This is a genomic window from Enterococcus sp. 9D6_DIV0238, from assembly GCF_002174455.2.
Classification (GTDB): domain Bacteria; phylum Bacillota; class Bacilli; order Lactobacillales; family Enterococcaceae; genus Enterococcus_L; species Enterococcus_L dunnyi.
This window is the reverse complement of record NZ_CP147246.1, coordinates 3,025,686-3,141,028: the sequence shown is the minus strand read 5'-3', so window position 1 is coordinate 3,141,028 and position 115,343 is coordinate 3,025,686. Positions and strand designations below refer to the sequence as shown.

General features: G+C 36.1%; 109 protein-coding genes. 25 read left to right on the top strand and 84 right to left on the bottom strand.

The features are described 5' to 3' along the window. Window positions 1-160: 160 nt before the first annotated feature. From A5889_RS14790 to A5889_RS14780, 3 genes are all read right to left on the bottom strand, one after another. Window positions 161-592 carry a hypothetical protein gene (locus tag A5889_RS14790; protein ID WP_087639558.1) on the bottom strand — a complete coding sequence of 144 codons (432 nt, stop codon included), beginning with the start codon at window positions 590-592 and terminating at the stop codon, window positions 161-163. A gap of 62 nt (window positions 593-654) precedes the next feature. Further along, entirely contained in the window at window positions 655-1,542 is an 888-nt protein-coding gene (locus A5889_RS14785) for a helix-turn-helix transcriptional regulator (RefSeq protein WP_087639557.1), read from the bottom strand. Continuing rightward, a complete protein-coding gene (locus tag A5889_RS14780; protein ID WP_087639556.1) occupies window positions 1,535-1,936 on the bottom strand; it encodes a DUF3224 domain-containing protein in 402 nt (133 codons plus the stop codon). Before A5889_RS14780 ends, A5889_RS14785 begins: the two co-directional genes overlap by 8 nt. A gap of 246 nt (window positions 1,937-2,182) precedes the next feature. Here A5889_RS14780 and A5889_RS14775 point away from each other — a divergent pair, with 246 nt between their 5' ends. Together A5889_RS14775 and A5889_RS14770 are read left to right on the top strand one after the other, a co-directional pair. Further along, window positions 2,183-2,344, top strand: a complete 162-nt coding sequence (locus tag A5889_RS14775) for a hypothetical protein (RefSeq protein WP_207114618.1) — start codon at window positions 2,183-2,185, stop codon at window positions 2,342-2,344. Between the two features lie 11 nt (window positions 2,345-2,355). Next, the gene (locus tag A5889_RS14770; protein WP_254909551.1) at window positions 2,356-2,634 is read left to right on the top strand and encodes an ankyrin repeat domain-containing protein; all 279 of its coding nucleotides are present in this window, start codon (window positions 2,356-2,358) and stop codon (window positions 2,632-2,634) included. A 202-nt stretch (window positions 2,635-2,836) separates the two neighbouring features. Here A5889_RS14770 and A5889_RS14765 read toward each other — a convergent pair whose 3' ends face one another. Continuing rightward, window positions 2,837-3,367, bottom strand: coding sequence for a hypothetical protein (locus tag A5889_RS14765; RefSeq protein ID WP_087639555.1), 531 nt, complete (start codon window positions 3,365-3,367; stop codon window positions 2,837-2,839). 384 nt (window positions 3,368-3,751) lie between these two features. Here A5889_RS14765 and A5889_RS14760 point away from each other — a divergent pair, with 384 nt between their 5' ends. Then, window positions 3,752-5,296: a glycosyltransferase family 39 protein gene (locus A5889_RS14760; protein ID WP_176372748.1), complete on the top strand. Its 1,545-nt coding sequence runs from the start codon at window positions 3,752-3,754 to the stop codon at window positions 5,294-5,296. 187 nt (window positions 5,297-5,483) lie between these two features. Here A5889_RS14760 and lepB read toward each other — a convergent pair whose 3' ends face one another. From lepB to A5889_RS14695, 13 genes are all read right to left on the bottom strand, one after another. Next, on the bottom strand, window positions 5,484-6,179 hold the full coding sequence (gene lepB, locus A5889_RS14755) for a signal peptidase I (RefSeq protein ID WP_087640395.1): 696 nt from the start codon (window positions 6,177-6,179) through the stop codon (window positions 5,484-5,486). Between the two features lie 16 nt (window positions 6,180-6,195). Next, window positions 6,196-6,708, bottom strand: coding sequence for a hypothetical protein (locus A5889_RS14750; protein ID WP_242585504.1), 513 nt, complete (start codon window positions 6,706-6,708; stop codon window positions 6,196-6,198). Between the two features lie 178 nt (window positions 6,709-6,886). Further along, window positions 6,887-8,029, bottom strand: a complete 1,143-nt coding sequence (locus tag A5889_RS14745) for a DUF916 and DUF3324 domain-containing protein (protein ID WP_087639552.1) — start codon at window positions 8,027-8,029, stop codon at window positions 6,887-6,889. 97 nt (window positions 8,030-8,126) lie between these two features. Continuing rightward, window positions 8,127-8,912, bottom strand: coding sequence for a WxL domain-containing protein (locus A5889_RS14740; protein ID WP_087639551.1), 786 nt, complete (start codon window positions 8,910-8,912; stop codon window positions 8,127-8,129). A 33-nt stretch (window positions 8,913-8,945) separates the two neighbouring features. Continuing rightward, window positions 8,946-9,752, bottom strand: coding sequence for a WxL domain-containing protein (locus A5889_RS14735; protein WP_087639550.1), 807 nt, complete (start codon window positions 9,750-9,752; stop codon window positions 8,946-8,948). Beyond that, window positions 9,749-10,075 carry an LPXTG cell wall anchor domain-containing protein gene (locus A5889_RS14730; RefSeq protein WP_087639549.1) on the bottom strand — a complete coding sequence of 109 codons (327 nt, stop codon included), beginning with the start codon at window positions 10,073-10,075 and terminating at the stop codon, window positions 9,749-9,751. The genes A5889_RS14735 and A5889_RS14730 overlap by 4 nt, the downstream gene beginning before the upstream one ends. A gap of 14 nt (window positions 10,076-10,089) precedes the next feature. Then, entirely contained in the window at window positions 10,090-13,779 is a 3,690-nt protein-coding gene (locus A5889_RS14725; protein WP_087639548.1) for a pectate lyase-like adhesive domain-containing protein, read from the bottom strand. A gap of 22 nt (window positions 13,780-13,801) precedes the next feature. Beyond that, window positions 13,802-14,488, bottom strand: coding sequence for a response regulator transcription factor (locus A5889_RS14720; protein WP_087639547.1), 687 nt, complete (start codon window positions 14,486-14,488; stop codon window positions 13,802-13,804). A gap of 291 nt (window positions 14,489-14,779) precedes the next feature. Next, window positions 14,780-15,907, bottom strand: coding sequence for a tyrosine-type recombinase/integrase (locus tag A5889_RS14715; protein WP_087639546.1), 1,128 nt, complete (start codon window positions 15,905-15,907; stop codon window positions 14,780-14,782). Between the two features lie 763 nt (window positions 15,908-16,670). Next, window positions 16,671-16,925 (bottom strand): metal-sensitive transcriptional regulator, encoded by a 255-nt coding sequence (locus A5889_RS14710; RefSeq protein WP_087639545.1) that lies wholly within the window; start codon window positions 16,923-16,925, stop codon window positions 16,671-16,673. Beyond that, on the bottom strand, window positions 16,915-17,220 hold the full coding sequence (locus A5889_RS14705; RefSeq protein ID WP_087639544.1) for a rhodanese-like domain-containing protein: 306 nt from the start codon (window positions 17,218-17,220) through the stop codon (window positions 16,915-16,917). The genes A5889_RS14710 and A5889_RS14705 overlap by 11 nt, the downstream gene beginning before the upstream one ends. Next, window positions 17,220-18,872, bottom strand: a complete 1,653-nt coding sequence (locus A5889_RS14700) for an FAD-dependent oxidoreductase (RefSeq protein WP_087639543.1) — start codon at window positions 18,870-18,872, stop codon at window positions 17,220-17,222. The genes A5889_RS14705 and A5889_RS14700 overlap by 1 nt, the downstream gene beginning before the upstream one ends. Further along, entirely contained in the window at window positions 18,872-19,186 is a 315-nt protein-coding gene (locus tag A5889_RS14695) for a rhodanese-like domain-containing protein (RefSeq protein WP_087639542.1), read from the bottom strand. Before A5889_RS14695 ends, A5889_RS14700 begins: the two co-directional genes overlap by 1 nt. A 242-nt stretch (window positions 19,187-19,428) precedes the next feature. Between A5889_RS14695 and A5889_RS14690 the strand changes: the two genes are divergently transcribed. From A5889_RS14690 to A5889_RS14670, 5 genes are all read left to right on the top strand, one after another. Then, a complete protein-coding gene (locus A5889_RS14690; protein ID WP_087639541.1) occupies window positions 19,429-19,998 on the top strand; it encodes a glycoside hydrolase family 73 protein in 570 nt (189 codons plus the stop codon). Between the two features lie 53 nt (window positions 19,999-20,051). After that, window positions 20,052-20,678 carry a hypothetical protein gene (locus tag A5889_RS14685; RefSeq protein WP_087639540.1) on the top strand — a complete coding sequence of 209 codons (627 nt, stop codon included), beginning with the start codon at window positions 20,052-20,054 and terminating at the stop codon, window positions 20,676-20,678. 15 nt (window positions 20,679-20,693) lie between these two features. Further along, window positions 20,694-21,338: a response regulator transcription factor gene (locus A5889_RS14680; protein ID WP_087639539.1), complete on the top strand. Its 645-nt coding sequence runs from the start codon at window positions 20,694-20,696 to the stop codon at window positions 21,336-21,338. Beyond that, window positions 21,322-22,737 carry a sensor histidine kinase gene (locus A5889_RS14675; protein WP_087639538.1) on the top strand — a complete coding sequence of 472 codons (1,416 nt, stop codon included), beginning with the start codon at window positions 21,322-21,324 and terminating at the stop codon, window positions 22,735-22,737. The genes A5889_RS14680 and A5889_RS14675 overlap by 17 nt, the downstream gene beginning before the upstream one ends. A 163-nt stretch (window positions 22,738-22,900) precedes the next feature. Continuing rightward, window positions 22,901-25,237: a glycoside hydrolase gene (locus A5889_RS14670; protein WP_087639537.1), complete on the top strand. Its 2,337-nt coding sequence runs from the start codon at window positions 22,901-22,903 to the stop codon at window positions 25,235-25,237. Window positions 25,238-25,298: 61 nt separating this feature from the next. Here A5889_RS14670 and A5889_RS14665 read toward each other — a convergent pair whose 3' ends face one another. Both A5889_RS14665 and A5889_RS14660 read right to left on the bottom strand, forming a co-directional pair. Beyond that, window positions 25,299-26,372, bottom strand: coding sequence for an endonuclease/exonuclease/phosphatase family protein (locus tag A5889_RS14665; protein ID WP_087639536.1), 1,074 nt, complete (start codon window positions 26,370-26,372; stop codon window positions 25,299-25,301). A 140-nt stretch (window positions 26,373-26,512) separates the two neighbouring features. Beyond that, a complete protein-coding gene (locus A5889_RS14660; protein WP_087639535.1) occupies window positions 26,513-27,061 on the bottom strand; it encodes a DUF1697 domain-containing protein in 549 nt (182 codons plus the stop codon). 106 nt (window positions 27,062-27,167) lie between these two features. Here A5889_RS14660 and A5889_RS14655 point away from each other — a divergent pair, with 106 nt between their 5' ends. Further along, window positions 27,168-27,539, top strand: a complete 372-nt coding sequence (locus A5889_RS14655) for an iron chaperone (RefSeq protein WP_087639534.1) — start codon at window positions 27,168-27,170, stop codon at window positions 27,537-27,539. A gap of 223 nt (window positions 27,540-27,762) precedes the next feature. Here A5889_RS14655 and A5889_RS14650 read toward each other — a convergent pair whose 3' ends face one another. From A5889_RS14650 to A5889_RS14635, 4 genes are all read right to left on the bottom strand, one after another. Continuing rightward, window positions 27,763-30,009, bottom strand: coding sequence for an ATP-binding cassette domain-containing protein (locus tag A5889_RS14650; RefSeq protein ID WP_087639533.1), 2,247 nt, complete (start codon window positions 30,007-30,009; stop codon window positions 27,763-27,765). Next, complete coding sequence (locus tag A5889_RS14645; protein WP_087639532.1) at window positions 30,002-30,433, bottom strand: MarR family winged helix-turn-helix transcriptional regulator; 432 nt, start codon at window positions 30,431-30,433, stop codon at window positions 30,002-30,004. The genes A5889_RS14650 and A5889_RS14645 overlap by 8 nt, the downstream gene beginning before the upstream one ends. Window positions 30,434-30,540: 107 nt before the next feature. Next, window positions 30,541-30,948, bottom strand: a complete 408-nt coding sequence (locus tag A5889_RS14640; RefSeq protein WP_087639531.1) for an LPXTG cell wall anchor domain-containing protein — start codon at window positions 30,946-30,948, stop codon at window positions 30,541-30,543. Next, on the bottom strand, window positions 30,945-31,190 hold the full coding sequence (locus tag A5889_RS14635) for a hypothetical protein (protein WP_087639530.1): 246 nt from the start codon (window positions 31,188-31,190) through the stop codon (window positions 30,945-30,947). The genes A5889_RS14640 and A5889_RS14635 overlap by 4 nt, the downstream gene beginning before the upstream one ends. A gap of 142 nt (window positions 31,191-31,332) precedes the next feature. On the opposite strand from A5889_RS14635, the gene A5889_RS14630 reads away from it, so the two are divergent. Continuing rightward, window positions 31,333-32,202, top strand: a complete 870-nt coding sequence (locus tag A5889_RS14630) for a helix-turn-helix domain-containing protein (RefSeq protein ID WP_087639529.1) — start codon at window positions 31,333-31,335, stop codon at window positions 32,200-32,202. Window positions 32,203-32,308: 106 nt separating this feature from the next. Here the strand turns inward: A5889_RS14630 and A5889_RS14625 are convergent, their stop codons facing one another. The 4 genes from A5889_RS14625 to A5889_RS14610 form a co-directional block, all read right to left on the bottom strand. Further along, window positions 32,309-32,620, bottom strand: coding sequence for a heavy metal-binding domain-containing protein (locus A5889_RS14625; RefSeq protein WP_087639527.1), 312 nt, complete (start codon window positions 32,618-32,620; stop codon window positions 32,309-32,311). 498 nt (window positions 32,621-33,118) lie between these two features. Continuing rightward, window positions 33,119-33,262 carry a nuclear transport factor 2 family protein gene (locus A5889_RS14620; RefSeq protein WP_242585506.1) on the bottom strand — a complete coding sequence of 48 codons (144 nt, stop codon included), beginning with the start codon at window positions 33,260-33,262 and terminating at the stop codon, window positions 33,119-33,121. 178 nt (window positions 33,263-33,440) lie between these two features. Next, window positions 33,441-33,728 carry a hypothetical protein gene (locus A5889_RS14615; RefSeq protein WP_087639526.1) on the bottom strand — a complete coding sequence of 96 codons (288 nt, stop codon included), beginning with the start codon at window positions 33,726-33,728 and terminating at the stop codon, window positions 33,441-33,443. A 1,475-nt stretch (window positions 33,729-35,203) separates the two neighbouring features. Beyond that, on the bottom strand, window positions 35,204-35,542 hold the full coding sequence (locus A5889_RS14610) for a winged helix-turn-helix transcriptional regulator (RefSeq protein WP_087639525.1): 339 nt from the start codon (window positions 35,540-35,542) through the stop codon (window positions 35,204-35,206). Between the two features lie 111 nt (window positions 35,543-35,653). On the opposite strand from A5889_RS14610, the gene A5889_RS14605 reads away from it, so the two are divergent. Next, window positions 35,654-35,980: a putative quinol monooxygenase gene (locus tag A5889_RS14605; RefSeq protein WP_087639524.1), complete on the top strand. Its 327-nt coding sequence runs from the start codon at window positions 35,654-35,656 to the stop codon at window positions 35,978-35,980. 188 nt (window positions 35,981-36,168) lie between these two features. On the opposite strand, the gene A5889_RS14600 is transcribed toward A5889_RS14605, so the two are convergent. The 8 genes from A5889_RS14600 to A5889_RS14565 form a co-directional block, all read right to left on the bottom strand. Then, window positions 36,169-36,477, bottom strand: a complete 309-nt coding sequence (locus tag A5889_RS14600; protein WP_087639523.1) for a hypothetical protein — start codon at window positions 36,475-36,477, stop codon at window positions 36,169-36,171. 499 nt (window positions 36,478-36,976) lie between these two features. Next, window positions 36,977-37,570 (bottom strand): bis(5'-nucleosyl)-tetraphosphatase (symmetrical) YqeK, encoded by a 594-nt coding sequence (gene yqeK / locus A5889_RS14595; RefSeq protein WP_087639522.1) that lies wholly within the window; start codon window positions 37,568-37,570, stop codon window positions 36,977-36,979. A gap of 109 nt (window positions 37,571-37,679) precedes the next feature. Further along, complete coding sequence (locus tag A5889_RS14590; RefSeq protein ID WP_087639521.1) at window positions 37,680-40,316, bottom strand: HAD-IC family P-type ATPase; 2,637 nt, start codon at window positions 40,314-40,316, stop codon at window positions 37,680-37,682. A gap of 253 nt (window positions 40,317-40,569) precedes the next feature. Then, window positions 40,570-41,292 carry a hypothetical protein gene (locus A5889_RS14585; protein ID WP_087639520.1) on the bottom strand — a complete coding sequence of 241 codons (723 nt, stop codon included), beginning with the start codon at window positions 41,290-41,292 and terminating at the stop codon, window positions 40,570-40,572. A 1-nt stretch (window position 41,293) separates the two neighbouring features. After that, window positions 41,294-42,127 carry an ABC transporter ATP-binding protein gene (locus tag A5889_RS14580; RefSeq protein ID WP_087639519.1) on the bottom strand — a complete coding sequence of 278 codons (834 nt, stop codon included), beginning with the start codon at window positions 42,125-42,127 and terminating at the stop codon, window positions 41,294-41,296. Then, entirely contained in the window at window positions 42,124-43,203 is a 1,080-nt protein-coding gene (locus A5889_RS14575; RefSeq protein ID WP_176372747.1) for a HesA/MoeB/ThiF family protein, read from the bottom strand. Before A5889_RS14575 ends, A5889_RS14580 begins: the two co-directional genes overlap by 4 nt. Before the next feature lie 187 nt (window positions 43,204-43,390). Then, entirely contained in the window at window positions 43,391-44,350 is a 960-nt protein-coding gene (locus tag A5889_RS14570) for a hypothetical protein (protein WP_087639517.1), read from the bottom strand. A 392-nt stretch (window positions 44,351-44,742) separates the two neighbouring features. Continuing rightward, a complete protein-coding gene (locus A5889_RS14565) occupies window positions 44,743-45,327 on the bottom strand; it encodes an MFS transporter (protein ID WP_087639516.1) in 585 nt (194 codons plus the stop codon). A gap of 150 nt (window positions 45,328-45,477) precedes the next feature. Between A5889_RS14565 and A5889_RS14560 the strand changes: the two genes are divergently transcribed. The 4 genes from A5889_RS14560 to A5889_RS14550 all read left to right on the top strand — a co-directional run bounded on the left by A5889_RS14560 (window position 45,478) and on the right by A5889_RS14550 (window position 48,008). Further along, window positions 45,478-45,849, top strand: coding sequence for a MerR family transcriptional regulator (locus tag A5889_RS14560; protein ID WP_087639515.1), 372 nt, complete (start codon window positions 45,478-45,480; stop codon window positions 45,847-45,849). A 97-nt stretch (window positions 45,850-45,946) separates the two neighbouring features. Beyond that, window positions 45,947-46,609, top strand: coding sequence for an alpha/beta fold hydrolase (locus tag A5889_RS14555; RefSeq protein WP_242585508.1), 663 nt, complete (start codon window positions 45,947-45,949; stop codon window positions 46,607-46,609). 136 nt (window positions 46,610-46,745) lie between these two features. After that, entirely contained in the window at window positions 46,746-46,856 is a 111-nt protein-coding gene (locus tag A5889_RS16510) for a putative holin-like toxin (protein ID WP_254909538.1), read from the top strand. Between the two features lie 213 nt (window positions 46,857-47,069). After that, complete coding sequence (locus tag A5889_RS14550; protein WP_087639514.1) at window positions 47,070-48,008, top strand: ROK family protein; 939 nt, start codon at window positions 47,070-47,072, stop codon at window positions 48,006-48,008. 53 nt (window positions 48,009-48,061) lie between these two features. Here A5889_RS14550 and A5889_RS14545 read toward each other — a convergent pair whose 3' ends face one another. The 12 genes from A5889_RS14545 to A5889_RS14490 form a co-directional block, all read right to left on the bottom strand. Beyond that, entirely contained in the window at window positions 48,062-48,190 is a 129-nt protein-coding gene (locus A5889_RS14545) for a hypothetical protein (protein ID WP_254909537.1), read from the bottom strand. A 2-nt stretch (window positions 48,191-48,192) separates the two neighbouring features. Next, on the bottom strand, window positions 48,193-49,563 hold the full coding sequence (rlmD, locus tag A5889_RS14540; protein WP_087639513.1) for a 23S rRNA (uracil(1939)-C(5))-methyltransferase RlmD: 1,371 nt from the start codon (window positions 49,561-49,563) through the stop codon (window positions 48,193-48,195). A 165-nt stretch (window positions 49,564-49,728) separates the two neighbouring features. Beyond that, window positions 49,729-50,370 carry a deoxynucleoside kinase gene (locus A5889_RS14535; protein ID WP_087639512.1) on the bottom strand — a complete coding sequence of 214 codons (642 nt, stop codon included), beginning with the start codon at window positions 50,368-50,370 and terminating at the stop codon, window positions 49,729-49,731. Window positions 50,371-50,387: 17 nt separating this feature from the next. Continuing rightward, window positions 50,388-51,074 (bottom strand): nicotinamide riboside transporter PnuC, encoded by a 687-nt coding sequence (pnuC, locus tag A5889_RS14530; protein WP_176372746.1) that lies wholly within the window; start codon window positions 51,072-51,074, stop codon window positions 50,388-50,390. Between the two features lie 276 nt (window positions 51,075-51,350). After that, window positions 51,351-52,415: a diacylglycerol kinase gene (locus A5889_RS14525; protein ID WP_087640392.1), complete on the bottom strand. Its 1,065-nt coding sequence runs from the start codon at window positions 52,413-52,415 to the stop codon at window positions 51,351-51,353. A gap of 16 nt (window positions 52,416-52,431) precedes the next feature. Beyond that, window positions 52,432-53,862 carry an Asp-tRNA(Asn)/Glu-tRNA(Gln) amidotransferase subunit GatB gene (gene gatB, locus A5889_RS14520; protein ID WP_087639511.1) on the bottom strand — a complete coding sequence of 477 codons (1,431 nt, stop codon included), beginning with the start codon at window positions 53,860-53,862 and terminating at the stop codon, window positions 52,432-52,434. Beyond that, window positions 53,862-55,331 carry an Asp-tRNA(Asn)/Glu-tRNA(Gln) amidotransferase subunit GatA gene (gene gatA, locus A5889_RS14515; RefSeq protein ID WP_087639510.1) on the bottom strand — a complete coding sequence of 490 codons (1,470 nt, stop codon included), beginning with the start codon at window positions 55,329-55,331 and terminating at the stop codon, window positions 53,862-53,864. Before gatA ends, gatB begins: the two co-directional genes overlap by 1 nt. Further along, window positions 55,331-55,636, bottom strand: a complete 306-nt coding sequence (gatC, locus tag A5889_RS14510; protein ID WP_087639509.1) for an Asp-tRNA(Asn)/Glu-tRNA(Gln) amidotransferase subunit GatC — start codon at window positions 55,634-55,636, stop codon at window positions 55,331-55,333. Before gatC ends, gatA begins: the two co-directional genes overlap by 1 nt. Before the next feature lie 243 nt (window positions 55,637-55,879). Continuing rightward, window positions 55,880-57,919 carry an NAD-dependent DNA ligase LigA gene (gene ligA, locus A5889_RS14505; RefSeq protein WP_087639508.1) on the bottom strand — a complete coding sequence of 680 codons (2,040 nt, stop codon included), beginning with the start codon at window positions 57,917-57,919 and terminating at the stop codon, window positions 55,880-55,882. A gap of 555 nt (window positions 57,920-58,474) precedes the next feature. Then, the gene (gene pcrA / locus A5889_RS14500; RefSeq protein ID WP_087640391.1) at window positions 58,475-60,718 is read right to left on the bottom strand and encodes a DNA helicase PcrA; all 2,244 of its coding nucleotides are present in this window, start codon (window positions 60,716-60,718) and stop codon (window positions 58,475-58,477) included. Between the two features lie 131 nt (window positions 60,719-60,849). Then, window positions 60,850-61,377, bottom strand: coding sequence for a hypothetical protein (locus A5889_RS14495; protein ID WP_087639507.1), 528 nt, complete (start codon window positions 61,375-61,377; stop codon window positions 60,850-60,852). Window positions 61,378-61,531: 154 nt separating this feature from the next. Then, window positions 61,532-63,004: an alpha-amylase gene (locus tag A5889_RS14490; protein WP_087639506.1), complete on the bottom strand. Its 1,473-nt coding sequence runs from the start codon at window positions 63,002-63,004 to the stop codon at window positions 61,532-61,534. 176 nt (window positions 63,005-63,180) lie between these two features. Between A5889_RS14490 and A5889_RS14485 the strand changes: the two genes are divergently transcribed. From A5889_RS14485 to A5889_RS14470, 4 genes are all read left to right on the top strand, one after another. Beyond that, window positions 63,181-63,930, top strand: a complete 750-nt coding sequence (locus tag A5889_RS14485; RefSeq protein ID WP_087639505.1) for a DeoR/GlpR family DNA-binding transcription regulator — start codon at window positions 63,181-63,183, stop codon at window positions 63,928-63,930. Then, a complete protein-coding gene (pfkB, locus tag A5889_RS14480) occupies window positions 63,930-64,844 on the top strand; it encodes a 1-phosphofructokinase (protein ID WP_087639504.1) in 915 nt (304 codons plus the stop codon). Before A5889_RS14485 ends, pfkB begins: the two co-directional genes overlap by 1 nt. 551 nt (window positions 64,845-65,395) lie before the next feature. Next, complete coding sequence (locus tag A5889_RS14475; protein ID WP_087639503.1) at window positions 65,396-67,321, top strand: PTS fructose transporter subunit IIABC; 1,926 nt, start codon at window positions 65,396-65,398, stop codon at window positions 67,319-67,321. 201 nt (window positions 67,322-67,522) lie between these two features. Continuing rightward, window positions 67,523-68,269 (top strand): SDR family NAD(P)-dependent oxidoreductase, encoded by a 747-nt coding sequence (locus A5889_RS14470; protein ID WP_087639502.1) that lies wholly within the window; start codon window positions 67,523-67,525, stop codon window positions 68,267-68,269. 152 nt (window positions 68,270-68,421) lie between these two features. Here the strand turns inward: A5889_RS14470 and A5889_RS14465 are convergent, their stop codons facing one another. The 6 genes from A5889_RS14465 to A5889_RS14440 all read right to left on the bottom strand — a co-directional run bounded on the left by A5889_RS14465 (window position 68,422) and on the right by A5889_RS14440 (window position 77,019). Then, window positions 68,422-69,753, bottom strand: coding sequence for a hypothetical protein (locus A5889_RS14465; RefSeq protein WP_087639501.1), 1,332 nt, complete (start codon window positions 69,751-69,753; stop codon window positions 68,422-68,424). Window positions 69,754-69,859: 106 nt separating this feature from the next. Next, the gene (locus tag A5889_RS14460; protein WP_087639500.1) at window positions 69,860-71,092 is read right to left on the bottom strand and encodes an MFS transporter; all 1,233 of its coding nucleotides are present in this window, start codon (window positions 71,090-71,092) and stop codon (window positions 69,860-69,862) included. A gap of 155 nt (window positions 71,093-71,247) precedes the next feature. Next, window positions 71,248-72,615 carry an allantoinase AllB gene (allB, locus tag A5889_RS14455; RefSeq protein WP_087639499.1) on the bottom strand — a complete coding sequence of 456 codons (1,368 nt, stop codon included), beginning with the start codon at window positions 72,613-72,615 and terminating at the stop codon, window positions 71,248-71,250. 101 nt (window positions 72,616-72,716) lie between these two features. Then, window positions 72,717-74,174, bottom strand: coding sequence for an allantoin permease (allW, locus tag A5889_RS14450; RefSeq protein WP_087639498.1), 1,458 nt, complete (start codon window positions 74,172-74,174; stop codon window positions 72,717-72,719). A 152-nt stretch (window positions 74,175-74,326) separates the two neighbouring features. Further along, window positions 74,327-75,604 (bottom strand): MFS transporter, encoded by a 1,278-nt coding sequence (locus tag A5889_RS14445; protein ID WP_087639497.1) that lies wholly within the window; start codon window positions 75,602-75,604, stop codon window positions 74,327-74,329. A gap of 206 nt (window positions 75,605-75,810) precedes the next feature. Further along, window positions 75,811-77,019 (bottom strand): pyridoxal-phosphate-dependent aminotransferase family protein, encoded by a 1,209-nt coding sequence (locus tag A5889_RS14440; protein WP_087639496.1) that lies wholly within the window; start codon window positions 77,017-77,019, stop codon window positions 75,811-75,813. Window positions 77,020-77,197: 178 nt separating this feature from the next. On the opposite strand from A5889_RS14440, the gene A5889_RS14435 reads away from it, so the two are divergent. Further along, on the top strand, window positions 77,198-78,835 hold the full coding sequence (locus A5889_RS14435) for a PucR family transcriptional regulator (RefSeq protein WP_087639495.1): 1,638 nt from the start codon (window positions 77,198-77,200) through the stop codon (window positions 78,833-78,835). 44 nt (window positions 78,836-78,879) lie between these two features. On the opposite strand, the gene arcC is transcribed toward A5889_RS14435, so the two are convergent. From arcC to allC, 7 genes are all read right to left on the bottom strand, one after another. Beyond that, on the bottom strand, window positions 78,880-79,818 hold the full coding sequence (gene arcC / locus A5889_RS14430; protein ID WP_087639494.1) for a carbamate kinase: 939 nt from the start codon (window positions 79,816-79,818) through the stop codon (window positions 78,880-78,882). A 266-nt stretch (window positions 79,819-80,084) separates the two neighbouring features. Beyond that, window positions 80,085-81,353, bottom strand: a complete 1,269-nt coding sequence (locus A5889_RS14425; protein WP_087639493.1) for a DUF1116 domain-containing protein — start codon at window positions 81,351-81,353, stop codon at window positions 80,085-80,087. A gap of 68 nt (window positions 81,354-81,421) precedes the next feature. Further along, window positions 81,422-83,179, bottom strand: a complete 1,758-nt coding sequence (gene fdrA, locus A5889_RS14420; RefSeq protein ID WP_087639492.1) for an acyl-CoA synthetase FdrA — start codon at window positions 83,177-83,179, stop codon at window positions 81,422-81,424. A gap of 258 nt (window positions 83,180-83,437) precedes the next feature. Continuing rightward, on the bottom strand, window positions 83,438-84,487 hold the full coding sequence (gene allD, locus A5889_RS14415; RefSeq protein ID WP_087639491.1) for an ureidoglycolate dehydrogenase: 1,050 nt from the start codon (window positions 84,485-84,487) through the stop codon (window positions 83,438-83,440). Window positions 84,488-85,289: 802 nt separating this feature from the next. Beyond that, the gene (gene allD / locus A5889_RS14410) at window positions 85,290-86,357 is read right to left on the bottom strand and encodes an ureidoglycolate dehydrogenase (protein ID WP_087639489.1); all 1,068 of its coding nucleotides are present in this window, start codon (window positions 86,355-86,357) and stop codon (window positions 85,290-85,292) included. A 23-nt stretch (window positions 86,358-86,380) separates the two neighbouring features. After that, window positions 86,381-87,166, bottom strand: a complete 786-nt coding sequence (gene allE / locus A5889_RS14405; protein ID WP_087639488.1) for a (S)-ureidoglycine aminohydrolase — start codon at window positions 87,164-87,166, stop codon at window positions 86,381-86,383. An 18-nt stretch (window positions 87,167-87,184) separates the two neighbouring features. Beyond that, on the bottom strand, window positions 87,185-88,411 hold the full coding sequence (gene allC, locus A5889_RS14400) for an allantoate deiminase (protein WP_087639487.1): 1,227 nt from the start codon (window positions 88,409-88,411) through the stop codon (window positions 87,185-87,187). 179 nt (window positions 88,412-88,590) lie between these two features. Between allC and A5889_RS14395 the strand changes: the two genes are divergently transcribed. Next, window positions 88,591-89,451 (top strand): alpha/beta hydrolase, encoded by an 861-nt coding sequence (locus A5889_RS14395; RefSeq protein WP_087639486.1) that lies wholly within the window; start codon window positions 88,591-88,593, stop codon window positions 89,449-89,451. Window positions 89,452-89,511: 60 nt separating this feature from the next. On the opposite strand, the gene tig is transcribed toward A5889_RS14395, so the two are convergent. The 12 genes from tig to A5889_RS14335 all read right to left on the bottom strand — a co-directional run bounded on the left by tig (window position 89,512) and on the right by A5889_RS14335 (window position 102,706). Beyond that, window positions 89,512-90,795 (bottom strand): trigger factor, encoded by a 1,284-nt coding sequence (tig, locus tag A5889_RS14390; RefSeq protein WP_087639485.1) that lies wholly within the window; start codon window positions 90,793-90,795, stop codon window positions 89,512-89,514. 139 nt (window positions 90,796-90,934) lie between these two features. Further along, window positions 90,935-92,059, bottom strand: a complete 1,125-nt coding sequence (locus A5889_RS14385; RefSeq protein WP_087639484.1) for a zinc ribbon domain-containing protein — start codon at window positions 92,057-92,059, stop codon at window positions 90,935-90,937. Between the two features lie 365 nt (window positions 92,060-92,424). Next, window positions 92,425-92,898 carry a GNAT family N-acetyltransferase gene (locus A5889_RS14380; RefSeq protein ID WP_087639483.1) on the bottom strand — a complete coding sequence of 158 codons (474 nt, stop codon included), beginning with the start codon at window positions 92,896-92,898 and terminating at the stop codon, window positions 92,425-92,427. Between the two features lie 300 nt (window positions 92,899-93,198). Continuing rightward, window positions 93,199-93,795: a DUF805 domain-containing protein gene (locus tag A5889_RS14375; protein WP_207114634.1), complete on the bottom strand. Its 597-nt coding sequence runs from the start codon at window positions 93,793-93,795 to the stop codon at window positions 93,199-93,201. A 303-nt stretch (window positions 93,796-94,098) separates the two neighbouring features. Then, complete coding sequence (locus A5889_RS14370) at window positions 94,099-94,707, bottom strand: hypothetical protein (protein WP_087639482.1); 609 nt, start codon at window positions 94,705-94,707, stop codon at window positions 94,099-94,101. A gap of 89 nt (window positions 94,708-94,796) precedes the next feature. Beyond that, window positions 94,797-95,120 (bottom strand): winged helix-turn-helix transcriptional regulator, encoded by a 324-nt coding sequence (locus A5889_RS14365; RefSeq protein ID WP_087639481.1) that lies wholly within the window; start codon window positions 95,118-95,120, stop codon window positions 94,797-94,799. Window positions 95,121-95,234: 114 nt separating this feature from the next. Next, a complete protein-coding gene (locus A5889_RS14360) occupies window positions 95,235-96,233 on the bottom strand; it encodes an IS30 family transposase (RefSeq protein ID WP_087639480.1) in 999 nt (332 codons plus the stop codon). A gap of 996 nt (window positions 96,234-97,229) precedes the next feature. After that, window positions 97,230-98,582 carry a deoxyguanosinetriphosphate triphosphohydrolase gene (locus A5889_RS14355; RefSeq protein WP_087639479.1) on the bottom strand — a complete coding sequence of 451 codons (1,353 nt, stop codon included), beginning with the start codon at window positions 98,580-98,582 and terminating at the stop codon, window positions 97,230-97,232. Between the two features lie 28 nt (window positions 98,583-98,610). Beyond that, entirely contained in the window at window positions 98,611-99,426 is an 816-nt protein-coding gene (locus A5889_RS14350; RefSeq protein WP_242585574.1) for a toll/interleukin-1 receptor domain-containing protein, read from the bottom strand. A gap of 301 nt (window positions 99,427-99,727) precedes the next feature. Next, on the bottom strand, window positions 99,728-100,390 hold the full coding sequence (locus tag A5889_RS14345; RefSeq protein WP_087639477.1) for an amino acid ABC transporter permease: 663 nt from the start codon (window positions 100,388-100,390) through the stop codon (window positions 99,728-99,730). Further along, the gene (locus A5889_RS14340; RefSeq protein WP_087639476.1) at window positions 100,391-101,236 is read right to left on the bottom strand and encodes a transporter substrate-binding domain-containing protein; all 846 of its coding nucleotides are present in this window, start codon (window positions 101,234-101,236) and stop codon (window positions 100,391-100,393) included. Window positions 101,237-101,245: 9 nt separating this feature from the next. Further along, window positions 101,246-102,706, bottom strand: coding sequence for an amidase (locus tag A5889_RS14335; RefSeq protein ID WP_087639475.1), 1,461 nt, complete (start codon window positions 102,704-102,706; stop codon window positions 101,246-101,248). Window positions 102,707-103,141: 435 nt separating this feature from the next. Between A5889_RS14335 and A5889_RS14330 the strand changes: the two genes are divergently transcribed. From A5889_RS14330 to A5889_RS14315, 4 genes are all read left to right on the top strand, one after another. Next, window positions 103,142-103,549: a hypothetical protein gene (locus A5889_RS14330; protein ID WP_207114633.1), complete on the top strand. Its 408-nt coding sequence runs from the start codon at window positions 103,142-103,144 to the stop codon at window positions 103,547-103,549. Continuing rightward, window positions 103,546-104,760, top strand: a complete 1,215-nt coding sequence (locus tag A5889_RS14325; protein WP_207114632.1) for a hypothetical protein — start codon at window positions 103,546-103,548, stop codon at window positions 104,758-104,760. The genes A5889_RS14330 and A5889_RS14325 overlap by 4 nt, the downstream gene beginning before the upstream one ends. 173 nt (window positions 104,761-104,933) lie before the next feature. Next, entirely contained in the window at window positions 104,934-105,155 is a 222-nt protein-coding gene (gene mazE / locus A5889_RS14320; RefSeq protein WP_087639474.1) for a type II toxin-antitoxin system PemI/MazE family antitoxin, read from the top strand. After that, on the top strand, window positions 105,155-105,529 hold the full coding sequence (locus tag A5889_RS14315; RefSeq protein WP_176372744.1) for a type II toxin-antitoxin system PemK/MazF family toxin: 375 nt from the start codon (window positions 105,155-105,157) through the stop codon (window positions 105,527-105,529). Before mazE ends, A5889_RS14315 begins: the two co-directional genes overlap by 1 nt. 241 nt (window positions 105,530-105,770) lie before the next feature. Here A5889_RS14315 and A5889_RS14310 read toward each other — a convergent pair whose 3' ends face one another. The 12 genes from A5889_RS14310 to A5889_RS14255 form a co-directional block, all read right to left on the bottom strand. Beyond that, on the bottom strand, window positions 105,771-106,262 hold the full coding sequence (locus tag A5889_RS14310; protein WP_087639473.1) for a hypothetical protein: 492 nt from the start codon (window positions 106,260-106,262) through the stop codon (window positions 105,771-105,773). Between the two features lie 87 nt (window positions 106,263-106,349). Continuing rightward, window positions 106,350-106,850 (bottom strand): hypothetical protein, encoded by a 501-nt coding sequence (locus A5889_RS14305; RefSeq protein ID WP_087639472.1) that lies wholly within the window; start codon window positions 106,848-106,850, stop codon window positions 106,350-106,352. Then, a complete protein-coding gene (locus tag A5889_RS14300; RefSeq protein WP_087639471.1) occupies window positions 106,828-107,829 on the bottom strand; it encodes a hypothetical protein in 1,002 nt (333 codons plus the stop codon). The genes A5889_RS14305 and A5889_RS14300 overlap by 23 nt, the downstream gene beginning before the upstream one ends. 19 nt (window positions 107,830-107,848) lie before the next feature. Beyond that, window positions 107,849-108,712, bottom strand: coding sequence for a S8/S53 family peptidase (locus A5889_RS14295; RefSeq protein WP_176372743.1), 864 nt, complete (start codon window positions 108,710-108,712; stop codon window positions 107,849-107,851). Between the two features lie 1,219 nt (window positions 108,713-109,931). Further along, window positions 109,932-110,897 carry a restriction endonuclease gene (locus A5889_RS14290; protein WP_087639469.1) on the bottom strand — a complete coding sequence of 322 codons (966 nt, stop codon included), beginning with the start codon at window positions 110,895-110,897 and terminating at the stop codon, window positions 109,932-109,934. A 115-nt stretch (window positions 110,898-111,012) separates the two neighbouring features. Beyond that, complete coding sequence (locus A5889_RS14285; RefSeq protein WP_087639468.1) at window positions 111,013-111,279, bottom strand: type I restriction-modification system subunit M N-terminal domain-containing protein; 267 nt, start codon at window positions 111,277-111,279, stop codon at window positions 111,013-111,015. 82 nt (window positions 111,280-111,361) lie between these two features. After that, window positions 111,362-111,523, bottom strand: a complete 162-nt coding sequence (locus A5889_RS14280) for a hypothetical protein (RefSeq protein WP_176372742.1) — start codon at window positions 111,521-111,523, stop codon at window positions 111,362-111,364. Window positions 111,524-111,526: 3 nt separating this feature from the next. Next, a complete protein-coding gene (locus A5889_RS14275) occupies window positions 111,527-111,667 on the bottom strand; it encodes a hypothetical protein (protein WP_176372741.1) in 141 nt (46 codons plus the stop codon). A gap of 17 nt (window positions 111,668-111,684) precedes the next feature. Then, window positions 111,685-113,535 (bottom strand): N-6 DNA methylase, encoded by a 1,851-nt coding sequence (locus A5889_RS14270; protein WP_207114631.1) that lies wholly within the window; start codon window positions 113,533-113,535, stop codon window positions 111,685-111,687. 263 nt (window positions 113,536-113,798) lie between these two features. Continuing rightward, window positions 113,799-114,050 (bottom strand): hypothetical protein, encoded by a 252-nt coding sequence (locus tag A5889_RS14265; protein WP_087639466.1) that lies wholly within the window; start codon window positions 114,048-114,050, stop codon window positions 113,799-113,801. Next, on the bottom strand, window positions 114,043-114,483 hold the full coding sequence (locus A5889_RS14260) for a DUF1310 family protein (protein WP_087639465.1): 441 nt from the start codon (window positions 114,481-114,483) through the stop codon (window positions 114,043-114,045). Before A5889_RS14260 ends, A5889_RS14265 begins: the two co-directional genes overlap by 8 nt. 434 nt (window positions 114,484-114,917) lie before the next feature. Next, window positions 114,918-115,136, bottom strand: coding sequence for a helix-turn-helix transcriptional regulator (locus A5889_RS14255; RefSeq protein WP_207114630.1), 219 nt, complete (start codon window positions 115,134-115,136; stop codon window positions 114,918-114,920). Window positions 115,137-115,343 lie beyond the last annotated feature (207 nt).

Below are 115,343 nucleotides of genomic sequence, written 5' to 3'. Positions count from 1 at the left end.
CTCAATCATTTTTTCCATTATAACATAGCACGTTCACTTGTTAACAAAAAAGCGGAACAAATCCTACTAAAATGAACTGATTGTTCGCTTTTCAACAAAAAAATTGAAAATCAACTCTTCCTAGTCAATTTTCAATCTACTACTTCTACTTTATTCATTTTTAAACCACTCTAAAAAACTGTTCTTTACATTTCGAACAAGTCACTTTGATCTTGCCTCTTTTTTTCGGCGCACGTAACTGCTGTTTACAAGCTGGACATTTAAAGTAACGATAGGTATGCCGATTGACGAATCTTATCTTGATCATCGAAAAAAACGTTAGCACCCGTTGTCGGCTCGCTACAAAACGAGTATTTTCATTTGCTCTTGGGTATATCCGTTTTGAAAAAAAGCGATAATTCGACCATAACCATAACCCAAATGCTGCAAAAAATACAACTGACGTTGATAAAAATAAATTTACTATCAGCAAAATAAAGCTAAGCGACAACAACGTACGATTAAGTGAATCGATTCGTGCATATCTTCCAGTTAATAATTTCTGCATTTTTCTATTCCAACGAAGCAATCGCTCAAACCACAGTTGTTTCATGTTATCCCTCTTTCTCTACTCTATGCTATTATCTCAATCAATAATCACCAATTCAAGAGTATTTACGAATAAATTTGCTGGAGTTTTTGAATTTCCTCTTTGATTTGAGCTTTGACTTCGTCCGGTTCTATCACTTCGATCGCACTACCAAAAGAAAGTAAATAAGACGTTAGCCAACTGCCTTTCGGTTGCTGTGTTCTTACCGTCGTATACTTTTCATGAGGCTCTATTTCAACTTCAGACAGCTCTTCTTTGATTCTATAAAAGAGCTCATTTTGTACTTGGAATACCACATCAGTCGTTTCAAATCGGGGTTGATAGTTTTTGTCTAAAAGCAATACATCGATTTCATTATCTGTCATGACCAAATCAGCGATCCGTTTCAATTTAAATAAGCGCGTCGTTTTTCGAACACAACAATATCCTGCAAGATACCAAGCATTTTGCTTAAAGATCAGTTTGTTTGGCATGACTTCCCGAGAAATTCCTTCACCTTTGCCATTCTTATAATAAAAAGAAACACATTTCCCTTTTATTTTGGCTTCTGTGATCAATTCGATCGCATGAGCTTCGTCTTCTTGCCCCCAAGTTGAAAAATCGATATCGATCCAAGGTTCTATTTCTTTATTGAATAAGGAGGAAAGTTTATTGACTAATGGTTCGACACTACTCAGATTCGCCGCCGATAAGTTCTGTAACCCTACTATGATCTGGTCCTGTTCTTCATCATCAACAAAGGTTGCCGGCAAATGATGTGTATCCAACAAATGGATCCCTCCATCACGGCCACTTTTAGCGTATATCGGAAAGCCTTGAGCAGACAATACATCAACATCTCGATAGATCGTCCGCGTCGAAACTTCCAACTGTTCCGCCAGATAAGTCGCTTTCACTTTATTATGGAGAGTCAGGTAGTGCATGATGTAGAATAATCTTGATAAACTATTCATGTATCTTAAAATCCAAGATCAGTTTGCTTGTTTCACCAATAAAATCGTACTGATAAGAACCAGACAATCCCTGTAATTCTCCTGTACCTTTGATGATCATTCCAGGTGAATCAAGTGCTCCTTTATCGAATAAGCCTTTTTCCGCAGCTGTAAAGGTTCCTGTTTTTCCTTTATACTGTCCCTCAAAATGAAGAAATCCAGTAATTCTAGCTGTGGCAAGATGGCCATCTTCTTGATTGCTTTCAATATAGTATAATAGATATTCAACCCATGCGATTCCTTGCAAATCTCCCTCAAGCTGATACTGAGCGTGTACTTGATTGAGCGGAAAATCTGTCTTTTCAGCATCAATCGTCTGTTCATCCCACTTGGTCACGTTAAATGTTGTACTCATACTTACCCCTCCCTATAATTTAAAGGATACCAAACATATGTTCTTTTTTCAAGATGGAATTGTCTAATTAAGTACAATATATACTTAAATTTCTTTTGTTAAAAATAGAATCATATAAATAAACTTTTCTGTATAATAGATAACCCGCTACGTACTAATTATAAAATTCATTTTTTATTGTTTTTTTTGATAGCTTTGATAAACTATAAAAAAGGATTTACTATAAAAGATTAATAGGAGAACCCAATGACAATTAATAAATTTGATGATACTAAATTGTATGAACTACTAGGACGCGCCGATATTCAAGAAATTGATAATTTTCTAGAAAAATATGGAATAAATAGTGTAGATAGAGATGGGCGAACTTTTTTATTATCAACAATAGTTAAAGGGGAAAAAAATTAGCCAAACATCTAATTAATAATGGACTTAACTTGAATGCAAAAGATAATGCAGGATTTACAGCATTACATTTTGCTGTAATGAGTAATCAATACGAAATAGCTGATTATCTCATTACTAAGGGAGCTAAGATAGATTCCCAAGATAATTTCGGAAATACACCATTATGGCGTGCTGCAATGGAATACGAAGACGAAAATAATAAGCTGATTCAATTATTGCTGATGAATGGTGCTGATCCTAGAATTGAGAATAACTATGGGATTTCAGCAGAATCCTTGTTATCTGAATAATCTTTGATATTAAAAAGTGGAACTGATTGTAAACTCGTTATAAGATACCTCGTATGGTGTTTTCCATTTAGACATTTTCTAGGTCGATTATTGGATTTGTGAATGACAAATTCAATATTTTCCTCCGAAACAGGCGTCATATCTGTGCACTATGGAGTATTTATGACAGTTATCGTATTTAATATAGCTTCTTCCCAAATCACTAACTAAGTTCTTCACTTAGTATTTCGAACATTTGCAAATCTTTAGTTGTTATCTTTATTCCTATATAATCGAAACCATCAGATTTAACCTGATCCCAAGAAACTTTTCTTCCATCAATTAGGGTAACAAAACCATGATCATCAATCTCATAGTCTTCCTTCTCCTCATCATAGTTGATCCCAATACCAATTGATAGATTGATTTTGTAGATGTCATTGACTGGGTAGCGCTTTAACTCATTATTATCTAAAACAAACTCTTGAATAGTATCGCAAAACATAGTGTTATAACCATACAAGGCACTATCAAACAGTAATAATTCTCTGCCGTTTTTTTCATTTTTAGCTATTATTTTTAGTTGCTTATCATTACTTTCAGAAGTAATAAGTTGATTATTACCGGAGAGAAAAAGTTCTCCTGAATGAAGTATTTCATAACTTTCTTCAAGATTATCTAAAACTATCTCCAGTTCTAAAAAATCTGCTATTGAGACAACATTTGCTATTCCAACTAAATATGATGGTAACATGTGATCCTTCCTCTCTTAATTGCATTTATATTTTCATAATAAGACACTGTTGCAGCTTAATAAAGTAATCCTTATTCTATCATACCAAAAAAGTATATAAGAAAAGATTACTTTGAAAATAACAATTTGCAACTAATTTTTTTAGGTCAGTATGAATCATCTATTAGAATACTAGTATAAAAAATTTTCCCTTATTTCTATGTGCACACATAATTACATAAATGAATCGTCATTTACTGGTAAACTTATTATTGATATAATAAACAAAGTGTTCATAAAAGATGCTCTGCACCATGATAAACAGTGAAAAATCTTGGAAAAGATAATTAGACTTTTTGACTTATCTTTATAAAAGAATACATGAAAATAAAGGGGGAGATTTGTGTGTCAATTCTAAAAAAAATCAATCAATTTGAAAATTTTTTATTTGCAGTTCTTTTATGTTATACATTTTTTGGAGCTATTAGATCATCTTTACTAAACTTCCAAAATATTTCAAACTTACTTTATAGCTTTGTAATTATTTTGTTTTTTCTTACTACATATGTGTTTCTTTCAGATAAAAGGACGAAAATAAAAAAGATAATAGTTACAAAATTACGAATAATTTTAACTCACGAACGCCTTATCGTTAGCTTGATGTTTTGTCTATTTATCTTGATCCAGATGGCTTTATTAATCAATATTACTGCTCCTATCGGCTGGGATGTACTTGATAATTTTAATGAGGTTACCTCACCAGAAAAAGGACATTTTAGTTTTGCTTTATCTGTTAATCCCAACAATCAATTTTTCTTTTTTATGATGTATGGAATAAACACGATCATTAACAACATTGATTTTTCAGGTTTGTTAAGTAATTCCTGGTTATCTTGGCAGATAGTCAACTGCATATTCATAGATCTAAGCATCATTATCCTTTATTTATCTGCTAAAAAGTTATTCAATCGATCGATTGCTTTTATCACCTTTTGTCTTTTCTCTTTTTCATTGGCACTTTCACCATGGATCTTAACACCTTACACAGATACCATGGTGTTACCTTTTATCAGCTTTACAATTTTCTTCTTTAGTATTTTAAGAAATAATGATTCTTTAGCCTTATGGAAAAAAATGATGCTGATATGGGGTATCGGGATGCTGATAATGTGCTGTTTTTTAATGAAACCATCTTCTGTAGTATTCTTTATTGCATATGTACTGGTCGTTTTACCGAAGACGCTATTATCCAAAGAATCACGTAAAAAAAAGACTTCACTGATTCTCACAACTGTGATACTTGTGACCAGTTTGATACTCACACAACAATCTTTTAGATTCTTTACTCAACACCAATCGATCATCTCTTTTGATACATCACTTGCAAAACCGTGGACCTTTTTTGTGATGATGGGACTAACTGGCTCTGGAGGCTATAGTGATGCAGATACTCAGATGATCTACAGTATACCAACAGCTAAAGAAAAAAAAGAATACACTAAGGAAATGATCAAAGAACGAATTAAAAATAAAGGTGCGATGGGCTATATAAAATTTCTATCTCAAAAAAATATCAATAATACTGCTAATGGCGATTTTGATTGGGGAGTAGATGGAGCAGATTTAAAACCGGCATCGTCACCTAAAAATAAATTACAAGTTTTTTTACAAAATCTATACTATCCTCAGTCACTTCAGTCTGCTAATATTCGATTTTTAATGCATGTCGTCTATCTACTCACTTTAATAGGAATGATATTGACGATAAGAATGAAAAGAGAAAATGTTTTGATTGAGATACTTAAATTGACTTTTATTGGAATGATTTTCTATCTGCTCTTATTTGAAGGCGGTCGCTCTAGATATTTGATTCAATTTTTGCCTTTTCTATTTTTATTATCTGCTAATGGTTTTTATTATCACTTTAAACACTCGTTATCAGAAATTTAAACAACTACGGAGGCATAAATCTTCAATACAACTAAATTGTAATTGATTTTCATTTATATCATTCCCATCTAACAAACCGCAAAAAAAGAACAGGAGATACTAAAATCCTAGTTCCTTTTTTGTGGTTTATTCTATTTCATAACAACTCATTGATCAACTCAAGCTTTGAATGATCATAGACTATTTCTCAAAATACTTTAAATTCATTGACCGGAAAAAGCTGAACTATTACTTTTCCGATGATATTCTTCTTAGCTACAAATCCATAATGGCGGCTGTCTGTCGCATGTGGTCGGTTATCCCCCATTACAAAATAATATTGTTCAGGGATTACAACTGTTTTTCGTGTAAAGTCTGCTGTGTAATTACGACCATTTCTTTGGCTTTCATTGACTTCATCGATCAAAAATTTTTCATCGACTGGTTGTTCATTGATATATAAAGTGTCTGACGTATAGTCGATCGTCTCTCCCGGCATGCCGATTATACGTCGAACTTGTATCTTTTCATTTCCTAAAGTAAAGACAGCTAAATCAAATCTTTCTAGATCACTCGTTTTTTTCGTTATTACCTTATCTCCTTCACGTAATGTTGGAACCATCCCAAACCCGCTCACAGTAACGATCCTCACAAAACAAAAGCTGACTAACAGTATAAGAATACTCCCAATAAAAAAAGCTAAAAATATCTCTTTAATAACTCTTTTACGCTTACGATGAGCTTGTTTCTTTTTGTTTGATGTAGGTAGGAGGCGTTTTTTCTGTATCTGACGTTTATTTCTGTGCTTTTTAGACGAATGAATGCGACGCTGTCTCTTTCGTTTAGCAGAGTTTCCGCTTATTTTCTTGATAGTTGAGGGGCTAGACAATGATTTTTTCTTCATGACGTTTTCACTCCGCCTATTTTTCTTCTGAAAAGGCTGTTTCATCGACTTTATAATAGGTGAATGCTGCTTTCTCGTATGTTTTTACTTTCTCTATATCTTCTAAGAAGCTATCAACTATTTGGGCGTTCCCGTAAAAATTTTTGGTTTGCGTACTTGCATTCATCCCAACTTGCTTGATCGCATTATAATAGCGATTCAATATCAACTGGCCTTCTTGGGAATTGATCGTACTAGCCGTTTTTGTTCCGTAGCTAGCCATAGCTGTTGCTAAATAGCGGATATTTTTTTGTAATTTTTCTTCGTTGTCACCTTTTTCTTTAGCAAGTGCTAATTGTTGTTCAAAATCACGTAAAAGATAGTACCCTTTCACTACTGAATCTGAATCATTCGTTGTCAGGTTCATGGCTTGGTAATAAGAAAGATAGCTTGATGCACCGGCAAATAAACCTGTTAAAAATAATAGCATCAGAAAAAATTTAAGACTGCTTTTTTTCTTTTTTATGAGCATTTGACGTTTTTTTTTCACTGCTCGTTGCCTCTTTTTATTTTTTAATCGCCTGACTGGCAGCCGTTTGATTTGCTGTTTTATTCGTATGATTCTTACCAAAAAATAGCCTGATCCTAGGAGCACAACGATTGTCATTGCTATACCTATAACGAAAACCCAATCTATAGTAGACACTCTCTTCAGCTCCTATACTGCATTAATAGTTTGTTTTTTTCTGTTTATTACTTATCTTTCCTGAGGGGTGTTTCTTTTGTTTTCGTGTCTTTTTATTAGTAGCATTCTTTTTATTTTTGCTTTTTCTAAAGAAGTGAACAACTAAGAAAAGAAGGAAAATTCCTACAAGAAACGCTGCAACAAGCAATAAAATCAATTTCCAATCCAAACTCTTTTCCTGAACTAAACCGACATCTCGCTCATTGAATTTATTTGCATCTTCATCAGTGATTTTGAATGCTTGCTTCCAAGCCCATTTTTTATCACCAGAAGCAATCAGAATATCAGCTTCATAGTCTCCAGGGATCATTCGCTCGCCATTCATGCTAACAGGAAAATCAATAAATGAATTTGGCGCCATCCGCATAGCCGTTTGTTTTCGCTCATATAAGACCGTTTCTTTTCCTTTTTCAGTAATTTGTACTTCTGCGGTCATATCATTTAAATAGGCAGCTTTGATATTGGAATAGTTGATAAAAATTGCATTTCGGTAATTATTTTGACCTGCTTTCACACTATTCAAAGATAAATCGGGATGTATTACAGTATCATTTTCTTGTAAAAGTACACCAATGACATATGCGTATTGATTGATGATTTTAGATCCTCCACTATTAGTCGTTGCATCTTGTCCAGCACGCATCAATTGAATGCCGCCTGCAACGACTCCATCATACTCTGTCTCCGGCATTTTAATCGTCAAATCTAAACTTTTAGTTTCTCCTGGCGCTAATTCAACAGATTTTGGACCTTCTACAAGGTCAATAAAATTGAATTTCAAGGATGGATCATTTTTGATTGCTGATTCACCATATTCGATCACACCGTTTTGATTTGTTTTTGCTCCATTCACTTGGACATCGATCGTAACCTTTTCAGCACTGGGATTGCTTAACATAATACTTAATTGCTGTTGCTGCCCAGGTGTCATTTTCAGCTTGTAGTAACCTAACTCCTTATCTATTTGATTATCTGGAAAAATAATACTATAGGTAAATCCCGTTGCACCTGCTGAATTCTCCTCATCAGCAGATACCGATACTGCTTGACCTAAAAATATAAATCCCACAATTATACTAAAAACTAGACTAATATACTGCAGCGTAAAAGACTTATGTGTTTTCATAACCAACCTCACTTATTCTGAAATGATTTTCTATGTATACAGGCCAACAAGGTTCACTTGTTGGTCTGTAAAAACTGTTAGAATCAGTTTATTATGCTTATTGTGCTGCAACGATTTTCCATGTTACTGTTGCTGTATAATCAGTTGCCGCCATATTTGAAGCTGTCGCTGCTGGTACAGTTAATTTAACAGAGCTAGTATCCGTATCTGGAGTCCCTACTGTAGAATCTTTACTTTGTCCAAATTCCATGATATAACGACCTTTACCTTCTTTTAAATCTTTGCTGGCAGTTACGATCGTTTTAGCATCATCAGCTGCTTCTGTTAATTGGAATGCTGTTTGTGCATTTGAAGGTACAGTATTTGTATTGCTTCCCTGTGCAGAAACCATTCCATTACTAAAATCGATTGTAGAACCTGTTAATACATTTGTTCCTGTAGTATCTTTGAATTGACTTGATAATTGTGCTGTCACAGTGTATCCATACGTACCGCCTGAACGAACATCCGCCCATTGAACATATGCGCCACGAGTTTTTGCTCCTGCTTCAAAGCTCATTGGTTTAGCAAAACTTGTGACTGCATCTGCAGAAGTTTTGATCGTACCAAAATCTAGATCTGTTGTTTTTTCAACAACTAATGGACCTTTATCAGAGTTCGTATTTTCTCCAGGTGATTCTGGATCAGGATCTGGTAATATTTCGTTAGGGTTTTCTGGATCGACTGTTCCTTGGTCTCCACCACCAGCAGTCCCTTCTTCGACCTTAACTGTACCAGTTGAATTTAATTCTGTTGGAGCTGCAAATGCAGGTGCAGCATTTCCTAATAAAGATACTCCTAAAATTGCTGCTAATGTTGTTGCACAAAGACTTCTTGCTTTCATATTGTTGTTCCTCCTAAAAGTGTGTGTAGTTTATTAAGGCAACTTGGCTAATATCCAAGTTATCTCCGTTTGGTATTCGACCGGATGGATCACTGTCGTTTCCGGTACGGTCAGGGTAATTGCTGAATTGCTATACACTGGCTTGTTATAGGTTTGATCTATAATTGGCTTATGCGAAGCATCAACGACTGGTGTTAGTGTCTGAGGTTGATTATTCGTATTGGTCTCTGAAGCGCCGAATGCGATCGTCCAAATTCCTTTACCACTATTTTTTCCCGCAGTCGCTACTTCATATGCCGAACCAATCGAATTCAAGGCAATCGTTTCGCGTGTTACTGTGGGTGCTTCACTAGTACTACTAGAATTTGCCCAGCCTTTATCCAAGGACAAGACAGCCCCTTTCAACTCTTGTTCCTCAGCATTTTGAATGATCGGATTCGTAAATTGTTTTTCTTGTTTGACCTGTAATGTCCAGCCTGAGGAATCCGCCTGCTGATCTGTGATCTGTATATAACTTCCTCTTGGTCCTGTATCACCAAAAAATTGTTGTGCCCGTGCATTGTAACGGCGAGCACCTTTCGTGATCTTACTTTCACCAAAGTCAAGCGCTGATACATAATCGATCCGAAGTGGACCTGTTGTAGATGGACTTTTCCCAGGATCAACTATTGTACCTGGATTTTCAGGATCGACAGGGTTTGTTGTTGAGCTTCCTTTTACTGACACTGATCCAGATTGCTCCATAGAATCGGGAGCTGCCTGCACAGATAGACTGTTGATGCTAAACAAAAGGACAAGACCCGTCATACTAACTAGAAAAGAAGTGTGTGTGAATCTCATTTCTGCTCCCCCTTTCTCCTTTTAGTAAAAAAGAGAAAGATTAGAACTAAAAGAAGCAAGCCGCCTCCGATTAGACTATAGTGCTTGATCTGTTCTCCCGTATTAGGAAGCGGTTTTCCAATAGGTTTGCTTGGCGTCGCTGAACTGGGTTCTGTGCTGGTAGAACTGCTGGTCTCAGTCGTTCCTTCATAGAATGAAATTTTTCCATCTGTAATGACTTGACCGCCATTTCCTTCATTCGCCTGAACAACGGTTTCTGTAGAAATGACCCCTATCCATAGAATCAGAGAGCAACAGAACAAGATAAATCGCATTTGTTTCATTTTTCTCTCTCCTTTTATGGTTGTCCTGCCATCACTTTCCATGTAATGACGCCAACGTAATCTCCTGTATATACCGTATCAGAGGAATTGATTTGAAGCTTGATTCCATCCGTATTAGCGGCAGTTCCCCAGCCGTTGCTGACAGTATAGCTTCCCATAGTTCCTTGCGTATTGGTATAAATGACTTGTGCATCTTGATTTAAAATCGTTTCTTTTCCCTGATTCACATAGCGTAAAGCATTCGTCAGTTCTTGCCCTTTGGCATTTTGCATCGGTGAGGACAAAGAAGCAGTCATACGCCAACCATTCGCTGCTTCTGCACGAGTATCAGTCACGACTAATTGCTCATCAAAAGCAGGATCTTCTACTCTTTTGGTTGTGGCATCATACGTCAATGTTCCAAACTCCAACGCATGCGGCACTGAAGTTAAACTTAATACCCCTTGCAGTTTGTATCTTACAGTCACCGTTGTATTATCAATTTTTACTGCAGCCTCATTTTCTGGACGTTGAGCGATGTCATAACCCGCTGCTAATACGTTTTCTAATTGAGCTTGAACTTCAGCATTTTTGGTGAGATCAATCGTATCTCCGACTTGTGTATCAAGTGTCACTGTATAACCTGAAAGTACTTGGTCTACTTCATTCACAAACTCGACATTCAACACAGCATCTACATCAACAACTGTGACATTGATCGTCGTAGAGATATCTGTTGGCAATCCAGAATCACTAGCTTTGACTGTTAGTGTCACGGGATATGCTTTAGGTTGAATCGCTGCAATATCATTCAACCCACCAAAATCTGTCACTTTTATAAATGAACTAAGATCAGTTTTTTCACCCTCTACTAACTTATATGCAACTGGCTGGCTGTGTGTGAGAATGTAATCTTTCAATTGATCTTCGGATAAATTACGAATATCAACATACGAGGCTTCAAGATCAGAGCCGTAAATTTCTTGCGTCGCTTTGTTCACAGTGAGAGTAGATACAACAGTCGTCATATTCCCAGCTTCATCCGATAAGTCAACTTTTACAGTATGCTCACCAAGTTGACCCATAAAACTGTCAACCAATGACTGCGGTGTTTCTGCATTAAAAGCATACGTGAAATTTTGTGGAGTTGGATTAGAATCGGTTGGATTACCTACAAATTTATCTGCAGTCGGTGTAACTTCGTTTAAAGCAACATGATAATTTACGGACTCTCCTTTTGGCGGCGTTTTATCTAAAACTGTTTGATTCGTGTAGCTGTCCTTCCCATTCAACCATGCATAAGCCTTTATCTTTTGCCCTGCTTTCAACGTAACATTCTCAGGTAGTTCGAAAGTAAATTTTCCTTTATCATCCGCGATCGTATTGAATTTTCGTGCATCTCCTTCAACTGGAGAAGCTACATCAGGAGTCGTTAACAATACATCTTTACTTGGATCGTTTTCATCTGTTACCAGATAAAACAGCATTGCTGCACCATTATTGACTGTCCCAGAAATTTTTTGACCGCTTTCTAGTGCTTTATTATCACTGATTTCATCTACTCCGACGATAACATCTGGAATATAGTCATAAACAATTCTTGAAAAGTTTTCTGTTCGGTAGTTATTTATGAAATTTGTTTGGATCGCATTTGTAATACTATTTCCTGAAACACTTGTTGTAGTAATACCGTTATACTTGATGGTCATTCCATACATCGGTGTCCAATGGAATGTTGGTGTTACTTGTGCTGCATCCTGCTTACTCCAAGAAGAAACTTCCTGAATATCAGCTGTAAACGTCCCTGGATTCGTCATATTGATCAAATTCGCATTTGTATTCCCACGTGAATCCAAGTCTATTTTTTGAGCATTCGAGAATTGGAAGATGGTATTGCTGCCAAAATCCAGCATATTCCGAACACCAGTCCCATCTTTAATAACAGATTCAAAGGTTCCTTTATCACCAATAATAAAAGAAGAACCACTACCTCCATAGATCATTGAGCTTGTCGATGTCCCTTCATTTGTAGACGTAAACTTTGTTTCACCTTGATCGCTTACTTTAAATTTAGAGCCGTTAGAAAGATCAAGAAGACGTCCAACTCCCCCGTTTTTATTCAAAGTCAGCTGCCCTTTTTCTGCGACATCAAATTTGGCATTTTGTCCCATGGAAATAACTGGAGCACCTGCTGTCATCTGATTTGCGTTGATGGTCATTTCTGCATTGTCACCGACATTGATAGCGGAATTTTGTTGAAGCATAAATCCTGCACGTGAACTAGTTGTTGCAATCGGACCGTTGATGTTCACATTAAAATGACTGCTTTCCTCCAGATCGATACTCGTCGTCCACTGAGAAGTTGCTGATTGGTAACCTAAACGTACGGGTACCCGTGTTGTTCCATCTGCTGTCTCAACATTTAATGTGGCGTTTTTACCGACATCTATTTTTCCATTTCTTTGGACACTTATCACAGAGGGAATATTACCGCCGTCAGTTTGCCAAGAATTTGTTTCTCCTGCGTTCCCTAATGTACGAATCGTTGCAGTAGCATTTTCTTCTAAAGTCAATGAAGGTTGGATCGTTGCGACCGTATCATAGTTAGAGTACCAGCTACCTAAAATCACACCATCACCATTTTCGACTTCGATCGTTGTATCTGTATTAGATGCAAATAAGAGTGTATGTGACTCTAAACCAGATTGATTGGTATTGGCCATATTGCGAACCGCTCCATCATAAGAGGTGTAACTTGTTGCTTTAGACTTAATGACGTTTTTCCCTTCAAAACGTAAAAGCGCTTGGAAAGAGGCCGTCACTTGTGAACCTGTATAATTTACATTTCGATACGTGATACTTGAGCCATAGGCATTTCTATCCCACATCGTCACAGGTCCATAATAGTGTCCGCCATACATATCTACATTATCGACGACTGCTTTGTGTACGATCGATGTATTCGTTCCCCACCTATAAGAGTAGCCAATAAAATCAAGAGAGTAGCCATTTCCTAATAACACATAGTTTGGTCGGCTATCCGAGACAGTTCGATCCGTCCTATTCGTTACAGTATTGGTCATAGAATTTTGTACATCGACAATCGTTACTGTATTACTCATCAATGCAGCATCCAGTTGATCCCATGTACTTACTTTTGCTACATTTCCGACATAAACGATGACTTCACTTGTTAAATCGCTGCCTGTTCCTGACACATTTGAAGGAACGGTCAATGTCAAATGAAACTCCTGTAAATCATTTGTTGCAACTGCATCAAGTCCTTTTAGATCCAATAGCTGGATCTTATCGGTTACGTCAATGATAGATCCGCCAGACAGTCCATATGCTTTTGCTCCAGTATCTCTGAGAATCATCTGTTTGATTGCTTCAGTATCACCGTTATAGCTTTGAATATCCGTCATTGTTTTTGCCATATTTTTAGCTACGATCCCCGTCCCGTTTTCCGATAATTCAAACGTTTCAAGATTTGTCATTTGCGGTTGTATAGTTTTTGCATCCCTACTAGCTACATCTAGCGTTGGGGTATTTTTTTTGATAACTTCAACTTCAGATGACTCGTTCGTTGAAAGGGGCGGTGTCGATTCTACAGTACTTTGACTGGTAGATTCTTCTGCTTTCAGCAATGGCGTACTATGATAAAAATAGAAGCCTATCATTGTAATGAAACTCAGAAACAAATAGATACTATTTTTCCTTTTCATTTTTTCACCTCCTTTCAACTGCTTATAAAACTAATCGGTAGCCTTTTGATCGTACAGTCTTGATATAAATAGATGTGCTCTCCAATTTATCTCTGATGTGAAAAACCACGTTTGCTACTCGATAAGGTCGATCACTATAGGGGGATTTCCAAAGAGCTTCATAGATTTCTTTATAGGAGAAGGCTTTCCCAGGGCTGCTATATAATAATTCCATAATTTGATATTCTAATTTCGTCAACGCAATTTCTTCGATCTGATTTTCTTCTGTAACGACAGAAATACTTAAATTTCGAGGGTTTAATTTCATCGATTCTATTTCGGAATCATTCATTTTTGTGCTTTCTTCTATTGGAGTTTGTTTATTTTTCCTAGTAAACGTATTTCGTATGACTAATAGAGGCTCTGCTGGAAAATAATTACTATTAAATACATTGTCGACACCTAGTTGTAAATAGACTTGCCGATCGACAGTCGTTGACTTTTTGGAGAGAACCCAAATAAACACATCACTTTCTTTGCGAATCGACAACACCAATTCACAAATGAGGCTGATCGAATGCTCTTGTGTTTCTTCGATAAAAATACCATCCAAACCTTCACTGCAGATTTGTTCTTTACTTAAATAAGTCAGCATGAAACCATTTTTTTCAAACTCAGACATTATTTTTTCAGGGTAAGTTTTTTGCGATACAATTCCTATTTTATACATGGCGTGCCTCCTGATTCTGGTTATTTAAAATAAAAGCATTTCATTCCCTATTGTTTTCAGAAATGTAGTATAATATCTAAACTCTTTCTTATAACTTCTACTTATAGGAAAGAACATTATGAAACTCAGATTTATCTATAGTTCAAGCCGTCAAATGACCATTGATTTGACGGCTTTTAAAACAAAAAAAATAAGAGATTGAGACATAACTCTACGAGTTATAATCCAGTCCCTTTAAAAACGAATAAACGATGGGAACAGAAGTAAATCCTTCTGTCCCAACCTCTCATATCATTTAAATAAAGAAGGTTTTTTCAACAATGCATCAACGGCTTTCATTACTTCCTGTCGATGCTCTAACAATGAATCAGCGTAGGTGTCAAGCGTAAGCTTTGTCGATCGGTGACCTAAAATTCGACTCAAGCTAACGATATCCACACCTTGCTCCAAACATCTAGTAGCAAATGTGTGCCTCAACACATGAAAATGGATCGATGCGAATTCTGTTTCACGGATCATTCGCTTAAAACGGTAATTGATGACCCTTGGCTCTGCTAATTTTCCTCGACAATGGATCACATAGTTGGACGGGGAAGTTTCTTTTTTTTCTAGTAAATAATCTTTCAAATTGGTCGCCAAGGGAATCACTCTGCTAGAATACGCTGTTTTTGGGCTTCCAGAGATCAGTTCTGTTTTATTGATCGTGCTATGTTCATCGATAATTCTTGAAATCGTTCGATGAACTCGGATCAATCCTTTATCAAAATCAATATCTTCCCATTTGAGCCCACTGATTTCTCCTATCCTCATCCCAGAATAAAGAGCTAAAATAATCGGAGAACATTCAGTTTCATTGAATGCCAATTCTTCTAATTTTCTCTGCTCCTTACTACTTAATGAGTGAATGATCGGCGCAGCCAGTTTAGGTAAATGAACTGAATTACATGGATTTTTATCTATATACTCGTTTTTCACTGCTTCTTTTAAGGATTTATTGACAATCGTAAAAATCAAACGAATCGTGCTGCTTGCTAGATTCTTTGCGACTAATCCATCAACAAATTCTTGTAAGAGTGCAGAAGACATCTTCACTAAATGACATTTACCCAAGATAGGCAAAATATGTTTGTTCAGCAAGCGAAAATAATTTGAATATGTTGTGGCTTTCACTGTTCGCCTTACCGTATGATCAAGCCAGTAAATGATCCATTCTTCATACGTTTTACGAGAAGAAATCACAGTTTCTTGAGTGATCAACTGTTTTGCTTTTAGAAAAATCAGTTTTTCTTTCACCTCACTGTATTTCTTTCCGTAAACGTATCCATAAATAATCTTTCTTGTTGGTGTTCGTTGTTTAATGTAACGACCTTCCCAGCGACCGTCTTTTCTTTTATAAATATTTTCTCCCTTTTTAGACATCTATCATCATTCCCTTTCAACAATTCTTGACGATTATTTTGACGGCTCATTCTTATTTTTTGATATAACACTATAAAAACAATGTTTTTTAGCGATCAAAAGCAGAAATTTATTTTATAAGCGACTAAACTCTTTCATTATTCTCTTATTTTTCAAAAAAATATAAAAAAATTGATAAGATAAAAATGAAATAATTCATTGACTTCAATGGTTTTTTAGATTAAAGTTATCTTTGTTAAATGAATTTAAACTGTGAATTAACGCTATTTTCTTGTAAGTAGAAGTTATAAGAAAATAAAGATAAAAACATATATATTAAATTAAATAACTAAAATGGTTTTATATTATTATTTTTGAACCACTAGTTAAACTATACTATATTTAACTAGTTTTTTTCAAAATAATTCAAATTTTATTGATATTACGAATAGTTTTTTCAGGAAAAACTAAAATTATGAGGTCTATGGTTTGGTTGATGATGTTATCTTTTAATCCTTAAACTAGATCTTTTGATAAGTAAACTGAGATATAACTCTTTAAGAGATACTCTAAAACATGATCAACGGTGAAATCAGAAGCAGCTAACAGGTATAGCTTCACTGTGCTTCAAAAAATAAAATGAAGCTAACAACATTCTAAGTGCTGAATCATTAAGAACTGACTAACTTGCTTCTTAAGGTCGAATCCCTCTACCCCAACCTCATCTCTTCAAAAAAAACGTTAAACTTTCTGGGCTAGGCCTGAAGTTTAACGTCTTTTTAGTTTATCTTGTTTTTACGATCATCTCTAAAGCTTTGGCTAAGTCTTCACTGGAAAGATCGATCTGCTCATCTTCCATACATTGTTTCAAATTCTCAGTCACAACAAGTCCAATCACTTTATCGATACTAGAACGGACAGCCATCAGTTGAGTCACAACTTCACGGCAGTCCTTCCCTTCGTCCATCATTCTTAAAACGCCGCGAATTTGCCCCTCTGAACGTTTCAAACGATTTGCTAATTTAGGATCACATCCCACTAGTAACTTCTCCTCTCCAAGCAGACATACCGCCCATCACATTAGTTACATCATACCCTAATGATGCTAAAAATTCACTAGCCATTTGAGAACGTCCGCCAGAGTGGCAAATAATATAATATTCTTGTCCTTTATCTAGGCTATCTGCTGTTTCTTGCAGAGTGCTTAGAGGCATGCTTTTTGCTTCTTTGATATGAGCAGACAGATACTCGTCCTCTTCTCTCACATCAATAATTTTTAATTGATTTCTTTTTTGTAATTGCTCGAACTCATCGATCATGATTGATTTATACATTATTTAATAACCTCCTGGGGGTAAATCATGCTATAAAGCTGAAATGCTCCATCTAAATTTTTTACAGTAAAACCATTATTTTTCAAGATTCGTTCTGCTAAGTAGCTTCTTTGGCCGCTTTGACAGCTCACAATTATTTCTTGTTGATTAGGTATTTCGTCTAAACGAGCTCTCAACTCATCCAACGGAATGTTTTTAGCTTGTGGTAAAGCACCATTGTTTTTCAGCTCATCAGGATTTCTCACGTCAAGCAACAGCGCACCGTTTTCAATTGCTGCGTTTAGCTCATAATATTGAATACTTTCTGAAAAACCTTCTAAAATATTTGCTGCAGCATATCCGATCATATTAACTGGATCTTTTGCTGAACCAAAAGGCGGTGCATACGTAAATTCTAGTTCAGGTAAATCAGTCACTGTCAAACCAGCTTTAATTGCTGTCGCAATAATGTCGATTCGTTTATCTACACCATCTGCTCCAACTGCCTGAGCACCAAATATTTTCCCAGAAACAGGATGAAACAATAATTTCATTACGATCGGATGACTGCCTGGAAAATACCCCGCATGGCTTTTGGATGTCGTATGAACGACTTTATAGTCTAACTTATCATTACGCAATTGCCGCTCGCTTAAACCAGTACTAGCAGCTGTAAGTTCAAACACACGAACGATTGCAGTGCCGATACTTCCTTGATTTTTTCGTGCTCCTCCCATGATCACATCTGCCACTTGTCTCCCTTGACGATTAGCTGGGGAAGCTAATGAGATCAATGCATCTTCGCCTGTAATTTGCTGCTTCACAACGATTGCATCCCCTACAGCGTAAATATCAGGATCGTTTGTCCGGTAGCTCTCATCAACAAGAATACCACCCCGTAAACCGATCTCTAAGCCAGCGTTTTGCGCTAACTCGCTAGAAGGTTTGACCCCAATTGACAGAATGGTAAAATCACTTTTGATGATTTCTCCTGTACTTAGTTCAATTGTTTTTCCAGCATCTTTGAATGCGGTTGCTGCAGCCCCTGTATAGACAGTGATTTCATTTCGTTTCAGTTCTTTCTCAACAAATGCAGCCATTTCTTCATCTAGCGGTGGTAAAATTTGCGGAGCTGCTTCGACTATAGTAACATCGATTCCTAATTTTTTTAGATTTTCAGCCATTTCTAAGCCAATGAAACCCGCACCGATCACAACAGCCTGCTTTGGTTGTTCCTGTTTAACTGCTTCAACGATTTTGTCAACATCGGGTACGTTTCTCAAGGTGTGTACATTAGTTGCCTGAGCTAGACCTTCGATTTCTGGGACAACTGGTTGCGCACCAGGTGATAAAATCAGCCGGTCATAGTTGATCACAGCTTCTTTGCCTTTCGCGTTTATCCGAACATTTTTAGCCTGACGGTCGATTTCAAGTGCTTCTGTTTCCGTATGAACGTCAATGTTAAATCTCTTTTTAAGCTGCTCTGGACTTTGTAAAATCAACGCTGAACGCTCACTGATTTCCCCAGACACATAATAAGGAAGTCCGCAATTTGCAAAAGAAACATAAGGTCCTTTTTCCAACACAGTAATTTCGATTTCCTCTGATAGTCTTCTTAATCGAGTCGCAGCTGACATTCCGCCAGCTACACCGCCAATAATTACTACATGCATTATAATTTTCCTCCTCTGACCGTTCCAGACCAACGGCTCATTCCACCTTTGACATTGAATGCTTGTATACCTTTTTTCCTCAAAAGTTTCGTTGCTTGTCTGCTTCTCAATCCAGATTGGCAAATGATATAAATTGGTCGATCACCCTTCAAGCTGTATGCGCTGATTTTACTCAATGGAATATTTTTGGCGCCAGGAATATGTCCTGCTTGAAATTCTGACTTCTCACGTACATCAATGATTTCTGGATTCAACGTCAACTTCTGTTGAAGTTCTGATCCATTGATCGATGTCTTGTTAAAAAATGAAAACATATGCTCCTCCTTTTTATACCCCTATGGGTATTTATAAAAACTAGCATAAATGATTTTTGGTAAGTTGTAAAGGGAATTGTTTCATTTTTTTCATTCACTTCTACTTTTCATTCTCAAAAATTTTCTTAATCAAACTGAATTATTTCTTAAGAAAGCCAAACAATTATTAACTTATTTGGCATCTTTTTGTAACATTGAACCTCTATACTACATTTATTCACTAAAAGAAAAGAGGGGATGACATGAATCAAAGAATCCTTATCAAACGAAATGTCTTACCGTTATTATTGATTCTACTTCTTTCGATTGCGAGTATTTTCTTGATTTTTAATAAAGAAGAACAACCTATTCAAGACGAAGCTACTGCGTACCAGCAACTTTTTATCGATGAAATAGCAGCTGAAGCAAAAGTTTTACAAAAACAGACACATTTATTCGCCAGCATCACGATTGCTCAGGCAATTTTGGAATCTGATTGGGGACGTAGTGATCTAGCACTCGAAGCAAATAATCTTTTTGGGATCAAAGGCACATTCAATGAGCAGTCTAGTATTATGCCGACTGAAGAATTTATCGATGGTGAACAAATAACGATCGACGATTCATTTAAAAAATATTCGACGATCCAAGAATCGATGGTCGATCATATGGAATTTTTAAACGGAGGAACTTACGAGGCAATCAAAACCAGTAAAAATTATCGTGAAGCTGCTGTCGCTTTACAAAACGGCGGCTATGCGACAGATCCTGAATATGCAGAAAAATTGATCGCCTTGATCGAGGAATTTCAACTAGATAAATACGATAAATAGTCTTCGACTTTCTAAAATCCATCAAATTCTATCAAGATGAGAAAGGTGTTTTTATGGATAAGTACTATACCATTTTAGCTGACAGCGGAAAATTATTGTTCAGAAATAAACTGCACACTATTGTAAATACTCTTTTGATAGCGGGGTATTTCTTCAGTCTGACACTTGTTATTCGCTGCTGGCTTACACTAAATTATTTTGAAGCATTGGAAAAAGAAAACTTATTGAACCAAAATGACTTGATAGATTCTTTTACGCAGTCAGCAGCCGCAAGAAATTTGATTTTGTTACTGACGAGTTTAAAGAGCGGTCTATTTTTGATTAGTCTGGGATTATTTTTAGCGGGTCTTTTTTATCTATTTATTCACTTCCAGCATATTCTACTAATAGATAAAGAGGAATTGATCACAAAAAAATTACTGGGAAGCTCTGATTTGAGATTGACTAGTGAACTTTTTTCTGATTTTTTACTCTTTGCCATTCCTAGTGCCTGTATTGGTTTGCTTAGTGCGCAACTGCTTTATATGAAGTTCTTTCTGACAGCTACTTCATGGATCAAAGAACTTCTGTATACCCCTAGCCGTTTTTTTCTCTTGGTCGATTTGCCATTGATCGGGGTGTTTCTACTTGTTCTGATTTTTCAATTTTTCCGTCTAAATTCGCAATTAGCAAGATTATAAAAGGAGTTGCTGCTTATGAATATTTTGATTGCCGATGATAGTCCAGAAATGGTTCAGATTTTGAGTGCTTATATAAAAAAGGCTGGCTTCACCGTATTTACTGCCTTTGATGGTGAAAAAGCACTGGAACTTTTTTATACAGAAAAAATAGATTTAGCGATCATCGACTGGATGATGCCAAAAGTTGATGGTATCGAAGTGATCAAAACCATTAAATCAGAAAGTCCAGTCAAAATTTTGATGCTGACCGCTAAAACAACTGGCGATGATGAATTTCTTTCGTTATCCAGCGGTGCTGATGACTTTCTAACGAAACCCTTTCATCCTAAAGTATTAGTACTGAGAGTAAAAAAATTACTTGGTGTAACAGAAACGATCACGATAAAAAAATTAGTTATCGATCCTGCGAAACTCAATTTTTGGAAAAACGATCAACGAATCGATCTAACAAAAAAGGAAAGTGATCTATTGATGTTCTTAGTCAATAATCGTGGAACGATCTTAACACGAGAACAGCTTTTAATTGGCGTTTGGGGAATGGATTATGATGGGGTCGCTCGTACTGTAGATACACATATTAGACGCTTACGGGAAAAAATCGGTGATGAGATCATCACTACCAAAAGAGGAGTGGGTTATCTCGTTGAAAAAGAAAACTAGAAAAATCAGCACGACACTCACACTCACTTTTTCGTTGATCATCATCGGCAGCTTTTTTGTGATGTTCATTTTCAATACATTGGTCGTTCCTTATTACTATAGTGCGAAAATGGAACATAAAGTAGCCTCAGTGATGGCTTCGATCCAACAGTCTCCTAATGACAGCAAACAACTTGAACTTTTGGAAAATGAGCAGCAAGTAACCATCGTAACCTATCCATTAGATGGCGCTTCACTTGATGATTTCAATGAAGGTTTATCTCTCAACTTGAATAGAAAACAGATCGCTTTAAATCGTTTTTGGGTCACACAAGAGACCTTGGAGCAATTACAAAGTACATCCCAACCGATCCAGCGAAGCTTTGATCAAGGAAAACAAAAATCTAGCTTTCTTGTTGAAATGATGGTGATCGATGATACTTTTTTCTTAGTTGGTGTTTCTACCGTTAATTTCTCTGAAACAGCAGAATTGATCAATAGTTTCAATTTTATTTCCTTGAGTCTTACTCTAGTTTTGATCATTTTTATGATCTATATTTCTGTTCGAAAAATCACAGATCCCCTTGTTGATTTAAAAAAAGTAGCAGAAGAAATCACTGCTTTAACGTTTGTGACAACTGAGAATATCCCTGCAAATGAAATTGGAGAATTAGCAGTCAGTATCAACAAAATGAGCTATGCTTTGGCTACCTACCAAAACAATTTACTAGCGAAAAATAATCGATTGAAGCAATTCACAGCAGATTTGACTCATGAATTAAAAACACCGATCGCGTTGATCAAAGCTTATAGCTCGGGAATCGAGGATGGCTTAGACGATGGTACCTACTTAGACACTATCTTACAACAAGCACAACGTCTAAATGAAATCGTCGATCAAATGCTTGATTATGCAAAATTGGAACAGCAGCATTCCTTGCAAAAGGTTCCACTCCAACTATCTAAGATTTGGAAACAGACGTTGCAGGAGCAAGAATCATTGATGAAAAAAGAATCGATCTTGCTCCTAGAAGCTGAAACAGATAGACCACTATCTTTGATCGAAGCTGATCCTTTACTGTTAAAACGTGCGTTTGATAACTTATTGACCAATAGCATCAAATATACCACTGACAAAGAAATCCAAGTCAGCTGGCGTGAAACGAATGAGTTCGTTGAGCTTTCGATCAGTAATCAAACCTCCTTGCCTTCAGATTTTGATGTAGAGAAGCTCTGGGAAGCCTTCTATGTTCATGAAAAATCACGAAATAAAAACCTATCAGGTACAGGATTAGGTTTATCCATCGTTCAATCGATCATGAATGAACACGGATTTGACATAGAAGCGCGTCTCGTCAATAAAACGTTGATCTTCAATTTACATTTTTATAAACAAACAAATTTAATAACTGAGCATTAACTCGATTCCATACGCCTCGAAATGCTCTTTTTCAAAACTAGAGTAGCCTACAAAAGTGATTTTTTCTTTTGCGGGCTGCTCTCTTTTCTTTGCCACAATCTTGTAACATAGACTTGCTACACTTCAATAGGTTCAATAAATCATTTTATTTAGGAGGAACATTATGAAACAGCAGCTTTTTGTCACACTTTTAACCGTTCTATCTCTTTCACTGACAGCTTGTCAGATACCTAAGGCAGCAAATAAAAATGAGAAAGCAGCACTTTCTGTCAGCCAAGAGCTGGACAAAAATAAAAGGTATACCAAAAACGATTTCTCGTTTGATGTCGATCCCGAAACATTCGCTATTTTGATCACTGAAAATGGTCGACAGGAAACGATCGTTCAACCTCAAACACCTAAATTAGTGACCCACGTAAAAAAAACAACTAACGAAGTCAGTTGGACGTATCCTGATGAACAACTAAAGATCATCGTAAAAAAAGAGTCCGACCATTTGGCTGTTTCTCTCACTAGTTTGTCAGAAGAAGACTTAACGTTTAACTGGCCGAAGATCGATGCTAAAAATTATACACTTCCGATCGCAGAGGGAAAGACGATTCCAAATACACAAAAAGACTGGCTGGCTTACTTTCAACAAAACAATGAATTAGCTATGAGCGAAGCTTTTTCCATGAGCTTTTTCACTACAAATTTCAAAGATTTTGCTACGAGTTTCGTTATGGATAATCCCTTTAATAGTGATTTGATCGCACAAACAGAGGATCATTTAACCTTTGAAGCTAGTCATCATTTTATCAGTTTCGATAAAGATAAAACCTTAAATTACCGTATTTACATTACAGAAAACGATCCTGTCGCTATTGCTAAAACCTATCAAATGGATCGAATCAAGACTGGCAAATTTAAGACACTGGACGAAAAAGAAAAAGAGAACCCTGAAATCAAAAAAATGCGGGGAGCTATCCAAATTTATTACTGGAACAGCCGAATTTTAACTGAAGATGATATTAACTGGAGCAAACTTCCCGAGCAAGCTGATGCACCTATTTTTCAATGGATCGCTGAACTATTATCACAGTATGGTGAAGACGGTTCAGCCGAATACCAAAATGCTTTAGCAGCTTTCAAAAATAATGAAGGCTATCAATACGAAAAAAACACCTTTTTAAACTCACTTAATAATGTTTTACTTTATCCCCAGTTTTACAACAAAACCATTTTTGAACAACCAGATGAAGAAGCTTCAAAGCTGATCGAAAAAGGAATTGACACATTAAGTGAGCAAGAGCATTATACATTGAATAAGCATTTGTTGGCTGGTGCTATTCAAAAGCTTACTCCTCCTGTTGATGATTGGGGACAAAAAACATCAACTGATGTTTTCAAAGAGATGAAAAGCGCTGGGATCACTAATGCTTGGATCGGTTTGCCTAATTGGGCCAATGGGCTCATGAATCCTGAAATGGTCAAAACGGCTGCAGCTGAAGGGTATTTGATCGGCCCCTATGATTCTTATCAATCCATTCAAGAAAATGCCAGTATTGATTGGAATACTGCTTCGTTTCCAAATAAAAATCTCTATGAGAAAGCAACTGTTACAAAGAAAAATGGAGAAAAAGTTGCTGGGTTTCTAGGCAAAGGTAGAAAACTAAACCCAACCCAAATTTTTCCAGATGTGGAAGAACGCTTTACAAGTATCATGCAGAACAAAATTCCATTCAACACTTGGTTTTTAGATACTGATGCAGCAGGAGAAATCTATAATGACTACAGTCCTGATCACCAAACGACTCAAAGTGAAGATGTCGCCGGGCGTTTAAAACGAATAGACTATTTCAATAATAATGGATTAGTTGTCGGTTCAGAAGGCGGAAATGATTTTACTTCAAAAGAAATAGTCTTTGCTCATGGAATCGAAACACCTGTTATCATGTGGTCTGACCCAGATATGAGGGAAAATAAAGAAAGTGAGTATTACGTAGGGAGCTATGCTGCTTTAGACGGCGGTATTCCAACAAAATATAAAAAAGTCGTTCCTATCAAAGAAGAATACAAAGCTATTTATACAGATCCTGCCTATTCACTACCGTTGTATAAGCTTGTTTATAATCGCTCAGTCATCACTTCCCATCAATGGGAATGGGATAGCTACAAAATCAAAGGTCAAGTGGCCGAGCGTCGCATGAAAGAATATTTATATAATACTCCACCAATGTTCCATCTTGATAAAACGGCGTGGGAAGAACATAAGCAGGATATCAGTGAGAATGCCAAAATCTGGACACCTTTTCAAAAAGCAGCTCTAGCACAGGAAATGACTGACTTTAAGATCTTGACAGAGGATCGCCTTGTGCAGAAAACACAATTTGGAGATACATTAGCAGTGATTGCTAACTTTTCAGATAAAGATTATCACACCGCTGATCTGAACGTAGCTGCAAATACTGCTGTGATCATCAATAATGGCAAACAAACGATTGTGAAGGTAAAAGAGTAACTCGGATAGAATAAAATAAAAAACCAGCATTCTAGCTATTCCGAATGCTGGCTTTTTCGCTTTATTTCAATTCAAATGTCATTTCAACGGGATTATGATCTGAATGCTCAAACCCTTTATCGATCACTTTTCCATCGATAGTTTGGATATTATCAGAAATAATGAACCCATCGATCAACGCAACAAATGATTTGCCTTTTTCATACGGTTTATCCAAATTTCGAACAGAAGGCACTGCTTCTTTTCTTTCACTCAGCTTCGCTACACTAAGATTTTCGGGTAACTCTGCTTTGGGGAACGGCTGCAGCCAAGTATAAGTTTCCGTTGGATCATTTTTAAACGTTTCCGTAGATGAGGGCAGTAGATCGTGGTTGAAGTCTCCACCACAAACCACATAGTTGCCTTTTTTATATTCCCGTTCCATATGATCAAACAGCTTATGCACCTGCTCTTTTTGAATCGCCTGATCTTTGATATATGCGGATAAATGAACATTATAAAGCATCAAATATTTGCCATTTTCAACAGGAATCTTAGCTACCGTGAACGCCCTATCTAAATCAAAAAACTTATTAAAATTGGTTTCGATCGGCAAACTATAACGTGTACTACTTTCGATTTTTGTATTGCTGAGTGTTAAAATTCCTGATTTTGATTTCCCGATCGGATCCAACACTGGATACATCAAGAAGGCAGAATCATAATTTACTGCAAAGGAACTTGTATAATCTTTAAAGCTTTGATTGATTTGCTGTACTTCATCTACACCATGGCTACGCGTCGCTTTTTCATCCACTTCTTGAAAAAGAGCAAAATCAGGCGCTATTTGTTTTGTCGTTTCAATTGCGCCAGCAATATTTTTACGAACACTTTCCTCGCTTATTGCTTTTGATTGTTTCCCGCCATCCATAAAAAACGTATAATCAGGAGTATACGAACCATAACCAATATTGAATGTACTTATTTTATATTCTTTGTTTGTATAGAGTGACTTGCTTTCAGCTTGCTGTTGGACCTTGATTGAACGATCATCTTCGATTCTTGAATAACTAAAATAAACATACCCTACATAAACTAAAATAATAGCGATCATTGCGACAAGTGCGCTGAGTAAAAACTTGATCTTTCTTTTCATTTTTCCTTCCTCTTTCCACCATATAAATAAAAATAGACTAACAACCATTATACAATAAAACAGCTGTTCATCTATTGTTATTGTTTAAGACTGTCGTTCATTGAGCAATAAACACTTTTAAGGCAGCTTCAAACGTAGATCTATTGCTCTTTTTTGATCAGCTCTGCTATTTTCATGACGGTATTAGCATTTCTGATCGTAATTCGATCATAATATGCTGAGCTGACGATTTTCGACCAGCGGGTTCTCGAAAAAGTCTTTAATGGCGCAGACCAGAAAATCACCCGTTCGTGATGATCGACCTGTTCGTATTCTGGTTTTGCTTCGCCTACTGCAGCCATCACCTCAGCTGTCGTCGTCGGTGCAATAATAAAAATCGCATTGTGTTTCGATTCCTTATCGATATTCCACCAATTTGGCGCATGTGCGACAGCTTCCAGCCACTCTTCACCAGAAACGATCGTCACAGGAATGTGTAATCCTGTCATCGTTTCAATCAGCAATTCACACTCTTTGGCCAGGACATCAGGTGTCTTTTCTTCCGTCGAAAAAATGACATTTCCGCTATTCAAATATGTTTTTACGTCTGTAAATCCGTGTTTTTCAAATGTAACTTTCAGCTCAGCCATAACGACACGATTTTTTCCTCCAACATTTATACCACGTAACAGAGCAATATATTTTGGCATCTTCATTTCTCTCCTTCCATTCGATCAAATACCTATTCTAAATTCTTTATTCATATTATAATAAAAACAACGAAACAATCCTACTTAAAAGAAAAGAGGTATCCTAATGGCAGATTTAAGTGAATTTACCGAAAAAATAAGTGATTCAGAACAACGTCAACGATTAGAAGGTCTATTTGCATGGATCAAAGAAAACTTCCCTCAATTAGAAACAGTCATCAAATGGAACCAACCAATGTTTACCGATCATGGAACATTTATAATCGGCTTCAGTGTCTCTAAAAAACACATGTCGATCGCACCAGAAACAGTCACACTAGCTGCATTCAAAAAGGATATTGAAAAAGCGGGATATGAGCATACTGATAATATCTTCAAAATCACTTGGACACAGGAAATCGATTTCTCCCTTTTGAAAAAGATCATTGATTATAACATTCAAGAAAAAATCGATTATACAAAATTTTGGCGAGAATAGCTGTTTTCTCTTTTAAATACAGAGTTTCTTCAAAAAAGTAAGAAGGATAGGATTTTTTTGAAGTAGTAAAACCATTAAAAATCGTTTATGATTTATTCATAGAGAAATTACTTATCTTCCCCAAAAGATAAATAGATAATTTGATCCCATCTTGGCTGAGATGGGATTTTTTTGTACTCCTTACTTTTTAGACTACTTTATTGCGATGCTAAGCGAGTCGTCTCTACTCTAAATAACTTCGTAAATGCTTAGATGTATATGAATCAGGTACATTCAATAGATCAACAGGATACCCTTCAAAAAGTACCTTACCGCCTAAATCACCTCCACCAATCCCCATATCGATGATCCATTGCGCATGACTGATGATTTGAAGATTGTGTTCTAAAACAATCAGTGTTTTCTTTTCTGTTAAAAGCCTTTTGAATAGCATAAGTAAGCTTTTGATATCAGCCTCGTGTAACCCCGTAGACGGTTCATCTAAAATCAATAAATCGGTCGTATTTTGCCGGATGATCTTAGCTATTTTTAGCCGCTGTAATTCCCCGCCTGAAAATGTATTTAGTGACTGACCTAATTGGACATACCCCAAATTAACGTCTATGAGTGTTTGTATAGCTTGTGCTAATTCATTTTCTTCAAACAGCTTGCTCGCTTCTTTAGCTGATAACTGTAGAAGATCATAAATATTCAAGCCACGCCAAACGACAGAAAGTGCTTCATCATTATATCGTTTGCCATGACATTTTTCACAAACCTGTTCGACATCTCCCATATAAGCTAGGTCTAATTTTAAATAGCCCTTTCCTTTACAAATAGGACAAGCACCTTTCCCGTTATAGCTGAAAAGAGAGCTGCTTTTTCCTGAAGCATGAGCAAATAGATTTCTTATCTTATCAAAAATACTTAGGTATGTTAGTACATTCGAACGATTGCTTCCAATTATTGGGCTTTGATCTAAGATACTTGCTTCGGGATATTTTTGCTTGAAGAGCTGGCGAATCAATGTACTCTTCCCAGAGCCAGCCACGCCTGTAACAACCGTTAAAAATGCTTTAGGTATTTTGACTGATGCTTCCTTAACATTATGCAAACTAACTTCGTTTAATGAATAATAGTCGGAGAATTCTTTTCTTTCTTTATTGATCGATCTACTAGCAGACAGACTTTTCCCTGTGATCGTATCCGATTTGAGCAATTCTTGATAGGTTCCTTCAAAGGTGATCCTGCCGCCTTTATTCCCTGCTCCTTCACCTACATCAACAACATTGTCTGCAATTTTTATAATATCAGGATCATGGTCAACTAATATCACAGTATTCCCTTTATTTTTCAGTCCAATAATAATTTTTGAAATTCTTGATAGATCTTCCGGATGAAGACCAATACTAGGTTCATCAAAAATGTATAAAACATCGGAAAGCGCACTGTTTAGATGCTTAGTCATCTTTATTCTTTGTGACTCTCCACCAGAAAGTGTTGAAGTTGGCCGATTAAGAAATAAATAACTCAAACCAACACTTTGTAAGCTAGTCAGTTTTTTGATCAAATCATCCAAAACAATTTTCACTTTAGGAGAATGTATATTTTTAATGAATAAGATCAATTCTGGAATAGTCATCGTTACACAATCAGCGATCGATTTTCCATTGATTTTTGAGGATCGAACGATGTCGTTCACCCTAGTCCCCAAGCATTCTGGACATTCTCTAACTTCAAGGATGCGAGCCAATTGACCGGTATAATTGGTCTTTTCTTTTTCAATAAAATTTTTGGTGATTCTCGGAATAATACCTATATACGTTGAGGTTTTTGGCCATTTTTCTGTTGGATTCTTTGGCGCACTTCCTTTATCGTACAAAAGAAGATCTAATTCTCTCTTATCGTAGTCTTGGATTTTTTTATCGTTATCGAAATTTCCTGACTCTGTGTATCGTGTCAAGCGCCATCCACCTGGTTGGAATGTAGGAAAATCGATCGCCCCTTCATTTAAAGATTTACTAAAATCAATAAGCCGATTCAAATTGATTTGTTTCATCTCACCTAACCCATTACATTTTGGACACATCCCTTGCGGATTATTAAATGAATAAACCATAGAATAACCAATAAACGGAACAGCGATCCTTGAAAACAACAGACGCAGACTTGAGTAAATATCTGTCACAGTACCCACTGTTGAACGAGCATTTCCACCAATCTTCTTCTGATCGACAACGATAGAAACTGGTAAATTTTCTACCGCATCAACGATAGGCTGTGAGTAGTGAGGCAATAGCTGCTGGATGTAGCTAGAATATGTTTCATTTAAAAGACGCTGAGATTCTGCTGCTAACGTATCAAAGACTAAAGAAGATTTGCCTGACCCAGAGACCCCTGTAACAACCGTTATTTGATATTTAGGAATTTCAAGGGAAACATTTTTCAAATTATTTGTTTTTGCACCTTTAATTGAAATAGTACTACTCATGAGCTTTCAACCTTTCTGATTTAAGCGCCTTTGAAAATTTTTCAGCTAGCTGTGCTAATTGTTCCTTTTCTTCACTATTAAATACCGCATTCGCTACCAGTTGAAGCTCTTGATGTCCTTTATCGATATCATCCAGTAATTGACGTCCCGTTTCAGTTAAAATAGTCAGTAACTCTCGTCCATCTTTTTCATTTGGTTTTTGCTGAATATAGTACATTGTCTTTAATTCTTTTAAAGCCTTAGATAGCTTTGTACGACTGATTCCGAGTAACACACTGATTTTTGATGGTGCTATTTCGCTTTCTAAACTAAGAAGACGTAAGATATCATACTGAAGCCAGCTAATCTCTTGAGGGTTTCTCCTATTTCTTTCAGCTACCAGTTCACACTGCAAATTTATTAATGCATCTTCGAGCGTATTCATTTGATTCACCACCTAAAAATAATTTCTATATAGAAATTATACACAAAAAGAAATCATAATACAATGGTGATCGTTCATTTGTTAGAAAAATGATTTAGCTATTAAACCTATCGCTTAAATATAAAAAAAGTAAAACCAATGAGCATGATTCCTGCACAACGAATGAAGGTTTGCGCTTTTTCACCTGTCTCAGGTAATCTATTCGTTTTGGGTAGATTTTTTGAAGGATTGGTCATGTTAATATTTGGTTCTTGTTTTTTCTCAACTCGATCTAATTCTGTTGGTTGTTCTGTCTCTAATTCTTCACTGCTGCTAACTGAACTTTCTCCTCTGTCACTAGCAGATTTATTTTCATTTCTTATAGATGATTCAACGCTGAATGTCGTTGACGATGATCGTCTGTCAGCCTCACTCGAAGAACGCGTGCTTGTTTTATTTTCGATACTAGATTCTGATGTTGGACTTGATGTTTCTGTCGTTGTTTCTTTTGTATCATTTGTAGATTCTGTGATCACCTTGTCAGTAGGCGTCGTTTCTGTACTAGCAGGCTCAATAGATGAACTTTCTTCTGTAGAAAAAGAGTACTAGAATCAATTGCACTACCATCGTTATACCAAGTATGCCCATCTAAATAATAATCTTTTTGGTCTTTGATGATATGGTTTGGTGTAACAACGATCGTTTCTGCTTCTGCGGCTATTGACCAAAATCCTGTTATAAAAATAGCTAAAACAAACATAAAATATTTTTTAATCATGTTCTCGTCCCTTTCCTAAAACTCTGCCCTATCATAAACAAAATCATTTTTCATGTAGAATAAAGTCCTATATTTAGGACTTTCCAGCAAAATCTGCTACACTCTTTTTATCAACAATCATAGCTTGGAAAGGAATTGTATTATGAAAGAATATGGACTGGTCATACGCGAAATTCGTTTATCTAAAGGTATTTCTCAAAAAGAATTGTATAGTAATTTGATTTCAAAATCTTATGCGATCGAATTTGAAAAAGGACATCATGATCTATCATTAGAATTATTGGAACAAGTCTTAGATGCACTAACCGTCACAGCTGATGAATTCCTGTTTATTTATAATCAATACACCATTCCAGAAACGACTACCTTTTGGACCTTATTAGCCAAAGCCTCAAATGAAAATAACCTGAATGATTTATTTAAACTAAAAAAAGAAATCCAAACACAAGTAACCTCTGATAAAAAAGAACTCTTTTTAGCTTTAGTTGAAGGACGCATTCACATCGTCAATCATTTTCTTCACTCTAACAAAATCGATTACACCAAAATTCCAGCTGAACAAATGGATATCGTGGTTCGATTTTTGTTGAAACGAGAATCATGGACACTCTTTGAATTGCTGATTTTTACAAATACACTAGATTACTTTTCACATGATCAAAGAATGATTTTCAAAAAAAATATATTTAAACTGCTAAAAAAATACCGCAACTATGATCGCGGCAAAGAAATTTTACAAACATTGTTGATCAATTTTTCTGAACTGTGCTTGAAAGAGAACGAACTTTCAACGGCCAAAGAACTACTTGATCAGCTAAGTGATTTAAATACTGATCTTAATAGTGGACTTTTTAGGATCATTGAACGTTTTTTCAGAGGAATACTTTTGATTTTAGAAGGTCAAATACTATCTGGACAAAAGGCTTGTGAAAAAGCTTTGAGCATCCTACACTATCTTGAATATGAGCAAATAGCTAAAGTTTATCAAGCGGAATGGGCAATGCTTTTATGATTTTTAATTCACACACACCTATAAAATAAAAAGCTCCTAAAGTATTTTACCGCTTTAGGAGCTTTTGCTATTGAATCGTCTTATTTACACAAATATTGAATATTACTTATATGAATTTAACTGCTGTTCCATACGCAACAACTGACTGCATATCTGCTTGTATCGTACCCGAATCAAATCTCATCATTACAATCGCATCTGCGCCTAGATCAGCGGCCTCCAGCTTAAGTCTATCTATTGCCTTATCACGAGCTTCTCGCTGCATATTTGTATATGCTTTGATTTCTCCGCCGATCACACTTTTTAGTCCTGCACCCAAATCCTGCAGCATATTTCTAGAAATCGTTGTTAAGCCAAATACCTCAGAAATAATTTCGTATTGTTTACCTGGAATAGTCTCAGTTGTAGTAATTAACATTATTTTCCTCCTTAAATTTACACACTTTTGAACCAATCAATTGGATTTAAATTTTTCACCATATTATCATAAATACCATTATAAAACAATATTATGAACAAATATGACAAAATTACCATTCGTCCGATTTGAAATGATTTAAGTAACTTTTGATAATTTTACAAAGTTCAATTAATCCATCGGCAATATCAGAAGTATCAATATAGGAAAATGATAACCTTAGGTATCTGCTCTTTTTCCTATTCTTGTCACAAAATGAACGAGATAAAAAAGCTACTTCATAGAATCTAATTGTTTTTTCGAATCACAAAATACCTGCCATAATTGAATTTGAGCATCTTTGACTAGAACTTTCCAACATGCTGGAAAGTTCTAGAAGCGACTTTTATTTCCTAGATAGGAACCACTTGCACTGCCTATTATCATTGAAAATTCTTCATTTTCAAGATAGTCATCTACTTTGATGGTATAGTCTGGAAACCAATCAAAATAGCCCTGCTAACCTGCTCTCATTTGTTCTTTATCATTCTTATCCCCATAGGTATCAATAAAATAGAAATTTTCAGACATCATTTGGATAATTAAAGGTATATCCTGATTATTGATTGCATCAACAAAATTCAATATGACAGTTTTTCTCATTGTGTTCCCCTCTCTATGATCGATTCTTTTCTTATGTGAGACATATAAATACATATTTTTAGAATAAAAATGGGCATACGCTTTTCGTATTGCCCGTTTTTTGTAAAATCATCGAAATTCTTGATTTTGAATTACTATTTATTAAGAGTCAGTGTCTAAACATTTTTATCTAGAAACATTAGAGAAATTCAAGAATCATTAAATAGAATACTGTTGCAAATAAATATAAAATGTACGAACCCACAACCATTCTACCTGAATCAATGTTTTGCCACTTATTCAAGTGTGTTTTTTGATAAGCAATAAATAGCATCACTACTGTAATCAGAAAAACACTTAACGGTCTAAAATCAAAAATTAGATTCCATGAATAAGAATATGTAGAAACTTGCATTCTAGGCAAAAAATAGTAAATGACAATGGCTAAGTTGATTCCAAAAGTAGACCCATGATTCGTTTTATTCATAGTATCTCCTCATTCCTATTCCATTGATCTTAATTTCATTTTATTCCTTTAGTTTCAATCATCTGTTAATTTAATTATACAATGAAAGCGTATTAATATAAACCTTCGTTTATGAGAAAAAGAACATTGAATGTTATCACATTTCCTTTTTTCACCGTACTTCATATTTTTACCTTCATGAGTACTTTTACCTGTTTAATTAAATCGTTATTGTACGTTTTTAGTATTAATGACACAAATAAAAGAATATTATTCAAAAAAGTTCACTTGTAAGAAAGTTATCCTTTTCCCGCTACCATAAACTTTCTAGAAGTTTTCCACCCATTTGTTATACTTGCAAAAAAATTTTTTTAGTCTGCTTTTTGTTTGAGTACTTTTTTACTCTAAGGCAATTTTTTTTACTATTTGTAAAAGGACTTGACTATCATCTTGTCTTTAAGTTAAGATAACATTACAAAACAAAATAAAAAAAGGCGCCCTGCAGGAGACAGCAAATCATCCCGCAGAGCCCTGTATTATCAGCCACAACTAATAATACAAGTTGCCTTCCGTCAATATGTTATTGACTTATTTCATTATACTAAAAGTAAGAAAAGATTACCAGCTTTTTCTGACTTTTCTTTGAATTGGTTAATTTCTATTTACTGAACGTTTCATGGTATTAGTCGCTGACGAATACCATTTTTTTGCGTTTTGAATCATAGCTTCGATAATTAGAGCGAAAAACAAAATAAATAAGGCACTCTGTAAAAAGGACAGCAATCCTTCTACAGAGCCCTGTAAAGTCAGCCACAACTGACAATACAAGTTGCCCTAGTCAATGCGCATTGACTTATTCATTTTACCTAAAATTTGTAAGAAATACTAGTGTTTTTTTGCATCTTTTAGCTTTGAATAGGTGAATGGTTATTCATTGAACTTTTGCACGGTATTGGTTGGTGACTAATACCGTCTTTTTTCGCTCTTTTTATATATAGTACACATCAGGTTCTCCTTTTTTCCTAACATTTTTTTCAATTCCATCCCCTGATGTGTGCGAGCTGCTGGATAAAAATCAATGACTCACCATGTGTTTGTCATCTCGTCTAAAAAAAGGTGTGCTTACGTCAATGCGTAATCGAATAAAATGAAAAAGTAAAAATAAACATGCAAACAACTATTTTCCGAGAATAATGCAGACGTCATGAAGAACACAGTTTATAATTTTTATCTGGTAGTGCTAATAAGGGACTGACTAGCAGTAGCAGACTCTTACTAAAAAACAAGCTGGCTTTGCAGAACCAACTTGTTTCACTTCTCTGCCTATCTCAACTCCATTCCTTTTGAAAAAAGACCATACCAACCATTTTTTTAACATGGGAGATAGGTGGAGAATTGTTTTTGAAGAAATAATCTTTTTAACTATAGCTAGTTCTTTCTCTATCTAAAAGCTATACTTTCTTCTGGACAAACAAATTTTATTAGGCACTCTTATTCTAATTTTTATCAGAAAAAGGATATTCTTCGATAACTTCTATCCCCCATTCTTTGATCAAGTTTAATGCTGGAATCAACTTTTTGCCATCTTCAGCCAGCAAATACTCGACATTCGGCGGAACGGTTTCGTGCTGTATTCGTTCGACCAATCGATACTGCTCCAATTCTCTCAACGATCTCGTAAGCATAATATTTGTGATCCCAGCTAGTCGTCGTTTCAACTCATTGTATCTCAATGGCTCCTCGGCTAACTTCCAAAGAATTGGAATTCGCCATTTTCCACCTAGAATTTTTAATGCTTCTGTTACTGGACATTGGATCTGTTTGCTTTCCTCCATCCCTTCACTCCTTCATCTAAGGCACAAAAATGTGCGTACTTGTTTTTTCGTCTTCTAAATCTATAATGAAATTGTACCACGAAAAAAAGTTTTACAGAATGGAGAACGAACATGAAAAATAAATTGATTGATCATATCAACTCAGAAAATGCCGATTGCTTCGTCTATAACACGGCTAGCTTAAAAGTAACTGCTGGTAATGACTATAAAGAGGTCTACAGTCAATTATTGGACTTTGCAAAAGCTACGGCTGCTGAAGAAAATTGCATCGAATTCTTTTTTACGCCAAGTGATATCGAAAAAGGAGAATTCATGTTATGGGAAGTATGGGGAAATATGGAAGCTTTTGACAAACACATGACGCAGCCACATACAACAGAGATTCTTTCACGAAATGTGATTGAACTGCAATGGAATAAATTGGCAAGTTGGAAGTAAAACGGTTCTATCTTGATCTTTATTTATAGAATAGAAATAGATTCCTTCTTTTAATCTGCGACATAATAAAAGAAGGAATCAACTATTCTTGTTCATCTGTTCGATTTTTCTTCTTTCTACTGTAAAATGTCAGTGCAATTGACGAAAAAAATCAGCGATTTCTGTAAATAGACTTTCTATTTTAACAATTATGAAATATCATAAATAAGCATGCGTATCTCCTGAATCTGTTGCCTATATGTTACTTCATTGATTCCATTATTCTCCCTCTCTAAATTTAGATCCTCAATCTTCTCCTCAGCTAAACGTAGTAATTGTTTTTTCTCCTCTTTTCGCCACTTTACCACGCCTAAAATAAGAAACGGATACAAAATCATCATACCACCGACATACTGCAAAAAATAAAAAATGTAGGCAATGACCGTGATGATCGCAACAACAATTTCTGCTATGAATAAAATACCGATTCGTTTCTTTTTTCGCTTTAATTCTTCCATACTTGACTCCTTAATTTCAACTTTTTAACGATAAAATAGGATAGAAAAAATTCCTATCCTAAAAAATATCCGTCATAAGAAAAGCTTTAATCTAATAACGATCATTACAGATTTAAGCGCTAGCTTTTAGAAAAATGATTATCCCATATACAATTAAATTTGATAGAATAAGTGCATTCCTGATTCTAGACCAAAAAGCCACTTGATAATCCAGTTTCCATTTTGGATCGTGTCTTCTTTTCCAATAAAATGAAAATGTATGATACGCCATAATTTATACATCCTTTCTTTATGAAGTTTCACTTGTTGATTTTATTAGCCACTCTGGACCGATTTCTTGATTTTTCTAGCAAATACATCTCACTTACAGTCTATCACAAAAAGACATTTATTTTAATCTAATTATTAAGTAAAAACTGATCTATCTTGTATCAAAAAAACACTATAATTTCTTCTCACAGTGTTTTCCTTTCATATAAAAAATCAGCTGTTTTTCTCTTTACAAATCAATTTGGAGTTTATTTCTTAATTCCTTATATGCGTCCATCAGCCAAGGATGAACTACCTTTATATCATTATTTAACAAGTATTCAATGTAATAATATGCAGCATGCTCCAATGATTGATTTAACGCATCCATCAAACCACTAAAATACGGAGGCTCTCCTGTTTGGTCCCATTTTATTTTATCTGCAACAAACACGACTAAATCTAAATCAGAATAACCGCCTTTTAATGTCGTATGACATTCTATTGCAGATAATATTTCTGGATCAGTAATTTTGAATATATCCAGTGCCGTTTGTCTAGAAATTTTTTGATGAATGATCATGGGAAACTTGATCTCTTCCTTACATAGTGGAATTTCCAGCTTCTTTGCCACATCAACTCTTTGATCATTAGGATAAATTGCCGAAATATCATGCAAAAATCCTGCAATTTTTGCTTTGTTAGGATCTGCTAAACTTTTTTTCGCTAAATTATAAGCATATTCCCCAACAGTTATACAATGATGATAGGTTTCGATTTTATTATTACTATGCAAAAAATCTTTTATTTCTATTTGTAAATCAAGAAGTTCTATGCTTTTCATATTTTATCCTTTCAAAACAGATTATGATCATTTACTATTGTAACACTTAACCGAAAGAAAAAAGCCCAGTTAATGTATACTGGGCCTTGAAATATAGTTCAATAAATGATTATTTTTTGTCTTTTCCAATTATCCGATATATTTTCTTTTCCACTTCAACAATCACAAAAACGACGATTCCTGATAACAGCGCTAAGCCCCAGTATTGAAGACCGATTGCTGCTGTATCAAAAACAATATGCATAAATGGCAGATAAATCAATGCACTTTGCAACAATAATAATATCAAAATCGTTCCCCAAAGAATTTTATTAGAAAAAATACTTTTATCAATTGGGAAATCATAAATATCACGACAATTCAACATATAGAAGATTTGGCCAAATACAATCGTTGTAATCAACGTTGTTTGCATCACTTCAATACTTGAACCATTTTCAGCAAGATAATTATTCACGATAAAACCTAACCCTGCCAGTAAAACAGATACATAAAAAATTCTAATCACTGCATAACGATTCAAAATATTTTCCTTAGGATCTCTAGGCGGTATCGTCATTCCGTCTTTTTCTAAGGGCTCAAACCCTAACGCAAAGGATAATGTAATCGTTGTGACCATATTCAGCCATAAAATTTGAACTGAGGTCAACGGAAGAGGCTTATCGATCAATAAAGATACAACAACTAAAAGTCCTTGAGCGAAAGCGGTCGGTAATGAGAAATAAATTGTTTTTTTCAAGTTCTCATACACACGTCGTCCTTCCTTGACCGCACTAGTGATCGTGGCAAAATTATCATCCGCTAAAACCATATCTGCTGCATCCTTTGTCACCTGTGTTCCTTTGATTCCCATTGCTATTCCAATATCTGCTTGTTTTAAAGCAGGTGCATCATTTACTCCATCACCTGTCATTCCAACGATTTGATCATTTTTTTGAATGGCGTTGACTAATCGTAATTTATGCTCTGGTGTAGTTCTTGCATAAACATCATGCGTCATAACCACATCAACTAGCTCTTCATCTGATAATTGTTCGATTTCGTGCCCTGTCATAGCATTCGTATAGTTTTTGATGCCGATTTCTTGTGCAATCGCAATAGCCGTGTCTTGATGATCTCCGGTAATCATTTTCACTGAGATTCCAGCTTTGTTACTGATCGAAACAGCTTCGATTGCTTCTGGTTTTGGAGGATCCATGATTCCAAATAAACCGGTCAAAACCATGTCTTTTAGATCATCATGTATGATCGTGTCTTTTGTCTTAGCTACTTCCTTAAATGCAGCGGCTAAAATCCGCTGTCCTTTTTGTGCTTGCAGACGAATATTTTCCTCCCAGTAAGAGAAATTTATTTCTTTTATCCCATTTTGAGTGAATTGATGACTCGTCTTAGCTAATAAAACATCAGGTGCACCTTTTAAATAAATAAACCGTTGTTGATCCACATCGACTAAAGTAGCCATATATTTATACGAAGAGTCAAAAGGAATCTTGTTTACTTCATGGACTTCTTCCACCAAAGCCATATGATTTGCCCAATCCAGAAGTGCTCCTTCGGTTGGGTTTCCAATAATTTCTCTTTGCCCTTTCTTATACGTAAGTTTTGTATCATTACAATATAAAGCCGCTTCGATCATCTTTCTAAGCGGACCATCTTCCTCAACTTTATTCAATTGTTTCGAATTTGGTTCTGTTTGATCGTCTTCAATCACTTCATCCGCTAAGGCTACAGAAACCACAGTCATTTCATTTTTTGTCAAAGTTCCTGTTTTGTCTGAACAAATAACTGTCATACTACCTAACGTTTCTACAGCAGGCATTTTTTTTATGATTGCCTTTTGTTTAGCCATACGTGTTACACCTACAGATAAAATCAAAGATAATACAGCCGGTAATCCTTCTGGCACTGCTGATACTGCCAAGGCGATCATTGCTGATAGTAATTCTTCCCCCGTCAACTCTCTGAACAAAAGACTAAAGATTGCTAAAAATACGATCAAAATTGCTAATACATAAAAGATTTGTTTATTTAACCCTTTCATTTTACGAATCAACGGTGTTTCTGTTTCCTCCACACTCTTTAAATGCTGATTGATTTTTCCGAGCTCTGTCTCATCACCGATGCTTATAACGATTCCTTTGCCAGAACCGCTGTTCACAAGTGTGCCGGAAAATACGGTATTGATACGATCACCTAATTCTGCTTGCGTTTGAATAGCATCACTATTTTTCTCTACAGGCGTAGATTCTCCAGTCAAAATTGCCTCTTCTACAACCAAATTGTAGGATTCAGCGATTCGTAAATCGGCTGGAATAATATCTCCTGCATTTAAATAAACGATATCTCCCGGCACCAATGTTTCTGCATCCACTGTTTTTTTCTCCTGATCGACTAATACAACAGCTTTCGTACTCATCATAGCAGTTAAACTATCCAATGAATCTGATGCTTTAGCTTCCTGAACATAACCGATGATCGCATTGATAATCACTACTAGCAAAATAATACTCATATCAATGAAATCTCCACTAATTCCTTTCAACACTGCAGAACCAATCAAAACATAAATAAGTAAATCATTGAAGTGACTTAAAAATTTTTGTAAGTTACTGACTTCTTCTTCTTTTGAGAGAACATTGCTGCCATACTTTTGATGCCTTTCTGCCCTTTCTGTTGTACTTAAACCAGATTTATTGGCATTCAGCTTTTCAAAGACCTCATTGATCGTTAAGCGATACCATTCCATAATAACCACTCCTTCACTTATTCAAATAGTCAAAAAATGTCTTGTTTTCCACATTATATAAGCATTATTTTATTTTGTCGTACAAAAGGAACTGCATAAAACTTTTTTATTTAGATTACAGGCTGACTCTCAAACGATTATTAACTAAATAAAGAATCAACACGACTATTCAAGAAAATGAATAATTGTGTTGATTCTTTACTTTTTCTTCAAGTCATTATATTCAACTTTACAGAATTAATTTTTCCTATTTTTAACGATCAAACCGATTTTTTCTATAGCCGTAATAGCAAATCAATAAAATGAGAATCATCGTTGAAGAGATGATTATATATATGTCCGATGTCAGTGCTTTATTTTTTTCTTCGAACAAATTTTCCAGATAATTGATTACTTGACTTGTGTAGAGATACTTACTATATTTTTCAAAATCTTCACTTATTATTTTTAAAATAGGTATTAAAGCAAATATAAAAATTGTAGGAATACACATGGACGAAGCAACCATTTGATTGGAACTATAAAAACCTATCACCAATCCAATCAGCAAACTAATAAACGTTCCAAGAGATGTGATAATCAGAAATGGCAGTATCGATATACGATCCGGCAACCAGAAGAAACCAATGACAGCATTTGTCAATCCAATCAAAAAAAATGAAGGAATAATGCTTCCAAGAATATATTGAAGTGGCGAGACACTTCCTACCATAAGAACTCTAAGCATATTTGATTCTTTGTCAGAAGACAATGGTAACGCAGACATCATTATTCCACTCATTCCCATGGAGAAGGTTAAACCCGTAGTGATAATAAATAATGGCATCGTTTCTAACTGCTCCGTTGGTGCATATCGATCTAGAATAAAACAAAAACCAATGGCTAAAAGTAATGAACTTAACAATTGAGGACTTGTGACAATGTTGATTAATTTAACTTTTGAAATAATCATAACTTTTCGAACGGAACGTTCCATATTAATTCAACTCTTTTCCTGTTAATTGTAAGAAAATCTCTTCTAAATTAGGTTCATTAGAATGGATAGTTAAAATATCTTTATCGATCTTTTGCACATTTTCTCTCGTTAAGTTTAGTGTTTTTTGGGTATCGTCTTTATAAGTTATATCAATTTTAGGCTCTTTATAATACTTTTTCTTCAAGATTTGAGGAGAATTACATTCCACGATCTCACCACCATGCAACAAAGCCACTTGATCGCATAGAATTTCAGCTTCGTGCATGTTATGAGTTGTCAAAAACAGTGTCATTCCTCGTTTCTTTTCTTCGAGAATGAGCTGATGAATTTCTTTCATCGTTTTGGGATCAAGCCCACTAGTCGGTTCATCCAGGAACAATAACTCTGGATTATGTAAAAGAGCTCTAACTAAAATAAGCCGTTGCAGCATTCCTTTTGAAAGCTTTCCAGCCTTTTTTTTCTTTGCAGCAGTCAACCCAACTCTCGACATCAAAAGATCAATTCTAGCATTCGGAATATTATAAATTTGAGCAAATATTTTTAAATTCTCATAACAACTTAACTGTTTAAAAACACCGCTATTATCAGTGACGATTCCAATCCTTGTGTAAAAATGAGAGTCAATTGTTTTTACATCTTGATCAAGAATTTTTGCTGTTCCATTCGAGCTTTTTATCTGTCCAGTTAAAATCTTGATAGTGGTTGTTTTTCCAGCGCCAGAGGGCCCTAAAAATCCAAATATTTCTCCCTTTTTTACGTTGAAATTTATCTTTTTTAATGCAGTCTGATTCCCAAAATTTTTGCTGATATCATTCATTTCTATCGCATAAGTCATTCGCTGATCCTCCTATAGTTCCTAATAAAATAATCACACAGACAAAAAATAGCTAATGGTATACTTGAAAAAAATAGAATAAAACAAATTATAGCTATATGAATCGTAAATACATTTGTCCTGAGAAATACTTGAATTGCCTGACTAAAAGCAAATCCTGAAGCTAACGATACCACCTTCATCATCATTTCTTTTTTGCTACTTGTCATCCAAAATATTAAAAATAAGACTAAAAATTGAAGACTCGTACTGATTAATCCAACGATCAAAAATAAAAAAATCCTGAGGTTTCTTTTTTCACGAGAAATAGATGGTTCATAAAGATTTTCATAGCTTATAGAATCATTAAACCTAACCTTGTCGATACGGTTGCATAATATATTTAAAGCTTCGAGATTTACCTCAGCTGCAACTTTTTCCATGATCATTGGCAAAGAAGTCCCTTTTACATGAACACGTGTCAGCTCTTCGGTTGCGGCTATTTCTTTTTGATAATGATTGGGTAGACTGGGGTGGTACGTTGGGCCTAAAATGATCCCATTTCCCAATGTACCGCCAGATGTGTATGGGATATTCATATGACTGAAGTAATCACTGAACAGTCTCATATGATTGTCTGGCGTATCGACGGCTTTGATTACAAGATCTACTGGATCATGAAGAGTTAAAATATCTGACAGTTGGATATATGGATTAGTTATTTTTCTTTTATATGTAACAATCTCTATATCTGGATTGATTTTACTTAACTTATTCTTTAATACAGAAACTTTACTATGATTGATATCCGCCTGGTCGTATAATAATTGTCGGTTAAGATTATCTATTGAGACATGATCATCATCTATCAAGATCATTTTTTTTATTCCTAAGGCTGTCATAGCCCATGCTGAATGAGAACCCAGACCGCCACAGCCTAAAATAAGTACCGTCTTTTCTTTAACGCTATCATAAAGATGTTTTTCACTTTGAGCTAAAAACCAGCCTCTATTTACAGAGTCTACCTTAGTTGTTTCGATCAGTTCCTTCGTTAAAATATTCAAGTTAAGCAAGGCTTCAAGATTCTCATTTCCCACTATTAGTGCTGCCTGCTCTATATTACATGGTAGATTCGCTAAAAGTTCATCAACAATGAGCGTTGGCAAGGATAATTGTTGTTCTACTCTGCTGAATAAATATGTGATTGTATCTTTTTTTAAAATAGAGCAATAAGGGTTCAAATAAAGATTTTTAATATTTCACACGTCCTTTCAAAGCGCGACCTCATTCAAAAATTTCCGCTATGGCAATAATGAGCATAGCTACAAGTACTATTTTTTGACTCCATAGGAATAAAAAGAAGCATAGTCTCTGAAGATTTAAATCATTCATATTTTTAAAAAAATAAAAAATATTCATATTATCTGCAATCAAGCTCGATTGAGTCAGCTCAGTCAAAATTTTTTGTCCATCGCTTTGGCTAAATAATAAGCACATATTTTGTATAAAAAAAAGAAAATTGATCACACTGACCAATAACCAAAATGATTTTGTCTCTCCCGCAAGCATTCCTCCCAGAAAAGAGTATAAACTCAAAACAAGATTAAAAAGTGGACCCGCGAATAAAATAGCTATTTTATCGTTCAGCTCCTGTAAAAATTGTATTCCTGTAGTATCAACACTGACTAAGCCCTTTTTTATATTCAAAGAAATCGTAGGAACAAGTAATCCTCTATTAATGGCAAAAAGAAAATGACCGATTTCGTGAATTAAAATGCTGACTACTGTTATCAAAAACACTTGGATGAATAGAAAAATCAAGTTTTGCTCCTCTATAGATTTCCAAGCAGAAACATATTCACTCATAGAAAAAAAAGTCGAAAATGCTACTGCAATTATTCCTCCAATAATAAGGAATATAAAACATAATTTTTCTAGAACTATAGATGTAGAGCTCTTCTTAACTTTTGAAACATTCACTCTTAAAAATGATTTTTTTTTCGTTGGATTAAGCAACCCAATCGATTCAAAGACTTCCATAAACGATATAATTTCAGCCTGAGTGTATTTTGAATTTGCTTCCAGTTCAGAGAGAGAATAATTTTTTTCCAGCATAGATAAAAATGTAATTTCCTTCTCACTAACAAGATAATGTTGGTTACTAAGGCCATCATAAAGATGATACTCTTCTTGATTTTGAAGACGTTGATAACAAATCAAAGAATTTAAGTCATAATCATACATAAGTTATTCCCCTCAAAAAGTAGATCACCCCTATTATCAAGTGATACTCTTCCTATTTCTAATTATCGTCAGGTACTTTTAAATAGTAGCGGGAGCCAAGGCACTTATCTCCAAATAATCAATTAATTTGGTCTTGATAAAGTCATATCTCCCCTTGGATACTCCCGCATAAAAATGTTGATTGAACTTTCCTACTACTTTAATCCTCAGAAGTAAATTTTTTTTAACAAACCTCATAAGTAATTCAGCATCTATAACACGTAAAGTTTATATTCTGAGAATTAAATTTTAGTCTGATTAGCAAACTACAGCTGCAATCAATCCACCGACAACTAAAAGTCCGCCGACAATAATAAAGTTAGCGTCTTTTTCTTCAACTTTTTTGAATTCCATTATTCATACCTCCCTTCCAATTTTCTAAAAGATAACAGGTTAAATTGTTCTATTAGAGCAAACAAAATAAAAATCGGTACTACAATCAGATAAACCCAAAAGGATGCCTGCCAATTGATTTTCAGTAACTGCCCCACAACAAACGTCAATGACATTCCGCCGATCCCTTCAAATGCACTTTGAAATCCGATTGCTGCCGCTCGTTCATTTCCATGATAAAAATAGCTAATAATTGAAATAAGCAGCGAATTGAACATCCCTATACCAAAACCAAAACAGGCTCTAGAAATAAATATGATCGCAAAGTTAGTCACTATAGCTGGAATGATCCCTGAAATCAAAACAATTCCTAATCCCAGCAACACTGACTTTTTATAGCCTATACATTTAGCAATCTTTGTACTCAATAATACAGCTGGAATAATGAATAGTGCTGGAATCGTTGTTAGCATCTCTACCAATGGCAATGGGATCTCAGGAAATGTTTGAGCGATTGCTGGTAGATTTGCTCCAATCGCGGCACCTGAAACAACGATCAATGATACTGCTAAAATCGAAATTTTCCTCATTTTTAAACTGTCCACTTTTTTCCCTCCTCAAGCTCTTTTCTTTTTCAGGATACCTCTTAGAGTACACTCAAAGTCAAGGAACTATAAAAAAAATAACAAAGCTTGACTTAGAGCCAACTCTACGTGGTAAAATGAAACGAGAAAACTGTTCAGGAGGAGGAAGCAATGACTTATAAAATCCAAGAATTTTCACAAATCACAGGTCTGAGTCCATATACTTTACGTTTTTATGAAAAAGAAGGTCTTATTACCGTAAATAGAGACCAAAATAATATTCGAATTTATGATGAACAGAATAAAGAATGGATCGATTTTTTCTTACACTTAAAAAAGACTGGTATGACGATCGAAGATCTCAAACAATACATCGACTGGTGGCACGAAGGAGATGCAACAAATCAAAATCGATTGGCGCTTTTACAAAAGCAGAAACAAATTGCTTTAAATGAAATGAAACAAATTCAAGAAGGAATCGATATGCTGGATTATAAGATCGAGAAATACCAAAAGAAAGTCGATACTAGTCGAAGAAAATAAATAAGATTTTTTCAACCTTGACATGATGCTGTCAAGGTTCATTTGTTATACTTCTTTTTAGTAATACAATAAAAATGACCACCAGGAGGAACATATTATGACAATGATCAACGTTAATGGTACTGAACTTTTTTATACAAAATCAGGTCAAGGAGAGCCAATGCTATTACTACACGGCAATGGGGAGGATCATCATATTTTCGATCGACTAAGTCAAAAATTACAAAAAAAATTTACAGTGTATGCGATCGATAGCCGTAATCACGGAAAAAGCGCCCAGACAGAACAGTATGATTATGAACGAATGGCTGATGATATCATTGATTTTATCGATGTGTCGAAGCTTGAAAAGGTCAATATCGTTGGTTTCAGTGATGGTGCAATCTTAGCGATCCTCATGGGCATCAAAAAATTATCTTGTCTCAATAAACTAGCTCTTTTAGGCGCCAATACAAGCCCTGATCAGCTAAAACCTGAAATATTTGACCATATTGTCGAAAAATATGAAGAAACGAAAGATCCTTTTTTTAAATTGATGATGGAACAACCAAATATTCCTTTGCAAGAATTACGTAAAATCGAAGTCCCTACACTGATCATCGCTGCTGATGATGATCTATGCGAACCAGAGATATTTGAACAAATGCATCAACTGATTGAAGCTTCTGATTTGAAAATCATGGAAAACCAAGATCACGGTAGCTATATTATCGATAATGATATCTTAGCAGAGCCGTTACTTGATTTTTTCTCTGCCTAATTACAAAAACGAGCCAGATTTATTAAATGAACTATGTTATGATCGATGAGTAGAAAAGTGAAAAAGATGGTGGCTAACTCCTAGAAAAAGGGGGGATGCTTATGGTTCTCTGCTTTATCCCTGGAAAGGAATAGACATGTCTGTTTTTGAAGCACTTACGCTGATGGTTGCATTTGCAACTTTAGTTGTGCTGATCATAGACCAAGATAAACCAAAAAATAACCATCTAATTCCACTTGGACAGTAATTAGATGGCTTCACAAATTTAATTATAGTCACCGTCTTTTGAACGGGTCTACAAGAGAGGTAGGAAATTCTACCTCTTTTCATATTCATCATAGCATAAAAATATAGTTATGTCACACTGTTCCAAGATAATGAACGATGTGATTTGTTTTTTTAATTCCAAGATACCTAAAAAGATTGTAAGAAACCTATTCCATCGAAAGGATCTCACGTTATGATTACTCGTAAACAAGCATTATTAGTTCTTGACATAGGAGGCTCGGCTGTTAAATATGGCATTTGGTGTCATGAAACATTGTATCACCAAAGTATTTTTCCTACGCCGCGAACTAGAAAACAGTTTTATGCATCCGTACAGCAATTATATGAACGATTTTCAGATGAATTTTCGATCATCGGAGTAGCTGTCAGCTGCCCTGGAGAACCTGATGAATCGACTGGAATGATTAGGGGACTGAGCTATGTTCCTTTTTTGCATATAGGTGAATTTCAAAAAGAGTTTTCTGAATTCGTGGGCTTACCTGTCTCATTACAAAATGATGCAGATAGTGCGGCATTAGCTGAGATGACTTTAGGGATCGGTAAAAATCAGCAAAATGCATTATTTACGATTATTGGATCAGGTGTTGGTTTATCCATCGTAAAAGATGGACGCATTCTTAAAAACGCTGCTGAAAAAATCGATACAGTCGAGAAATTGATTGCCGATGCAATAAAAATGATAAATAACTCACACGTTTCTCCTGTTCAGCTAGGAAGAACAGTCTCTTTAAAAAATTTTAAATGGCCAAGTACGATCGAAGGAAAAGATGTATTTGAGCTTGCAAAACAAGGAAATGATGTTGCACGTCAAGAAATCGAGCGCATGTATTCAGCACTTGCAGAGATCATGATTTTTCTAAATGACGCCTTCGCTCCAGAATTCATTGGTTTAGGCGGAGGAATCAGTAATAATCCTGAGTTATTACCTAATCTAAATAAAAGGATCACTGAATTATTAGTGAGCCAAAAACCTAAAATCGATATTTATCGAAGCTTATTAAAAAAAGAACATGAATTATTGGTACCCAATATAAAAATTTGCCACTTTAAAAAGGATGCCAACTTGATTGGCGCAGCACTTCATTATCAAGAGACATATTCACGATCATAGTAAAAAAACCAATGCCATTCTTCACAGAAATGTGGAACGGCATTGGTTTTTTATTATTTATTGTATATTTTTGGTCCTTTTCGCATATTTCTACGATCATTCTTTGGTGCTTCCATCTGCTTAGATCTACCACCGCTTTGTTTCTTTTTGATCAGCTCAAGCATTTTCTTTTTTGTATCCATCTTTACACCACCTTTGTCAGTAACGTCACTGACTCGATATGGGTCGTTTGAGGGAAATTATCTACTGGTTGAACTTCTTTTACTTCATAACCACCCTCTACCAACAAAGCGAGATCTCTTCCTAGTGTTGCAGGATTACAGCTAACGTAAACAATGCGCTCTGGTTTTGTTTCGATCAAGGTATCGACTAAGCTTGCTTCCAAGCCTTTACGTGGAGGATCAACGATCACAACATCTGGTTTGATCTCTTGTTCCAATAATCTTGGTAACGCTTCTTCCACAAGTCCAGCAGTAAAGGTCGCATTTGTAATACCGTTTAGTTGAGCATTACTTTCCGCATTTTTCACGGCTTCTTCAATAACTTCCACACCATAAACCTGTTTCGCATCTTTTGCTAAAGTCAGACCGATCGTACCGATACCACAATAGGCATCAACAACTACTTCATTACCTGTTAAAGCTGCGTACTCTTTTACTTTATTATACATTACTTCTGTTTGCTGTGGATTGACTTGATAGAATGAACGAGAAGAAATTTCAAATTTCAAATCAAAAATCGTATCAATGATCTGATCTTCACCATGAAGTAAAATTGTTTCATCACCAAAAATGACATTTGTTTTTTTCGGATTGACATTCTGTACGATGCTAACCACTTCAGGAAGCGCCTCTAAAATATCAGGGACGATTTTACTTGTCGGGAATAGTTTTGGTGTTCTTGTAATCAGAACTACCATCATTTCTCCAGTATGATAGCCTCTACGAACAACGATATGTCGTAAGTTTCCAGTGTTATCAGACTCATTATATGGTTTCACACTGTAACGTCTCATGATATCACGAATCTTGATCACTGCTTCATCGATCTTAGGATCTTGGATATAAAAATGTTCCAATGGAATCAAATCATGGCTATTTTTTCTAAAGAAACCTGTTTGTAATTGATTATCGATTTTTCTTACTGGAATTTGTGCTTTATTACGATAGCCCCATGGGTTTTTCATTCCTAAAGTATCTAAAACTGGCACATCCGGCAATTTGGCTACACGCTGCATCACGTTTTTTACTTGGTTGGTCTTGAAATTTAATTGGGCTCCATAAGCTAGATGCTGCAGTGGGCTGATGCCGACTTTGGTAAAATTTCGATCCTTGACTGGTACACGGTCTTCACTCGATTTTAAAATAGTCACTACTTTTCCATATCCAAAGCTTTTACCGACTTTCAGGACTTTGATTTCGATTTTCTCACCTGGTAAAGCATCTTCTATAAATAGCGGATAACCATCGATTTTAGCTACACCCATTCCTTCATGGGTCAAATCAATGATCTCTACTTCGATCGTTTCATTTTTTTTTACTGGAAAATTATTCATAGGTCGCTCCTTCTTTTATGCGCTTCACTCATTCTAATGAAAAAGTACAGGAAAAGCAATAGAGAGTTCGGATTTACAGTGAAAGAATTATATTTTTAATGCAGAACATAAAAAGATGAGATAAAAACGGTCTTCTTTACCTCATCTTTCATTATTTCATTTAAACTAGTTGATTTCAGCCAGTTTATTTTCAATCAATTGAATCACTTCTTTTTTTGCTTCATCATTTTCGATAAAATCATATTTATCTCCATCGATTTGAATTTTTGGACTTTCATCATAGTCTTCAAACCATTTTTCATAGCGGCTATTTAGCTCTTTGTAGTATTCATAGAGTTCTGGATCATCGTCGACCTGCTCGTATGAACGTCCACGTCGTTTGATTCGTTCCAGCATTTTGGGAAAAGATACCTTGATATGAACTAATAGATCTGGACGCTTTTTATGTGCAGCGTACGGTAGTTCCTGCAGCATGTTTTCTAACAACGAATCGTAGACCTTCACCTCAGTTTCATTTGCTCTGCCCAAGTCAGCATTCAAATGGAAAAGCAATGAATCTTCGTAGATCGAACGATCTAATACATTATTTTCATGAGATAACGCTTGTTTAATGCTATCAAAACGTTTGTTTAAAAAATAAATTTGTAATAGAAATGCATATTTTTGAGGATCTGCATAAAACAAAGGTAATACTTCATTATCATCAACAGATTCATAAAATGCCTCTGAACCTAAATGTTCTGAAATAATTTCTGTCAAACTGGACTTTCCTGCACCAATTGTACCTGCTAAAACGATCACTGCCATCGAACTCCCTACCTATATTAATTATTTTTTTTAATTTTCAACCAATGTATCATACCATATATCGAGTTAAAGGTGTACATACAATACATAACAAACAATGCATAGTCCCCGCCAGCATGTGTCCCAGCTTTAAACCATAAAATGATAGAAAATAAATTTCCTAATAACCAAAAAACAAATTGTGACTGATACCGATTGATCATCAATAGCATTCCCGTTGCTGAGACACTAAAAGTTACTGCATCAAGTGTTTGCTGTGCATCATTGACAAATCCTAGAAGATAATACGCAGCCAGACCGATCACTAGCCAAATCACCCCCGCATATAACCATTGAACTCCTCTTAGGACTTTGACCTCTGTCACACTTCCAGTTCCATCTTTACTTGCTTTCAGCCAAGCAAATAATCCTGTAATATCCATGATGATATAAAACGTTTGAAGCAGTACCTCTGCATAGACTCTTGTTTTTAGACCAAAATAACCAATGATCAACGCACTGATAAAACCGAATATATAGTTACTTACTTTTCCTTGAGCAATCAGATTGACACAAATAATTCCGGATAAGCCTCCAACTAATGTGATCCAACTGGATGGATTAAAAAGAAACGCGATCAATTGGACTAAAATCATTATTATCAAAAATAAATAGCTTTTTCTTTGCCAGCCTTTAAAATCATTTATAATAAAATTTGCACTCATCTCAAACAAACCTCTCGCGACTGTTATTATCACCTTCTGCAGAATTGACGACTTCATTAATTTACTCTTGTTTGCATCAGAAGTCAATGAGAATCCTTCTCAATAATGAATTATGAGAGCTTTTTTATGCTATATATTGTGTTTGCTAATTATACAGAAACCATATATTGTGTTTTTTCGATAAAGTCTCTCATTTTTGAATCAAGCCTCCTAATTAAAAAGAGGTCCCAGTCAAAACTAAGATGTTTTGACTGAAACCTCTTTTTCATGAAAGAATCAACCGATTTGTCCATTGTTATCAATATCTTCTTCGGTCAAACGCTCAACTTCTTTTACAAACTCTTTGCTTGCTGCATGATACTGATCTTCTTCTTCCTGACCATCTTCATCCTTATATTCACTTAGGACTGATCCCATGATCGCATTTGAAGGAATCGCATCGGCATTGGCAAACATTTCAATATGCTGATGTAAATTCGTAAATTCCATTGGAGCATCGCCGCCATATTCTCCGTCTAAATTGATCATCATCTTCGCTTTGGGGTCTAGAGTTTCAGCATGTAAATAGCTTGTTTTCGTATAAATCAACCGTGGATCTTCCACATGCTTGCCACCATTTAACATCAAGGCAACTAAATGAAGGATCTCAAAAACATTTGCTGTTTTAACGATGATCAAAGAAAATTTGCCATCATCCAGTTTGGCGTCGGGTACGATCGTTTCAAATCCTCCAACTGAGTTTGTCAGCCCAAGGAAAAACATGGATGCATTTCCTTCATATACACCTTCGTCGTATTCCATCCGCATCTTGATCGGTTTGACCCGCGGCAGCATTTCAGCACCCTTAGCTAAATAAGCAAGGTAGCCAAAAATACTTTTCAGTTCCGAAGGAACTTCATACGTCAACTCAGTTAAATGACCACCTGCTGCGATATTGATAAAATAGTTCTCGCGCGCACGGCCAATGTCCATTTTGACTGTCTGGTTTTTACGAATCACTTCCGCTGCCCTGACAATATTATCTCGAGGGATTTTCAATGCTCTTGCATAATCATTCGTTGTTCCAGCAGGTATAATCGCCATCTTGGGACGATTTTCTAAAGGAGCGATTCCGTTCACTACTTCATTGATCGTTCCATCTCCCCCCGCTGCAACAATCAGGTCAAATCCCGATTCGGCTACACGGCGGGCTTCATTTTTAGCGGAATTTTCTTCTGGAGTTGTGGCAAAAGCACTAGCTTCATATCCACATTCTTCCAAGATCGAAAGAATGTCTGCTAGGTTTTTCTTGACTAGTTCTTTACCGGAAGTTGGATTATAAATTACTCTTGCTTTTTTCATCTGCATCTGCTGCTTTCTATCGTTTTGTCAATTCTTCTTGGAGCAGTTTGTTTACAACACCTGGGTTTGCTTGACCTTTCGTTGCTTTCATGATTTGACCTACTAAAAAGCCGACTGCACGGTCTTTCCCATTTTTAAAATCATCGACAGATTGTTGATTGTTATCCAACACATCATTGATGATCGGCAACAATTGAGAAGGATCAGAAAGTTGAACTAGACCTTTCGCTTCAACAACTTCTTTAGCATCTCCGCCATTTTCGATCAATTCTTTAAAGACTTTTTTCGCGATTTTCGAACTGATCGTGCCATCTGCGATCAACGTGATCATTCCAGCTAGATTTTTAGGCGTTAGTTTTGTATCAGCCAACTCGACTTTTTCGCTATTCAAGTAAGCAGAAACTTCACCCATCAACCAGTTTGATACTTGTTTGGCATCTGCTCCCTCTGCTAAGGCAGCTTCGAAGAAATCAGACATTTCTTTCGTCAATGTCAAGACCATTGCATCGTATTCTGGTAATCCTAATTCTTTCGTATATCGTGCACGTCGAGAAGCAGGCATTTCAGGTAGGCTTTGGCGTACTTGTTCGATCCATTCATCATCGATTACAAAACGCGGTACATCAGGTTCTGGGAAGTAACGGTAATCACTTGATCCTTCTTTGACACGCATCAATAATGTTTTATTCGTCGTTTCATCAAAACGACGCGTTTCTTGTTGGATTTCGCCGCCTGATAGTAATACTTTCGCTTGGCGTTTTTCTTCAAAGGCCAATCCTTTTTTAACGAAGCTCATAGAGTTCAAGTTTTTGATCTCAGCTTTTGTTCCGAATTCTTCTTGCCCGTATGGACGTAATGAAATGTTGGCGTCACAACGCATTGAGCCTTCTTCCATCTTCACATCAGAAACATCTGTAAAGAGAATGATCGAACGTAATGCTTCTAAATAAGCATAAGCTTCTTCTGGTGAACGCATATCCGCTTCTGATACGATTTCGATCAGCGGTGTTCCTTGACGGTTTAAATCGACGTAAGAATAACCACCTTCTCCATGAATATTTTTACCAGCATCTTCTTCTAAGTGAACACGTTCGATTCGAATACGTTTTGTTTCGCCTTCTACTTCAATATCGATCCAGCCATCATGACCGATAGGTTGGTCGAATTGAGAAATTTGGTAGGCTTTGGGATTATCTGGATAAAAATAGTTTTTACGGTCAAAATGTGTGTCTTTTGAAATTTCACAATTTAAAGCAAGTGCTGCTTTCATTCCAAAAGCAATCGCTTCTTTATTCATGACTGGCAAGACGCCTGGGTAACCCCAGTCGATCACATTTGTGTTGCTGTTTGGCTCAGCACCAAAATGAGCTGGCGCCGGTGAAAAGATTTTAGAGTTTGTTTTTAGTTCTACATGGACCTCAAGTCCGATGACAGTTTCAAAGTTCATTAGTCATTCCCCCCCAAGATCACAGGTTTTTTCATGTGGAAATCTGTTGCTTGCTCAAATGCATAGGCTGCTTTATACATCGTGCTTTCATCGAAAGCTTTCCCGATGATTTGTAAGCCTACTGGCAATCCTTCTGAGAATCCAGCCGGTACGGACATACCTGGTAATCCAGCTAAGTTCACTGGAATCGTTAATAGGTCATTCATATACATCGTGATTGGATCATTGATGTTTTCACCTAACCCAAAAGCGACAGTTGGAGATGCTGGACCGATAATAATATCATACGATTCAAATACCTTATCAAAATCTTGTTTGATCAAAGTTCTAACTTGTCCTGCTTTTTTGAAATAAGCATCATAATAGCCGGCACTTAATGAAAATGTCCCTAACATAATACGACGTTTTACTTCAATACCAAAACCTTCTGAACGTGAATTTACATAAACGTCTTCAAGATTCTTCACATTTTCAGAACGATAGCCATAGCGAATACCGTCAAAGCGTTGTAAGTTTGAGCTTGCTTCTGATGAAGCGATGATATAGTAAACAGCTACACCGTATTTTGAATGTGGTAAGCTGACTTCTTCAACCGTTGCGCCTAATGCTTTAAATGTTTCTGCCGCTTTAAGGACAGCCTCACGAACTCCAGCATCCACACCTTCACCAAGATATTCTTTTGGCAAAGCTACTTTCATGCCTTTGATGTCACCTGTTAAGCCTGCTGTAAAATCAGGAACAGATACGCCGGCAGAAGTGCCATCTTTTTCATCAAAGCCACTGATGGCATTCAATGCTAAAGCATTGTCTTGAACGTTTCTAGTCATTGGACCGATTTGATCTAAGCTTGAAGAAAAGGCGATCAAACCAAAACGAGATACACGTCCATATGTTGGCTTCATGCCGACGATTCCGTTGAATGAAGCTGGTTGGCGAATACTTCCACCCGTATCGCTTCCCAATGAAACAGGAATTTGACCAGCAGCAACTGCTGCTGCCGAACCACCTGAAGAACCTCCTGGAACTTTTGAATGATCCCAAGCATTTTTTGTTTGTTTAAAATATGATGTTTCTGTACTTGCACCCATCGCAAATTCGTCCATGTTCAATTTTCCAACCGGGATCATATCTGCTTGATACACTTTATCCATTACCGTTGCATCATAAATCGGATTGAAATTATGCAGCATTTTTGACGCTGCTGTTGTTAAAATATCTTTGGTTACAATATTGTCTTTGACACCGATCGGAATTCCAGCTAAAGGATTAGATTCAGTAATCCCTTTTAGGTCGATCGCTTTCGCTAACTCCAACGCTTTTTCTTCACTAACTGTAATGAATGAATCGACATCTTTTTCTGTTTCTTTGATGCGATCCAAGGTTGCATGTGTTAAGTCAGTTGCGGTGATTTCTTTTGATACTAAAAGATTGTGCAGCTCTGTAAGTGATTTATCGTATAATTTCTCCATTATGCACCAGCCTCCCCGTTATCGATAATTGCTGGCACTTTAATGTAGCCATTTTCTGATTCAGGTACGTTTCTCATTAACTCATCACGATCCATGCCAGGTACGGCATGATCTTCACGCATCACATTGATCGAATGCGCAACATTAGAAGTAAAAGGGACACCCTCTGTGTCTACTTCTTCTAATAATTCCACCATATCAATGATCTTGCCTAATTGATCAGTAAAATCTTTTAATTCTCCATCGGAAAATGATAATTTTGATAATTTTGCTACATGTTTCGCTTGTTCTTCACTAATTGCCATGGATACCCTTCTTTCCTTTAGAAGAACTCCGACAAGTTGATTCTATAAAGAGACTTGCTCAAAAATAGAAGACCGACTTGTTAGAGTTCTTTCGTTCAAATTTATACTGTTAAATGAAGCATTTTTATTCAATAAAACAGCTTTTTCCTTATTCTATCATAAAATTCTAAGAAAATTGGCTAGAGACCAAAAAAATCACTTATAATTGAAAAAAATTGTGATGATTTAGCGATATAGCCCCTCTTATGAATCAGCCGTTGTACTGTTATCAATGGCTGTGACCATTTGCTGTTCATCCCAAACTTCGATCCCAAGATCCTGAGCTTTGGTCAATTTACTTCCAGCATCTTCTCCAGCAACCACAATATCCGTCTTCTTGGAAACACTGCCGGTAACCTTACCACCAAGACTTTCGATTTTTTCTTTCGCTTCTTCACGATTATAATGCGTCAGCTTCCCAGTTAAAACGACTGTCTTGTCTTTGAATGGAGATTCTACTGCAGCTAATTGAGCCGTGCGGATCCCTTTGTATTCAAAATTCACACCGGCTTTTGTCAGTTCATCCATCAATTCATGAACTTCTTCATTATCAAAGTAAGTGACTAAACTATCGGCAATTGTTTCACCAATGGAATCTAACGCCACAACATCTTCTTTCGTTGCTTTACTGATTGCCCATAGATCGCCAAAATGCTCCGCTAAAACTTTTGCTGCTTTCGCTCCCACATGACGAATCCCTAAACCAAAGATCAGACGCTCAACAGAATTTTCCCGACTGGCTGCGATCGCCTGAAAAATATTATTTGCTGACTTTTCTTTGATCTTTTCTAAAGTCATTAATTGCTCTTCTGTTAAAAAGTACAAATCAGCTACATCAGCAACCAGACCAGTATCGTACATCTGCTCCAATACTCGTGGCCCTAAACCGTCAATATTCATTGCATTTCTAGAAACATAATGATTTAGTCCTTCTTTGATTTGAGCAGGACATTTTGGATTGATACAACGTAAAGCAACTTCTTCATCCAAATGGACCAATTCGCTGTCACAAACTGGACAATGTGTTGGGATCTCGTAAGGTCGACTATTTTCATCACGATTTTCCGTCAGGACTTGAGCAACCTCAGGAATGATATCTCCTGCTTTGTAAATAAGCACTGTGTCATTCAGACGAATATCTTTCATCGCGATAAAGTCTGCATTATGCAAACTCGCACGACTGACTGTTGTTCCAGCAACTCGTACCGGCTGCATTACAGCAGTTGGTGTTACAACACCCGTTCGTCCGATCGTCCATTCAATTTCCTCCACGACCGTTTGAGCTTCTTCCGGCGGGAATTTATAGGCGATCGCCCAACGCGGAGCTTTGACCGTAAAGCCTAGTTCATCCTGAATCGTAAACTCATTGGTTTTGATCACGATCCCATCGATTTCATAAGGAAGCTCTGTTCGTTTTTCATGATACTCTTCAATATAGGCCCAAACTTCATCAATATCCTTACATAACTTTTTCTCAGGATTTGTTCTTAAACCAATTTCAGACAATTCATTAAGTGCATCAAACTGTGTCTGAGCTGTCATTGGTCCAAAGTCTGCTACCGTATATAAAAAGGTGTTCAAATTTCTTTTTGCTACCATACTTGTGTCTAGTTGACGTAAACTTCCGGCAGCTGCATTTCTAGGATTCGCAAAGACATCTTGTCCTGCTTCTTCCCGTTCTTTATTCAAATTAACAAAAGACTGCTTTGGCATGTAACACTCGCCACGCACTTCGATAGAGATTGGTTTCTTCAATTCTAACGGAATCGATTTAACTGTTTTCAGGTTTTCAGTAATATTTTCCCCTACTGTACCATCTCCTCGAGTAGCTCCCTGAGCAAATTTTCCATTTTCATATTTCAAGGAAATCGCTAGCCCGTCGATTTTCAACTCGCAGCAATAACTGACCGGTTTTCCAGCGAGTTTTTGCACACGTTCATCAAAATCATAAATATCCTCTTTGCTGAACCCATCATTCAAGCTATACATTTGAACTTCATGTGTGACCTTCTCAAAACCAGATAAAATTTTACCACCCACACGTTGCGTTGGTGAATCAGCAGTGATCAAGTCCGGATATTCAGTTTCTATATCTACTAATTCTTTGTATAAGCGATCGTACACATAGTCTTCTACAGTTGGCTTATCTGCCACATAATATTCATGAGCATACTGATTCAACTGATTGCGCAATTCTTTTACTCTCTCTGTTGCTTCGGCTAATGTCAACGGCACCTCTGCCATGGTAGATCCCTCCTAAATTTAAAAGCGGAACAGGTCGCTTAGCCTTGAATGGAAAATAGGAAAAATGAAACGTGGTGCTTTTTGCCACAATTCATTTTTATCTTTTTCCCGAAAGGCTGACCTGTGCAGTTCGATAATACAAATGTTCAACACTTTCTTACGAAAGTCTTGTACTGCTCATCATCAGCTCAATTTCTTTCGCAGTGATTCTCAGCAAAAGCGGAACAAGCCGTTTAACCTCGACTGAAAAATGGATTGAGACGCTTTTTGTCTCACTCTATTTTTGTCTTTTTTCCGAGAGGTTGGCTTGTGCAGCTGGATAACGATAGCTGCGGAACAAATCGGTTAATCCTGTAGAAAATTAGGAAATTGACTTTGAGGCGTTTTTTGCCTCACTGGCAATTTGTCTATTTTCCTAAGGATTGATTTGTACAGCTCGATAACGATAAATGTGGAATGAGCTTGTTCAGCTCTGACAGAAAAATAGAAACTTGACTTCGTGACTCGTTTTTTCACAATGACTCTCTCTTTTTCCTGATGTCCATTTTGCACAACCTAAGATATTTTTTCAATCGGAGCAAATGCCGCCAGTAATCGTTTGATTCCTTTTTCCGGAAATGCCACATCCAATTCCAAGTCTTTCGCTGTACCGCCCACTCGAACCACAGTTCCTGTGCCCCAAGCTTTATGTTTTACTTTGTCGCCGGCTTTCCACGCCATTGCTTCACCGCCGCTTGCCACTTTGTCCGTGACCGGCTGTCTCGTCGGCTGCGTATAAGCAGGTTTAAAGACTTTTGGTTCAAAGGTTCTTGCTGGCGCTTTTGGTGCTGCGATCGAACCTTGCTGGTCCATCAATTCTTCATTGATTTCATCTAAAAAACGACTAGGACGATTATATTGCGTTTTACCATATAAAGTCCGAGAAAAGGCATTCGAAATATATAAAACTTCTTCTGCTCGCGTGATCCCTACATACGCAAGACGGCGTTCTTCTTCAAGCTCACTTTCTTCCAGCATCGCTCTGGAAAGTGGAAAGACGCCTTCTTCCATACCAATCAGAAAGACGACTGGGAATTCTAACCCTTTCGCTGCGTGCAAGGTCATCAACGTTACTTGAGAAGTGCTTTCTTCAAGATTATCTAAATCGGAAACTAACGCTAAGTCATTCAAGAAAACAGCTAATTTTTCTTCTGGTGCATCCGCTTCTTCTTCACTTTGGCGTTCATAGCGTTTATCAAATTCCTGTGTTACTGTCAAAAATTCATCTAAGTTTTCAAGACGTGCTTGCGATTCTAAATTATTCTGTCTCACTAATTCTTCACGATAACCGCTGCGTTCTAAGACTTCTTTGACTAATTCTGTGATCGTCAAGTAAGGGATCATCTGTGTTAAATCCTGGATCATCAAGCCAAAATTACCTAATTCTTTTCCAGCCTTACCAGTAATATTCGCTAAATCGACATTTTGAGCAGCTTCTAGTAAAGACCAGCCATGCATTTGGGCAAAGCTTCTCAATTTTTCAACTGAGCTTTTACCAATGCCTCGTTTTGGTTCATTGACCACACGTTCAAAGCTAAGTGAGTCCATCGAATTAGAGATAATGTTTAGATATCCTAGAATATCTTTGATTTCTTTACGATCATAGAACTTGTGTCCACCAACCATTGTATAAGGAATATTCGACTTCAACAGCATTTCTTCCATGACCCGCGACTGTGCATTCGTGCGGTATAAAACAGCAAAATCACCATAGATTCGATCTTTTTCACGCATTTCTTTTTGGATCTGACCTACGATGAATTGCGTTTCATCTCGTTCATTGTCCCCACGGTAATAAACGATTTTTTCACCATCCGTATTTTCCGTCCATAGACTTTTATCTCGGCGATTACGGTTATTTTTGATGACATTGTTTGCAGCATCAAGGATTTTTTTTGTTGAACGATAGTTTTGTTCAAGTAAAATCACACTAGCATCTGGGTAATCTTTTTCAAAATCCAAGATATTTTGCATATCAGCGCCACGCCAACCATAAATACTTTGGTCTGCATCACCAACGACACATAGATTTTTAAAACGGGCAGCCAGCATATTGACTAAGGTATACTGCGCATGGTTCGTATCTTGATACTCATCGACATGGATATAATGGAACTTATTTTGATAATATGTGAGAGAATCTGGATGTTCATTGAAAAGACGAATGGTATTCATGATCAAATCATCGAAATCCATGCATTGATTATTCCTAAGTTCTTTTTGGTACATTTTATAACATTTGGCCACAACCTCTTCATAAGGTGTGCCTTGCAATTCTTCGACTTTTTCAGGAGTCTGTAATTCATTTTTGGCATTACTGATAGTTCCTAGGATCGAACGTGGATCGTATTTTTTTACATCGATATTCAATTCATTTAAAATTCGCTTCATCAATGTTCGCTGTTCAGAGGTATCGATGATCGTGAAATTACGATTATAACCGATATGATCTACATCTCTGCGCAAAATCCGAACACACATCGAGTGAAATGTTGAAACCCACACATCATCTCCGCCAGTTTTAAGTAGTTTTCCTACTCGTTCACGCATTTCTTTTGCGGCTTTATTGGTAAAAGTGATAGCTAAAATATTCCAGGGATTCACATCTTTTTCTTCGATCAGGTAAGCGATACGATGGGTCAACACTCTCGTCTTTCCACTTCCTGCTCCAGCCATAACTAATAATGGGCCTTCTGTATGCAAAACAGCTTCTTTTTGCTTTGGATTCATACCTTGGATCAAGGCGTTTTCTTGTGCCATCATCAACGTCCTCTCTCTTTTTTCAATCTTATCTATTATACCAAAAAAAACACAAAAGCTGAACTGATTATTACCAATAGGTTTTGATCAGTTCAGCAAAATGTAAAGGGATTAAGTTGTAATAATGTTTGCTACTCTTCCGTAGTAATACTATCTGTATCTTCTTGAGTGATCAACAAATTTAGAACCTCACTACCATCAGGATTTAAGAAAATAGCTCGGATCTTGACATCCGGGATGATTGCTTTTGCTCCATCGATCACTGGTTTCAAGCCTTTGACCAAAGTTGGCTTCAACGCTTCTGCATCAGATTGTTCTGCAAATGTGTACGTATAAACGATCGTACTGTCTTCTCCTTCAGTGATTGAAATATCTGAGTACATTCCCTCATATTGTTTTTTCAAATTAGGAACCTGAGACTGAGCACCTTCGATCATCAATTTAAATGTTTTAGAGTTGCCTGACTCATCTGTTTTTTCAAGACTCTCACTTGAAGAAGATTCTAGCTTCTCACCAGTAGAAGACTCTGAACTTTCTTTTTGACTACTACTGCTAGTCTTAGTATCGCTACTCGCTGATTTGTTACTTGTGTTTCCACATCCGCTAATAAATAGCATTCCCATAACAACAAAAACAAGCCCCAATTTCATTTTTTTCATTTCCATTCTCCTTTTAAACACTTTTTAGTACTTATTAACTTTAGCATATTCTATAGAAACATTCTATCTGATTTTGAGGAATTTCTCCTTTTCTACAATACTTTTGCCAAAATTGTTTCACTAGTAAAAGTAAATGTATAGTTGATACATTTACTCATGCATTATTCATTATTTTTTTAGCCATTTCTTCATTCACATAGATGGAGACCTCTCCACCATTGACTAGAAAATCCCCAGCTCCTTTTTCATCTAAAATAATTTTTGCTGTATTATTTCCTAGAATATCGATGAAGGTTTTTCCAGCGTGAATCGCACTGATCGTCATATTCTTTTGCCCAGACTGAGCATTGGTCATAATCACAGCAAATCCTGATTGTTCATTCTCAAAAACCCCAGTTCTGACCCAACCAACGACATTTGGATCGTCAAAATAGTCCAGCTCATTTCCATAAGCTAAATATTCTCTGATTTTTAATAGCAAGTTCAATTTTGTGCCAACAGGCTCTACATTTTCACTAGGAATACCAAAAAGGTCACCCCAAAAGACAACAGGTGTTCCAGACTTACGTAAGAGGATCAATGCATAGGCATGAACTTTAAACCATCCATCGACCCAAGACTCTAAACTTTGACCTTTTTGAGTATCGTGATTATCGACAAATGTCACAGCCCACTCTGGTCGTTCTTTTACTAACGTTCCTTCAAAAATATTCCGCATATCGTATTGACCATTTGAATTGGCCGCTTCATACAAGTGATAATGTAAAGGAACATCGAATAAGGAAATCAATGCACCAGATTGATCGATATAATTGAGTAATTTTTCTATATCCCCATTCCAATATTCGCCAACTATGAACAATTCTCTACCTTTTTCTTTTCTTCTATTTAGTAACCAATCAACAAAGTAGTCAAACTGAATATGCTTTACTGCGTCTAGACGGTACCCGTCAACATCTGTTAATTCTTGATACCATCGTCCCCATTTATTAAGCTGCTGAACTGTTTCAGGATAAGATAGGTCTAAATTACAGCCCATCAAGTAATCATAATTCCCATTTTCCTTATCAACATCGTCTTTCCAGCCCTTCCCATCAAAATTAAAAATTCCGTGGTCTTTACGGCGATCATCAAAATCCACACCCGAAAAATTTCTCCATGTCCAGATATAATCGTCATACATTTGTTTTCTTCCCGGAAAAGTAAATTTCGTCCACGCTGTGATCTCTTCTTCTCCACTGATTTTTTCATTACGATTTTCTGGACGATATTTGACCGCAGAAACATTTTCTTCCTCATCGGCTCCCATAAAATGATCAAACACAATATCAGCATATACCTCGATCCCTGCTTCTTTTAGTGATTTGATACACGCTAAATAATCATCCTTAGTGCCATATTTTGTTGCAATCGTTCCTTTTTGGTCAAATTCACCTAAATCGTACAAATCATAAGGGGCATAACCAACATCATTAATCCCATTTGCTCCTTTATAAGCTGGCGGCAGCCAAATACCAGTAAAGCCAGATTTATGTAGTTTCTCTGCCAGCTCCTTCACACGCTGCCAATGAAGACCATCTGCTGGTAGATACCATTCAAATCCTTGTAATATCGTACGATTCCCCATACTCATCCCTCCGATTTTGTTATTTACATTAAGCCAAGAACGCGTGCTCTTGTCAAATAATAGATTTGCTCTTAGCAACATTTGAACGTTCAAGAATTTTTTTGATCGTTTTTGACCGTTTTTGATTGCGAAACGAATTTGAGTATGCTATTATAGTCAATGAAAGAGGTGTGAAAATGCTTACAGAAGAGAGACATCAAGCAATTTTACGATTACTTGACCAACAATCGATTGTGAAATCACAAGATTTAGCACTTTTATTAGATGCATCAGAATCAACGATTAGACGGGATCTAAAAGAATTAGAAGACGCTGAATTATTGGAGCGCGTTCATGGTGGCGCCAAACGGATCTTAAATTTAGGTTTCGAACAAGACATGACGGAAAAAACAGTCAAAAACACGCAAGAAAAACAAATAATCGCTAAACTAGCTGGTTCATTTGTTCAAGATGGAGACGTCATTTATTTAGACGCTGGTTCTACGACCTTAGAAATGCTGCCTTTTTTATCAGGCAAAAATATTACTGTTGTTACGAACTCCGTGCATCACGCCGCCAAACTAGGAGATTTAAACGTCAACACTATCATCTTAGGTGGCTCATTAAAATTATCAACGAAAGCAATCGTAGGTTCGACTGCTTTAGAACAGCTCAGTCGTTTTCGCTTCAATAAAGTTTTTATGGGCATGAACGGGGCACATCCAGAATTTGGTTTGACGACTCCTGATCCTGAAGAAGCTGCACTAAAACATATGGCCATCACTCATGCTGAAGAAGCATATGTGTTGATCGATCAAACAAAGCTGAATAAAATAACTTTCACAAAGGTTGCTGATCTTGAAGCAGTGAGTTTACTGACGAACCAGTGCTCACCTGATATTTTGGAACAATTTCAGAAAAAGACAACCATTAAGGAGGCAAAATAATGATCTACACAGTAACTCTAAATCCTTCGATTGATTATATCGTTCATGTCGATGATCTTAAGTTGGGTGATTTAAATCGTATGACAGCGGACTTTAAGCTTCCTGGAGGAAAAGGAATCAACGTTTCACGTATTTTAAAAAGAATCCAAGCTGAATCTACAGCTCTTGGTTTCATTGGCGGCTTTACAGGAAATTTCATCTCTGACTGGCTAAAAAAAGAAAACATTCAAACTAATTTTACAACAGTCGAAGAAGATACTCGCATCAACATCAAGCTAAAATCCGAAAAGGAAACTGAGATCAACGGACTTGGACCAACGATCAGCAACGAAGAAATGCTTGAATTGAAACAGATTTTAGGAAATGTTCAGTCAGGTGACATCGTTGTTTTGTCCGGCAGTACTCCAGCCTCTTTACGTCAAGGTTTCTATGAAGAATTAGTTCAAATCATCAAAGAAAAAGAGGCAGACTTTATCATTGACACTACTGGAGCTGATTTACTTAATGCTTTGCCACAAGCTCCGTTGCTTGTTAAGCCGAATAATCATGAATTAGCAGAGCTTTTCGATGTTGAGTTTCAGTCGGTTGAAGATATTTTGCCATTCGGTGAACGCTTATTACAGGATGGTGCCAAACATGCCATTATTTCAATGGCTGGAGATGGGGCTTTACTTTTCACTTCGGATGGGATCTATCAGTCAAATGTCTTAAAACGTCCTTTGAAAAATTCTGTTGGTGCAGGCGACTCTATGATCGCCGGATTCGTTGGTACTTTTGTTAAAAACAACGACCCTGTTGAAGCTTTTAAATGGGGGATCGCTTGTGGAAGTGCTACAGCATTTTCAGATGATCTAGCAACAGCTGATTTGATCAATGAATTGATTTCGGAAGTTGTAGTGAAAAAAATCCGCTGACTATTGAAATTCAATTAAAGGAATTTGCTAAAAAGATACATGTATTTAAGAAAACGTGCTGCACAGGTCAGCCTTTTGGGAAAAAGATAAAAAGAAATTGTGGCAAAAAGCACCACAGTTCATTTTCCCTATTTTCCAGTCAAGGTTAAACGAACTGTTCCGCATCTATTGTTATCTAGCTGCATAGGCTAGCTCTTCGGAAAAAAAGATAAATGTTGAGTGAGACAAAGAACGTTTCAATCGATTTTTCCTATTTTTCAGTTAGAGCTTGAAGAGCGTGTTCCGCTATTATCGTTATCCAGCTGCACAAGCCAGCCTTTCGGAAAAAAGATAAAAAGAAATTGTGGTAAAGAGCACCACCTTTTCTTTTTCCTATTTTTCAATCAAGGCTAAACGGCTTGTTCCGCTTTTAAATGTTATCTAGCTGCACAAATCAATCCTTAGGAAAATAGATAAATTGTCAGTGAGGCAAAAAACGCCTTAAAGTCAATTTCCTAATTTTCTACAGGATTAACCGATTTGTTCCGCTTTTAAATTAAGGAGGAATTTTTATGAACATCAAAGAGTTACTTGTCAAAGATGTGATGATCATGGATCTACAGGCGACTGATAAAAAAGGCGCTATCGATGAAATGGTTCAAAAGATGTATGACGGTGGCAGAATTTCTGATATCGCTACGTATAAAGAAGGTATTTTAGCTCGTGAGGCTCAGACTTCTACTGGTTTAGGTGATGGAATCGCAATGCCTCATGCGAAAAACAAAGCAGTTAAAGAAGCGACTGTTCTATTTGCAAGAAGCAGCAAAGGTGTTGACTATGAAGCACTCGATGGTCAACCGACTTACTTATTTTTCATGATCGCGGCCCCTGAAGGCGCAAATGATACTCACTTACAAGCATTGGCAGCTTTATCCCGTCTACTGGTCGATCCGGATTTTGTTGCAAAATTAAAGGAAACTAAAACGCCAGAAGACGTACAAAGCTTGTTCCAATCTGCGGAAGAAGCAAAAGAGGCAGAAGAAAAACAAGAACAGCTTGCGGAATCGAATAAAGAAACAGCAGATCCAACTCGCAAATTTGTGGTTGCCGTTACGGCTTGTCCAACAGGCATTGCTCATACTTATATGGCCGAGGATGCATTGAAGAAAAAAGCAAAACAAATGGGTGTTGAGATCAAAGTTGAAACGAATGGATCAGAAGGAATCAAAAATCGTTTGACTGCTGAAGATATCGCTCGTGCAGATGGTGTCATTATTGCCGCAGATAAAAAAGTTGAAATGAATCGCTTTGATGGAAAAGAATTAGTGAATCGACCTGTCAGTGATGGGATTCGTAAAACAGAGGAATTGATCAACCTTGCAACCAGTGGAAATGCTCCCATTTTTCACGGCACAGAATCAGATGCTACTGATGAAGACAGCTCTGCAGATGGTTCCGTTGGCTCGCGAATTTATAAAGACTTGATGAACGGCGTTTCGCATATGCTGCCATTTGTTATCGGCGGCGGAATCGCAATTGCCCTTTCCTTTATGATCGATCAATTTATCGGTGTCCCTCAAGATCAACTTAGTAGTTTAGGTTCTTATAATGAAATTGCGTCTTGGTTCAATCAAATCGGTGGTGCAGCATTTGGCTTTATGCTACCTGTTTTAGCTGGTTTTATCGCTTCTAGTATTGCTGACAGACCTGGATTGATCGTTGGTTTCACAGCTGGTGCCTTAGCTAATACTGGCGGTGCTGGATTTTTAGGCGCATTGATCGGTGGGTTCTTAGCAGGTTATGTGATCATTTTCTTGAAAAAACTCTTCAAAAGATTACCTAAATCACTAGACGGGATCAAAACAATTTTATTTTATCCAGTCTTTGGTTTACTGATCACTGGCGGTTTGATGTTGCTGATCAATATTCCGATGAAGATCATCAATGATGGGCTAAATAGTTTCTTATTAGGCCTTGATGGTACAAATGCTGCTCTTCTTGGAGTTTTACTAGGTGGAATGATGGCCATCGACCTTGGCGGACCAATCAACAAAGCCGCTTATGTATTTGGTACAGCATCGATCGCAGCAACTGTAATAGAAGGTGGTAGTATTATCATGGCTTCTGTTATGGCCGGCGGGATGGTTCCTCCTCTTGCGATCTTTATCGCAACATTGCTCTTTAAAAACAAATTTACTCAAGATCAAAAAGATGCTGGTTTGACGAATTTGGTGATGGGGCTATCTTTTGTCACAGAAGGAGCGATTCCATTTGCCGCAGCTGATCCATTAAGAGTCATTCCAAGCTTTGTCGTTGGCTCGGCTTTAGCTGGTGGTTTAGTTGGCGGATTCGGTATTCGGTTATTAGCACCTCATGGCGGGATCTTTGTCGCATTATTGTTGAGTCATCCTATTTTATATCTTGTATTTATTGCAATCGGTGCAGTTGTATCTGCCGTTATTCTAGGTATTGTCAAAAAGCCCGTTGCCCAAGACTAATCCTTAAAACAAAAAAATGAGTCAAAACAAAACGTTTTGATTCGTTTTTTTTATTATAAAATTCTCCGGTTTATATCATTGGCGTAACTAAAAAATTATATTACACTTAAGCCATACTAGTTAATAAATTTATGCCAATATTATGTATTTAAAATAACCGGAAAGGATAACTATAATGTTCTTCATTATAGCGGTTTTTTTATGAATAAATTAGTAGGTAAAACCATATTGATTACAGAAGCTGCAGGCACTATCGGCAATGCCATCGCATTGTCCACTGCTAAAGAAGGGGCTTGTGTTATCTGTACCAGTGCAAATCTAGAGAAATTAACTCCGATTATCTCTAAAATCAAAGAAAATGGCGGGACAGCGATTGCTCTTGAACATACTAGCAATTCTCAACAAAGTTGGGAAAATAGTCTTTCATTTATCATAAAAACGTATGGTAAGATCGATTGCTTCGTTAACTGTGCCAGTATTATTTCACCTAAGATGCTTCTGAGTTTAACGAATGATGATTTTAATACTCTACAAAATACAGTCATCAATCCTTTTATTTACGGCTCAAAGCAAATTCTTCCTTTGATGGTGCCGAATAATTGCGGCTCAATTATAAATATTTCAACGATCGAAGGCTTAGTTGGTTTAGATGAACACCATCCTTACACAGCAATCAAAGAGGTCCTTCGTTCATATACACTTGATGTAGCGTATGAATATGCGCCCTACAATATACGTGTGAATTCAATTTGTCCAAGTGTAGTCAACACACCATTATTAGAAACAACATTTCCTATTGCTAGACCTTATTATAAAAAATATGTTCAGTTTCCTGATTTTGGTAGCCCTGAAAATGTAGCCAAATGGGTCATTTATTTAGCTAGCGATGAAGCAAGTTTCATCACCGGAGCTGAAATCGTCATTGATAGCGATCAAATCATTCAGTGATCGTCATTAAAAATAAAACGGATGGGACAGGAGCCGCTTTTTTCTCATCGTTTATACGAATCAAAGTGTTTGGGACAAAACTCTGCGAGTCAAATCCCAGACACCTGTAATTCGGATAAACGGTGAGAGCAGAAGCAATCCCTCTTTTCTATTTACTCACTAATATCGATCGTTTGGTTGACAGATTCTAGATAGCTGTAATCTAAAAAGACGACTCTTAAATGATTTTTAGCCTTCTGTAAATCAAAACGTGTCGATCGCTCTTTTTGTTTCAAATTACTGATATTCACATCGATCAGTTTATCCCACAATGCTTCTAACGGAACTTCTTTGATTGCTTCCTGCGGTAAATAGAAACGTAAGACAGAAACGAATTCGTCATACTTCTGATCCAAAACATTGATTTCTAAAAACTGTCGGATATAAAATTCATACGCCGAAAGGCCACCATCTAGTGCCATCTGAGGATTCAGCACTCGATAATTCATCATCTTGCGGCTTTTTTCATCGATCCAAGGAAAATAAGCTTGCGCATTTAAAATTCCTTTTGTACGATTTTCAACATATTTATGGTGGACACCATCGTAGCTTCTGGTTACAAAATATGTGGCATCTTTTTTTTCAACAGGCTGATAATAATGGTTTTGATACTGAACGGTTTGTGTAACATCTTCAACAAATGCATATTCAATGTATGGCGGACGTAAAACCCCAGTCCCGTTATTCCACGCGAGTTGATCATACCCCATCTGATCTCTAAAAAGCCGCTGATATTTTTGATTGACCGAAAGCTCCCAGTTAAAAGGATCATTGAATAAGGTTATCTTAAGAACATTATTCGCTAGCTCGGTGATCGATTGTACCTGCTGGACCTCTAAAAAAATCGGTTTAGGGATGATCTGAAAAAAAAGATCCGAATAGTACATCTTCCAGCAAGAAGTTAAACACAACCCTTTAAAGAAAATATCATAGCCCGCTAGTTGGTTACAATCAACGATGACCTCTTTATTCCGATTATAACGCTTCGGTAATTTCTCAATTTCCTCCTGCATTTCAAATGTTCGCTTTTCGATCATTTCCACATTATTATACAAATATTCATCTAAAGATCGAATATAACCGTAAATACCATTTTTGACCATCCGAGTATCAAGATAATCTTCGATCATCGTCTGATAAGCAAAAAATAGATCCTTATCTAAAATTGTTCGATCATGAAGGGTAAGCTCAGAGATATGCAGTTGGGATTCTCCACCCTGTCCTTTTATTTTGATCCACAGATCCTCTTTTTCTGTACATCCTTGGATTCGCTTTGTAATCAGTGCTAAATTAAATGCTTGGACTTCTTCATTGTCAAAACAATAATTTTCAATCGTTGTCATGATCCGTAAAAAGCTCAACCAATCAATAATATCCTGCTTCATTTCTTCCAACGAACGAGTTTTACGCTGAAGAACCGTATAGATTTTCTCTGTCTTTTTCATTTGCCCACCTCATTCCTTATAACAAGTATAACGAAAATGAGGTCAGAGTTCATCTAATATACTCCTAAAAACACAAAACTAGTTTTGATTCCATCGCATATTCTCACTATGGTTTGCTTTTTACAAACCGATTGATTAGATAAAATAGGAAGGTTCCAATACAAATAATGAGAATGGCAAGATAAAAAGCATATAGCTTTGTTCCAGTGAGATCAGAAATTTTTCCTGTTAACGATGGAACGATCACAGAAGCGGACATTCCAAAAAAATTAAACACTCCATACATAGTAGCAACACTTCCTTTAGGTGCCCCTTCTCCCAGCCATGAAATAATGATTGGCTCGACTGCTAATTTACCAAAAAAACCATACGCCATGATTCCAATCACCAAAACAGTTTGATTTGTTGTCGTCACAGTTAAAAATAACACAAATGCAGCTAACAATTCTAAAAGAATGATCAGCTGGATTTTTTTCTTAGGCATTTCATCCGCAACTCTACTAAAGACCAATGCCCCAGGAATTGCTGTAAAAAATACGAGTGAAGAGGCCAAACCAACAGATGTTCCAGCAAACCCTTTTTCAGTCTCTAAAAAATTAGGCAGCCATGTATCGATCAAATAGTAAGTGTACAAGGTCGCAAAATACAAAATATACGCAGAGATCATTCTTGGTTTGAACAGTTGTCTGACTGAATGATGCTCTTTGATTTTAAGCTCGTCTTTTACTGCAGTATATTTCTTAGGTTTTTCCATTCGAATGTAACGACTGAACATAAGCACTGCCAATAGAATCAAGAGAATCGTTGTAAAAATCAGTGCCTGCCATGGTAATTTTTCCGTACCAACTAAATAACTCGAAGAAACCAAACCTAAGCCGCTGCCGATCGCTGTACCACTGTTGACAACTGCTGTTGCCAAGCTGCGCTTAGACACTGGTACATACTCTGCTGTGAGAGAATATGCGACGCCATAATAAGTGCCACAACCAAGCCCCGCCAAAACACTTCCTAAAAAGACAATACCGATCGTTTGAGCCGTTCCTACGATCAATGCACCCAGTCCAAACAATAAAAAGCCGGGAATCAAAATTTGTTTTTTACCGATTCGATCCACTAATATCCCTGAAGGAATCTGCATACAAACATAGCCTAAAAAATAAAAGCTGGAAATGTGCCCTAACTGTGCATCACTTGCTCCGCCAAAATAGTCACTAATGATCGGATAAATCGGTGTCAAAACCGTTCGATAGATCCAAATAACGATCCAGCCTATCGTTAATATGTAAATAATTTTCTTCCAGTAAGGTACTCTTTCGTTTCGTTCGCTCTTTCCGTTCATTATTCACAGCCTCCTTTATTAAACGAGCTTGCCTAACACGACCTTTACTACTTGAGAAATATTGCACAAGGATAAACACAAGAGAGGTCAGACATTAACAACTAGTATGACAATGTCTGACCCTATACTGATTATTCATTTAAAAACTGAAAGCTCTATTTTTTGATAAAAGCTCCAACAAATCCTGATGAAACGCCTTCTTCTTTAGTATAAATAACATGTCCTCTCAAGACTGTCTGTATTACTTGCGCACCGATCTCACGACCAATATATGGACTGATTTTATTACGATACTCTAAGTCTTCTGCCTTTAACGTATATGGAGCGTTTGGTTTGATCAATACGAAATCAGCATCTTTTCCAACACTGATCCGTCCTTTTTGCGTTAGATCATAGCGATCTGCTGGATTTGCAGCGATGATATCAGCAAATTGTTTCAATGATATTCCTCTTTTTTGAACCCCTTCATCATAAAGGACATCCACATTGTTTTGGACACCTGAAATACCGCCCCACGCTTCAAAAGCATTCTCTTTATCCTTTAAATCAGGCGTACAAGGTGAATGGTCGGATGTCACAAAATCAATTTCTCCAGCCAATACCTTGTCCCACATGCCCTTTTGATTTTCTTTGTCACGAATCGGTGGTGAACATTTGACCACAGGGCCAATCGCATCCAGCTCATCAAGATCAAAATACAGATAATGCGTACATGTCTCACACGTCACATCAACACCTTCTCGTCTCGCTTTGGTCACTTCCTCCACGCCTTCTGGACAAGCAATATGGCAAATATGGATGCGGCAACCCGTTTCTTTTGCAAACAAAATTGCTCGGCGGATCGGCTCAACTTCTGTAAATACAGGTCGAGTTGCTACGTACGCTTTTAACGTCGTTTCCCCATTTTTATAAGCAATTTCTCCTAATCTATCAGTAATCGCAGCATTTTCAGCATGAATTGCTAGCACTTTTCCTGTCTTAGCAATTTGCTTCATTCCTTCATACAAAGAATAGTCATCGACATTCATAAAATCACCATCGATACTCCGATCGCCGCATGTAGCCATAAAACATTTATATGCTGCAACGCCGCCATCATCTAATTCTTGAATGCCACCCGTCAAATTAAAGGGCACTAATCCACCGAATGACCCGACATCTGATTTTAATTTTTCTTTACCTGATTCATATTTTATCTCTAAGGACCTTCCATCGACCGTAGCAGGCACTTGATTTAACGGCATTTCCATAAAAGAAGTCACTCCGCCCTTTGCACAAGCAGCCGTTCCTGTGATATATCCTTCCCATTGATCACGATATCCACCGCCTGGATCTGTGATATGGACATGTGCATCCACCATACCTGGACTTACGACCAAACCAGATGCATCAATAACTTTTTCAGCTTCACCGAGATCATTACCAATGGCGGCAATCAAACCATCCTTCACTGCAACATCTGTTTTGACTTCACCAGACTCTAAAATCACTAGCCCATTTTTAATCAATAAATCATAGCTCATGTTCGTTCCTCCTATTTTTAAAAGCTAAATGACGCTCAATAGTTAGAATTTCATCTAATCGATTCAATCCATTTAGCTAGTTGTTCTAACCTTTACCGTACTTATTTTTTCAAAAATTTTCTTAATAAAAGGTACAGACAAAACGCTGAAGCAAAACCCGCTAACCAAGAAATATCAGAAATCACTTTAAAAGCTGGAATAAAATGACCGCTCAAACAAATAACTAATGCTACGATCGTTGCGACATATGCTGATTTATCTAGACCCTTATAGCGATTATGGCTATTATCTTTCGACTGATCCATATAAAGCAAATCCAAATCGATCGTTTGCTTTTCAACAAAATAATAATGCGCAATCATCGTGCCGGCAACAGGTCCTAAAACTGCACCGATCGTATTCAAGAAGATGAATATACTTGCTGAATTTTCCATCAGCTTCCATGGCATGATCAGAAAACTAATGATGCTTGCCAGTAATACACCTTTTTTATAATCGATTTTTTTCGGAAATAATGCACATAATTGGTACGCAGCCGGGATGATATTTCCTGTGGCATTTGTCGAAACAGTCGTTAATAAGAAAACCAGCATCGCCACAATGATCGCAAATGAGTTCTCCCAGCGATCAACGATATTTAAGATATTCCATTCCTGAATCCCGTAATGGATCGAACCGCCAATCAAAATCGCTACACTGGAAAAAGCGAAAATTCCATACCCTACAAGTAGGCTGGCAGTTTGGCCGATCGTTTGATCTTTGGTCGATTTCGCATTTTGTGTAAAATCAGAAACACTAGCTCCCGGTGCCGCCCAAACTGCTAAAACGGAATTCATGATCATAAAGTAAACAAAAATCGGCGAAATATTATGCGCTGCTCCAGCCACATTATAAGATAAAATCGGACCAATTCCTCCAGCGACTCGAATTGCCCAAATCGCCATCCCGCCAAATACAATATAAATCAACGGACTTAAAATCGCAGTGAACTTGTTTAGTATTTTTCCTCCACCTAGTCCGATCAACATATTTACCGCCCAAAAAAGTGTGAATGCGATCAAGCCTGGAACTGAAATACCTAAAATCGTTGTTCCTCCGCCTAGTGTTAAAAAGCCCGGCCAAATTTTTCCAATCAAAATCAGTAACGCTAATGAACCAGTATAATTTTGCAAACCAAACCAAGCAATCGCTGCGACACAGCCTCTAAGAAATCCTGGTAATTTTGCGCCAAGATCGCCATAAGTCGAACGTAAATGCATAGCAAAAGGAATCCCATATTTTGAACCTGCACGACCATTGAATGTCATAAACAACGCAACCGTCAGTGCACTTAAAACTAACGCCAGCATAATGTTGATTGGTGATAAGCCTAAAAATAAAAAGCCGCCAACTGCTGTATAGTTTGGAATATTGTGGACGGAACCCATCCATAGCGTAAAGTAATTCAGCTTGCCCATCATTCGTTTAGATAACGGCTTAGGCAATAGGTCATCATTGTATCCTCGCTTTCGAAATTCCTGTAATTCGGATTCAGTGATTTGATAATCTTGGTTTGTCATTTCTTCGCCTCCTTTTTAAGCGCTTTCAAAAAATGTAGGATAAAAATAGAAAATCGATCGAACGATGCATGGTAAGCAATAATAAAAAGATGTGTCTAAATTCCTTGCACTATTCAGTTCCAGAAGTTAAACACATCTCATTATTTACTTAATTATTCAGCCTTTTTTTTCTTAAGATTCGCTAATAAGAATAAAGCTGTTCCCGCTACCAATAAGATAACTGAAATATAAAAACCCATTTCTTTTGAACCCGTTGCGTCTGAGATAGAGCCCGTCAAGGTTGGTGCAATGACTGAAGACATCATACCGAAAAAGTTGAATACGCCAAGAGTGGTTCCGATGCCGATTTTAGGGGCATTTTCACCCAACCAAGATATGATGATCGGCTCCACTGCAAGCTTTCCTAAAAATCCATATAAAATCAAACCGACTAATAACAATGTTGAATTTGTTGCTTGAACTGTCAACAATAACATCACAGCTGCTAAAAATTCTAAAACGACAATAAACTGTACTTTTTTATGCATAAACTTATCTGCCAAACGGCTGAAGAACAACGCCCCTGGAATGGAAGCAAACGCTACAAGTGAAGCAGAAAATCCGATCGCTGCACCTTCAAAGCCACGTTCTGTACCTAAAAAGTTCGGCAGCCAAGTAACCGTCATATAATACGCATAACAAGTAGCGAAATATAAAATATAGGCAAATAGCATTTTTGGTGAAAATAATTTTTTCATCGATACTTGTTCTTTTTCAATCACTTCTGCAGTCTCCGTTTTTACTTTCGCTTCTTCTGCAGCGGATTGAGCTAAAAATTCAGCATCTTCTTTATTATTACGAATAATTGCGATAAATGCGATCAACATCACTACGATCAACGCAACAGAAATATACATCATTGTTTGCCAAGGAAATTGTAATTGAACAACCAAGAAACTTGATAAAATCAATCCTAAACCCGAACCTACTGCCGAACCGCTATTAACGATCGCTGTTGAAAAACTTCTTTTATCTTGGGGAATATTTTGAGAAGTCAATGAGTAAGCTGAGCCATAAAATGATCCGCAACCTAAACCAGCTAAGACACTACCAAAATAAATCATCGAGATGCTTGTCGCTTGAGAAATCAAAAATGCTGCAATACCAAATATGATAAACCCAGGGATCAAGACTTTTTTCTTTCCGATTTTATCTACTAAAAATCCTGCTGGAATCTGCATCGCTACATAACCAAAGAAATAACAAGTAGAAATAAATCCTAAAGCAGTATCAGAAATATTCCCTCCAAGGGACTCATTGATTTGCGGATAAGCAGGTGATAACGCCGAACGGTATACCCAAATCGTTACCCAGCCGGCACATAATAGTATGACAATCTTTTTCCAGTAATCCATTCCTGAACTCTTTACTTTTTCATTCGTTGCATCCATGTCTTTTCCTCCAACTGTTATTTTTCTATATATGATTTTAGACAAAGTTTGTGCATTTTGCTATGAAATATATAGAGAAATCACTTCTTTATTCGCTTTAATTGTAAGCGGTAGCAATCTTTCGTTCATCATTACTTTTCACAAACTTAGCAAAAAGTTTGTGCAAAACGAACAATAAATTGTTCTTTCACACAAACTATGTGAAGCTATTTTTTATAAATCGCCAAAGCAGCTTTTACCGCTTCACCTTTCGCAATAGCGGCGCCATAATAATTCAATGCACCTTCTAAAGCCGACAATACATGAAGAACATTACTTTTACGGCTGCTGTAGCCCATATTTCCAATACGCCATACTTTTCCTTGTAAGGCACCAAAAGAAGAAGCAATCTCAACAGCAAACTCATCCAACATCAATGCGCGTACTTTCTCGCCATCGATCCCTTCAGGAATCATGATCGGTGTGACGGTCGGCATCTTTGTGCTCAATTGACCATAAAATCCAAGTCCCATCGCTTTTATGCCTGCAATGATTGCCTGATCATTCAATGCATGACGAGCATAAACATTTTCCATGCCTTCTTGAATCAGCATTCTCAAACCTTCATGCAGTCCATAAACCATACTGGTCGCCTCCGTATGATGATTGATCCGTTCCTCACTCCAATAACGTTGCAGTTGGCTTAGATCAAGATAATTGCTGCTGATATGATTTTCATTGCGAATATCTTTACTTAGCCCTAGCTCTTTTTGATAACGGGCATCCAATACTTTTTCTACACGTTTATTATAGGTGATCAATGCTAAACCAGAAGGTACGCTCACACATTTTTGTGTACCTGCAATAGCGATATCGACTGCCCATTCGTCTATTTCTAAAGGTACACCACCATAAGTTGCAACCATATCCACGACAAAGAAGAGATCATTTTCCCGACAATATCGACCGATTTTATCCAATGACTGCATCTGTCCGTTAGCTGTTTCACCATGGACCATTGCTACTATTTTCGGTTGAAATTCTGCTATTGCTTGAATGACCTCATCCTGCTCAAAAGGTGCATCCCATTCTTTTTCAAGATAATGGATTTCTGCTTGAGCACGTTCACATATCTCTCCTAAAAGATAAGCAAATCGACCGTAGACAGGAATTAATACTTTATCTCCTGGTTCGATCAATGCGATCAATGCCGCTTCTAAACCAGATCGAGAAGTACCGTCGATCGCAAACGCCTGCTCATTTTTGGTTCCAAAAGGAATTTTGATCATTTCCTTGACTTCATCCATGATTTGAAGAAAAGATGGGTCAAATTGACCTAAAATAGACGCTGACATAGCCCTTAAAGCAACGGGATGTGCCTCTACCGGCCCTGGTGTCATAATCGTTCTACTTGGTACTGATATTTCTGAAAACATAACTATTCCTCTTTTCCGTTTTATTTCCATCGTACTCTTATATGCGCAAAAGTCATTGTCATTATTAAACAAAAACATACAATATTCGGTTAATATGCACAAACCATTCTTGAATCTGGATACGCTATCATTTACAATAGAGATATTCTCATTATTGTATATTCTAGGAGGCAATTGATTGACTACTTTAGAAGATTTATTGAAAATACCACGTTTTTCTGATTTAAAACTATTGACACATCCAGCACAGATAAATACTATCGTAGAAAGTATTGAAATATCGGAAACGCCTGACGTGGCTAACTTTATCCCTAAACGAATTTTTCTACTAACCACTGCGATGGTGTATAAAGACAATCAGCAAGCACTCATTTCCTTGATCGATTCTTTAAAAGAACAAGAAGCTGCAGGAATCGGAATCAAAGTGGGGCGTTTTATCGAAACGATCGATCCTGAGGTCGTTGCTTATGCAAATAAAATCAAATTCCCAATCGTTCAGGTTCCTAGCACACAGCCTTTAGGCGCCCTGTTGCACCAACTTTTGAATTATTTGTGGGATACAAAAACAGAACAACTGAGTTATGCGTTAGACATCCAAAAACGTTTTTCAGACTTACTGATCCATGATGTCAGTATCGCACGATTCATTGCTGACTTTGGAAAGATGATCAACACACCGGTGATTTTACTGAGCCCTTATCGTAAAGTAATTGCACACTCTAAGCACTTTACCCAAACGTCTAAACCTGCTGAATATTACGTTGAACAATTAGTTGAAAAATACAAATCTTGGAACGAAGATAGTCATGCTTCATTTATTATCGATGACTTAAATCAACTCCCTCTTCAAATTGCAGGCTTTTCGGTAACAGTGAACACCTATTTTCCGCATTATTTATTGATTTTAAACCCAGAACAAGTTCCTTACCCAATGTCTGAATTTGCAGTGGAGCAAGCTTGCTTGGTGCTGTCTTTCATGCTGTACAAAAATCAAAAAGTCCAAGAATCACTTGAGCTTTTGAAAAGTGATTTTTTAGGTCAGCTGATCGAACATCAGCAAACACCTCACCAGGTACAACGTGACTGGCTTGATTTAGGTGCTAATTACGGACTGAAGAAAAGTACGCAATACCAAATCGTGTATGCCGTCTGTAGTCAAACGACCACAACCGCAACAAAAATCAAGTACCAGCAGGAAGAAAGTGATGTTGCTTTTCAATGGCTTCAAGAAAGTTTACCGCACAGAGTAAAATACACAAGTATTTTCAAAGTAAAAAATACGAATCATCTTGCTATTCTGATCCAAAGTAAAGTCAATGACTTGGAGCAGATCTTACAGGAGATTTCGCTTGAACTCTCTGATAAATTACCGATCACACTTACTTTTTCTTTAGGAAATCTATATGAAACGGCTGAGCAAATCGCCAGCTCATTTATTGAAGCAAAAACCGCTTATGAAGAAACTTTAGCGATGACGGAGACACCTTTGATCCATCGCTATCACCCTAAAGGAATGAAGAGTCTTTTTGAAAAAATGAGTGCCGAGGACATTCATTATTTCTGCGAAACGACTTTGAAAGAGCTCGCTTATCCAACCGAAGATTCCTTTATCGAGCTCAGAAAAACGCTCAAATGTTACTTAAGTTTTCAATGTGAGATTTCTAAAACAGCCAAGGAAATGTACCTACACCGAAATACAATCAAATATAGGATCGATCACTGTGCTAAATTATTAGGCAAAAATATTCAAGACCCTATCAACAGCCTAAACTTACGCCTGGCATTAGAATTATCCGAACGTTCAAATCAACATTAAAAAAAGAAGTTGACCTATCAGAAAGATTCGGTCAACTTCTTTTTTTAGCCTGTGATTCTTGTTCCTGCTTGTCCTGATAAAGCTAAGTCTGCCTCTTCTAATGAACAAATGATCGCTGTTTTTCCCTGTTTAGCAAATGCAATCGCAGCTTCCATTTTCGGACCCATACTGCCATCAGCAAAATGTCCTTCATCCATATACTGCTGAGCTTGACTGACAGAAATCGTTTCAAGCTTCTCTTGGTTCTCTTTACCGTAATTGATATAAACATTGCTTACATCGGTCAACATCATGAATGTATCTGCATCGATTTGCTCGGCTAATTTTTTACCCGTACGATCTTTATCGATCACAGCTTCGATTCCTTTCAGTAAACCATTTTGACAGCGGACCACAGGAATCCCTCCGCCTCCTCCGGCAATCACGATCGTATTTTGATTTAATAACTTAACGATAGCGTCTACGCCATGAATCGCTTTGGGCTGCGGTGATGGCACAACACGACGATAGCCTCGACCAGCATCTTCCATCATGACCCAACCCTTTTCTTTTTCCATCTTTTTGGCTTCTATTTCAGAATAGAAAATGCCAATTGGTTTATTTGGCTGCTCAAAGGCCTCATCTTTTGCTGAAACTTCTGTTTGTGTCAAAAGAGTAACGACATTACTTGTCAAACCTTTTATTTCCAAAGAATTTTTCAAGCTTTGCTCCAACATATATCCGATAAACCCTTGAGATTCAGCATTACAAACATCTAACGGGAATGGCGGAACAACATCTTTGGCTTCTTCATTTTGTCTTAAAATATTTCCTACTTGCGGACCATTTCCATGGGTCAACACAATTTGATAGTCTAATTCTTCTATTTTAGCAATCAATTCTGCACTAAGCTTTACGTTTTCTAATTGTACATCTAATGTTGCTTCTTGATTTGGTTTTAAGATCGCGTTACCTCCAAGTGCGATCACGACACGATTTGCCATCTTTCTTCCTCCATTTTCTTGATTGTCATTTTACTAAACGAGATTGAACATTTAGGCATAACAAATAACGCTTGCTAAAGCTGCCTCCTTTTCAACAACAATAGTAAGTGGTCTAAGTTGATCTATCTTTTTCATTAGAAGAGGTCGGGACAGAAGTGTTTAGCTCCTAGAAATAAAAGGAGTAGCTTCTGTTCCCACCGTTCATTTGTTTTTAAAGGGACTGGATTGTAACTTGTAGAGTTATGTCCCAGTCTCTTCTAAATGGATTATTCTGTAAAACCTAACTTCTTCGCATAAGCTAAGACAGCTTTTTCAAAACAATCAATTGGCGGTGTGACTGTTCCTGCACCAATTTGACCTAAGCCAGCTTTTTTGTTAGCAATTCCTGTATTGATCACAGGAAGTATTCCTGTTTCGACAACTTTTCTAGCATCGATTCCTAAACAGATGCCTTTGAAATCCCAAGTTGGAACAGGGAAATTCGGATTCGTGTCGATACAAATCTCTGTCATTTCATCACTTGTATTCAACGCATCATAAAAGCCGCCTGAACCGACAAAACGAGTTACTGCCGGTGCTGCAATCATTGCCATGCCCCCAACGCCGAAGGTTTCCGTTATCGCACTATCGCCCATATCTGGTGCCGCATCTGATTCACTGAAACCAGAGAAATATAATCCCTGTGGTGTGTTCACTGGACCTGTAAACCATTCATCACCCATTCCAGCAATTCGAATCCCAAAATCATGTCCATTTCGGCACATAGCTGTGACGATCGTTCCTTCTTGGATTTGTCTAGCTCCATCCATCACCGCTTTTGCCGAAGCCATCATCACATTTAAGAAGAACTGATCTGTATCAGCTAAAAACTGAACAACTTCTTCGCGTTTCACTTGATCGATATCTGTTAAACCAACAATGATCGGCGCCATTTCTTTTAAGAAAGCCAATGAAGCTGCAATATTTCGTTGATGAAATTCATCTCCCATAGCGATTGCTTTTGCTATTAAAACGTTGATATTCAAACCATCTTCTTTTGTTTTCAAGGCTGCACTCAAGACAGGTGCCAACGTGTCTCTCATCCATCTTAAACGAGTGATCACTTCATCTGAATAGGCACCAAAACGTAATACAGCACCGATTCCTTCATTCATTGTACAGAATGCGCGATTACCGTCTGTTTTGTTTTCAACGACTAATACCGCCATATTCGCAGATGTGATACCGCCCATTGGACCTACAGCATTTACATGATGACAAGGAATCAACTTCACTTCCCCTGATTCCAGCATTTCTCTAGCTTCTTCTTCAGTATCGCACCATTCTTCAAATAGGGCAGCGCCAACGCAAGCGCCTTGAATAGGGTCGACCATCTTATCATAAGTAATTGGCGGTCCAGCATGTAGCAAGACTTTTCCTTCATTTAATTCTTTGATCACTGATTTTGCCGGAACTACATCTAATAAAAAAGGAGAACCGGCAACGATTTTAGCTGCAACTGCCTGATTTGCTTCATCGATTGTTTTATATGACATTTTTTGTTAGCCTCCATTAAAGCTGAACAAGCTGTATTTCTTTTAATAGCTTGAATAGCTTGATAATCTTATTTGCCTAATTCTACTTTTTTTAGAAATTGTAATGCTTTTTGTAGTGTGATATTTCCACCTGCAATTGGTTGCCAATCATATTGAACGACTTTACCGCCATGATTTGTGATTGCTTCAGAAAAACTACGTAAGCCAATATTGATAAATCCTTGATTTGTCAATAACGCCAACATTGCTTCAGATGGTGCTATCGAAACAGGAGTCACTGCTGACTGCGGTAAAACTTCTTTTACTTCTACTGTCAGCGGGTGTTCTAAAATTGCTAGCGCCATGCGAACCGCTTGAGCATTACTATCACAAAGTATCACTCCAGCTTCTTTCATGATCGTTTCTTGTTCATGAATATCTTGAGTATCTTCGTCAGTGCCGACAACTGTACCGATGACAAACAATTCTCTTCCCTGATTTTTTGCTTGTACTTTTAATTCTTTGATCGTAGGAGCAAGTTCTTGTGCCATATTTGCATGGGAACCATAACCTAGTACAACATCTAACAAAATAATAGCTGTTTCAGGATCTTTTCCTACTTCTTCCAGCATTTCTTTACGTTTTGTTGGATCGATCATTGGATGCGGTTTCCCTTGAGTATAAATATCATCACCTAGATCGATGATTTCGTGCCCTTGATTTTTCAAAATGAAACCTTCTGGTGCATGTTCTCCCTCTGATAAGTGTAAACCTTCTTTAATGAGCATCGCTGCTTCATAAGCCAGTGTACCGCCGGAGTATAAACCTTTCACATATTTTTGTTCAGGTTTCAGCGTATGTGCTGGTACATTCAAGCTTTCTTTTCTTGGTGTAACAGCTTCTTTATTCAACAGTTGAACGGCGATTTGAGCAGCTTCTTCAAGTGTATATGCACGGTAGAGATTTTCTTCATGTGCATCTGGTTTCTCTCCTAGGAAAATCGTCACTGCAGGCTTAGAGATACTTCTTAAAAGGTTCAGCACTTCATCGCGAACTTGGGGTGCTGGTGGTTTAGAAATCACTACGATCACTTCTGTATTAGGATCTTTCTCCAACGTCATGATACTGTCTTTAAGCGTGATACCACCAATTTCCTCTTTTAAATCGCGACCTCCTGTACCAATTGCATTCGTCACACCACCGCCTAATTTATGGATAATCGTTGTTACTTCTTGAATACCTGTACCTGAAGCACCAACAACACCGATTTTTCCTTTACGTACAGCATTAGTGAAAGCTACAGGAATACCGTTAATGATACCCGTACCGCAATCTGGTCCCATTAGTAAAAGTCCAGCTTCATGCGCTTTTTCTTTCAAGCGTTTCTCATCTTCGATCGCTACATTATCACTAAAACAAAAAACATGTTTTCCTTCATCTAACGCTCGTTCGATTTCAAGTGCTGCATGTGTTCCAGGAATAGAGAATACAGCTACGCCAGCTTCTTTTCCTAACTCAAAAGCTTTGTCCCAAGTTTTGGCAACTTCTTCTCCAGCGCCATCTCCGCCGCCTTTTGTTTGCTCTTCTAAAAATACATTGATCTCTGATAATACCTGATCGATCAACGAATCATCTTCGATATCTAAAACAATCACCATATCATTTGATGACGCTTTTTCTAATTCATCTGTATATAGACCACCAGTTTTAAAAATATCTTTATTCGCTGGAGTCCCCATCATAACAGAGACATTATGAACACCATCAATCGTATTTAATTTGTTCGTCAATAACATCAATACGATGGAATCCTGATAGCTGTTCGCTTTGATTATAGTATGCAGCATTGAAATTCCTCCATTTGTTTAAAAGTGTAATAGGCTCTCTGATTGAAAAATAGAAAAATATGTCTGTGATGCATTCTGTCACATACAGATTTTATCTTTTTTCTGAAGAGTTAGCCTATGAAACTGGATACGTTTAAAAGTGTAGTGAGCTCGTATAAGCTCTTATCGAAAAAATGTTCAACTCTTTCTTACGAAAGTCTCGTACTGTTCATCATCAGCTCAAATATCTTCGCTGTGATTTTCAGCAAAATTGAAAAGCTATTCAGCAAATTTATTTTTATGATCATAGCGATCATAATGAATATCATCGCTGATCAAATATTGGTAAATATCATCGACGATCTCAATTCCATTTTTTTCATAATTTTTTTCTCGTGCCCGTCCTCGTTCACCAGGATAATTTACTTCTGTAAATCCAGAACTAGGACTGATTTGTTTGATTTCATCCAACATTGCAGAAATATTTTTTTTGAATGTATCTATTCCAATGAAAAATTCTGGATTGATCACAATATGAAGCTGTCCTAATTCACGTCCTTTAGACAAATCATGATACATTGAAGAAACGTGTTTGCCGAATGGTACACCTAATAAAATCCCAGACAGGACATCGACCATCATCATCAAACCGTAACCTTTTGGTCCTGCGATCGGTAATAAAGCATTAACTGCTGTAGAATCCGTTGTTGGATTACCTTTTTCATCGACTGCCCACGAATCTGGAATGGCTTCTTTTTTCGAACGAGCATGCAAAATCTTGCCCCATGCCTGAACAGTCGTTGCCATATCAAACGTGATGATGCGTTCATCACTACTTGGTGCTGCAAAGGCAATCGGATTTGTACCAAAGTAAGGCTCACTTCCGCCAAATGGTACCACCATCGGATCAGATTGACAAACAGATAAAGCAACCATATCTTGTTCTGCCGCTCGTTCCACATAATAAGCGAGGGCTCCACTATGAGAAATATTACGCACACCAACAACTGCTACGCCATTTTCTTTTGCCATTTCAATCGCATGATCCATAGCCAATTTTGCTGCCACAAAACCTGAGCCATTATCACCTTCAAACATTCCACAACTTGGTGCAGTCTGCTCAAAGGAGAAAGCTGGATCGTTTGTAATCCCGCCTTTTGCAATTCTTTCGGAATAATATTCTACACGCATTGCCCCGTGCGAATGAATCCCTCTAGCATCGGCAAAAGTCAACACATCGCTGACGATCGCTGCATGCTCATTTGATAACCCTGCTTTTGCAATTTTGTCTTGGATCAATTGATGTAACTCTGCTTTCGTAACTCTCATAAGTGAATCCCTCCTTTTAATAAAAGCGGAACAAGACGTTCAACCTTGACTGAAAAATAGGAAAAATAAAATGTGGTGTTTTTTACCACAATTTATTTTTATCTTTTTTCCGAAAGGTTGGCTTGTACAGCTGGATAACAGTAAAAGCGAAACAAATCGCCTAATTCTGTAGAAAATTAGGAAATTGACATTGAGACGCTTTCTGTCTCACTGGCAATTTATCTATTTTCCTAAGAATTGATTTGTGTAGCTGGATAACAGTAAAAGCGAAACAAATCGCCTAATTCTGTAGAAAATTAGGAAATTGACATTGAGACGCTTTCTGTCTCACTGGCAATTTATCTATTTTCCTAAGAATTGATTTGTGTAGCTGGATAACAGTAAAAGCGAAACAAATCGCCTAATTCTGTAGAAAATTAGGAAATTGACATTGAGACGCTTTTCGTTTCACTGGCAATTTATCTATTTTCCTAAGAATTGATTTGTGCAGCTAGATAACATTAATAGCGGAACAAATCGCTTAATCCTGTAGAAAATTAGGAAATTGACATTGAGACGCTTTCTGTCTCACTGGCAATTTATCTATTTTCCTAAGAATTGATTTGTGCAGCTGGATAACATTTAAAAGCGGAACAGGCTCGACAAGCTCTGACAGAAAAATAGGAAAAATCGATTGAGACGCTTTTTGTCTCACTCTATTTTTATCTTTTTTCCGAAGAGCTAGTCTGTGTAGCTGGATAACATTAATATTTAACACTTTCTTGTGAAAGTCCTTTTACTTTTTTACATTAGTTCAATCTAATTATTTCTTTTCGCCAAAAGCGTTCGTATTTTCATACCGATCATAATGCAGCGTATCACTTTTCAGATAATCATAAATATCTTTGACAATCTCAATACCATCCGCCATTGATTTTTCATAATTGATTTGATTGATTTCACCTGGATAATAGACCTGATCAAAACCATCAGCTGCTGGAATCTCATGAAGCTCTTCCACCATCTCATTCACAGAATTCTTAAACATATCTAGATCTGTGAAACATCTTGGATCGACCAAAATATACATTTGACCAACATCGCGGCCTTTAGTGATGTCATCATACATCGATGATACATGTTTCCCAAATGGTAAGCCTAAAAGCATACCGGATAAGATATCCACCATCATCATCAGTCCATATCCTTTTGGTCCTGCGATCGGTAATAGACCATTTACTTTATGCGGATTTGTTGTAGGTTTTCCATCTTTGTCGACTGCCCAAGTATCGGGAATGTCTTTATTTTTAGAACGAGCATCTAATACTTTTCCCCATGCCTGAACTGTTGTTGCCATATCAAAAACGACCGGCTCATGATCTTTTCTAGGAGCAGCAAATGCAATCGGATTCGTACCAAAATAGTTTTCTTTCCCGCCAAATGGTACGACCATTGGATCAGACTGACACATTGCGATCGCAACTAAATCGTGTTGTGCAGCTTTTTTCACGTAATAAGAAAGTGCACCACTATGACTGATTTTAGAAATACCGACAACAGCTACGCCGGATTTTTTCGCCATATCGATCGCATAGCCAAGACCGACATCCGCTACGTATTGTCCAGCTCCATTTTTTCCGTGGACGATCCCTGAGCTTGGTCCAGTTTCTTCAAATTCAATTTTTGGATCAAGGGTTACACCGCCTTTGTCGATTTGTTCTGCGTAATACTCCACTCTAACGGCGCCATGTGAATGGATACCGCAAGCATCTGCAAATACCAAGTGTGTCGCCACTTCCTCTGCATGCTCTGATTTCAGACCTGCTTTTTCTAATTTATTTTCAATCAATGCATGCAATTCTTCTGGTTTCACTACAACAGTTTCATTCATTCTTAAACTTCCTCTTCACTAAATTAAATTTCTGGATCACGGTTACAATCTTTTGAATAGACATACATCAAAGGCTCATCACGGCCAACAGCATATGCCGCTTGTTGTACATAAGAACTCATAAAGATGTAATCCCCTTTTTCGACCGGCATCCATTCATTATCCAAATTGTACATGCCTTGTCCTGAAAGTAAGTACGCTCCGTGTTCTTGGTAATGTGTTTCGATATACCCATGGCTAGCCCCAGGTTCAAATGAAAGGATGTGGAAATTCATGTCGAAACCTAAATCTTTCGGTAAGAAGTCCCATAATAAAACATCTTTCATTCCTTCATATTCAATCGGTTCAATGTCATTGACATTTCCAACAACTTTATGTGCTTCATAGCCTTCTAATGGTTGATACCGTTTTTTGTACAAGAAAATCTCCGTATCAGCATCTTGACCATTCTCTAAATACATCAATGTGCTTGCTGGTAAATAAACATAGCCGCCTTTAGTTACTTCATGAGTTTCAGTGCCATCGCTGACTTTTAGGACACCATCGATCACGTAGACGATCGTCTCGATTCCTTCACCGCCAAAACCACGTTCATTTTTACCATCTTTATGAAGGGTAATGATGTAATCGACAAAATTTGCGCCTAATTGTTTTGAGCCTAAAATCGAACAATCACAATTTTCAAAACCTGGAATCACATTGTTCACTAATCCATCATGAGGAATTAGTGCGTAATTATTTTTTTTGATGACTGCTCTTGAAGATAATAAACCGTCAAGATAGCCTGTTTGATTATTTTTGTACCCCATTTTATTTTGCCTACTTTCTTATTTATATGCTAATTCGTACAACGTGCTTGCTAATACTTTTACGCCATTGACTAAATCATCGATGTCTGTCGCTTCTGCTGGATTATGACTGATCCCATTGATACTTGGAACAAAAATCATGGCAGTTGGAAAATTAGGAGCGATGATTTGAGAATCGTGACCGGCACCACTGTGCATGACTTTATACTCCATATGTTCCGCTTTAGCAGCTGCTTCGATCGCTGTTACGATTTCTTGATCCATTGGTACTGGCGCTTCATCCATCCACAAATCGATATCGATTTCTAATTCATGCTCCGCAGCGATTTTTCTCATCAACGCCTCGATTTCTTGCGTAAATGCATGCAACTCGCCACTGTCCGTATGACGACAATCCATCGTGAATAAGACTTCACCAGGAACAACGTTCACTGTATTTGGTTTTGGTTCGACTTTTCCGAAAGTCAACACTAAAGGATCACCGACCTCAAGCGCACGATCGATTGCTTGTGAACAAATTTTGGCAAAACCGTAGACTGCATCTTTACGGTAGCCCATTGGTGTTGTTCCAGCATGGTTTGCTTCACCTTTTAAGACGATCGTATATCTTCTTTGTCCGGCAATATTATTGACGACACCAATTTGAAGATTTTCTTTTTCAAGAACTGTTCCTTGCTCGATGTGGATTTCTACAAATGCTTTGATATCATTGCGCACAGCTTTTGTTTCATCTCTAAAGTCAAAGCCATGGCGGTGCATCTCCTCCACAAATTTCAAGCCTTCAAAATCAGCGATGTCTACGACGTCTTCTTTCTTCGCCTCACCAACAAAGTTTTTACTGCCCCAGAAAACTGTCGGGAAACGACTGCCTTCTTCTTCTGCCATCGAAATGACTTCTAATGAACGTTTTGGCTTTCCGTGTGTTTCTAACAAATACTGGATCGCTACATAGGCTGCGATCACACCGAACTGACCATCTAAGTTTCCTCCATTTACAACGGTGTCTATATGTGATCCTGATAGAACCGTTTCTTCTGGAAACTCTGTTCCTTCTATTCTGCCAAAGAGGTTCCCGATCTCATCAAATGAAGCGGTCAGACCGATTGCTTCTAATTTTTCTTTTACAGATGTTTGTGCTGCCAACCATGAATCAGAATATAACAAGCGTGTCATTCCGCCGGTTGGATCATTGCCGATACTAGATAAGTGATCGATATTTTCTTGTAACACTTTCTTTAAATCCATTTGATACATCTCCCTCTTTTGTTATCATATTCATTGTAAGCGGTTCCTGATTTTCACACACTATCCAACCTTCACAAATTAACTCTTATCTTTGTGCGCATTAAACATAAATATTGGGTTTACTTGGGTTAAAATAGAAATAAGTTCGTGAAACTATTTAAAATTACGGAGGAATTCTCATGCTAAAACAAGAATTTTGCTATGCTCAATTAGACGATCTACTGTTATCTTTGACCTTTTATTCTGATGAAAACACAACTGAAAGTAAAGCCACACTACTCTATTTCCATGGTGGTGGTCTAGTTTACGGTGAACGGGATGATCTACCTAATTCTTATTGTGAACTACTTGTAGAAAATGGCTACAATCTATTGACTGTCGATTACCCGTTAGCACCAGAATGTAAACTTGCTGAGATCGACTCTTATCTTCAAAAAGCGATCGATTGGTTTTTGGCTAATCATCAAACTACATTGGGATTATCTAACGCTGATTATTTTTTATTTGGGCGATCTGCTGGCGGCTATTTGGCTTACTTACTCTCTTCAAAATACCAAAAAACCGAACAAAAAGGAATGATCAGCTTCTATGGGTACTACGATTTGACTGATCCTCGTTTTAGCCAGCCTAGTAGTTATTATAACCAGTTTGCTAAAGTAGCACCACTAGCAGCACAAGCGTTGATCTCTCCTAAACCCAAAGCAACCATATCGATCAACGAACGTTTTTCTCTTTACTTATCAGGTAGACAATTTGGAAATTGGTTAAATTGTTTAGTGAAAACTCCTAGTGAAAAAAATACTTTTAGCTTATCTGAAACAGACTTAGCAAGCTTACCACCGGCTTTCTTAACTCATAGCTCTGGTGATCAGGATGTACCTGTTGAAATATCTAGAAAAGCAGCTACTCTTATCCCAGCAGTGACTTATGAAGAAGTTTCAGATTTGCCACATGATTTTGATCGTGACCTAAACAACGGAGAAGGGTTGCGTATTTATCAACTATTGATCGGTTGGTTAGATCAAATTACCTCAAAATGATGATTTTCAGTAAAACAAAAAAGGCATTCCTCATGAAAAGGAATGCCTTTTTTAGTTGAATTATTTTTCTGTTGCTGTTTCAGTAATAACTTCTACTGCTTTTTTCATGCGAATATCATGTTTCAACATATCTTCTGTTAAGACACGTTTTACTTGATCGATCGGCATGTTATATTGTTCTGAAAGATCTTTGATTTCGTTTTCGATCTCTTCTTCAGTAATTTCGATATCTTCAGCTGCAGCGATCGCTTCGATCACAAGGTTTGTTTTCGTACGAACTTCTGCTTCTGCTTCAAATTGTTTGTGCAAGTCAGCTTCTGTTGTACCAGTTAATTGATAGTACATATCAGGCGCGATTCCTTGACGTTGCATGTTGTTCAAGAATTCATCCATTGAACGGTGTACTTCATCATGTACCATGACATGTGGAAGATCAACGATCTCAGCATTATCAACTGCTTGACGGATTGCTGCTTCGTCTTTAGCTTCTGTTGCTGCAGCTTCTTTAGATTCTGTTAATTCTTTACGGTATTTTTCTTTTAATTCGTCTAATGATTCAACTGAATCATCAACGTCTTTCGCAAATTCATCATCCAATTCTGGTAATTCTTTTGCTTTTACTTCGTGTACTTTCACTTGGAAAACAGCTTCTTGACCCGCTAAGTCTTCCGCTTGATAATCTTCTGGGAAAGTTACTTTTACTTCAACTTCTTCGCCAGCTTTTTTACCAACTAATTGGTCTTCAAAGCCTGGAATGAATGAATTAGAACCTAATTCTAGAGAGTAGTTTTCACCTTTGCCGCCTTCAAAAGCAACGCCGTCTTTGAAGCCTTCAAAGTCGATGACAACTGTGTCACCTTCAACAGCAGCTTCGTCTTCTTTGATCACTAATTCTGCTTGTGCTTCTAATTCGCGTTGGATGCGAGCATCTACGTCTTCATCCGTTACTTCACGGTCTTGTTTTTCAACTGTTAAGTTTTTGTATTCGCCTAATTTTACTTCAGGTTTTACTGTTACTTCTGCAGTTACGACCCAGTCTTCGCCTTTGTTCATGCTTTCAACGTCGATTTTTGGTTGTGATACTGGATCGATCCCAGCTTCTTTCACAGCTGCTTCGTAAACTTCTGGTAATACAGCGTTCAAAGCATCTTCATACAATGCTTCTTCACCGTACATACGGTTAAATACTTGACGTGACACTTTCCCTTTACGGAATCCTGGAACGTTAAGATTTTTTTTGACTTTATCAAATGCTTGTTTCAAGCCTTTTTCAATTAAAGTTTGATCAACTGAAAAAGTTAACACACCATCGTTGGTGCCTTTTTTTTCCCATTTCGCAGACATTTGTTTCCCTCCGAATAACTTAATTTTATACATGAATTGATGTTATGCATACCTTTAAATAGTACACTATAGCTAGTTAAATGTAAACATTTTAGGCGGGAAGAAGCGAAAATATTCACGGATTTTTATATTTTTTCTCTCATAGATTATTTTTTTTAGCTTTAGCGTTCTTGAGAGCTGTAGCTAGACACCCTAGCAAATAAACACCAAGTAAAACAGAGATGATCAATCTGATTGGTTTAAACATAGCGATAGCTGCTAAAAAAATAAGTAAAATAGTAAAGCTAAACGGATTTTTATAGGACTGAACTTCCTTTTTTTCGGCAATCGCGCGTGCTTTTTCAATCGTTGGCCGACTCCCGTCTATAACTAGCTCTGTTCGATCCATTCCAGTGATCAATACTTGGTAATTTTTTCCTTTATATTTGTAAAAAACTTGCCAAAATGGGACATAAAGATAATCGGAAGCCATTTCATATTTTAATGAATCAATGTTCAACTCTTTTACCTCACTGCTCGATAGCTTGGATTTAGCTAGCTTCTTTGCAGAAATCGGAATATGTTTTTTTACTATTCTTGTGACCGCTTCGACACTTTTAGATGACACAGGCAAGTATGAATCATTTTCCCGCTCTTCATTTTTGAGCGCTCTCGCTCTTTCCATGAATTTTTTGCACTCAACTTTTTTTGCAAAACTTTGAACTTCTAAAGAAAGCTCTGTTGTGATCAGATAACTCTTGATCGAAGAACTTTCAAAATGATCCTGTACGGTTTGCCATTCCATCACTTTTCTTTTTTTCTCAACACCATTTATCTCAACGTATGGTCCCCACGCTTCTTGACCGATATCCGCACTAAATATTGCCTGATATTTAATAGTCGCGATCATATAAGGAACATATAACGGCTTTATCTCTATACTTTCTATTTCTCCTTGAGATAAATCATTCTTAGCCAACCATTCATAAAAAGCCGTTTTGGCCTGATCTTGTGAAACCTCTAAATCCAGGTTTTCTTGTTTCCCAAAAAAGGCTTTGTCTAAGCCCATTTGATCATTCAAAGAGAACGTAGACTGACAATAGGCACACTTGAATCCCCCCATGTAGTGATCAAGATAAGAGCCGCAATTTGAACACAGAAATGCTTGTTGATCACTGTTTTCCTGCTGCGGCATCATGCAGTAAGAACATCTTTGCGCATTAGGATCACCCATGGGCGCGCCGCAGGTCTTACATTTATTTTGAATCAGATGTGCGTTTTCCATTTTTTCCTCCGATTGAAATGAGTCATAGTTTTCAGTTAAAGAAAGACATTTTTTGTCCTCTCTGTATCAAATGATTTGTAGTGCTTTCAATGGAACAAAAGTATCGGTGATAAAAATTTCAGTCCCATTTTAGATATGTAAAGTCATTCATATTATAGACAACAAATCCCTAATCATCAACAAGCTCTTTCTTTAAATACTAAATGTATTCTTCTAGCAACTAAAATGACCATGTCTTTTGTCGCTAAATAATCCGTTACGCAGCAGTACTTTCTATCAAAAATAGCAACATAGCGTAACTAATTAAAGCACCATGTTGCTTTCTATTTATACCAACATAAACAATCAACTGTGTTTTTTATTTATCACAATTCATATTCCATGCAAATCGATGTCTCCATCTCTTCATAAGGCGGGAAATTTGGAATTCTCGTAAAGCCATATTTTTCATAAAATTTGATTGCACCAAAAAAATAAATATCCGTTTCCAAAATCAACCTCTGAAACCCCTGTTTCTTCGCTTCATCAGCCAAAATATCTATCAATTGCCAAGAAATCTTCTTTGAACGATATTCATTTTTGACAAATACTCGTTTAACCTCTGCATGATTTTGATCAAATCTTTTAAGTGATGCGCAACCGATAGGCTGCTCTTGATCATAGGCTATAAATACCAATTGATTTTTAAGAGGCTCATTAAAAAGAGAGTAAGCTTCTTTATCTTTTTCATTGTAGCTTTGATGATCTAAGTCTTCATCCAACAATCGACATAGATAAAGAAAATGTTCGTCTTCTGAGTTTGTCTTAACAATTTTGATTTCTGTAGTATGTTTTGTCATATCATTTTCCTTTCTATCACATTCTTAAAATTTCTTATTCCTAATAACTTCTTTAAAACATTTGTTAATCCAGTTTACTACTTATAAATGTTGAAATCTATTGATAATTTTTTTACCTTCAAATTTGTTTGATTCATACGATTTACTATTTTCCTCACCATACATATATCAAAATACGTACTAAAGACTATAATATGCAAAAAAAGACAGGGACAGCCCTGTCTTTAAATAAATATCAAAATCAGAAATAAGCTACATACTTTATCATTTATAGCTCTCAACTTATTGCTTTGATTTAAACTATTCTGTGATATTTTCGTACGTACTAGAAAAAATAGATTTTAAAATAGGATTATTGCTTTTAGTCGCCAACATATTTGTCGGTAAAAATGGACATACAGAAACGAACGTTGCTAATGTCATAAACAAGAAAATAAACAATGGTGAACTGCTACTCATAATAGTAGGTGCTGAATAACTATCAGAATATTGATAAAGCATACTTGTGATCGAGCTTAAAAATGATGAATAAAAACTCAAAACAAATGTAAGATATAATCCGTAATAAAGGACCATCAATGCAAGTATCGCTTTGCTCTTTAACCCTACGTCTCTTAATCTTCTCACTGTCAGTGCCAACATGGGCACAACTAATGCCAGAGAAAAAATGACAATGATAAATAATAGAACTGGACTCACAGATGACTCATAATAAGATCGACTGGCAGAATTAGTGCTTATGATGATAAATAGAACAACATAAATAATAGCAATACACAAATTCGCCCACCAAAAACCTGCACGAGTTGAGCGCCCTCTAAAATCAGCATAGCCTTTCCAAAAATCTTTTACTGCTTGGGGAAATGAAACTTTCCCTGTTTCTTCAATAGTTTTCATAAAATACTCCTTTCTTCATTACAATAGTTTACATTGTGTCAGTATTTTTTTCAAGTAATTTTTGTACTGTTCTGAAAAAGGAGTAAAAAAGATTTATGGTTAACGGTGCAATGATCCTCGTCAATGAAACCATTATTTAAACTCATCAAATAACGCTTTTCATTCAACTAGAATTGTCTAATTAAGTGCAACGTTTTTTTCATTTGATATAAGTTTAAAATTTTTCAATTACTTTTTCTTATTGTATACACAGTTTTTATATTACTATTTATTTGGCTTAAGAAATTCCATAGTCATTTTGTATTAGTCATATGAAGTGATTTTTAAATCTTTAAAGAAACCTTGTGTACCAATATCCACAAACAGACCAATTGAACCTCTTGCTTCAGAACCTAATATTAAATTATTTACAATAAGAGTTGGTGTTTCTTCGTCATTCACATAGAAATTTGCGGTTTGATCCTCAATGACAGCTTTTATTGTAATCCATTCATCAAGACCTATATCAGCTGAAGATTCAAAATCTGTAATTCCTCGCTCTCTAAAATAATCAAAAGTGTAATTGGGATAGGAAAAATATTGTGTTCCTCTGTTTTTTCTAATAGGATCAGACACTCTTCCATTTGTGGGTCTGATATAAAATGATTCAAAGGAAGAATCATCCTTATTAATTCGAAAGGCAATTCCTATGAACCCTCTTGCGAAATCAGGTGCATCTGGTAATAACCTACTTAGAACTTTTACTTCAATTACTCCGTTGTGAAATGAAATGTCTTCTACTTTACAATAAGTATTCTCATCGAATTCCATTATTTTTTCACTTTTGATTACCTGCAAGACTGCTTCACCTTCAAATTCTACTAATTTAGAAGTAGTATGAACGGGTGTAAATTCAAATAATTCTATACTCATTTACATCTTCTCCTCATCAAAAACTGTTTAAATCAATATTAAATTAATAGAATCCTTTTGTGAAGTAGGCACAAAAATGTAACCATGATTTATAATTGAGATTTGTAGTATTTTCCCCATTGTCTCATAGATTCGATAACTGGTAAAAATGATTCTCCTAGCGGTGTTAATTGATACTCAACATGAGGAGGAACTTTTTTTAAATCTATCCTATCCACAAGACCATCCTCTATCATTGAACTCAAGCTTTCAGTTAAAACCTTCTGAGAAACACCCGACAAAGAACGTTTAAGTTGTGATGTTCTTTTGGGTCCTGAGATAAGATCTCTAATTATTAAGAGCTTCCATTTACTACCAACTAATTGAACTGTAGTTGCAACGTCACATAAAGGCATTTCTTCTTTTTTTATCATTATATTTCCTTTCAAATTAAATCTATTCTTTTTTAGCTAGACAACTTATATTATACTCTGTCTCTTTCACTTCTTCATATTTTTAACAAAATTTTTGTAAATTTCTCCTCACGGTCACGAAATAAAACTTAATGACTTATCGTAAAATATCTCATATGGGGTTTTCCAATTTAGACATTTTCTTGGTCGGTTATTTAATTTATGAACGACTGAGCGAATATACTCTTCTGAAACTGGAGTCATATCCGTCCGTTTAGGCAAATACTCTCGTATCAGTCCATTTGTATTTTCGTTTGTTCCGCGTTGCCATGGAGACCAAGGGTCTGCAAAGTAACAGTCAATACCACATAATCTGCTGAAGTACTTGTATTTAGCAAATTCCGGTCCTCTATCTGGTGTAATGGTTTTGCGATGGCTTTTGTTTAGAGGTGACAGTAGTTTTACAATCATATCCCTTACACAAATTGAATCATTTTTAGGAATTCTTCCAGCTAATAAAAATCGAGATTTCCGATCAACGAGTGTGACGAGACATGATTTTCCTCGGTGTCCCAAGACAGTATCAGCTTCCCAATGGCCAAGTTCTTCTCTATTTTCAGCTTTTGTTGGCCGTTCATGAATCGTTTTCACATCCGTAAACCGTCCACGACGATCGCCGATTCTCTTAGTCACTGACTTTCTTTCTTTCCGTCTTAACATTTTTCGTGCTCCAGGACTACCTACAGGAAATCCATCATCAAATAGACCATTGTAAATAGATCGATAAATCGTCGGGTAACTGACAACCGATTCATTATTCTCTAAGTTAATTCTATTCGATATCTGTTCTGGAGACCATTGATCTTCAAAAAGGAGTTTGCGAATGGTTTCTTTATACGGTGATTGATCCAATATTTTTTTTCGCCCACATCTCTGCTTATTCTTATGATACGATTTTTGCGCTTGAGAAGGTGAATATTCTTTAAACTTAGTAGTATTCCTTTTAAGCTCTCTCATAACAGTAGAAGGGCTTCTTTTGATTAAACGTCCAATTCTACGAATAGTAAAACCAAAACCATGATAGAGAAAGATCATTTCCCGCTCACGTATCGTAAGGTGTGTATATGAAGTCATAGCTAAATACCTCCTAGTCGATATAATTCGTCAACACCATTATAACAGGATTTTCCACCTTCAATTTCTGGTGTTGCACTTAAATTATACATTCTAGAAAGAAAAAAGAATGTATATTCTGACAAGATCACGTTCATACAGCATTCAACTTTCTTCTAGTTTCAAAAAAGAATACAATCGGTATATTTGTTAAGAATAAAAAACTAGAAACACTAAAGGGTGTATTTAATTTTCGCCGTAAAAGTCGAAGCAAATTACCTTACATGGATTTTTATTTTTTTATAAATTTTTTCCCACACAAATAAATATCTCCGTATCCTCATAAGGCGAAATATTAGGAATTCGTGTGATCTCGTATTTTTTATAAAATTTGACTACGACAAAAAATAAATAACTGTTTCCAAAATCTACATCTGAAAGCCTTGTCTTTTTTCTATATAAACTGATCCATCAATTACCATGAAACTTTTTTAACGCTACTCTTTTTGGAGAAAAACTCTTTTGAACTTTACATACTCTTGGTCAAAATTTTTGAGTAAAACACGATTTGCTATTCCTCGTCATACTCCATAGACACTGATTAGTTTTCACGAGATGTATTGAAACGAACATACCCTTCTTTATCTTTTTTCATCGTAGTTATGATGATTTAAATCTTCATCCAATAATTAACACAAATAAATCGAAATGAATTTGATGACGTTTCGAGAATCTTGATTTTTGAATTTTGTTTTCTCATATGATTTTCCTTTCTATTTTTCTAATCCTTTTTTTTCTGCTTAAAAATAATTCTATTACTCACATTCTAATAGATATACATAATTGATTCGTTTTTTAATCTGCACTCGATCATACAACTTTTTTATAAAAAAATAGAAGAATAAGTTATCACTCATTCTACTATCTTTCTACTTATATTATTATTAATAATCATTTTTGCTATACTGTGTAGGTTTTCCAACGAGTTTGGTTATTCATTTTTCTGCTTAATGATTACTAATTGAACAAAGTATCATGTAGCTTTTTAGCATAACCATCAGTCATATTACAAATGAAATCGACTGCCATTTTCAAACGGTAATAATCTTTATCTACCTCTGAGCATCCATCTGTTTCTCTCTTATACAAATCTTCAGCGCTTCTTGGCAAATTATTGAACAAGCGCTCTTCATATTTATTCATTGATTCTTTATCATGCTTCAATACAACTGGAATAAATTCATCCAAAAGACGATTGATAATATTGAATCCTAATACTTCCTGATCTAAAATTGTCTTTGTTTGAAACACATACTTATACGAAAATTCTTTCAATGACTTAAAGCATTTTACCTCATCACACTCTTCATTTATAAGCTCACCATGGAAAGTTCCGGACATGATTTCTTCATAATGGTCAACAAATGTTTGACTTGCACTTTGATAGACTTTTTTCTGCGTTTCGCGCAAAAATTCCTGAATTGCTGCTGCTTCAGAGCCTTTATTGATTAAAAATTTATTTGTATTTGTTTTTTCATCAATAAAAGATTTTAGTTTTCTATAGCTATATAATCCATAATTGTAAGCATCTTCAATATCCGAAAATGTATATGCCACATCGTCTGCTGCTTCTAACAAAAATACAAGTGGGTGACGGCAATCCATCGTTCCAGTTACAAATTTTATATTTTTAAAAACTTTTTCCTCTGAATAAAAATAACCGACTTTTTTAGTTAACAAATCATCTTTATTTACTTTATCTGACGAAGCTGTGTACTTAATAACAGAATCCAACGTCGAAGCAGTTAAATTCATTCCTGTTTCTGATGATCCGTTATCATTATGTAACTTAGTAAGCAAGCGAATAGTTTGCGCATTCCCTTCAAATTTCAAAAAATCTTGTCTTTGCTGTTCATTGAATAATGACCAACATGAAAGTGACTCTCCATTTTTACTAAACCAAATACGAATCGCTTCTTCCCCAAAATGTCCAAAAGGAGGGTTTCCAATATCATGAATTAATGCCGCAGTTTCTAATAAACGGTAGCTTTCATTTAACTCATCAATCCTGATCCCTTTTTTATTCAATTTACTAATTACACCTATTAACAAATCCCTTGTATGCATTGCTACTTCTAAACTATGCGTCAATCTTGTACGTACAAAATCATTTCTCTCTAAAGGAAAAACCTGCGTCTTATCTTGTAAACGTCTAAAAGAGTCACTTTTTATAACTCTACGATAATCACTATTGAAAGCCACACTCAATTCTAAAAGATAATTCTTATGAGTCAGTTTGTCATTAGGCCATGCTTTGTCACTTTTTAAAGAAATTCTAAATGTCCCAACTAACCTTTTCCATTGCATCATCTGATACTCCTCCTACTTACATTTTCAATTACACTTTTTCTAAATGTGATACATAAATATTTTTGCACTTTCCAATATCTTTGAAACTCTTTTCTTCGTACGGCAACTGTTCATTCAATTGAAATTTAACTTTATCCCCTTTTTTAAAACTCCCCCAAGTATTGTAAAAGAATAGCCAATGACTATCACGTTTAGGTAATTTTTCAACACCAAGTACTTCAGGATTGATTAAGCCAGATAATTTAAAACAACTGGATTTCTCTTGCCATTTATTTGGCAAAATCCTTTTTTCTTCCAATACAGCTTCAAAAAAACCATCCTCATCTTGATTTAAATAGTAATTTTCTTCTATCAATTTTTTTATTCTTTCTTGGAAGGGTTCTATATTTCCCTTAATATCAATCGCGACATCTTCATCAGCAACAATATTAGTATCTGATGATAATTTTCTTAACAAAGAGTGGATTTCCTTAACACCTGTTTTTTCATTCAACATAATTGTTAATCGGTCTCTATTAACTGCTCCCGCTATCTCATTAGGTGAAAAGCCTGGCAATGCGATGGGATAGTGTTTATCCGTAACCATCCAAGATGCTCCCATCTCATTCAAACAAATAGCACTTTCATAATAGTTTTTAGATAAAAAATACAATACTATAGGACTCTCAGCCAATTCAGATTTTAATCGGTCCAAAATTAATTCTCCTGGCTCCACTCCGCTAGTAATATTCGAACTGTAAAAAATATCCTTGTCGCGAAAACCAAATCTTTTTAGTAATCTAACAAACTCATCAACATAATTTCGATCTAAAGAGCTGTGGCTGATAAATACTTTCCTTGTCATCAAGATCCCTCCAAATAATAGTTTCATTTATAGTATATCAAATATGCATCCATAAAGTAATGTATATTATTTAATAATTATTCAAAACGAAACAATTAGTTTATATTTAAAATCTTAATATAAAGAATAACATGTATAACTGGTCAAATTAAAGTCTTGAATATAAAAAATAGATTGTGTTTTACAAAAAAAGAACCAGTTACACTCATTAAAGGTACCTGGTTCTTTTTCTAATCCCAACTCTTTCAGTTTTTCGCCTAGTTCTAGCTTATTTTCAAACCATTTATATTTTGACTCTATTCTAAGCTATATAACGTTTTTCATAATGCTGCTCCAAACGATTTTGCCCCCAGCCGATCCCAATACACAGTAACCAATACATCACAGCCACTAAAATATACATCGACATATAATCAAATGTCCTACCACCGACGATTTTAGCCTTTTGGAAAATATCCGGAATCGTGATCATCGCCGCCAGCGAAGTGCCTTTTAATAAATCCATCGCCACATTGCCCAATGCTGGAATAGAGATTCGAAACGCCTGCGGTAAAATAATTTTACGCATCACTCGTCCAAAAGGTAAGCCTAACGCATACGCCGCATCCCATTGTCCAGCATCTACACCCGCGATCGATCCGCGATAAATCTCAGCAATAAAGGCACTGCTGGTCAAACTAAAGCAAATACACGCCGCAGTCAATGCATTTAACTGATACGGCAAACCAAAATACAGAAGGAAAAGTAAAACCAACCCTGGCACACCACGCAAAAAGGAAATATAAAAACGAACAAACCCTTTCACGATTTTTGACGGCAACATACCAAACATCGTCAGTATGATACCTAACAAATTCCCAATCAAAAAAGTCAACACGCTGATGCCAATGGTATAAGGTAATCCCGTCAGTAAAAATGGTATGGAGTCAACCATTAAACGAAGATCGATCATTGGAATATACATTTACTCCACCGAAACACTTTCTTCAACCTTTTCCTTTGGTTCTACTGAAACATCCGTTTGGAAATACGTTTCAGAGATTTTTTTCAACGTGCCATCACTCGCCATTTCTTTCAGCGTTTCATTGATCTTTTCACTAAGCGCTACACTGTCTTTTTTCATTAAAAAGCCGGTTGAATTGGCGTTAAAATAGACACCCTCTAAAATTTTCACTGGAATATCCGGCAGTGCCCCAACAGACATTTTTTGCAGGTAATAATCATTCAAGATCACATCTGTCCGACCATTGGCAACATCTGTCAAATATTGATCATTCGTGGCATTATCATATGTTACTAGTTTTGCTCCGTATTTCTCTGCGATTTTCATATAATTTGTATTTGGCTCACCTGCTGCTTTTTTGCCTTCTAAATCTTCCAGAGAAGCGATACCTGAATCATCACTTTTCCGCACGATCATGCTGTCAAAAGAGTATTTGATCGGTGAAGACAACCTGAACTTATCTTTTCTTTCTCCCGTCAAGCTAAAATCATTTGCCGCCAGATCTGACTCTCCTTTTGCCACAGATGTGATCTGTCCATCCACATTGTACTCTTTAAATTCAACCTTCAAATCCAACCGTTTAGCCACTTCCTTGATCACATCCACATCGTAGCCAGTCAATTCATTTTGATCGTTGTAGTAAGACGAAGGAAACAAGGTACCAGATGTCGCAACGGTCAGTTTCTTCGCTTCTTCTGCCTTTTCCCAACTTTGATCTTTACCTGAAGATGATTCTTTCGATCCCCCACACGCTGCTAAAACAAACAATAAGCCTATCACACTTAAACTAGTAATAATCTTTTTCATTAGAACCTCCTATGATTCACGATAAAATTTAGGTAATAAAAACTGCTGTTCCTGCTCAAAAAGTTCTCCTACTTGGAAAAGTAGATCCTCTCTGCCTTTTGAAGCCATAAACTGAATCCCCAGCGGTAAACCAGAATCAGCGATATGGGTAGGTAAACTGATCGCCGGCTGTCCTGTTAAATTTGCTAACTGGGTAAAAGGCGTGATCGTCAAACTCTTTTCAAACATCTCATAGACCAACCTCTGTAACTGTTTTACTGATAAAGATTCTGCCTGAGCTAAATCTTGGCGAATCTGATCACTTTGCAGCTCTGCATCGATTTTTGGTGCAATATCTGCTGCCGTTGGTGTTAAAAACAAATCATATTCTTCAAATAATTGCTCCATTTGATAGGCAGCCTGATCCCATAATTGCAGTGACTGAACATACTCGCTCGCAGGTAATTGTCGTCCATATTGGTAGATTCCCCACGTCATCAGCTCCATATCAGAAATCGTTAACGGACGTTGAATGGCTTCCTGAATACCGCTAAACATTGCCGCAGTCTCTGCACCATTCATTGCGTAATAACTGTCGATCAATTGACGTCCATTGACTGGATACGAAATTTCGGTCACTTCATGCCCTTGCTGCTCTAAAAAAGCGACCGCCTTACGCACTGCTTTGACAGCTTCTGATGAAACAGGCGTCCCAACCGGTGATTCAGTCAAAAAGGCAATTTTCAAACGTTTTTTAGCGGATGCCTTTTGGTGAGACCATTCTGCCTTTGGCGCTTGATACGGTGCTGCTTTTTCTGTCCTTCGTAAATGATAAAAAAGCGTCTCCGTATCTCTCATCGAAATAGTCAAAGCAAAATCGATCGAAGCCCCTTGCCAGCCTCGCCAGCTATTGGGACCGACCGGCATCGTGCCTCTTGTCGGCTTTAAACCGATCAACCCACTAAACGAAGCAGGAATCCGAATCGAACCACCGCCATCACTGGCTCCAGCAATTGGAAACAACCCGCTCGCCACAGCAGCGGCCGCACCACCGCTAGAACCGCCAGGAGAATAAGCCAAATTCCACGGATTTCTCGCTGGACCATAAATCGTCGGATCAGAAATATTCTTAAATCCAAATTCAGGTGCATTGGTTTTTCCAAACGGAATAAAACCTAAACGTTCTAACCCTTGAACAAAATTATCCGTTGCTGCTGCTCGATGCTCCTTGAATAAACGAGATCCCAAAGTCGATTTCATGCCCGCTTTGTCTTGCCCTAACATTTTCAAAGGAATTGGTAGACCAGAAAAAGGGCCATCAGCTATTTGAGTCGTTTCAAATTGCTTTTTGGCAGTTTCAGCATCCCAGTCGACGAAAGCGTTTAGCTCAGGATTAAGCTTCTTTACTTGCTGATCCCGCTCATTGATCCATTCGGTGACACTCAGCTTCTTTTCTCGGAATTGTTTTGCGTAGTATAAACCATCTTTCATTACTGCTCTCCTTTCGATTACTTGCTGTTTTTTATTATACAGGTTTGTATTGGAAAACCGTGATAAATTTGCTTGATGGGGTTATTTTTAGAAAGGTTTTTATATAGAGATATGTTTAGGTCGATTTGCTATATAGAATTATTTAAGGTTATAGTGATTGTTTTGAAGATTCCAGTAAAATTCAGAATAGAAGAAAACGAATAAGCCCTAGGAGCAGAAATGTCTCCTTCTTATTTTTCCGATTTGAACACTTTTTCCCGATTTTCCCGACCTCCTCTCTCTTTCATTATCTAACTTTTCTATCCACACTCACTATTAATTACTTAAAACAAAAAAATATTGACTTTTAGTTTAAATTAAAATAACATTAGTTAAATGAGTTATTCTTTAATATAAGATGATTATTTTAGTTTAAAAGATTGGGGATAAAGTAACATGAAATGGAAAGTTTTAATCATTGTTATTATTATTATTTGTATTGTAGGATATTTCTACCAAAAAAAGAAAGTACCTTCTCAAGACTTGATTGTAAATACAGTTCCTCCTGAACTGATTATTGGGGATGTCGCTTCTAAAAATAAACTTGATTTCACAATAAAAGTTATCTCTAGTGAATTCATGGAGATCGAAACAGATTCACTATTAAAAATCGATATTAGAAATGCAACATTTGATCAACATGGAAATGATGCCACTGAAGAAAGTCTATTTAATTATATGAAAACTGTTGAAGTTGGCGATCATGTAGAACTGTTATCCAACTCAAATGAACTATTGTCTGATCATGTTTTAAGAGTAAACTCGTTGTCAAATTTAAAAATTGGAGGTTCATGGGACAAATGAAAAAAATGTTTAAATTAAAAATGTTAGGTTTACTGTTTAGTGGTATTCTTTTCTCAAGTAACACGGTTACGTATGCATCAGAAGTTTTCTATACAGAAGAAAATACAGCCAAAATTGAAACTACAACTAAAATTACACAAGAAGTTTATCCTAGGGTAGCACTTGATTTTGCCAATGGTATTTTACCTGATAAAAATTTATCTGTTACTGCAATGACACCTATATTGAATAGTGAACATGAGATTCTTTCTTATGATTGTAAACTATCTGAAAATGGTGTGGATTACGGATATGTGATTGTAGATATGAGTTTAGATGGTGACTATATTTCTGAATTCAATTTAGAAAAAAATGTACCTGATTTTTATGAACAAATGATACAAAATGTAGACGAAAGAACGAATGAAAATGTGAACAAAGATGATATTCCAGAATCAGAACAAGTTTTGATTGAAACTTTACCAAATGAATATTCAGTTGTTGTAGAAGATACAGCATTGACAAGTTCAGGTAAAGTGATGGATGCTGATGAACTTGAAATGTATCAAGAAGAAGTTTTTGATGTTATTAGAGAAAGTATAACAACAGCCTCTCAATATGGTCACACAGGTGACGTTATGCAAAATTATCCTAGTGATTACTCTTTCCAAGCAAACCATATGTTGCCATATTTTATTTCGATGACCCAAGGGCAATCAGAATCTGCTGCCGGGAAATACGCATGTGCAGTAACAGCAATGACAATTGTTGCAGATAGATATGGACTTGGTCAATCATGGGTGCCATCTAATTTAAAAACAACATACAATAACCTTTGGTCTAAATCATCGACTAAAGAAACAAGTAGAACGGTTAAGAATGGTAAAACAATTATTTACGGTGGAACACCAGTAAATAAAATCGGTCCTGCCTTAGTAAGTTTGGGTAAGGATAAAAAAGTTAATCTCAAATATAAAGATGCTAGCAACCCTAGTTTTACAACAATAAGAAATGCAATATCAAATAAACACGATGTCATTTTTAGTTATTTTATTAGTAGTACCAAAGGACATTCGGTGTCGGTTCAAGGAACATGGACTGGAAAGAAAAATAATAAAAATCACGATTTCATCATTCTAGCTGATGGCTGGGGAATGTCAGCACGCTATATAAATTATACGACGAAATCAAATACAGTAATCAACAAATCGATGACTGAAATTTGGAAATAGAATCGAAAAGAGCCAATCATGAATTGGTTCTTTTTTTTGGATAAAAAAAACTATCTGATTTGACAGAAATTAAAAGAAGTAAAGGAATGACTACAAGAAAAAAGTAATTACATCGTATTTACTGATTGTTTATTGTATAATAGTATCAGAAAAGAATTTCAGGAGGGGATATTATGAAGACTAGAAAACAAGGGAACGCAATTGTCTTGACGATTCCAGCAAAATTCGGAATAGAAGAAAATATTGATTATATCGCTATTAAGGGTGATGATGACAGCATTACTTTCATTAAAAAGAAAGCCAACTTATTTAAGACGGCGTTTGAAGATAATCGAGAATTAGAGGTCGGCGATGGTTTTCCAGACGACAACCCTGTTGGAAAGGAACAACTTTAATGGTTTTCAGTATTCATGGATACACGCCTAAGCGTGGAGATATCGTAATCATCAATTTTGATCCTAGTATTGGTCGGGAAATCCAAAAGAAACGACCAGGTATCGTCATTAGCAGCGACGAGTACAATGCCGTGACTGGAATGATTGCCGTTTGTCCGATAACGTCAACTACCAATGTGAAAAGTCATTTTATCGAGCTGAGCGCTGATCACCAAGTGAACGGACATATAAACCCTTTACAGGTTAAAACATTCGACTTTACTGCTCCGGAAAGAAATGTCCGCTTCATAGAAAGAGCAACGCTGAAAGAACTAGGAGAAACTGCTCAAACCGTTAATATGATATTCGATTTTTCTAGTTTAATGACTGAATAAAGAGGCTCTTATGATCTAACTTTTTCATTGCTGTATTTCACGACGGATTCGCTTCTGTTTCCACTGTTTATTTACTTTTAAAAGACTGGATCGTAACTCGTAGAGTTATTCTCCAGTCCCTTTTTCTTGACCGTTCAGAACTACTAGCTGAAATTATTCAAAGCAATTTTTATATACTGCTAAGGTCACGTAAGATAGTATCAATTAATTTTCATTCACTTAACGAAGCATTTTAGCTCTTTCAAAGATCGATCCCAAAAGAAGTAATTTCCTCATATTCAGCATCTGTTAAATGCCAAAAAATCATAGTTTCGTGTCCAACAGTTCCCATCCACATATTTTTTCCTCTAAAAAAGGCAATGTCTTCTGGTAAGGTTGGCCCACACCAATCACTTATTTTGCTTGAATACTTTAATAATATCTCTAAAGAAGCACTGTTCAACTTGAATCTATAAACATCAGCAACAATTTCATAACGTATGACAATCGAGGTGCCCCATCTGTTCGTTTTTTCTACTTCTACTAAAAATTCGGATAGTTCATCGATTAGTTGATAAGTTTGAGGATTATATGAATATGAATAATCTTCTTTAAAATCAATATCATGTCGGATCGTAAACTCAAAGTAATCACAATCTGTTTTCAATGCCATTTGTAAAACAGATTTATACTGTTGCTCGGTCAACTCTTGTTCATAACTATAATGATTTCTAAATTCTCGAAGCAACTCCATAAAATGAATGACCTCCTTTTCTGTTCCAAGTATGAAACTTTCCTCCTTAATCCACTAGCTAATGCGACTACTTTTTTACAAAGTATTCTAGCTCTTCCAAGGATCAATTCCTAGGGAATAAATTTCCTGATATTCAGATTCTGTCAAATGCCAAACACTCTCAACTTCATGACCAACTGTACCCATCCACATTTTTTCACCTTCGAAAAAAGCAATATCCTCTGGTAATGTCGGCCCACACCAATCACTTATTTTCTTTGAATAGCGTAACACTATTGCTAATGATGCTTGATTTAGTTTATACCTATAGACATCGGCAACGATCTCATAGCTTATTACAAGTGATGTTGCCCATCTATTTGTTTTTTCTACCTTTACTAAAAACTCAGACAATTCATCCAACAGCTGGTATGTTTGTGGCTTGTATGAGTACGAGTAGTCTTCCATAAAATCAATGTCGTGACGAATCGTAAATTCAAAATGATCACATCCAGCTTTTATTGTCATAGATAGTATTTTTTCATATACATCGTCACTAATATCTTGTTCATAATTATACTGGGCTCTAACCTCTTGCTGCGACTCCAAAGAATGAATGACCTCCTTTTCTATTCCAAGTATGATAGTGTGGAAAATTACCTGGTTTTATCTTTTTTTCTAATATAGGCTGCTGAAATTTCCCTCCTCTTAATCCACCAGCTAATCTGGCTACCTTAAACGCATCTGTTGAACTGGTAGACCATAAATCACCATTCAATTTCATAAAAGTTACTGCTGTGTTCAGATTCATTCCAGAGTAGACCACAATACCGACTCTTCCTGTTCTCACTGCTCTATAATGATCATAGAATTGTCTGTAATTTGAGTTCACAGAAAAAATGGTCAATGCTAAGCCTAGCAGGCCACCTACTATAGCTGCAAAAAATATTTTGATTAATTGCCGAGCAACTGGTACGGCTATTCGAATACCAGGTCCTATTGCAAACCCCGATGCTATTCCATCCTCCGGGGCAATTTCTTTCTTTTCTTGAGTTTGTTCATCGGTCACAACAATTGGTGTTTCAGCAAGTTGTTCTTCTGTTGTGATATGATTTTTTTCATTTTCAAATATTTTTTTTGTTGGTAATTCAATCTTTTGGATTTCTTCTTCTGAATATTTTCCAGATTCAATGTCGCTCATTATTATTTTTTCTTCTGCTATCGCCTTATCCAACTCGTTCTTTTGTTCTAACGTTCCAAAGTAAATGCTAAATTCTTTCGTTCCTTCTTCAGTGGACTCGGTTATTTGTAAACCATCTGAACTAATCACCTCTTCTTGAAATTCCTGCTTAATCTCTATCTTTTCAATGTCATCATCAATTTGCTTAATCGCATTAATAGTAAGCTCACTTTCTTTCAAATCAATATCAACATTTTCAAATGTGGTACTCTCATCACTTGATTTTTCTAATTCTGTTAAAATCTTTTTTTCAATATTTGCTACAGGATCATTTGTAACTGCGTAGGCAGTATTACTTATCCACCCACATACCAAAACCAACAATAAACTTACAACACTTTTTTTCATTTTTCATCTCCTTAAATAATTATTTATTGATAACTTCAACAGATTTGAGATACTTACTCAAATCTGTAAAGTTTATCTCTTCTTTCACAGCTGATTTTTGTAATTTATCAACAAGGATTCCGGTCGCGATTGCTGTAGAATAGGTTGTCCCTTTTACGTTTGCATACTCTCCAAGATCGTTTACGATTGCTTTGATCTTACTTCCGGGAAAATAAAAATCAGCGTTATTGTTTGAATTCATCATAGATTTATTGAAATGATCATCTGTTGCACCTATAAAAAATAGATTTTCTTTACTTTCTATTTGACGTTCAGTTGTGTCAAAATTTCCATTTGAAAACACAAATATAATTCCTTGTTTACGACCTTTTTCGATTAAGCTCTCAATTTCTCCCGAAAATGTATTGAAAGCGATGCTGATATTAATAATTTCAACTTGTTTATCTACACACCATTCGATTGCACTTATGAGGTCTGCTTGCTTACAAATTCCATTAGATAGCACTGCAGCATTATATACTTCTAAGTATTTTGGATCAGCTATTCCATACGACTTATCGCTATGAAAATTTTGACTAATAACACTCAAAACTGAACTAGCATGTAGTGTATCTTGATTGTGGTTTGTTGCAACAATCTTCTTTCTATTAAACTTTGCTAATTTAAAAAATGCACTATGTTTGTCATCAACTAGACCATCAATTAAACCGACTTTAACTGTTCGTTTTTTTAGCTTATTAGAATCTGAATACCTTTTTGAAAAAATTTCATAATTGAATGTAGATGGTCTATTTGTAGAAATTTTTCTTATAGTTAGATAAAACGAAATTAAGAGAAATAAACAAACAATTATTGTTCTAGTATTTCTATAAATTGGTTTCAAAACACTCACAACCTCTTACTTTTCTTTTAAACTATGATGAATTAAATAGCGAATTATTATTTTTTGATACTGCTGCATTTTTTTTAATATAACGCAATGGAAATATTAACAGATTGCTAAACGTAATTGCCAAACTAAAAAAGACATTTTTTACTTACAAAAAACATTCAATTTAAAACTTATTATATGTTATAAAATTCGTTGAATCAATAAAAAATTATTTCTCTGTTATTTTTCCTTATATATAAGAGAACAAATCAAGCTGTTATTTAATGCTATTTTTTACAAAAGTGACTAGATTTCTCTTGTACTTTTTGTATATACTGAGGAAGTAGAATAGAAAGGAGAAGTTTCTCCCTTCTGTCATCAAGGATTGCTCATCAGCTGCTTTGAAAAAAAGTTATGATCAGCAATAAAAAAACAGCTCATGTGGAAATGAACTGTTGATATCAGAATATAAAATTGAAGTGGCACTTCACTGTCCGGCAGCAACCAGATAGATGAAGTCTTGTAATGACAGCGCAAACTGCCCAAACAAGTTGCCAATAGTGCTAGCAGCAGATACTAACTTTTTTCAGCGTACCTAAAATCCGTCTATTTTTATGGATATCTTGTTTTGTGTACAGAAAAAAGTAATTGTTGTTTCTTGAGGACTATTGCAAACGATATTGGGTAAAATCACCCAATATCGTTTTTTCTATTCTACAATTTAGTGAAAGGAGGTATTTTTCAAGATAAAACAAAAAGGCACTTCATCATCTGACAGCAATCAGATGATGAAGCCTTGCATAGACAGCGCAAACTATCTATATAAGTTGCCAATTACTAGCACTTTCGCACTAGTTCTTTTATTGTACCTAATTTTTCTGTTATTTTCTAGCACATTTGAAAAGTTTTAGTTTAAGGAAGGTATTTTATTTAGTTCTTGCGTTTTTTCTAGGAATTGATGGCGGTATTGGTAGTCCACAAACTCCAATAGCGTTTTTTTGTTTTATGTTGAGCAGATGGTGATACAGATACAGCAAGGCTTGAGGGGATCAGATGAAAGTCGTTTGTGTTGCTGGTTGAACTAAAGTTGCCTGAGTCGATGCGCGAAGAAGTGAAGTATATAATAATTTCCGAGTCTATCTGAAATTCGGTAATTAGCTAGGTTAAATTATTACACATACTACAAAAAACTAGGTCACTCGTTAGAGTGTTCCTAGTTTATCAAAGATTATTATTCAAAATCAAAATAGTCGCTATCTATTTTGAAAATTTTATACGTTTTGGCCGTTTCAACGCCAACTTGATAATCAATCATCAAATCAGTTAGTTGAATTCCATCAATTAAGACAATACCTTGATTTTTGGCAAATTCCATCGCACCTTTTGAGAATTTAGAGGTTGTAATAAATACTCCCCTGTCAGCATTGACACCCGCTAATGCACCATAAAATGATTGAATATCATTTCGTTGAACGACATTTGTTTCTCTGTATCGTTTTGCTTGAATATAAACTGTACTTGTTCCAAGCGGATCTTGATTAATAACGCCATCAATTCCACCGTCATTCGATTTACTCGTTACTTTAGCTGTTCCATTTTCACCACTGTATCCCATAGCCACAAGTAAATCCACAACTAAACGTTCAAAGAAATAGGGATCGCTATTTCTAATTTTGCTTAGTAATTCAGTGGCTACTTCATTGTTCAAGGTTGTCGCTAATTCATCAATCCTTTTTCGGGGATTGATTTCATCATCTTCTGATATTGGTTCGTCAGTTTCATTTAATCCTGCCAGTTTATTCCGTTCATTCATTTCTTGCATATACTTAATATAGGCTGGTTGCTTTTTCAATATTTTTTTATTAAGTTGATCACCGTATTCATTTAGTAAAGATATTCCCAAATCAGTAATTTGATAAATCCCTCTGTTTGGTCTAACTACGGCATCTGCTTTAAATAAATCACTTAGAGCAAAACTAAAACGATTAATCAACACGCCATCACTATTTGGATATTTAGGGTATTTTATATTCCGAATTTCATCTGGAATCTTTAAAAATTGAATTGCTTTTTTGCTAATGGTTGACGTGGTCGTTTCTTCTCCAGTCTCAAGCACTTTCAAAATGTAGGGGATTAAAGAATCATACGTTGGTATGCCATCTTTTGATTGTTTTAGTTTTTTCCAATTAGTGTTCATGTTTTTACCTCTCTATGTCTTAATTTAGCAATAGATAATATGACTAAACATAATACTAAACGGTTGTTTTCAACATTTTATATAGATCTGTTGCTAGTAATGAATAAACAAAATTCTAAAATGAATAACCCGAAGCTTTTTGTAAAAATTTATCTTTCATCTGATCGTTCATTGCTTTTGTTTCTTCTACAGTTTGAAGAACCTTTGCTCTAGTTGGTAACAATGTGTCGTGTAATCTTTTGATCACTGTCATTGGTAAGATAACTTTCCCATATTCATGAGGTTTATATAGTCCTCTTAAAATATCTGCCACATTCCAGATTAAATTTGCTTGTTTTTGTACATTATTTGAAGTTTGTAAATTGCGGTTCAATTCATTCATTTTCTATTTATTCCTTCCTGTTTTACACAAATTATCAACTATAGTATACCAATTTTTTAGAAAAAAAGATAAATTATTTACATTAGTTTAAATCAAGGAACATTTTGATTACAGCAACAATCACGCCTCCGATTACAGTAATTAATAATTTGTCCAACTTTGGTTCAGCTGAAGTGGGATGATCTCCTTTATTATGATTACCAATAACAGAATTTTTTATTTTATTTCCGTCCCCAATTTGCATGTCTTAGCTCTCCTTTTCTTTATTTTTCTCATTTTCTCCAATAGAAGAATGATCTATTTTGTTCTTATCACCAATCTTCACTGAACTATCTGAGTTTCCACAATAAATATTTATTGTAATATTTACGGAAGCTTCATTTTCCATTGCTGTATCTCCTTCCCCTAACTATCAAGTTTTTCAAATGTATTTTTTAATCCCATACTTTCATAAGTGTCTAATTTCAATGTCACTAGCTCTTTTTCCAATTTTGTGATTTGGCTTTGTATTTCCTCTTTTTTCATTTGATAATGCTGAATGATTTGTAACTGTTTTTCAAGTGGAAGTTTTGGAATTTCCATCTCGCTAATTGCATTTGTTGATAGTATTCGAACGGCCGAACCTTCAGCATTTACATCAAGATATCCTTTTCCTACTGGACTATCTAAAAATAATTCGATCCATCTCGGAGAAAATCCATCATTTGTCAGCCGAATATTAACAAAATTTTGAGAGAAGATGACGTCTTTCACTTCTTTTTCAATCACAGTAGTTTTAAATGTATTTCCTCGGTTTGATATAATCAAATCATTTTTTTGAACAAAATATTTTTCACTTGTTACCTTTTCCCTATAGATAGAAGACAACTTATCATAATTTAGCTTTCCATCATGAATATCAGAAATTTTAATAATTTTGATGTCTCCTGCTTCATGTTCATCTTTAACTGTTGTAGTCAAGCCTCGGCTTATTTTGGCAATATCTTTGATTTTTACTGTTTCCACATTACTAAACACATCTAAATTAAATGAGAATTTACCTAAATCCTCAATATAGATTTCTGATTTATATAAATACTTATCAGGTAAAATATTAGCTTCACTGAGATCTTTGACATTTAAAATTGTTGATTTTGTTTTTTCTTCATTCTTGGTCGTTAGTAGTGTCATAATTTCATCGATTGTTTCATTCATTAATTGATTTCTCATATCTACTTTTTTTAATTCGGAAGCACTCATATTGATCAATTGGATTTTTCCTTGATTATTAGTCTCTTTCTTCTTGTTGATTATTAAGACGACAATAGGAATTGATGTCTCCGGATAAAAAACCCCTGCTGGTAATTGAATAACCGATTCAATTAAATCTAACGATAAAATTTTTTCTCTAATCTTCTTTTCGGAGCCGCCTCTAAAACATACCCCTAGCGGAGCTATAAAAACACCTTTTCCTTGATCATTTAATGATACAATGCCATTACTAATGTATGCCCAATCTGCATTAGAACGTGGAATATTTCCAAATGGAAAACGATTATATTTATCTTGATTCTCAAAACCACGAGATAAACTTATTCCAAATGGCGGCTGAGAGATTACCTTATCAAATGTGCGTATTTCATTATTTTCGACATACATACATTCATTCAGAATATCTCCATTAAAAACTTCTGTATTAGTTACACTATTGAGATAGAAACGTATTTGCATGAGTTCATAAACAAGCTGATTAGTTTCTTGAACAACTATCGTTTGCTCTTTATTTCTCTTAAGGATATCCATCATAATATCACCATATCCCACTGTAGGATTTAAAACCGAATCTTCAGATTGTATATCTAAGATTCTTAAAATCAATTGATTCAGAGATGGTGAAGTAAAATATAAAGACTTTCTATGTTCATTATTAACATTAGTCATCATATAATCAAAAATGCTTTCATTCGTATTTAAGATGTAATTACTCATCCTTAAAAATTCTCTAAACATACTATTATCAAAACCAGACAAAATAAAGGGTAGGTTTTTTTGTATAAGGTCAATTATTAACTTCTCACTTCGTCTTGTAGTCTCTAACTCACTTAAAAATATTTCTTTCAAATTAAACTCACTATCTAACGATTTTAAAAGTATGGAATCTGAATTTTCTTTTTGATTGTATAAGACTAATTCAACGGATGCTGCTAACTGCAACATATCTTCTGAATTTTTTATAATTCCTTCAAATCTTTTTTTCAATTCTTCAACGTAGTTCACTAATCATCTATCCTTTCTGAAAACAGTAGATACATTCACATTTTTTATTATTCTAAAAAAAGAAACTTGCCGCTTAACACGAAACAGTAGAACCATTCACAAATTCATTGTATCATGCTTCTTTTGATTCTGTCAATGAATCATTTAATACATTTAGTTACCACTTAATATTCAGTTTTTAGTTCCAGTAAAACTCACAAAATTGCTAATGTTTTGACTTAGTGCTCAATTATTGTACATTTGTCGATTACTTCACCAGGATTTTACAAGGTTTTATCTACGCCTAACGATCCTTGAAACATTACGGTTACATGATTTACTTCTTCTGGTTTTTGTACCTTAGGATTACCGTCTGTAATAATGTATGCTTGTTCGCCTGTTTTTTTGTCATTTACTACTTTTGAAACATAGCCTATTGTACCTATTCCCTTAACATTAACTTTTTTATTAGTCTTTAAGTCTTTGTATTGTTGTTCCGCGATAAGCTTACGTTCTTTATCTGTATAATTAGTCATATGTCACCTCATCAATTAAATCTGATGAGTTTTCTGAGAGTACAATTCCGCCATACTCTAGTGTATTGGAATGTTTATTCAAATCAAAACTAGCAATAAGCTTATCATTGCCATTAATAATTACATCAAACATAATAGCCCCCATAGGATTATGTTCAATACTACCGTAATCTATTTCATAGGAATTTATAATTCCTTCTGGTGTCAATGCTTTTGAATCAATATCTGTTAACCCTAACTCTATTTCTTTTTTTGCTTGACTGCTCTTTACCACATTCACCATCTTATCATGAAACCTTTTGTTATCCATATATATTTTTCCTCCTGTTCCAATAACAATTATCAAAAACACTCCTAGAAAGGCAACTAATGTCCTCCGTTTTATTTTTTTGATCTCTGAAAGTTCTTGATTGTCGATGTCTGTATCTTTCAATTAACTTCACCTCTATGAATAAACTACAAGGAAATAATTCCTAGCATGTTTTTCAAATTTTTTAGATTGCTCAAAAAGCCTAAAAACAAATGCTCGTTCTACTTTTTTATAGCCCACGACCAATCACAGAAGAAATGTTTTAGTCTGTTTCTTTTATGATTGGCGCGATCTCTCACCAGATGTTTTCTCTCACTTACTCTTAAACTAAAACCATCACTTTATTATTTCAACACAATAAGGCATCTATTTTTATCTAAAAATTCAAAAAATACTCATTTTTCTGATAGAGTAACAATTCCTTTCAACTAAATTATCCATCTGTTTCCTATTTTATTATTCAATACAAAAAAGAGAGTGGTTTATTGTCCCACTCTCATTTCACTCGCTTTCTTTATTCTATATAAGAAGCATCAAGTTATCTCGTTCCTTTTTTATTATTTTTCTTCCATTGCTTTCCCTTCTCCTTTCAAAATTTCATCCAATGAAAATTCAAAAAAGAAACTTAATTCGACCAATGTATCCAAATTCGGATACGACTGTTCATTCTCCCATCGTGACACTGTTTGTCTTGTTACGTGAAACTGATCAGCTAATTGTTGTTGCGTCATGTTTTTCCTTTCTCTACTTTCTTTGATCAATTGTCCAATCTTCATACAATCCTTCCTATCTTTAAAACATTCTTTCCATCTTTTAATCAGGTTATGTTCTAAATATCACACACTACAAATGATTTAAAAAGCAATTTTAATGTTACATTATGAAAGTTAGATCAATAAACCTATTTCAACTTAAATAAAAACAAAAAAAGAGATGAAATAAAAGTTTCCTTTTTCATTTCATCTCTTTTTTATTTGTATGTC

Bases quoted from the DNA above. Each gene is read 5' to 3' on its own strand.
- A5889_RS14790 (WP_087639558.1), bottom strand. From the start codon at position 592: ATGAAACAACTGTGGTTTGAGCGATTGCTTCGTTGGAATAGAAAAATG.
- A5889_RS14785 (WP_087639557.1), bottom strand. From the start codon at position 1,542: ATGAATAGTTTATCAAGATTATTCTACATCATGCACTACCTGACTCTC.
- A5889_RS14780 (WP_087639556.1), bottom strand. From the start codon at position 1,936: ATGAGTACAACATTTAACGTGACCAAGTGGGATGAACAGACGATTGAT.
- A5889_RS14775 (WP_207114618.1), top strand. From the start codon at position 2,183: ATGACAATTAATAAATTTGATGATACTAAATTGTATGAACTACTAGGA.
- A5889_RS14765 (WP_087639555.1), bottom strand. From the start codon at position 3,367: ATGTTACCATCATATTTAGTTGGAATAGCAAATGTTGTCTCAATAGCA.
- lepB (WP_087640395.1), bottom strand. From the start codon at position 6,179: ATGAAGAAAAAATCATTGTCTAGCCCCTCAACTATCAAGAAAATAAGC.
- A5889_RS14745 (WP_087639552.1), bottom strand. From the start codon at position 8,029: ATGAAAACACATAAGTCTTTTACGCTGCAGTATATTAGTCTAGTTTTT.
- A5889_RS14740 (WP_087639551.1), bottom strand. From the start codon at position 8,912: ATGAAAGCAAGAAGTCTTTGTGCAACAACATTAGCAGCAATTTTAGGA.
- A5889_RS14735 (WP_087639550.1), bottom strand. From the start codon at position 9,752: ATGAGATTCACACACACTTCTTTTCTAGTTAGTATGACGGGTCTTGTC.
- A5889_RS14730 (WP_087639549.1), bottom strand. From the start codon at position 10,075: ATGAAACAAATGCGATTTATCTTGTTCTGTTGCTCTCTGATTCTATGG.
- A5889_RS14725 (WP_087639548.1), bottom strand. From the start codon at position 13,779: ATGAAAAGGAAAAATAGTATCTATTTGTTTCTGAGTTTCATTACAATG.
- A5889_RS14720 (WP_087639547.1), bottom strand. From the start codon at position 14,488: ATGTATAAAATAGGAATTGTATCGCAAAAAACTTACCCTGAAAAAATA.
- A5889_RS14715 (WP_087639546.1), bottom strand. From the start codon at position 15,907: ATGTCTAAAAAGGGAGAAAATATTTATAAAAGAAAAGACGGTCGCTGG.
- A5889_RS14705 (WP_087639544.1), bottom strand. From the start codon at position 17,220: ATGTATAAATCAATCATGATCGATGAGTTCGAGCAATTACAAAAAAGA.
- A5889_RS14700 (WP_087639543.1), bottom strand. From the start codon at position 18,872: ATGCATGTAGTAATTATTGGCGGTGTAGCTGGCGGAATGTCAGCTGCG.
- A5889_RS14695 (WP_087639542.1), bottom strand. From the start codon at position 19,186: ATGTTTTCATTTTTTAACAAGACATCGATCAATGGATCAGAACTTCAA.
- A5889_RS14690 (WP_087639541.1), top strand. From the start codon at position 19,429: ATGAATCAAAGAATCCTTATCAAACGAAATGTCTTACCGTTATTATTG.
- A5889_RS14685 (WP_087639540.1), top strand. From the start codon at position 20,052: ATGGATAAGTACTATACCATTTTAGCTGACAGCGGAAAATTATTGTTC.
- A5889_RS14680 (WP_087639539.1), top strand. From the start codon at position 20,694: ATGAATATTTTGATTGCCGATGATAGTCCAGAAATGGTTCAGATTTTG.
- A5889_RS14670 (WP_087639537.1), top strand. From the start codon at position 22,901: ATGAAACAGCAGCTTTTTGTCACACTTTTAACCGTTCTATCTCTTTCA.
- A5889_RS14665 (WP_087639536.1), bottom strand. From the start codon at position 26,372: ATGAAAAGAAAGATCAAGTTTTTACTCAGCGCACTTGTCGCAATGATC.
- A5889_RS14660 (WP_087639535.1), bottom strand. From the start codon at position 27,061: ATGCCAAAATATATTGCTCTGTTACGTGGTATAAATGTTGGAGGAAAA.
- A5889_RS14655 (WP_087639534.1), top strand. From the start codon at position 27,168: ATGGCAGATTTAAGTGAATTTACCGAAAAAATAAGTGATTCAGAACAA.
- A5889_RS14650 (WP_087639533.1), bottom strand. From the start codon at position 30,009: ATGAGTAGTACTATTTCAATTAAAGGTGCAAAAACAAATAATTTGAAA.
- A5889_RS14645 (WP_087639532.1), bottom strand. From the start codon at position 30,433: ATGAATACGCTCGAAGATGCATTAATAAATTTGCAGTGTGAACTGGTA.
- A5889_RS14635 (WP_087639530.1), bottom strand. From the start codon at position 31,190: ATGATTAAAAAATATTTTATGTTTGTTTTAGCTATTTTTATAACAGGA.
- A5889_RS14630 (WP_087639529.1), top strand. From the start codon at position 31,333: ATGAAAGAATATGGACTGGTCATACGCGAAATTCGTTTATCTAAAGGT.
- A5889_RS14625 (WP_087639527.1), bottom strand. From the start codon at position 32,620: ATGTTAATTACTACAACTGAGACTATTCCAGGTAAACAATACGAAATT.
- A5889_RS14620 (WP_242585506.1), bottom strand. From the start codon at position 33,262: ATGAGAAAAACTGTCATATTGAATTTTGTTGATGCAATCAATAATCAG.
- A5889_RS14615 (WP_087639526.1), bottom strand. From the start codon at position 33,728: ATGAATAAAACGAATCATGGGTCTACTTTTGGAATCAACTTAGCCATT.
- A5889_RS14610 (WP_087639525.1), bottom strand. From the start codon at position 35,542: ATGGAGGAAAGCAAACAGATCCAATGTCCAGTAACAGAAGCATTAAAA.
- A5889_RS14605 (WP_087639524.1), top strand. From the start codon at position 35,654: ATGAAAAATAAATTGATTGATCATATCAACTCAGAAAATGCCGATTGC.
- A5889_RS14600 (WP_087639523.1), bottom strand. From the start codon at position 36,477: ATGGAAGAATTAAAGCGAAAAAAGAAACGAATCGGTATTTTATTCATA.
- yqeK (WP_087639522.1), bottom strand. From the start codon at position 37,570: ATGAAAAGCATAGAACTTCTTGATTTACAAATAGAAATAAAAGATTTT.
- A5889_RS14590 (WP_087639521.1), bottom strand. From the start codon at position 40,316: ATGGAATGGTATCGCTTAACGATCAATGAGGTCTTTGAAAAGCTGAAT.
- A5889_RS14585 (WP_087639520.1), bottom strand. From the start codon at position 41,292: ATGGAACGTTCCGTTCGAAAAGTTATGATTATTTCAAAAGTTAAATTA.
- A5889_RS14580 (WP_087639519.1), bottom strand. From the start codon at position 42,127: ATGACTTATGCGATAGAAATGAATGATATCAGCAAAAATTTTGGGAAT.
- A5889_RS14570 (WP_087639517.1), bottom strand. From the start codon at position 44,350: ATGTATGATTATGACTTAAATTCTTTGATTTGTTATCAACGTCTTCAA.
- A5889_RS14560 (WP_087639515.1), top strand. From the start codon at position 45,478: ATGACTTATAAAATCCAAGAATTTTCACAAATCACAGGTCTGAGTCCA.
- A5889_RS14555 (WP_242585508.1), top strand. From the start codon at position 45,947: ATGACAATGATCAACGTTAATGGTACTGAACTTTTTTATACAAAATCA.
- A5889_RS16510 (WP_254909538.1), top strand. From the start codon at position 46,746: ATGTCTGTTTTTGAAGCACTTACGCTGATGGTTGCATTTGCAACTTTA.
- A5889_RS14550 (WP_087639514.1), top strand. From the start codon at position 47,070: ATGATTACTCGTAAACAAGCATTATTAGTTCTTGACATAGGAGGCTCG.
- A5889_RS14545 (WP_254909537.1), bottom strand. From the start codon at position 48,190: ATGGATACAAAAAAGAAAATGCTTGAGCTGATCAAAAAGAAACAAAGC.
- rlmD (WP_087639513.1), bottom strand. From the start codon at position 49,563: ATGAATAATTTTCCAGTAAAAAAAAATGAAACGATCGAAGTAGAGATC.
- A5889_RS14535 (WP_087639512.1), bottom strand. From the start codon at position 50,370: ATGGCAGTGATCGTTTTAGCAGGTACAATTGGTGCAGGAAAGTCCAGT.
- pnuC (WP_176372746.1), bottom strand. From the start codon at position 51,074: ATGAGTGCAAATTTTATTATAAATGATTTTAAAGGCTGGCAAAGAAAA.
- A5889_RS14525 (WP_087640392.1), bottom strand. From the start codon at position 52,415: ATGAAAAAAGCAAGAGTAATTTATAATCCAACTTCCGGTAAAGAACTA.
- gatB (WP_087639511.1), bottom strand. From the start codon at position 53,862: ATGAACTTTGAAACTGTCATCGGACTTGAGGTCCATGTAGAACTAAAA.
- gatA (WP_087639510.1), bottom strand. From the start codon at position 55,331: ATGGAGAAATTATACGATAAATCACTTACAGAGCTGCACAATCTTTTA.
- gatC (WP_087639509.1), bottom strand. From the start codon at position 55,636: ATGGCAATTAGTGAAGAACAAGCGAAACATGTAGCAAAATTATCAAAA.
- ligA (WP_087639508.1), bottom strand. From the start codon at position 57,919: ATGGCAGAGGTGCCGTTGACATTAGCCGAAGCAACAGAGAGAGTAAAA.
- pcrA (WP_087640391.1), bottom strand. From the start codon at position 60,718: ATGGCACAAGAAAACGCCTTGATCCAAGGTATGAATCCAAAGCAAAAA.
- A5889_RS14495 (WP_087639507.1), bottom strand. From the start codon at position 61,377: ATGAAAAAAATGAAATTGGGGCTTGTTTTTGTTGTTATGGGAATGCTA.
- A5889_RS14490 (WP_087639506.1), bottom strand. From the start codon at position 63,004: ATGGGGAATCGTACGATATTACAAGGATTTGAATGGTATCTACCAGCA.
- A5889_RS14485 (WP_087639505.1), top strand. From the start codon at position 63,181: ATGCTTACAGAAGAGAGACATCAAGCAATTTTACGATTACTTGACCAA.
- pfkB (WP_087639504.1), top strand. From the start codon at position 63,930: ATGATCTACACAGTAACTCTAAATCCTTCGATTGATTATATCGTTCAT.
- A5889_RS14475 (WP_087639503.1), top strand. From the start codon at position 65,396: ATGAACATCAAAGAGTTACTTGTCAAAGATGTGATGATCATGGATCTA.
- A5889_RS14470 (WP_087639502.1), top strand. From the start codon at position 67,523: ATGAATAAATTAGTAGGTAAAACCATATTGATTACAGAAGCTGCAGGC.
- A5889_RS14465 (WP_087639501.1), bottom strand. From the start codon at position 69,753: ATGAAAAAGACAGAGAAAATCTATACGGTTCTTCAGCGTAAAACTCGT.
- A5889_RS14460 (WP_087639500.1), bottom strand. From the start codon at position 71,092: ATGAACGGAAAGAGCGAACGAAACGAAAGAGTACCTTACTGGAAGAAA.
- allB (WP_087639499.1), bottom strand. From the start codon at position 72,615: ATGAGCTATGATTTATTGATTAAAAATGGGCTAGTGATTTTAGAGTCT.
- allW (WP_087639498.1), bottom strand. From the start codon at position 74,174: ATGACAAACCAAGATTATCAAATCACTGAATCCGAATTACAGGAATTT.
- A5889_RS14445 (WP_087639497.1), bottom strand. From the start codon at position 75,604: ATGGATGCAACGAATGAAAAAGTAAAGAGTTCAGGAATGGATTACTGG.
- A5889_RS14440 (WP_087639496.1), bottom strand. From the start codon at position 77,019: ATGTTTTCAGAAATATCAGTACCAAGTAGAACGATTATGACACCAGGG.
- arcC (WP_087639494.1), bottom strand. From the start codon at position 79,818: ATGGCAAATCGTGTCGTGATCGCACTTGGAGGTAACGCGATCTTAAAA.
- A5889_RS14425 (WP_087639493.1), bottom strand. From the start codon at position 81,353: ATGTCATATAAAACAATCGATGAAGCAAATCAGGCAGTTGCAGCTAAA.
- fdrA (WP_087639492.1), bottom strand. From the start codon at position 83,179: ATGCTGCATACTATAATCAAAGCGAACAGCTATCAGGATTCCATCGTA.
- allD (WP_087639491.1), bottom strand. From the start codon at position 84,487: ATGAGAGTTACGAAAGCAGAGTTACATCAATTGATCCAAGACAAAATT.
- allD (WP_087639489.1), bottom strand. From the start codon at position 86,357: ATGAATGAAACTGTTGTAGTGAAACCAGAAGAATTGCATGCATTGATT.
- allE (WP_087639488.1), bottom strand. From the start codon at position 87,166: ATGGGGTACAAAAATAATCAAACAGGCTATCTTGACGGTTTATTATCT.
- allC (WP_087639487.1), bottom strand. From the start codon at position 88,411: ATGGATTTAAAGAAAGTGTTACAAGAAAATATCGATCACTTATCTAGT.
- A5889_RS14395 (WP_087639486.1), top strand. From the start codon at position 88,591: ATGCTAAAACAAGAATTTTGCTATGCTCAATTAGACGATCTACTGTTA.
- tig (WP_087639485.1), bottom strand. From the start codon at position 90,795: ATGTCTGCGAAATGGGAAAAAAAAGGCACCAACGATGGTGTGTTAACT.
- A5889_RS14385 (WP_087639484.1), bottom strand. From the start codon at position 92,059: ATGGAAAACGCACATCTGATTCAAAATAAATGTAAGACCTGCGGCGCG.
- A5889_RS14380 (WP_087639483.1), bottom strand. From the start codon at position 92,898: ATGACAAAACATACTACAGAAATCAAAATTGTTAAGACAAACTCAGAA.
- A5889_RS14375 (WP_207114634.1), bottom strand. From the start codon at position 93,795: ATGAAAACTATTGAAGAAACAGGGAAAGTTTCATTTCCCCAAGCAGTA.
- A5889_RS14370 (WP_087639482.1), bottom strand. From the start codon at position 94,707: ATGAGTATAGAATTATTTGAATTTACACCCGTTCATACTACTTCTAAA.
- A5889_RS14365 (WP_087639481.1), bottom strand. From the start codon at position 95,120: ATGATAAAAAAAGAAGAAATGCCTTTATGTGACGTTGCAACTACAGTT.
- A5889_RS14360 (WP_087639480.1), bottom strand. From the start codon at position 96,233: ATGACTTCATATACACACCTTACGATACGTGAGCGGGAAATGATCTTT.
- A5889_RS14355 (WP_087639479.1), bottom strand. From the start codon at position 98,582: ATGATGCAATGGAAAAGGTTAGTTGGGACATTTAGAATTTCTTTAAAA.
- A5889_RS14350 (WP_242585574.1), bottom strand. From the start codon at position 99,426: ATGACAAGGAAAGTATTTATCAGCCACAGCTCTTTAGATCGAAATTAT.
- A5889_RS14345 (WP_087639477.1), bottom strand. From the start codon at position 100,390: ATGTATATTCCAATGATCGATCTTCGTTTAATGGTTGACTCCATACCA.
- A5889_RS14340 (WP_087639476.1), bottom strand. From the start codon at position 101,236: ATGAAAAAGATTATTACTAGTTTAAGTGTGATAGGCTTATTGTTTGTT.
- A5889_RS14335 (WP_087639475.1), bottom strand. From the start codon at position 102,706: ATGAAAGATGGTTTATACTACGCAAAACAATTCCGAGAAAAGAAGCTG.
- A5889_RS14330 (WP_207114633.1), top strand. From the start codon at position 103,142: ATGAAATGGAAAGTTTTAATCATTGTTATTATTATTATTTGTATTGTA.
- A5889_RS14325 (WP_207114632.1), top strand. From the start codon at position 103,546: ATGAAAAAAATGTTTAAATTAAAAATGTTAGGTTTACTGTTTAGTGGT.
- mazE (WP_087639474.1), top strand. From the start codon at position 104,934: ATGAAGACTAGAAAACAAGGGAACGCAATTGTCTTGACGATTCCAGCA.
- A5889_RS14315 (WP_176372744.1), top strand. From the start codon at position 105,155: ATGGTTTTCAGTATTCATGGATACACGCCTAAGCGTGGAGATATCGTA.
- A5889_RS14310 (WP_087639473.1), bottom strand. From the start codon at position 106,262: ATGGAGTTGCTTCGAGAATTTAGAAATCATTATAGTTATGAACAAGAG.
- A5889_RS14300 (WP_087639471.1), bottom strand. From the start codon at position 107,829: ATGAAAAAAAGTGTTGTAAGTTTATTGTTGGTTTTGGTATGTGGGTGG.
- A5889_RS14290 (WP_087639469.1), bottom strand. From the start codon at position 110,897: ATGAACACTAATTGGAAAAAACTAAAACAATCAAAAGATGGCATACCA.
- A5889_RS14285 (WP_087639468.1), bottom strand. From the start codon at position 111,279: ATGAATGAATTGAACCGCAATTTACAAACTTCAAATAATGTACAAAAA.
- A5889_RS14280 (WP_176372742.1), bottom strand. From the start codon at position 111,523: ATGCAAATTGGGGACGGAAATAAAATAAAAAATTCTGTTATTGGTAAT.
- A5889_RS14275 (WP_176372741.1), bottom strand. From the start codon at position 111,667: ATGGAAAATGAAGCTTCCGTAAATATTACAATAAATATTTATTGTGGA.
- A5889_RS14265 (WP_087639466.1), bottom strand. From the start codon at position 114,050: ATGACTAATTATACAGATAAAGAACGTAAGCTTATCGCGGAACAACAA.
- A5889_RS14255 (WP_207114630.1), bottom strand. From the start codon at position 115,136: ATGAAGATTGGACAATTGATCAAAGAAAGTAGAGAAAGGAAAAACATG.